The sequence below is a fragment of the Exiguobacterium sp. ZWU0009 genome (assembly GCF_000798935.2).
Classification (GTDB): domain Bacteria; phylum Bacillota; class Bacilli; order Exiguobacteriales; family Exiguobacteriaceae; genus Exiguobacterium_A; species Exiguobacterium_A acetylicum.
In genome coordinates this window covers 1,592,808-1,704,496 of the sequence record NZ_CP018057.1, presented here as the reverse complement: position 1 = coordinate 1,704,496, position 111,689 = coordinate 1,592,808, and the positions used below count along the sequence as shown (strand labels likewise).

General features: G+C 49.5%; 131 protein-coding genes and 1 riboswitch (1 of these 132 only partly in view). Of the genes, 64 read left to right on the top strand and 67 right to left on the bottom strand.

What is annotated here, in order from left to right; genetic code table 11:
* Positions 1-39: 39 nt before the first annotated feature.
* From L985_RS08945 to L985_RS08915, 7 genes are all read left to right on the top strand, one after another.
* Positions 40-954, top strand: a complete 915-nt coding sequence (locus L985_RS08945) for a methyl-accepting chemotaxis protein (protein WP_235609823.1) — start codon at positions 40-42, stop codon at positions 952-954.
* Between the two features lie 162 nt (positions 955-1,116).
* Complete coding sequence (nikA, locus tag L985_RS08940) at positions 1,117-2,634, top strand: nickel ABC transporter substrate-binding protein (protein WP_047391399.1); 1,518 nt, start codon at positions 1,117-1,119, stop codon at positions 2,632-2,634.
* Positions 2,634-3,569, top strand: a complete 936-nt coding sequence (locus tag L985_RS08935) for an ABC transporter permease (RefSeq protein ID WP_047391403.1) — start codon at positions 2,634-2,636, stop codon at positions 3,567-3,569. The genes nikA and L985_RS08935 overlap by 1 nt, the downstream gene beginning before the upstream one ends.
* Positions 3,566-4,393: an ABC transporter permease gene (locus L985_RS08930; protein WP_051656268.1), complete on the top strand. Its 828-nt coding sequence runs from the start codon at positions 3,566-3,568 to the stop codon at positions 4,391-4,393. The genes L985_RS08935 and L985_RS08930 overlap by 4 nt, the downstream gene beginning before the upstream one ends.
* Positions 4,341-5,087 (top strand): ATP-binding cassette domain-containing protein, encoded by a 747-nt coding sequence (locus L985_RS08925; protein WP_029341753.1) that lies wholly within the window; start codon positions 4,341-4,343, stop codon positions 5,085-5,087. Before L985_RS08930 ends, L985_RS08925 begins: the two co-directional genes overlap by 53 nt.
* Positions 5,066-5,803 carry an ABC transporter ATP-binding protein gene (locus L985_RS08920; RefSeq protein WP_029341752.1) on the top strand — a complete coding sequence of 246 codons (738 nt, stop codon included), beginning with the start codon at positions 5,066-5,068 and terminating at the stop codon, positions 5,801-5,803. The genes L985_RS08925 and L985_RS08920 overlap by 22 nt, the downstream gene beginning before the upstream one ends.
* Positions 5,797-7,086, top strand: coding sequence for an MATE family efflux transporter (locus tag L985_RS08915; RefSeq protein WP_047391404.1), 1,290 nt, complete (start codon positions 5,797-5,799; stop codon positions 7,084-7,086). Before L985_RS08920 ends, L985_RS08915 begins: the two co-directional genes overlap by 7 nt.
* Positions 7,087-7,126: 40 nt before the next feature.
* Here the strand turns inward: L985_RS08915 and L985_RS08910 are convergent, their stop codons facing one another.
* Positions 7,127-7,726, bottom strand: coding sequence for a TetR/AcrR family transcriptional regulator (locus tag L985_RS08910; RefSeq protein WP_029341750.1), 600 nt, complete (start codon positions 7,724-7,726; stop codon positions 7,127-7,129).
* A 110-nt stretch (positions 7,727-7,836) separates the two neighbouring features.
* On the opposite strand from L985_RS08910, the gene L985_RS08905 reads away from it, so the two are divergent.
* Positions 7,837-8,364, top strand: coding sequence for a hypothetical protein (locus L985_RS08905; protein WP_029341749.1), 528 nt, complete (start codon positions 7,837-7,839; stop codon positions 8,362-8,364).
* 18 nt (positions 8,365-8,382) lie between these two features.
* On the opposite strand, the gene L985_RS08900 is transcribed toward L985_RS08905, so the two are convergent.
* The gene (locus tag L985_RS08900; protein ID WP_029341748.1) at positions 8,383-8,766 is read right to left on the bottom strand and encodes a hypothetical protein; all 384 of its coding nucleotides are present in this window, start codon (positions 8,764-8,766) and stop codon (positions 8,383-8,385) included.
* Between the two features lie 144 nt (positions 8,767-8,910).
* Between L985_RS08900 and L985_RS08895 the strand changes: the two genes are divergently transcribed.
* Complete coding sequence (locus L985_RS08895; protein WP_023468357.1) at positions 8,911-9,318, top strand: hypothetical protein; 408 nt, start codon at positions 8,911-8,913, stop codon at positions 9,316-9,318.
* A gap of 25 nt (positions 9,319-9,343) precedes the next feature.
* On the opposite strand, the gene L985_RS08890 is transcribed toward L985_RS08895, so the two are convergent.
* Positions 9,344-9,898, bottom strand: coding sequence for a recombinase family protein (locus L985_RS08890; RefSeq protein WP_335583426.1), 555 nt, complete (start codon positions 9,896-9,898; stop codon positions 9,344-9,346).
* A 214-nt stretch (positions 9,899-10,112) separates the two neighbouring features.
* On the opposite strand from L985_RS08890, the gene L985_RS08885 reads away from it, so the two are divergent.
* Both L985_RS08885 and L985_RS08880 read left to right on the top strand, forming a co-directional pair.
* Positions 10,113-10,586, top strand: a complete 474-nt coding sequence (locus L985_RS08885) for a hypothetical protein (RefSeq protein ID WP_029341746.1) — start codon at positions 10,113-10,115, stop codon at positions 10,584-10,586.
* On the top strand, positions 10,567-11,298 hold the full coding sequence (locus tag L985_RS08880; protein ID WP_235609821.1) for a nucleotidyltransferase domain-containing protein: 732 nt from the start codon (positions 10,567-10,569) through the stop codon (positions 11,296-11,298). Before L985_RS08885 ends, L985_RS08880 begins: the two co-directional genes overlap by 20 nt.
* Positions 11,299-11,369: 71 nt before the next feature.
* On the opposite strand, the gene L985_RS08875 is transcribed toward L985_RS08880, so the two are convergent.
* A complete protein-coding gene (locus L985_RS08875; RefSeq protein ID WP_158513342.1) occupies positions 11,370-12,155 on the bottom strand; it encodes a pentapeptide repeat-containing protein in 786 nt (261 codons plus the stop codon).
* A gap of 44 nt (positions 12,156-12,199) precedes the next feature.
* Here L985_RS08875 and L985_RS08870 point away from each other — a divergent pair, with 44 nt between their 5' ends.
* From L985_RS08870 to L985_RS08850, 5 genes are all read left to right on the top strand, one after another.
* Positions 12,200-12,628: a GNAT family N-acetyltransferase gene (locus L985_RS08870; RefSeq protein WP_029341743.1), complete on the top strand. Its 429-nt coding sequence runs from the start codon at positions 12,200-12,202 to the stop codon at positions 12,626-12,628.
* Complete coding sequence (locus tag L985_RS08865) at positions 12,628-13,251, top strand: hypothetical protein (RefSeq protein WP_047391417.1); 624 nt, start codon at positions 12,628-12,630, stop codon at positions 13,249-13,251. The genes L985_RS08870 and L985_RS08865 overlap by 1 nt, the downstream gene beginning before the upstream one ends.
* A 121-nt stretch (positions 13,252-13,372) precedes the next feature.
* Entirely contained in the window at positions 13,373-14,449 is a 1,077-nt protein-coding gene (locus L985_RS08860; protein WP_071908797.1) for an RNA-guided endonuclease InsQ/TnpB family protein, read from the top strand.
* Between the two features lie 224 nt (positions 14,450-14,673).
* Complete coding sequence (locus tag L985_RS08855; RefSeq protein WP_029341741.1) at positions 14,674-15,003, top strand: antibiotic biosynthesis monooxygenase; 330 nt, start codon at positions 14,674-14,676, stop codon at positions 15,001-15,003.
* Between the two features lie 118 nt (positions 15,004-15,121).
* Positions 15,122-15,358 (top strand): hypothetical protein, encoded by a 237-nt coding sequence (locus tag L985_RS08850; RefSeq protein ID WP_029341740.1) that lies wholly within the window; start codon positions 15,122-15,124, stop codon positions 15,356-15,358.
* 1 nt (position 15,359) lies between these two features.
* Here L985_RS08850 and L985_RS08845 read toward each other — a convergent pair whose 3' ends face one another.
* Complete coding sequence (locus L985_RS08845; RefSeq protein WP_047390325.1) at positions 15,360-16,625, bottom strand: hypothetical protein; 1,266 nt, start codon at positions 16,623-16,625, stop codon at positions 15,360-15,362.
* Positions 16,622-17,890, bottom strand: a complete 1,269-nt coding sequence (locus L985_RS08840; protein WP_047390320.1) for a hypothetical protein — start codon at positions 17,888-17,890, stop codon at positions 16,622-16,624. Before L985_RS08840 ends, L985_RS08845 begins: the two co-directional genes overlap by 4 nt.
* A gap of 154 nt (positions 17,891-18,044) precedes the next feature.
* On the opposite strand from L985_RS08840, the gene L985_RS08835 reads away from it, so the two are divergent.
* On the top strand, positions 18,045-18,863 hold the full coding sequence (locus L985_RS08835) for an alpha/beta fold hydrolase (protein WP_047390318.1): 819 nt from the start codon (positions 18,045-18,047) through the stop codon (positions 18,861-18,863).
* 72 nt (positions 18,864-18,935) lie between these two features.
* On the opposite strand, the gene L985_RS08830 is transcribed toward L985_RS08835, so the two are convergent.
* The 9 genes from L985_RS08830 to L985_RS08790 form a co-directional block, all read right to left on the bottom strand.
* Positions 18,936-19,967: an NAD(P)/FAD-dependent oxidoreductase gene (locus L985_RS08830; protein WP_047390314.1), complete on the bottom strand. Its 1,032-nt coding sequence runs from the start codon at positions 19,965-19,967 to the stop codon at positions 18,936-18,938.
* A gap of 55 nt (positions 19,968-20,022) precedes the next feature.
* A complete protein-coding gene (locus tag L985_RS08825; RefSeq protein ID WP_047390311.1) occupies positions 20,023-20,745 on the bottom strand; it encodes an energy-coupling factor transporter transmembrane component T family protein in 723 nt (240 codons plus the stop codon).
* Entirely contained in the window at positions 20,717-22,246 is a 1,530-nt protein-coding gene (locus tag L985_RS08820; protein WP_047390309.1) for an ABC transporter ATP-binding protein, read from the bottom strand. The genes L985_RS08825 and L985_RS08820 overlap by 29 nt, the downstream gene beginning before the upstream one ends.
* Positions 22,243-22,815, bottom strand: a complete 573-nt coding sequence (locus L985_RS08815; protein WP_047390306.1) for an ECF transporter S component — start codon at positions 22,813-22,815, stop codon at positions 22,243-22,245. The genes L985_RS08820 and L985_RS08815 overlap by 4 nt, the downstream gene beginning before the upstream one ends.
* 99 nt (positions 22,816-22,914) lie before the next feature.
* Positions 22,915-23,014, bottom strand: a riboswitch (TPP riboswitch).
* A gap of 95 nt (positions 23,015-23,109) precedes the next feature.
* Positions 23,110-23,787 (bottom strand): 50S ribosomal protein L25/general stress protein Ctc, encoded by a 678-nt coding sequence (locus tag L985_RS08810; RefSeq protein WP_035397342.1) that lies wholly within the window; start codon positions 23,785-23,787, stop codon positions 23,110-23,112.
* A gap of 292 nt (positions 23,788-24,079) precedes the next feature.
* Complete coding sequence (locus L985_RS08805; RefSeq protein WP_051656267.1) at positions 24,080-25,630, bottom strand: GNAT family N-acetyltransferase; 1,551 nt, start codon at positions 25,628-25,630, stop codon at positions 24,080-24,082.
* A gap of 12 nt (positions 25,631-25,642) precedes the next feature.
* Entirely contained in the window at positions 25,643-26,173 is a 531-nt protein-coding gene (locus tag L985_RS08800) for a glycerol-3-phosphate acyltransferase (RefSeq protein ID WP_084642231.1), read from the bottom strand.
* Positions 26,170-28,779, bottom strand: coding sequence for a DEAD/DEAH box helicase (locus L985_RS08795; RefSeq protein ID WP_071908796.1), 2,610 nt, complete (start codon positions 28,777-28,779; stop codon positions 26,170-26,172). The genes L985_RS08800 and L985_RS08795 overlap by 4 nt, the downstream gene beginning before the upstream one ends.
* A gap of 30 nt (positions 28,780-28,809) precedes the next feature.
* A complete protein-coding gene (locus tag L985_RS08790; protein ID WP_071908794.1) occupies positions 28,810-29,850 on the bottom strand; it encodes a tyrosine-type recombinase/integrase in 1,041 nt (346 codons plus the stop codon).
* Between the two features lie 430 nt (positions 29,851-30,280).
* Between L985_RS08790 and L985_RS08785 the strand changes: the two genes are divergently transcribed.
* The 9 genes from L985_RS08785 to L985_RS08745 all read left to right on the top strand — a co-directional run bounded on the left by L985_RS08785 (position 30,281) and on the right by L985_RS08745 (position 39,415).
* The gene (locus tag L985_RS08785) at positions 30,281-30,682 is read left to right on the top strand and encodes a CoA-binding protein (protein WP_023468336.1); all 402 of its coding nucleotides are present in this window, start codon (positions 30,281-30,283) and stop codon (positions 30,680-30,682) included.
* Between the two features lie 178 nt (positions 30,683-30,860).
* Positions 30,861-32,831 (top strand): DNA topoisomerase IV subunit B, encoded by a 1,971-nt coding sequence (parE, locus tag L985_RS08780; protein WP_023468335.1) that lies wholly within the window; start codon positions 30,861-30,863, stop codon positions 32,829-32,831.
* A complete protein-coding gene (gene parC, locus L985_RS08775; protein ID WP_047395403.1) occupies positions 32,824-35,229 on the top strand; it encodes a DNA topoisomerase IV subunit A in 2,406 nt (801 codons plus the stop codon). The genes parE and parC overlap by 8 nt, the downstream gene beginning before the upstream one ends.
* Positions 35,230-35,527: 298 nt before the next feature.
* Entirely contained in the window at positions 35,528-35,998 is a 471-nt protein-coding gene (locus L985_RS08770) for an NUDIX domain-containing protein (RefSeq protein ID WP_230088538.1), read from the top strand.
* 286 nt (positions 35,999-36,284) lie between these two features.
* Positions 36,285-36,932 (top strand): hypothetical protein, encoded by a 648-nt coding sequence (locus L985_RS08765; protein WP_029341725.1) that lies wholly within the window; start codon positions 36,285-36,287, stop codon positions 36,930-36,932.
* Complete coding sequence (locus L985_RS08760) at positions 36,929-37,723, top strand: DUF3307 domain-containing protein (protein WP_029341724.1); 795 nt, start codon at positions 36,929-36,931, stop codon at positions 37,721-37,723. The genes L985_RS08765 and L985_RS08760 overlap by 4 nt, the downstream gene beginning before the upstream one ends.
* Positions 37,724-37,769: 46 nt before the next feature.
* A complete protein-coding gene (locus L985_RS08755; RefSeq protein WP_029341723.1) occupies positions 37,770-38,321 on the top strand; it encodes a histidine phosphatase family protein in 552 nt (183 codons plus the stop codon).
* Complete coding sequence (locus L985_RS08750; protein ID WP_029341722.1) at positions 38,318-39,178, top strand: ComEC/Rec2 family competence protein; 861 nt, start codon at positions 38,318-38,320, stop codon at positions 39,176-39,178. The genes L985_RS08755 and L985_RS08750 overlap by 4 nt, the downstream gene beginning before the upstream one ends.
* A 21-nt stretch (positions 39,179-39,199) precedes the next feature.
* Positions 39,200-39,415: a DUF3006 domain-containing protein gene (locus L985_RS08745; protein ID WP_023468328.1), complete on the top strand. Its 216-nt coding sequence runs from the start codon at positions 39,200-39,202 to the stop codon at positions 39,413-39,415.
* 33 nt (positions 39,416-39,448) lie between these two features.
* Here the strand turns inward: L985_RS08745 and L985_RS08740 are convergent, their stop codons facing one another.
* A complete protein-coding gene (locus tag L985_RS08740; protein WP_047395408.1) occupies positions 39,449-39,676 on the bottom strand; it encodes a hypothetical protein in 228 nt (75 codons plus the stop codon).
* A gap of 222 nt (positions 39,677-39,898) precedes the next feature.
* On the opposite strand from L985_RS08740, the gene L985_RS08735 reads away from it, so the two are divergent.
* Genes L985_RS08735 through L985_RS08725 form a run of 3 tightly spaced genes read left to right on the top strand, consistent with a single transcriptional unit; the run spans position 39,899 to position 42,827 of the window.
* Positions 39,899-40,807: an AAA family ATPase gene (locus L985_RS08735; protein WP_047395411.1), complete on the top strand. Its 909-nt coding sequence runs from the start codon at positions 39,899-39,901 to the stop codon at positions 40,805-40,807.
* Positions 40,808-40,809: 2 nt separating this feature from the next.
* Positions 40,810-41,856, top strand: a complete 1,047-nt coding sequence (locus tag L985_RS08730) for a DUF58 domain-containing protein (RefSeq protein ID WP_047395414.1) — start codon at positions 40,810-40,812, stop codon at positions 41,854-41,856.
* Positions 41,853-42,827: a hypothetical protein gene (locus tag L985_RS08725; protein ID WP_047395417.1), complete on the top strand. Its 975-nt coding sequence runs from the start codon at positions 41,853-41,855 to the stop codon at positions 42,825-42,827. Before L985_RS08730 ends, L985_RS08725 begins: the two co-directional genes overlap by 4 nt.
* Positions 42,828-42,841: 14 nt before the next feature.
* Here L985_RS08725 and L985_RS08720 read toward each other — a convergent pair whose 3' ends face one another.
* A complete protein-coding gene (locus L985_RS08720) occupies positions 42,842-43,195 on the bottom strand; it encodes a winged helix-turn-helix transcriptional regulator (protein WP_029341713.1) in 354 nt (117 codons plus the stop codon).
* A gap of 111 nt (positions 43,196-43,306) precedes the next feature.
* On the opposite strand from L985_RS08720, the gene L985_RS08715 reads away from it, so the two are divergent.
* Positions 43,307-44,029, top strand: coding sequence for an SDR family oxidoreductase (locus L985_RS08715; protein ID WP_047395420.1), 723 nt, complete (start codon positions 43,307-43,309; stop codon positions 44,027-44,029).
* 69 nt (positions 44,030-44,098) lie between these two features.
* Here the strand turns inward: L985_RS08715 and L985_RS08710 are convergent, their stop codons facing one another.
* The 3 genes from L985_RS08710 to L985_RS08700 form a co-directional block, all read right to left on the bottom strand.
* Entirely contained in the window at positions 44,099-44,617 is a 519-nt protein-coding gene (locus L985_RS08710; RefSeq protein ID WP_047395423.1) for a hypothetical protein, read from the bottom strand.
* 326 nt (positions 44,618-44,943) lie between these two features.
* The gene (locus L985_RS08705) at positions 44,944-45,270 is read right to left on the bottom strand and encodes a hypothetical protein (protein WP_029341710.1); all 327 of its coding nucleotides are present in this window, start codon (positions 45,268-45,270) and stop codon (positions 44,944-44,946) included.
* A 159-nt stretch (positions 45,271-45,429) separates the two neighbouring features.
* The gene (locus L985_RS08700) at positions 45,430-46,434 is read right to left on the bottom strand and encodes a helix-turn-helix transcriptional regulator (protein WP_047395426.1); all 1,005 of its coding nucleotides are present in this window, start codon (positions 46,432-46,434) and stop codon (positions 45,430-45,432) included.
* A gap of 113 nt (positions 46,435-46,547) precedes the next feature.
* Here L985_RS08700 and L985_RS08695 point away from each other — a divergent pair, with 113 nt between their 5' ends.
* Positions 46,548-47,399 carry an alpha/beta fold hydrolase gene (locus tag L985_RS08695; protein ID WP_047395429.1) on the top strand — a complete coding sequence of 284 codons (852 nt, stop codon included), beginning with the start codon at positions 46,548-46,550 and terminating at the stop codon, positions 47,397-47,399.
* Here the strand turns inward: L985_RS08695 and L985_RS08690 are convergent.
* Positions 47,387-48,055: a hypothetical protein gene (locus L985_RS08690; RefSeq protein WP_029341707.1), complete on the bottom strand. Its 669-nt coding sequence runs from the start codon at positions 48,053-48,055 to the stop codon at positions 47,387-47,389. The two genes, L985_RS08695 and L985_RS08690, sit on opposite strands and share 13 nt — an antisense overlap.
* 145 nt (positions 48,056-48,200) lie before the next feature.
* On the opposite strand from L985_RS08690, the gene L985_RS08685 reads away from it, so the two are divergent.
* The gene (locus L985_RS08685; protein WP_047395432.1) at positions 48,201-48,737 is read left to right on the top strand and encodes a flavodoxin family protein; all 537 of its coding nucleotides are present in this window, start codon (positions 48,201-48,203) and stop codon (positions 48,735-48,737) included.
* 79 nt (positions 48,738-48,816) lie between these two features.
* A complete protein-coding gene (locus L985_RS08680; RefSeq protein WP_047395435.1) occupies positions 48,817-49,122 on the top strand; it encodes a hypothetical protein in 306 nt (101 codons plus the stop codon).
* Positions 49,123-49,175: 53 nt separating this feature from the next.
* On the opposite strand, the gene L985_RS08675 is transcribed toward L985_RS08680, so the two are convergent.
* The 11 genes from L985_RS08675 to L985_RS08625 all read right to left on the bottom strand — a co-directional run bounded on the left by L985_RS08675 (position 49,176) and on the right by L985_RS08625 (position 60,133).
* Entirely contained in the window at positions 49,176-49,475 is a 300-nt protein-coding gene (locus tag L985_RS08675) for a putative quinol monooxygenase (RefSeq protein ID WP_029341704.1), read from the bottom strand.
* On the bottom strand, positions 49,475-49,840 hold the full coding sequence (locus L985_RS08670) for a YciI family protein (RefSeq protein WP_047395438.1): 366 nt from the start codon (positions 49,838-49,840) through the stop codon (positions 49,475-49,477). The genes L985_RS08675 and L985_RS08670 overlap by 1 nt, the downstream gene beginning before the upstream one ends.
* 93 nt (positions 49,841-49,933) lie before the next feature.
* Positions 49,934-50,395: a YflT domain-containing protein gene (locus L985_RS08665; protein WP_023468312.1), complete on the bottom strand. Its 462-nt coding sequence runs from the start codon at positions 50,393-50,395 to the stop codon at positions 49,934-49,936.
* 86 nt (positions 50,396-50,481) lie between these two features.
* Positions 50,482-52,155, bottom strand: coding sequence for an FTR1 family protein (locus tag L985_RS08660; RefSeq protein ID WP_047395442.1), 1,674 nt, complete (start codon positions 52,153-52,155; stop codon positions 50,482-50,484).
* Positions 52,139-53,371, bottom strand: a complete 1,233-nt coding sequence (gene efeB / locus L985_RS08655) for an iron uptake transporter deferrochelatase/peroxidase subunit (protein WP_442856707.1) — start codon at positions 53,369-53,371, stop codon at positions 52,139-52,141. The genes L985_RS08660 and efeB overlap by 17 nt, the downstream gene beginning before the upstream one ends.
* Positions 53,372-53,373: 2 nt before the next feature.
* A complete protein-coding gene (efeO, locus tag L985_RS08650; RefSeq protein ID WP_047395449.1) occupies positions 53,374-54,192 on the bottom strand; it encodes an iron uptake system protein EfeO in 819 nt (272 codons plus the stop codon).
* 134 nt (positions 54,193-54,326) lie between these two features.
* Positions 54,327-56,048, bottom strand: coding sequence for a DUF2339 domain-containing protein (locus tag L985_RS08645; protein ID WP_235609819.1), 1,722 nt, complete (start codon positions 56,046-56,048; stop codon positions 54,327-54,329).
* 121 nt (positions 56,049-56,169) lie between these two features.
* Positions 56,170-57,246: a C39 family peptidase gene (locus L985_RS08640; RefSeq protein WP_047395456.1), complete on the bottom strand. Its 1,077-nt coding sequence runs from the start codon at positions 57,244-57,246 to the stop codon at positions 56,170-56,172.
* Positions 57,247-57,429: 183 nt separating this feature from the next.
* On the bottom strand, positions 57,430-58,479 hold the full coding sequence (locus tag L985_RS08635) for an oxidoreductase (RefSeq protein ID WP_047395460.1): 1,050 nt from the start codon (positions 58,477-58,479) through the stop codon (positions 57,430-57,432).
* 73 nt (positions 58,480-58,552) lie between these two features.
* Positions 58,553-59,038, bottom strand: coding sequence for a GNAT family N-acetyltransferase (locus L985_RS08630; protein ID WP_047395463.1), 486 nt, complete (start codon positions 59,036-59,038; stop codon positions 58,553-58,555).
* Positions 59,039-59,260: 222 nt separating this feature from the next.
* On the bottom strand, positions 59,261-60,133 hold the full coding sequence (locus L985_RS08625) for an SDR family NAD(P)-dependent oxidoreductase (protein ID WP_029341696.1): 873 nt from the start codon (positions 60,131-60,133) through the stop codon (positions 59,261-59,263).
* A 160-nt stretch (positions 60,134-60,293) separates the two neighbouring features.
* On the opposite strand from L985_RS08625, the gene L985_RS08620 reads away from it, so the two are divergent.
* Entirely contained in the window at positions 60,294-61,757 is a 1,464-nt protein-coding gene (locus L985_RS08620; protein ID WP_047395465.1) for a potassium/proton antiporter, read from the top strand.
* A gap of 84 nt (positions 61,758-61,841) precedes the next feature.
* Positions 61,842-62,249: a hypothetical protein gene (locus tag L985_RS08615; protein WP_047395468.1), complete on the top strand. Its 408-nt coding sequence runs from the start codon at positions 61,842-61,844 to the stop codon at positions 62,247-62,249.
* A 48-nt stretch (positions 62,250-62,297) separates the two neighbouring features.
* On the opposite strand, the gene L985_RS08610 is transcribed toward L985_RS08615, so the two are convergent.
* Together L985_RS08610 and L985_RS08605 are read right to left on the bottom strand one after the other, a co-directional pair.
* Entirely contained in the window at positions 62,298-63,482 is a 1,185-nt protein-coding gene (locus L985_RS08610; protein ID WP_047395470.1) for a hypothetical protein, read from the bottom strand.
* A gap of 21 nt (positions 63,483-63,503) precedes the next feature.
* Complete coding sequence (locus L985_RS08605; RefSeq protein WP_047395471.1) at positions 63,504-64,100, bottom strand: DUF1129 family protein; 597 nt, start codon at positions 64,098-64,100, stop codon at positions 63,504-63,506.
* Positions 64,101-64,248: 148 nt separating this feature from the next.
* On the opposite strand from L985_RS08605, the gene L985_RS16955 reads away from it, so the two are divergent.
* On the top strand, positions 64,249-64,395 hold the full coding sequence (locus tag L985_RS16955; protein ID WP_158513341.1) for a hypothetical protein: 147 nt from the start codon (positions 64,249-64,251) through the stop codon (positions 64,393-64,395).
* A gap of 35 nt (positions 64,396-64,430) precedes the next feature.
* On the opposite strand, the gene L985_RS08600 is transcribed toward L985_RS16955, so the two are convergent.
* The 4 genes from L985_RS08600 to L985_RS08585 are packed head-to-tail and all read right to left on the bottom strand — an operon-like array spanning position 64,431 to position 68,132.
* Positions 64,431-65,222: a PP2C family serine/threonine-protein phosphatase gene (locus tag L985_RS08600; RefSeq protein WP_047395478.1), complete on the bottom strand. Its 792-nt coding sequence runs from the start codon at positions 65,220-65,222 to the stop codon at positions 64,431-64,433.
* Between the two features lie 18 nt (positions 65,223-65,240).
* A complete protein-coding gene (locus tag L985_RS08595) occupies positions 65,241-66,161 on the bottom strand; it encodes an alpha/beta hydrolase (protein ID WP_047395483.1) in 921 nt (306 codons plus the stop codon).
* 34 nt (positions 66,162-66,195) lie between these two features.
* A complete protein-coding gene (locus L985_RS08590) occupies positions 66,196-67,644 on the bottom strand; it encodes a PH domain-containing protein (RefSeq protein ID WP_071908792.1) in 1,449 nt (482 codons plus the stop codon).
* The gene (locus L985_RS08585; RefSeq protein WP_047395487.1) at positions 67,641-68,132 is read right to left on the bottom strand and encodes a PH domain-containing protein; all 492 of its coding nucleotides are present in this window, start codon (positions 68,130-68,132) and stop codon (positions 67,641-67,643) included. The genes L985_RS08590 and L985_RS08585 overlap by 4 nt, the downstream gene beginning before the upstream one ends.
* Before the next feature lie 127 nt (positions 68,133-68,259).
* Between L985_RS08585 and L985_RS08580 the strand changes: the two genes are divergently transcribed.
* Positions 68,260-68,715 (top strand): hypothetical protein, encoded by a 456-nt coding sequence (locus tag L985_RS08580; protein WP_023468294.1) that lies wholly within the window; start codon positions 68,260-68,262, stop codon positions 68,713-68,715.
* A gap of 17 nt (positions 68,716-68,732) precedes the next feature.
* On the opposite strand, the gene L985_RS08575 is transcribed toward L985_RS08580, so the two are convergent.
* Positions 68,733-69,164, bottom strand: coding sequence for a MarR family winged helix-turn-helix transcriptional regulator (locus L985_RS08575; protein WP_047395490.1), 432 nt, complete (start codon positions 69,162-69,164; stop codon positions 68,733-68,735).
* 107 nt (positions 69,165-69,271) lie between these two features.
* Between L985_RS08575 and L985_RS08570 the strand changes: the two genes are divergently transcribed.
* Positions 69,272-69,694, top strand: a complete 423-nt coding sequence (locus tag L985_RS08570; protein WP_029341685.1) for an organic hydroperoxide resistance protein — start codon at positions 69,272-69,274, stop codon at positions 69,692-69,694.
* A 131-nt stretch (positions 69,695-69,825) separates the two neighbouring features.
* Here L985_RS08570 and L985_RS08565 read toward each other — a convergent pair whose 3' ends face one another.
* A complete protein-coding gene (locus tag L985_RS08565; protein WP_047395493.1) occupies positions 69,826-70,962 on the bottom strand; it encodes a hypothetical protein in 1,137 nt (378 codons plus the stop codon).
* Positions 70,963-71,102: 140 nt separating this feature from the next.
* Between L985_RS08565 and L985_RS08560 the strand changes: the two genes are divergently transcribed.
* From L985_RS08560 to L985_RS08545, 4 genes are all read left to right on the top strand, one after another.
* Positions 71,103-72,179, top strand: a complete 1,077-nt coding sequence (locus L985_RS08560; RefSeq protein WP_235609818.1) for a GTP pyrophosphokinase — start codon at positions 71,103-71,105, stop codon at positions 72,177-72,179.
* Between the two features lie 71 nt (positions 72,180-72,250).
* Positions 72,251-72,694 carry a MarR family winged helix-turn-helix transcriptional regulator gene (locus tag L985_RS08555; protein ID WP_023468290.1) on the top strand — a complete coding sequence of 148 codons (444 nt, stop codon included), beginning with the start codon at positions 72,251-72,253 and terminating at the stop codon, positions 72,692-72,694.
* A gap of 72 nt (positions 72,695-72,766) precedes the next feature.
* A complete protein-coding gene (locus L985_RS08550; protein WP_047395497.1) occupies positions 72,767-73,252 on the top strand; it encodes a tetratricopeptide repeat protein in 486 nt (161 codons plus the stop codon).
* A gap of 85 nt (positions 73,253-73,337) precedes the next feature.
* Positions 73,338-73,583 carry a hypothetical protein gene (locus tag L985_RS08545; RefSeq protein WP_029341681.1) on the top strand — a complete coding sequence of 82 codons (246 nt, stop codon included), beginning with the start codon at positions 73,338-73,340 and terminating at the stop codon, positions 73,581-73,583.
* Positions 73,584-73,675: 92 nt separating this feature from the next.
* Here the strand turns inward: L985_RS08545 and L985_RS08540 are convergent, their stop codons facing one another.
* The 7 genes from L985_RS08540 to L985_RS08510 all read right to left on the bottom strand — a co-directional run bounded on the left by L985_RS08540 (position 73,676) and on the right by L985_RS08510 (position 79,222).
* Entirely contained in the window at positions 73,676-73,897 is a 222-nt protein-coding gene (locus L985_RS08540) for a hypothetical protein (protein ID WP_148662027.1), read from the bottom strand.
* Between the two features lie 221 nt (positions 73,898-74,118).
* Complete coding sequence (locus L985_RS08535; RefSeq protein WP_071908790.1) at positions 74,119-75,195, bottom strand: RNA-guided endonuclease InsQ/TnpB family protein; 1,077 nt, start codon at positions 75,193-75,195, stop codon at positions 74,119-74,121.
* A gap of 130 nt (positions 75,196-75,325) precedes the next feature.
* The gene (locus L985_RS08530) at positions 75,326-75,940 is read right to left on the bottom strand and encodes an aminoglycoside phosphotransferase family protein (protein ID WP_052169486.1); all 615 of its coding nucleotides are present in this window, start codon (positions 75,938-75,940) and stop codon (positions 75,326-75,328) included.
* Positions 75,941-75,990: 50 nt separating this feature from the next.
* Positions 75,991-76,548: a guanylate kinase gene (locus L985_RS08525; RefSeq protein WP_047395236.1), complete on the bottom strand. Its 558-nt coding sequence runs from the start codon at positions 76,546-76,548 to the stop codon at positions 75,991-75,993.
* Positions 76,538-77,008, bottom strand: a complete 471-nt coding sequence (locus L985_RS08520; RefSeq protein WP_047395239.1) for a hypothetical protein — start codon at positions 77,006-77,008, stop codon at positions 76,538-76,540. The genes L985_RS08525 and L985_RS08520 overlap by 11 nt, the downstream gene beginning before the upstream one ends.
* A gap of 13 nt (positions 77,009-77,021) precedes the next feature.
* Positions 77,022-77,744, bottom strand: coding sequence for a glycerophosphodiester phosphodiesterase (locus L985_RS08515; RefSeq protein ID WP_029341677.1), 723 nt, complete (start codon positions 77,742-77,744; stop codon positions 77,022-77,024).
* Entirely contained in the window at positions 77,744-79,222 is a 1,479-nt protein-coding gene (locus L985_RS08510) for a carboxypeptidase M32 (protein WP_047395242.1), read from the bottom strand. The genes L985_RS08515 and L985_RS08510 overlap by 1 nt, the downstream gene beginning before the upstream one ends.
* 145 nt (positions 79,223-79,367) lie before the next feature.
* On the opposite strand from L985_RS08510, the gene L985_RS08505 reads away from it, so the two are divergent.
* Complete coding sequence (locus tag L985_RS08505; RefSeq protein WP_235609890.1) at positions 79,368-79,997, top strand: serine/threonine protein kinase; 630 nt, start codon at positions 79,368-79,370, stop codon at positions 79,995-79,997.
* A gap of 142 nt (positions 79,998-80,139) precedes the next feature.
* Here the strand turns inward: L985_RS08505 and L985_RS08500 are convergent, their stop codons facing one another.
* The 3 genes from L985_RS08500 to L985_RS08490 form a co-directional block, all read right to left on the bottom strand.
* Positions 80,140-80,802: a hypothetical protein gene (locus tag L985_RS08500; RefSeq protein ID WP_158513340.1), complete on the bottom strand. Its 663-nt coding sequence runs from the start codon at positions 80,800-80,802 to the stop codon at positions 80,140-80,142.
* 112 nt (positions 80,803-80,914) lie between these two features.
* Positions 80,915-82,207, bottom strand: coding sequence for a globin-coupled sensor protein (locus L985_RS08495; RefSeq protein ID WP_029341673.1), 1,293 nt, complete (start codon positions 82,205-82,207; stop codon positions 80,915-80,917).
* Between the two features lie 300 nt (positions 82,208-82,507).
* Positions 82,508-83,809 (bottom strand): hemolysin family protein, encoded by a 1,302-nt coding sequence (locus L985_RS08490; protein WP_047395248.1) that lies wholly within the window; start codon positions 83,807-83,809, stop codon positions 82,508-82,510.
* Positions 83,810-84,091: 282 nt separating this feature from the next.
* Here L985_RS08490 and L985_RS08485 point away from each other — a divergent pair, with 282 nt between their 5' ends.
* The 3 genes from L985_RS08485 to L985_RS08475 all read left to right on the top strand — a co-directional run bounded on the left by L985_RS08485 (position 84,092) and on the right by L985_RS08475 (position 87,054).
* On the top strand, positions 84,092-85,144 hold the full coding sequence (locus L985_RS08485; protein WP_047395251.1) for a hypothetical protein: 1,053 nt from the start codon (positions 84,092-84,094) through the stop codon (positions 85,142-85,144).
* Between the two features lie 117 nt (positions 85,145-85,261).
* Positions 85,262-85,855 (top strand): TetR/AcrR family transcriptional regulator, encoded by a 594-nt coding sequence (locus tag L985_RS08480; protein ID WP_235609888.1) that lies wholly within the window; start codon positions 85,262-85,264, stop codon positions 85,853-85,855.
* Positions 85,856-85,872: 17 nt separating this feature from the next.
* Positions 85,873-87,054: an MFS transporter gene (locus tag L985_RS08475; protein WP_029341669.1), complete on the top strand. Its 1,182-nt coding sequence runs from the start codon at positions 85,873-85,875 to the stop codon at positions 87,052-87,054.
* Between the two features lie 40 nt (positions 87,055-87,094).
* Here the strand turns inward: L985_RS08475 and L985_RS08470 are convergent, their stop codons facing one another.
* The 4 genes from L985_RS08470 to L985_RS17035 all read right to left on the bottom strand — a co-directional run bounded on the left by L985_RS08470 (position 87,095) and on the right by L985_RS17035 (position 89,889).
* The gene (locus L985_RS08470) at positions 87,095-87,700 is read right to left on the bottom strand and encodes an HAD-IA family hydrolase (RefSeq protein WP_047395254.1); all 606 of its coding nucleotides are present in this window, start codon (positions 87,698-87,700) and stop codon (positions 87,095-87,097) included.
* Positions 87,672-88,583: a PhzF family phenazine biosynthesis protein gene (locus tag L985_RS08465; RefSeq protein WP_047395257.1), complete on the bottom strand. Its 912-nt coding sequence runs from the start codon at positions 88,581-88,583 to the stop codon at positions 87,672-87,674. The genes L985_RS08470 and L985_RS08465 overlap by 29 nt, the downstream gene beginning before the upstream one ends.
* Entirely contained in the window at positions 88,580-89,632 is a 1,053-nt protein-coding gene (locus tag L985_RS08460; RefSeq protein ID WP_047395260.1) for a flavin monoamine oxidase family protein, read from the bottom strand. Before L985_RS08460 ends, L985_RS08465 begins: the two co-directional genes overlap by 4 nt.
* A gap of 80 nt (positions 89,633-89,712) precedes the next feature.
* On the bottom strand, positions 89,713-89,889 hold the full coding sequence (locus L985_RS17035) for a hypothetical protein (protein WP_169738094.1): 177 nt from the start codon (positions 89,887-89,889) through the stop codon (positions 89,713-89,715).
* A gap of 213 nt (positions 89,890-90,102) precedes the next feature.
* On the opposite strand from L985_RS17035, the gene L985_RS08455 reads away from it, so the two are divergent.
* From L985_RS08455 to L985_RS08435, 5 genes are all read left to right on the top strand, one after another.
* Complete coding sequence (locus L985_RS08455; protein ID WP_051656262.1) at positions 90,103-90,384, top strand: hypothetical protein; 282 nt, start codon at positions 90,103-90,105, stop codon at positions 90,382-90,384.
* Positions 90,385-90,688: 304 nt separating this feature from the next.
* A complete protein-coding gene (locus tag L985_RS08450; protein ID WP_023468270.1) occupies positions 90,689-90,895 on the top strand; it encodes a helix-turn-helix transcriptional regulator in 207 nt (68 codons plus the stop codon).
* Positions 90,895-91,356, top strand: a complete 462-nt coding sequence (locus tag L985_RS08445) for a hypothetical protein (protein WP_029341664.1) — start codon at positions 90,895-90,897, stop codon at positions 91,354-91,356. Before L985_RS08450 ends, L985_RS08445 begins: the two co-directional genes overlap by 1 nt.
* A gap of 283 nt (positions 91,357-91,639) precedes the next feature.
* A complete protein-coding gene (locus tag L985_RS08440; RefSeq protein ID WP_052169487.1) occupies positions 91,640-92,170 on the top strand; it encodes a GNAT family N-acetyltransferase in 531 nt (176 codons plus the stop codon).
* Positions 92,167-92,952, top strand: coding sequence for an endonuclease/exonuclease/phosphatase family protein (locus L985_RS08435; protein WP_047395263.1), 786 nt, complete (start codon positions 92,167-92,169; stop codon positions 92,950-92,952). The genes L985_RS08440 and L985_RS08435 overlap by 4 nt, the downstream gene beginning before the upstream one ends.
* Positions 92,953-92,992: 40 nt before the next feature.
* On the opposite strand, the gene L985_RS08430 is transcribed toward L985_RS08435, so the two are convergent.
* The 3 genes from L985_RS08430 to L985_RS08420 all read right to left on the bottom strand — a co-directional run bounded on the left by L985_RS08430 (position 92,993) and on the right by L985_RS08420 (position 94,726).
* Positions 92,993-93,478, bottom strand: a complete 486-nt coding sequence (locus tag L985_RS08430; protein ID WP_047395267.1) for a YusW family protein — start codon at positions 93,476-93,478, stop codon at positions 92,993-92,995.
* Positions 93,475-94,092: a flavodoxin family protein gene (locus L985_RS08425; protein ID WP_047395270.1), complete on the bottom strand. Its 618-nt coding sequence runs from the start codon at positions 94,090-94,092 to the stop codon at positions 93,475-93,477. The genes L985_RS08430 and L985_RS08425 overlap by 4 nt, the downstream gene beginning before the upstream one ends.
* A 154-nt stretch (positions 94,093-94,246) precedes the next feature.
* Entirely contained in the window at positions 94,247-94,726 is a 480-nt protein-coding gene (locus L985_RS08420; protein WP_047395273.1) for a GNAT family N-acetyltransferase, read from the bottom strand.
* Positions 94,727-94,846: 120 nt separating this feature from the next.
* On the opposite strand from L985_RS08420, the gene L985_RS08415 reads away from it, so the two are divergent.
* Both L985_RS08415 and L985_RS08410 read left to right on the top strand, forming a co-directional pair.
* On the top strand, positions 94,847-95,293 hold the full coding sequence (locus tag L985_RS08415) for a MarR family winged helix-turn-helix transcriptional regulator (RefSeq protein ID WP_023468262.1): 447 nt from the start codon (positions 94,847-94,849) through the stop codon (positions 95,291-95,293).
* Between the two features lie 36 nt (positions 95,294-95,329).
* Positions 95,330-96,598, top strand: coding sequence for an NAD(P)-binding domain-containing protein (locus tag L985_RS08410; protein ID WP_047395276.1), 1,269 nt, complete (start codon positions 95,330-95,332; stop codon positions 96,596-96,598).
* A 21-nt stretch (positions 96,599-96,619) separates the two neighbouring features.
* On the opposite strand, the gene L985_RS08405 is transcribed toward L985_RS08410, so the two are convergent.
* Positions 96,620-97,060, bottom strand: a complete 441-nt coding sequence (locus tag L985_RS08405) for a VOC family protein (RefSeq protein ID WP_047395279.1) — start codon at positions 97,058-97,060, stop codon at positions 96,620-96,622.
* 151 nt (positions 97,061-97,211) lie between these two features.
* Here L985_RS08405 and L985_RS17195 point away from each other — a divergent pair, with 151 nt between their 5' ends.
* Both L985_RS17195 and L985_RS08400 read left to right on the top strand, forming a co-directional pair.
* Positions 97,212-97,451, top strand: coding sequence for a bacteriorhodopsin (locus tag L985_RS17195; protein WP_250637442.1), 240 nt, complete (start codon positions 97,212-97,214; stop codon positions 97,449-97,451).
* Positions 97,420-97,959: a bacteriorhodopsin gene (locus L985_RS08400; RefSeq protein ID WP_250637441.1), complete on the top strand. Its 540-nt coding sequence runs from the start codon at positions 97,420-97,422 to the stop codon at positions 97,957-97,959. The genes L985_RS17195 and L985_RS08400 overlap by 32 nt, the downstream gene beginning before the upstream one ends.
* 250 nt (positions 97,960-98,209) lie before the next feature.
* Here the strand turns inward: L985_RS08400 and L985_RS08395 are convergent, their stop codons facing one another.
* Complete coding sequence (locus L985_RS08395) at positions 98,210-98,632, bottom strand: hypothetical protein (RefSeq protein ID WP_047395282.1); 423 nt, start codon at positions 98,630-98,632, stop codon at positions 98,210-98,212.
* A gap of 81 nt (positions 98,633-98,713) precedes the next feature.
* Here L985_RS08395 and L985_RS08390 point away from each other — a divergent pair, with 81 nt between their 5' ends.
* On the top strand, positions 98,714-99,217 hold the full coding sequence (locus L985_RS08390; protein ID WP_047395284.1) for a DNA topology modulation protein: 504 nt from the start codon (positions 98,714-98,716) through the stop codon (positions 99,215-99,217).
* Between the two features lie 144 nt (positions 99,218-99,361).
* Here L985_RS08390 and L985_RS08385 read toward each other — a convergent pair whose 3' ends face one another.
* Positions 99,362-101,068, bottom strand: coding sequence for a methyl-accepting chemotaxis protein (locus L985_RS08385; RefSeq protein ID WP_047395287.1), 1,707 nt, complete (start codon positions 101,066-101,068; stop codon positions 99,362-99,364).
* Positions 101,069-101,230: 162 nt separating this feature from the next.
* Between L985_RS08385 and L985_RS08380 the strand changes: the two genes are divergently transcribed.
* The gene (locus L985_RS08380; protein WP_029341652.1) at positions 101,231-102,283 is read left to right on the top strand and encodes a C45 family autoproteolytic acyltransferase/hydrolase; all 1,053 of its coding nucleotides are present in this window, start codon (positions 101,231-101,233) and stop codon (positions 102,281-102,283) included.
* Between the two features lie 39 nt (positions 102,284-102,322).
* On the opposite strand, the gene L985_RS08375 is transcribed toward L985_RS08380, so the two are convergent.
* From L985_RS08375 to L985_RS17235, 4 genes are all read right to left on the bottom strand, one after another.
* On the bottom strand, positions 102,323-102,799 hold the full coding sequence (locus tag L985_RS08375; RefSeq protein WP_029343377.1) for a GNAT family N-acetyltransferase: 477 nt from the start codon (positions 102,797-102,799) through the stop codon (positions 102,323-102,325).
* Positions 102,781-103,359: a GNAT family N-acetyltransferase gene (locus L985_RS08370; RefSeq protein ID WP_029341651.1), complete on the bottom strand. Its 579-nt coding sequence runs from the start codon at positions 103,357-103,359 to the stop codon at positions 102,781-102,783. Before L985_RS08370 ends, L985_RS08375 begins: the two co-directional genes overlap by 19 nt.
* Positions 103,360-103,393: 34 nt before the next feature.
* On the bottom strand, positions 103,394-103,882 hold the full coding sequence (locus L985_RS08365; RefSeq protein WP_034785996.1) for a GNAT family N-acetyltransferase: 489 nt from the start codon (positions 103,880-103,882) through the stop codon (positions 103,394-103,396).
* Positions 103,883-103,992: 110 nt separating this feature from the next.
* Positions 103,993-104,898 (bottom strand): methyl-accepting chemotaxis protein, encoded by a 906-nt coding sequence (locus L985_RS17235; RefSeq protein WP_029341649.1) that lies wholly within the window; start codon positions 104,896-104,898, stop codon positions 103,993-103,995.
* Between the two features lie 264 nt (positions 104,899-105,162).
* Here L985_RS17235 and L985_RS08355 point away from each other — a divergent pair, with 264 nt between their 5' ends.
* From L985_RS08355 to L985_RS08345, 3 genes are read left to right on the top strand one after another with little or no spacing between them, the layout of a single operon-like run.
* The gene (locus L985_RS08355) at positions 105,163-106,146 is read left to right on the top strand and encodes an ROK family protein (RefSeq protein WP_029341648.1); all 984 of its coding nucleotides are present in this window, start codon (positions 105,163-105,165) and stop codon (positions 106,144-106,146) included.
* A complete protein-coding gene (locus L985_RS08350) occupies positions 106,143-107,306 on the top strand; it encodes an MFS transporter (RefSeq protein WP_029341647.1) in 1,164 nt (387 codons plus the stop codon). Before L985_RS08355 ends, L985_RS08350 begins: the two co-directional genes overlap by 4 nt.
* A 17-nt stretch (positions 107,307-107,323) precedes the next feature.
* Positions 107,324-107,701 (top strand): VOC family protein, encoded by a 378-nt coding sequence (locus L985_RS08345; protein ID WP_029341646.1) that lies wholly within the window; start codon positions 107,324-107,326, stop codon positions 107,699-107,701.
* 64 nt (positions 107,702-107,765) lie between these two features.
* Here the strand turns inward: L985_RS08345 and L985_RS08340 are convergent, their stop codons facing one another.
* The gene (locus L985_RS08340; protein WP_029341645.1) at positions 107,766-108,239 is read right to left on the bottom strand and encodes a hypothetical protein; all 474 of its coding nucleotides are present in this window, start codon (positions 108,237-108,239) and stop codon (positions 107,766-107,768) included.
* A 325-nt stretch (positions 108,240-108,564) separates the two neighbouring features.
* Here L985_RS08340 and L985_RS08335 point away from each other — a divergent pair, with 325 nt between their 5' ends.
* Positions 108,565-108,804, top strand: coding sequence for a hypothetical protein (locus L985_RS08335; RefSeq protein ID WP_029341644.1), 240 nt, complete (start codon positions 108,565-108,567; stop codon positions 108,802-108,804).
* Between the two features lie 34 nt (positions 108,805-108,838).
* Here the strand turns inward: L985_RS08335 and L985_RS08330 are convergent, their stop codons facing one another.
* Positions 108,839-109,450, bottom strand: a complete 612-nt coding sequence (locus L985_RS08330; RefSeq protein ID WP_029341643.1) for a DUF3885 domain-containing protein — start codon at positions 109,448-109,450, stop codon at positions 108,839-108,841.
* Positions 109,451-109,547: 97 nt separating this feature from the next.
* On the opposite strand from L985_RS08330, the gene L985_RS08325 reads away from it, so the two are divergent.
* A complete protein-coding gene (locus L985_RS08325; RefSeq protein WP_029341642.1) occupies positions 109,548-110,015 on the top strand; it encodes a GNAT family N-acetyltransferase in 468 nt (155 codons plus the stop codon).
* Between the two features lie 74 nt (positions 110,016-110,089).
* Positions 110,090-110,770, top strand: a complete 681-nt coding sequence (locus tag L985_RS08320) for a hypothetical protein (RefSeq protein ID WP_029341641.1) — start codon at positions 110,090-110,092, stop codon at positions 110,768-110,770.
* Between the two features lie 22 nt (positions 110,771-110,792).
* Here the strand turns inward: L985_RS08320 and L985_RS08315 are convergent, their stop codons facing one another.
* Complete coding sequence (locus L985_RS08315) at positions 110,793-111,122, bottom strand: DUF3784 domain-containing protein (protein WP_029341640.1); 330 nt, start codon at positions 111,120-111,122, stop codon at positions 110,793-110,795.
* A gap of 370 nt (positions 111,123-111,492) precedes the next feature.
* Here L985_RS08315 and L985_RS08310 point away from each other — a divergent pair, with 370 nt between their 5' ends.
* Positions 111,493-111,689: the 5' portion of an ABC transporter permease gene (locus L985_RS08310; RefSeq protein ID WP_047395291.1), read on the top strand. 3,022 nt of this gene lie beyond the right edge of the window; only the first 197 of its 3,219 coding nucleotides appear in the window; it begins with the start codon at positions 111,493-111,495; its stop codon lies off the right edge, out of view.

The following is a 111,689-nucleotide window of genomic DNA, read 5'->3' as shown; positions in this document are numbered from 1 at the left end:
GCATTATGACCTTGAGTTTGAATCCAGGGAGGAATCGGCATGTCGATGCAGGAACAGGCAGCACACGTCACCGACACACAAGTCATTCGAGCAATCGAACAAAATCTAGCAATCATCCGCTTTGACGATCGACGGAAAGTTGCATATGTCAATGAGCTGTTTGCCCGGACGATGGGGTATGAGGTAAACGAACTAATCGGTAAATATCACCGTGATCTTTGTTTTCCGGCGTATGTTAACAGTCCGGATTACGAGTTGTTTTGGCGCAAGTTGATGCAAGGAATCACGTATCAGGACAAGATTGAACGCCGGGCTGCCGATGGGCAACAGAAATGGCTCGAAGCGACGTATATGCCGATCTACTCCGATGACGGACGCCGGGTCGTCGGGGTTTCGAAAATTGCATCGGACATCACGATTCGCCAGCAGGATGTCTTACGGATGGCGGCTGAACTCAACGAGACATCCGCGTTCTTAACGGTCAAATCGGAAAGTGGTCGACAAGACGGTCTGAACGTGCTGGCGACGGTCCAACAAGTCGAAGCGGAGTCCGTCGAGAACCTGTCGAGCCTTGTTGCCTTACGGAAGGATGCGAACTCGATCACCAACATCGTCAAGACAATCCGTGATATCGCGGCGCAGACGAATCTGCTCGCCTTGAATGCCGCAATTGAGGCGGCGCGTGCCGGTGAACATGGGCGCGGGTTCGATGTCGTCGCGACCGAAGTCCGAAACCTGTCGAACAAAGTCTCTCACTCAATCGGGGAAATCAAGAACAACATTGAAGGGATCGTTGAACGAATCGAGGACGTTTCGCACAGCATCGAGCGGATTTCGTCCAAGGTTAAGGACAGTACGGGTCAACTCGAGCATACGGTCAGTGAGTTCGATCAGTTGGCTGATTCAGCGAAACAACTCGAGCGTCAGGCAAAACAATTCGTCGATGTCTTATAACGCATCCACCGATACCGGATCGTACGAGCAGGTTGCTCGATGACGATTCGGTATTTTTTTGATGACTTCATCAATATAGAGAAATAGAAAAGACGCTTGTTAAATCGGAATCATTACGATATGATGTAAAACGTAATTATTCCGAATTAAAGGTGGAGAACAATGTCTACATATAAAACAGCGAGCCTCATTGGTAGTGTCTTCCTCGGATTGACACTTGCCGGTTGTGCCTCCTCTGATACGCCACAAGAGCAAAACCATTTGACGTTCGTCTATAACTTTGCGACACAATCACTCGATCCGCATCGGGACAGCAGTTATGTTCCGCTTCGCGCGGGGGTAACGGAGACGCTCGTCCGTCTTGATGATGAACAATTGACAGTCGAGCCGTGGCTTGCTAAGAAATGGTCCTATGAAGGAAAGCGAACGTGGCGGATCGTCTTACAGAAAGACGTGACGTTCCATAACGGGAAACAACTTGATGCTGACGCCGTTAAATCGTCTCTCGAACGCTCGATCGACGAAAATCCAGGTGTCAAGAATGCTTTGAACATCGAAACGATCAAAACGGATGGACCAGATGTGCTCATCCAAACGAAGATGACGTATCCGGAGTTCATCTCGGAACTCGTTAATCCAAACACAGCGATCATCGACACGAAGGCGAGCGGGGTGACGAAAGAACCGATGGGAACAGGTCCGTTCCAAGTCGAGCGGTTCGCTCCGGGAACAAAAGTCGAGTTAAAACGTTTTAAGTCCTATTGGCAAGAACAAGCGAAACTTGATTCCGTTGATTTTGTTTTCAACGAAGACGCTGGCGCACGGACGAACGCTTTGCGTGCCGGACAGGCAGACATCGTCTATCGTCCGGAAATCGAGAGTGTCAAGAAATTGAAGTCTGAAGGTTTGACAGTCCAAGCGACGGATACGTTCCGTGTCCATCAATTGACGATGAATGTCGCGAACGGTCCGATGCAATTTCTTGAAGTCCGACAGGCAATGGATGCTTTGATCAATCGAAAGCAACTCGTTGATCACGTCCTCCAAGGATATGCGGTGCCAGCGCGTGGTCCATTCCTCTCGTCATTCCCATTTGCTCCGGACTACCCGCAACAAGTGCAGAAGACGCCTGAGGAATGGCTCAAACAAGCCGGTTATACAAAACAAAACGGACGGATGCAAAAGGACGGTCGTCCTTTAAAACTGACTTTATTGACGTATGCGGCTCGACCAGACCTGCCGTTGATTGCCCAAGTCATTCAAGATGACGCGAAAAAGATTGGTGTGACAATCACGATTAAACAGATCGATGTCCCAGAAGAATACATGGCGAGTAACCGGGACTGGGATATCGCGACGTACAGCAATCTGACAGCTCCGCGTGGGGATGCTGGTTATTATTTAAACGCGACCTATCATCCGAACGGGGGACTGAACTTCAGTCGTGTCGCGGATCCGAAGTTGACGAAACAGATCGAGACGTTGAACCGGACGTTAAAGGTCGAGGATCGATCGATTCTTGCTGAAGAGATTGCCCGTTACGTTGATGAACGCCGCTATAATAGTTTTCTCCTCCATCCATCGACTCTCGTTGCTTACGACGGCAAACGCGTTAAAGGATGGAAAACAGAAAAAAGTGAGTACTATATGATCACGAATACGCTGCAGGTGAACGATTGATGCGTTCCATCGTCAAACGACTGCTGTCGCTGAGTCTATTCACTTTACTCATCACGTTCGGTTGTTTTGTCTTGCTGCGGTTACTGCCGGGTGATCCGGTCTTGACGTTATTGAATATCGATGAATTATCAGCAACGCCCGAACAAATCGAAGCCGCGCGCCGTGAATTAGGATACGATCAGCCGTTGCTCGTTCAATACATTCGTTGGCTGCAAGACATACTCACCTTGCGTCTCGGAAACTCGTTGCAAACGGGGCGACCGGTCATCGAGATGTTGTTAGAGAGTTATCTTGTGACGGCGGAGCTGGCACTTGGTGGTCTTACGATCGCCTTATTGATCGGCTTACCCCTTGGAATCGGTAGCGCCTTGACGACGCGCCGAAGTATCGTTCGTCTTGCGCACCTTGTCAGCATGAGTGGAGCGGCCGTGCCTGGTTTTTGGATCGGTCTGTTGCTCGTCGACCTGTTTGCCGTCCGTCTCGGATGGTTACCTGTAATGGGAAGGGAGGGGATGACGTCACTCGTCCTCCCAGCTCTATCACTCGGCTTTCCACTTGCGAGCGTCTATATTCCATTGATTCGACTGAATCTACGCCGTGAACTGAGCCAACCGTACATCGAGTTGGCACGGATGCGTGGCATATCCGAGCGGACGATCCTTTGGCGTTATGCGTTACGCGGCAGTTTGCCGCCGGTTCTGTCCGTTTTCGGTCTGACGCTCGGCAGTCTTGCCGGAGGTGTCGTCGTCCTCGAAGTCCTGTTCGCGTATCCAGGTGTCGGAAAGTTAATGGTCGATGCGATTTTGCAACGTGATTACCCACTGATTCAAGGGTACATCTTGCTGACGACAGGCATCATTCTTGTCTTGCATCAAGGTATCCGGTCGTTAAACCGGGCGTTACGACCAGATTGGCAGAAGGGAATACACACATGAAAAAAACATGGCTCATTTTCGGAGGATGTCTCCTACTATTTATTTCATATACCGTATATGTTAGTCCATTTGATACAAACGTAGCAAAGAGACTTGAGCCTGCTTCATTCGAACATTGGCTCGGAACAGACGGTTTAGGACGAGATTTCGCAGCTCGTCTTTTTTTAGCTGGTTTGATATCCTTAGGTTTCAGCCTGCTTACGGTGTTGCTCACGGCATGCGTCGGTACCTGCCTTGGCTGTCTAGCCGGTTTTTATGATGGACGTCTCAAGCGGGTGATTCATCGATTAGAAGATGGTCTCGTGATTTTCCCGGACACTGTTCTAGCACTCGTCATCGCCGGACTATTGGGTGCCAGTCCTCGAAGTTTAATCTTTGCGATTCTGCTCATTAAATGGATTTCCTACGCGCGATTAAGTGAAACACTCGTGACCGAGACGATGCAAAAGCCATACGTCAGCATGGCACGCATCAATGGGTTAACAGACAGGATGATCTTACGACGCCACATCCTTCCGCCTATCATCCGGCAAGTCGTCGTCTTAATGAGTTTGGATGTCGGCAAAGTCATCTTATTCTTATCAGCGTTCTCTTATATTGGACTTGGTGTCCAAGCACCACTGCCAGAGTGGGGAGCGATGTTGAATGAAGGACGTCCCTATTTCAGTTCCGCACCCCGGCTCATGCTTTTGCCAGGTGCGTGCATCGTCTTGACCGTCGTTATGACGATGGGATGGACACGGTGGATGAAGAAAAAAGGAGGACAAGTAAATGATTCAGATTCGGAACTTACACGTTCGGGCGAAACACGTCCTTCTGCATGACATGAATCTATCGTTACCAGCTCATCGATTCATCTGTCTCGTCGGAGCGAGCGGGAGCGGTAAGACGCTCTTGCTTAAACGATTACTGGATCGATTGCCGGACGGGATGTCGTCGAGCGGAGAAGTCATCTCGGACGAACCTCTTCGGCGTGGTCTCGATATTGGTTACATACCACAGCAGTATACCGATGCGTTTCTTCCGTTTTTGACGATGCGTCAGATGTTACGGGATACATATCGCGCACATGGACGAAAGATGGATCATCCTTACATCGATGACGTCTTGCGAACGCTTGAGTTGGACCCGACCTGGTTGGACCGATATCCAGGAGAGTTGAGCGGTGGGCAATTGCAACGGTTCGCGATCCTGTTTGCCGTCACCTTAAAACCACGATTGATTTTAGCGGATGAACTAACGACGGCGCTCGATCCTGTGTTGACACGTCGTTTACTCGACTGGTTGACCGAATACCAACACCAGTACGGGGCAACGATTTTGTTCGTCACCCACGAATTAGGACCTGCCTTACATTATGGAGAGCAACTCGTCTTAATGCAGGATGGACGAATCGTCGAGACGGGAACACCACAGATGATCGAGCAAAGTCGTCATCCGTTCACGATGAGCTTGATGCAAGCGCATCGTACATCACTGGAAGAAAGGAAGAGTTCATGTCACCAGTCTTATCCGTAACAGATCTTACTTATCAGATAAAGAGTCAGTCTATCTTGTCGAATATCTCATTTCACGTGACGAAAAAGGCGTCAATTGGCATCATCGGGGAGAGTGGGGGTGGCAAGACGACACTCGGACGATTGATTCTCGGTCTGCTCAAACCCACGCATGGTTTGATTTCCTTACATGAAAAGGCATTTCCGAGTGGGCACCGAAACGAGCGACGAGCTATTCAAGCCGTCTTTCAACATCCTCTCGCTTCCTTTAATCCAGAATGGACGGTGCGGGAATCGATTCTTGAACCGTTTCGTCGGCATCGTCCGATCTTGCGGCATTTCCCAGCGACGTCAGAAGAAAATCTCATTACAGCCCTCGCACTTGCTGTCGGGGTCGAGGAGCAGTTATTCGATCGAGTGCCCCATCAATTGAGTGGGGGACAAATTCAGCGTGCCGCGATCGCCCGCGCGATTTCGATCGAACCCGACATTATCGTGATGGATGAACCGACAACGGGACTTGATGTCGTCTCTCGGGCGCAGATCATCGAGCTACTAGAACGCTTGCAGCAGACACTCGGTGTCAGTCTTGTATTGATCTCGCACGATATTGATTTCATCCGGCGCCTCTGTTCGGAAACACTCGTCTTACGTGACGGTCGCGCTGTTGATTTGATTGATCGATTGGAATCAGGTAGCGCGTATACCCAACGATTCGTCGAGGCCGGAACATGGTGAACGCACAACCGACACACAAAACGTACTGGTTACTCGCTTATCCGCTGATTCTCTCAAGTATTGCGACACCCTTACTTGGTGTAACCGATACCGTCGTCATCGGTCAATCCGGTGATCCGAGGGCGATCGGAGGCATCGCTGTCGGAGCCGTCTTCTTCAATACGATTTACTGGTTGTTTGGTTTCTTAAAAGTGAGTACGACAGGATTCAGCGCCCAAGCAAGTGGGGCGAATGACGTGCACGCCTTACGGACGTCACTTTACCGACCGCTGTTTTTAGCAGCTTGTATCGGTCTGCTCATCCTGTTGTTCCGACAGCCGCTCGAGCAAATCGGACTGTACTTACTTGCACCACCCGCTGACTTGCTAGATGCGGTCAAGACGTATATTTCATACCGGATGATTGGCGCACCGTTCGTGTTGATGGGTTATGCGTTACTCGGCTGGTTGATTGGTACCGGTCAGGTCAAGCACGCCTTGTTCGTCCAATTGTTTAGTACAGGAGTCAATGTCGTTCTCGATATCGGATTCGTCTACGGATTGAATGCCGGTGTTGCTGGAATTGCGGTTGCGACCGTCATCGCGGAGATCAGCATCGTCGTCTGTGCTCTGTACCTGATCCGTGGTCATTTATCGATGACGCATGATGAATGGCGTGCCTTGACGGCATGGCAAGCGTACCGTCAATTCTTTCAAGTCAATCGTGACTTGTTCATTCGCACGATTTTCCTTCTACTCGTCACCGGCTGGTTCACACGTGCTGGTGGACAATTCGGACCGGATATCCTCGCAGCCAACGCGATTCTGCTACAAATCCAGTATCTGATTTCTTACTGGTTCGGTGGACTCGGTCATGCGTCAACGGTTCTCGTCGGTCGGGCGAGAGGGCATCAAGATCAGGCAGGATACCGGACGAGTGTCCGTTTGGCACGGACGTTTGGATTCTACTCGGTCGTCTTCTGGTCACTGGTGCTCCTCTTCCTTGAGACACCGCTCCTTCAGTTGTTCACTTCAGAAGAGGCAATCCTAAATGCGGCGGACGATTATTACTTCTGGATCATCATCCTACCGCTCCTTGCCGGTTGGGCGATGATCTACGAAGGCATCTTTGCCGGGCGGGTTGAAGCAACACCGGTCCGGAACTCAATGATTCAAGCAGGAATTGGTTTTGCGGTCGTCCTCCTGTTGACACCGACTTTTGGAAATCAGGGCGTCTGGGCAGCGTTTTTGACCTTCTTCTTGATTCGCTCCTTATCGTTGATTCTCGTAGAAGCAAGACGATGAAAAACCCGCTGTTTCCCTCGCGCGCAAAGGGAACAGCGGGTTATTTGTCGTCGATCGCTAAAGGACGGACGAAGAGGGCGTTCAAGTGATGGACGAGGACATGACGCAGGCGTTCTTTTGGTAATCGTTCCGGTCGAAACAGAGCATGAAAGGCTAACCCGTCAACGAGTGCTGCGAGCCGTTCACTCTCAAGCGCAATGTCTAAGCCCGCGCGGAGTGTACCGTCCGGAATCTGTGTCAACAGTACTTGAACCATATGGTAGATATCGTCCGGATTTTCCGTCGCTTGCGATGAATACGCGGACATCATGAATTGAAACCAGACCTGCATCTCGAGCTGATGCTCGGGTGCATAAGGTAAGACCTCAAGTAAGACGTCACATAACGTTTCTTCCGGGGTTCCTCCTTTCTCGAAAATGGTTGTGATGCGTGCTTGGACCCGTTCTTGGACGAGGTCCATCGAGAAGCGGAGCAACTCGTCCTGGGTCGTGAAGTAATATCGCAAGGCACCCAGTGAGAGTCCCGCTTCCTTGGCGATCGTCCGGACACTGGCTTGTTCAATACCGACTTGAGAAATCGTGCGCCACGTCGCTTCGGCGATGAGGCGTTTGCGTTCTTCGTGATTGACTTGTTTTGGCATGTCTCAAGTATATCATCTTTTTTAGCACGAATGTATTAAAAAGACTAGTCAAGCACTGAAAGAGGTGTTATCTTTATGATACAGTCGTATTAAAAAAGGAGAGGATTGATATGCAACTCGTCGCGTGGGCAATCGTCGGTTGTGAGATTCTATTTTGGGTATTCATTGTCGCCGGACTGATCGTGCGTTATGGATTCAGACGAGAGAAGCTTGGTTTTCGATTGATGGCGATGTCACCGGTGATTGATATCGTCTTACTGGTCTTAACGGTGTTTGACTTAAGTCGCGGCAATACAGCAACGCTCGCGCACGGTCTCGCTGCGATCTATATCGGCGTCTCACTTGCATTTGGGAAACAAATGATTGCCTGGGCGGATGGAGTCTACCGCCGTTTTGTCCTAAAAGAGCACGTAGCAAAAGAACGGATATCGCGTGCGCGACGGGAACGCAACGGTTTCTATCGACACATCCTGGCCTTTTTGATTGGTGGTACGTTACTCGGTGCCATGATTCTCTGGCTGGGAGATGCTGAGCAGACGGAGAGTCTCTTACGGACGTTACAACTGTGGGGGCTCGTCCTCGTGATCGATGGGGTCATCTCGATGAGTTACACCGTCTTTCCGGCTCGTTCCAAATAAAAAAACGAACCTTGTCTGTCAGCGGTCGACAGTGAAGGTTCGTTCCCGAATCGTATTCGTATGGACTTGTTTGCGGGCGTCGATCGAATCCCGAATGTGGATGATGTAGCGACGTCCTTTTTTGTATCCAGAGCGCGGTGGTTTGATTCGGATTTCTTTGCCGTCTAGGACTTCAATCTCCGTTTGCATCCGCTCGCCATTCGAATCCGTCACGGTGACCGTTCGGTTCGAAACTTGCTCCTTCCGTAGTCCTTTCGCATATTCGATGTCGAAGGTATGATACGAGGAAATGGAGCGGGCACGTGATTTGAAGTGCGGCTCGTCCGTTCGTTCGTCGAGGGTGCAGTAGCAACCCGTGAACAAAAGACTCGCCGAGAGGAGTATCGAAAATAGATGTTTCACGAAAACGCTCCTTTATGTATTGGTAATTTTAGTATAAGACAAATTTTAGGTTGCGACAATCCTTCTTGAGACCGAATCGACGATGTCTATTAAAATCGAACAGGTCCATGCTATAATCGACCGAGAGAAAGGAAGCGATATACCATGCCAGTACAACCAGACCAACGCGAGATCATCGTCTCGATTCGGACGAGTTATGATTTTAAAGCGGATACCGGTCGCGCGATCCGCGTCATCGAGTTTCACGGACGCCGAACGACCTTATTCGATACATTCGAAGCGTCATCACCAAAACGGATGATCTTGATCGAGATGATCCGCGCCGTCCAATCGTTCAAGGAACCCTTCCACATCATCTTCAACGTCGAATGTAACTTCGGTTTCAAGTATTTGACGGATCAGCGGAAATGGGAAAACCGGGATGTCGGGAATACGTTCCTCGACTTGATTGAACAAGGTGGTCATACGTATGAATTACGAGACAGCTCGTTCTATGAAGGCGGAAAAGCCCTCCAAAAATGGCTCGGCAACACCTTAAAGCAAAATAGCTGAAAAAAAGGCTGATTCCATGATGGAGTCAGCCTTTATCCGTTGCATCGATTGTCTCGCTTTCGAGATATCGGTACAACGTACTTTTACTAATACCGGTCTGTTCGCGGATATCAGCAAGCGAATAGTTTTTACTTTGATACATGGCGATCGCGCGGCGGACATTTTCATCCGGCTTCCGGGGGCGACCGGTCTGCTTTCCTTGTTCTTTTGCTTTAGAGAGTCCAGCACGCGTCGACATGCTGATGACGTCACTTTGCAGCTGAACGAGATGGCGGGCCGTTTCAAGAAACGATAAGGAGGCACGCTCGCTCGTCCGAATCTGTTCGCGGAGTGACCACAGCGTCGCACCACGAGTCTCCATGTGCTCGAGCAACTCGATCAAGTGCCGCGTCGAGTCTGCTAAGATGTAGAGATGCGTGACGATGACTTCGTCTCCCGTCTGAAGTGTCTCGAGCATCTGTTCGAGTGCCGTCCGTCGTTTAGCCGAATCATGCGTCTCGATGACACGTGTCGTCACATCACTCTTGTCGGCTTCCGCTTGTTGCATAGAACAGTCTGGATCATCCGGATAGGGTCTCATGTAGAAATATTGCATGGACGGAGCTCCTTTCTGTCGATCACGATCGACGTCAGTTCCTCATCAGTATACCGTATTCTCACCTCCGTGCCGTAGAAAACCGAAAACATGCCTTTCTTCTCATGTTCGTATCGACTAATTTGTGGTAAATTGAGTGGAAGTAAGTTTCTCGGACTCATCCCGATACCATTCATTCTTTTTAAATGAGGTGCTCATCATGAACAAAGAAGATCATCAACTCGCCCGTCAGCTCTTGACGACCTATTTCATCGGTACACAATTAGCGACGGTCCATGTCGCAGGCTACGTCACGCTCGAATTCATCAATCTGTTCGATACGACAGCGCCTGAACTACGACTACGGATCGAGACGGACCGTCTGTTTTACGGCGATGTCGAGACGACACAGGATTGGGTCGTCCGCCATGCGACGAAAGAAGAGATGTTACATTTGATCGTCTCACTTCACGCGGAACGCATCACCGGTGTGCGAATCGGAAAGACGGCACCGCACTTATTCCTAACGTTTAGCAACGGACAAACGCTCGTCCTGAACGGATCGGATACATATTATGAATCGTGGGCGATCGATATCGGTCTCGCGCCACACCGAGCCGACGCGACGATCGTTGCCGTACCGGGTGACGAACTGGCCGTCTTCTCCGGAATCGGTGAACAAGTTGAAGACTAAGTGGACACGCATGGAGTGGTGCGACTGGATCATGCCGCTCGTTGCGTCACGTTACCCGAATCACTGTGCTGTTTTACTTGCCGGCAGCCATACGCGAGGGCAAGCGACCGCACAATCAGATGTCGATGTGATCATTTTTGAAGCAAGTCGAGGTCAGGCGTACCGGGAGTCGTTCATCCATGACGGTGTCCCGGTCGAAGCATTCGTCCATTCCTTTGAGACGATTGCACATTTTTTCGAGAGTGACCGGGAACGTGGTCGCCCGTCCCTGCAACGAATGATTGCTGACAGCTGGACGATCGAGGATCATCCGCGTCTTGCATCTATCCGTCAGGAAGCGGCTCACCAATTAACGGACGGACCTGTTGCGTGGACGAATTCGGAACAAGACCGCGCACGTTATTTTTTAAGTGATTTGCTCGACGATTTCGAAAGTGTGACGAACCGCGCAGAAGGTCTAGCGATTGCGTCACGTTTATATGAACAGAGTATCGAGTTTGTTCTTCGTGCCAATCGTTACTACATCGGACAAGGGAAGTGGGCGATTCGCGCTCTTGCAGAGTTTGACGAAGACTATGCCAGCCGACATACAATGGCATTCGAGTTGTATTATCAATCGGATGACCAACGAGAAGTCGTCGCGTTAATCGATGCTTATCTTGCATCGTTTGGAGGACGTTACTTTAACGGCTTTACGCTCGGTAAACGATGACAAGCATTCAAAAGGAGGCACGTTTTCGGATCAATCGACCGAAAACGTGCCTCTTTATCGTTCAGTTCTGTTTAACGCCAATGGGATGGACGAAGTAAACGATTCGGTAACTGTGTCGCCGCATTGCCGATCGCTGAATTAATTTGTGCTTGTGTCAAAAAGAGCGCATCCGTCAAATCCGCGCCTTTGACGTTACAGTCTCGCAAATCAGCCCCGAGAAAGTTTACCCCGCGCAAGCGGGTATTTGACAAGTTCGTCGCGAGCAACCACTGATTCTGAACACTGGCACCTGAAAAATCACGCCCGGGTAACTGTTTTCCGACCCAGTCACGTGGTGTCTGGTCGCGTCTTCCGCTATACTGAGCTTGAACACGTGAGGCGACCATCTCAAGGAGTGGTCGGATGGTATGACGAACAGGTATCACATCAAGTCGTTCAAATTGATCGGCTGGTAATGCCGCGTACCGGGTCAGTGCGGCAAGTGTCTCATCGAGTTGATCGTGGATGTCACGCGTGACATCGCGTTTCCCGTCGGTTATGTACCACATCATCTCAAATAAATGGACCATCTTCGGGAAAGCAGCATAGATCGCTTGGCGTCGCTTGGGCGCATCATCGCCTTGAAACGTCTGCTGTGACAGATGCTGTCCAGCACCAAAACAATCATAGACGGTACAGCCTTTGTAGCCGCTGTCACGTAACCGGTCATGGATCCGACAGCTGTAGTCCGTATCAAGATTACGACACGGTGTTGCTTCCGATTTGTCATGACCAAAATCACTGGATTTCGAAAAAGCGAGTGCTGTACAACATAAACCAAAACACTTCGTACAATCAATTTGGAACGTGGGTTCCATCGTATTCACCTCCATTATTACTATAACAAGAAAGGAGTTTGGACATGCTGCAATTTCAACTTAAGGAAAATGAGGACGGACAGGACTGGCTTCAACAACAAGTGCGTCAATACAATGTCGAGCATTCACCATTTCATGCGACGAAACGCTCCGAGGGAACACAAGCCGTCACATTACTTGCGACGCGTGACGATCAATCGATCGGCGGCATCTCAGGAGAAATGTACTGGGGCTGGTTACATATTGAATGGTTCTTCGTCGTCGAGGAGGAACGGGTAAGTGGGCTCGGTACTCAGTTACTCCGTCAACTGGAGGAATGGGCACGAGCAGCGGGTGTTCAGCGAATCCGCGTCGAGACGTTCTCGTTTCAAGCGCTTCCGTTTTATGAGCGACAGGGATTCGTCGAAGTCGGACGAATCGATGACTATCCACCAGGGATGAGCTACCATCTGCTCGTCAAACAGGTTGACTGATGAAACGGCGTCTTTTCCTCATCTTATTGTTCGGTCTCGTGCTCGGAACGCTGACGGGGATGCATCCACGTCAAGAGACCGTTTCCTTTACGGCGAAGCAAGTCGCCCAGTTATATACACAGATGACGAACACACCAGTCGAAGCGCGTGATGTCTACTTCGTCGAACGACTATCTGACCATTATGCCGTTGCGTATCTTGAAGCGAAGCACGACCGCTTGTTTTTGCTCCTGCAACAAACCGATGAGTCACAACGAATCGACCGAATCATTCGCTCAAAACAGACGAGGGAGTCGGATTGGTTTGAAGGTCGTTTGTTGACGACGGACGAAGGTCGATACCTTGTCGCCTACGGCATGAATGGTTCGAAACAAATGAAATCGATCCGGTTCGAGCCGTATAAGACGACGGCTGAAGGCGAAGAGCCGCTTCGTCCGATGCAACGTTCCTTGTCGGTAGCAGATCAGGAACGTTTCCATACCGTCCAACCGTTACCGGATGCCTTCCCGCATTCGCTCTATTTCGAGATGATCGCGACGAGCGTAGACGGAAAAGAGACGATCCAGCGCTTGACGTTACAGAATGTACGAGCGAGAAAGCCCACTCCTTTAGGGGTGGGATGATAGCGAGTTCGGAGACGGGGTGTCTTCAGACACCGCATGTCCTCGACTGTTCTTCCTGATGAAATGCATTTATAGTAAATCTATAATGGAGTTGATTATTAGGATGAAGGAGGTGTCAAAGATGAGTCAAGTCGTCACGGTAGAAGTTCGAATCTATGCCACGCGTCGTCAGGATGCCATCCTAAAAAGGATGGGCAAGACCTATATCCAGACCGCCAACCGAGTCGTGGCGAACATGGTCGCCTCCGAGGACGGGAAGAGGTGGTCGAGCAAGGACATCGACACCCCCCTTCCGAGCGCCGTGAAGAACCAACTCGCAGGAGATGCCGTCGGCATCTACAAGAAGGCGAGGAAAGAGGAGTTCAAACGCATCCCTGTCCTCAAAAAGCCGGTCTGCGTCTGGAACAATCAGAACTATTCCTTCGACTTCGAGAGCATCTCCTTCCCCGTTTGGATGGACGGGAAGTCCGTGAAGATGCGATTCCGTGCTCCCATGGTTGACAAGGACAATCGGAATACCCGACTCCTTGCCAACAAACTCGGGACGCTCAGGGTCACGAAGAAGGGAAGGAAGTGGATTGCTCAGATTTCCGTCCATGTACCGACCGTCCCTCGGACGGGGGTGCGGATGATGGGGGTTGACCTCGGACTGAAAGTGCCGGCGGTCGCCGTCACCGATGACGACACGACCCGTTTCTTCGGGAACGGTCGTAAGAACAAGTATATGAAACGCAAGTTCCGTGCGGAACGGAAGGCACTCGGCAAAAAGAAGAAGCCGAAGGCTATCAAACGACGCAATCAGAAGGAACAGCGGTGGATGCGGGACAAGGACCACAAGGTCAGCCGAGCCATCGTCGATTTTGCAAGACAGAAGAAAATCTCTGTCATTCGCCTCGAACTCTTGGCGAACATCCGACAGACGGCAAGAACAAGCCGTAAAAACAACCAGAACCTCCACTCATGGTCGTTCTATCGTCTCGCGTCCTTCATCGAATACAAAGCCGCCTTGTCGGGCATCAAGGTTGAGTATGTGAACCCCGCCTACACGAGTCAGACCTGCCCATCCTGTTCCGTCAGGAACAAGGTGAGGGATAGGGTCTACACGTGTGCCTGTGGGTTTAAAGGACATCGGGACGCCGTCGGTGCGATGAACATTCGATACGCACCTGTGATGGATGGTAACAGTCCATCAGCCTGAGAACCTATACGGTCTGTCTCAGGAGGGGTGATGGCACACCCCTACCTCAAGGCTCGGACGAAGCAGAAATGGATTGAGTCCGCCAAGCACTTGAGAATCCCCCCTCACCAACGGTGTGGGCTTGCGGCTTTAGCCGTGGGAGTGTCAACAAGCGATAACGCATCCGTGTTTTCTACGACCCATGACTTTTAGTATACTAAAGACGAAAAAAGGGGGAAGTAAACATGTGGATCGTCATGAACCAGTTACACGTCGTCAAAGGTGCAGCAGATCAAGTCGCAGCGCGTTTTAAGACGACGAAAGGAATTGAACGGATGGAAGGGTTTCACCGGATGCAAGTCCTCGTCGATATCAGTCAGGAAGAAGAAGACATCGTCACGATCATGACGACATGGTCGAATCAAGCAGCATTCCATGCATGGCAAGAGAGTCAGGCGTACAAAGGCGTGCACCATAAGCGGGATAACGGAACATCCGAAGTCAAACCGCTCGTGACGTCGAATACCGTCACGCAATATGCGATCGTCGCTGATCACAGTGCCGTCGTGGAATAAACAACAACACCCCTTGGGAGGACGCCTCTCAAGGGGTGTTGTCTAGTACATTACAATAGATTATTTTTCCGTAATCTGGGTATAATCTAACAAACTAGATGAAGCGAGGTGACACCGCATGGTCTATCGTAAACCTGTCGTCTCTAGCCTGTCCGTCCTCGGTGGTATGATCCTGCTCTTTGGTTTCTTGACGAGCGGTGGCTTCATTTATCTCTACTTCTTCGTCTTACTATTCGCTTGCGTGTCCTTCTTACGTGAACCGTTGACGCGTAAAGAGTGGTTAAGAGAGGGGATTGCTTTCATCTTCTGGTGTTCCTTGATTTATTTGTTGCAACATCTCGTCTTCATGGCGTGAGTCATTTTTCGTATTGCTCGAACAAAGGAAGGAGGATGTCACGACCTGTCGCTGATAGGTGAATCGACACGTCACGCTTCGGATCTTTTAAATAAACATCGGTCTTTTTGACACGCTTATCGAGATAAACTTCGTATTGTTGTCCTTTCACTCCATCTCGGAACGTCAAATATTTCCACTTCGCCCGTTTTCCTCGTACGTCAGCTTGTTCACTTGTCTTGATTGCTTTTTTTAATTTCCCGGATTCATCACTGGTCATCATGATCATATGGTCCCAATCGAGACCTTTCTCCGAAATACGATTTCCTTGATCATCTTCTTCAAAACGGACATGCGAGAACTGTCTTTGATGGATCAACGTCATTTCTTCATTATCCACAACAAGATCATCTGTTGTTTGATTCGGTTCTTGGAGTTCAGTTGGTTGTTCCGTCGTGTGTCGAATCGATAATTCGTAGCGGAATTCGCGTCCGTTTTTCTCCGTTGCGATGACCGTTCCATAATGCTCGGGTGTTCCGTCACCCGGAATGAACCGGACCTTTCCTGGATGTTTCATTGAATGGATCGGGTGTTCCGCACGCCGTCCACCATACAACTGTGGTATTCGAACCGAAACGTCGTATGTCGAACCGAATTGTTGATTGTAGACGAGATAGAGATCGACATCACGGGTGAACGGTGTCAAAGAATTCGTATATACGAAAGACGTCGTACGTGTATCTTTTTTTGTGACATCCGTCGCCTCGATGACGAGGTAACCTGATCCTGGAAGTTCTAATGTTCGAGCAGAATGATCTGCGATCTTCTCATCAGGATTAAACCAGTCGTCTTTTTTTAATACAGTAGGCTTCACATTAAAGTTCTTCCGTTGTTGAGTCAGAGCAGTCTTCTTGAAGACATCGTCTTTCTTTGGTAATGGATAGTACCCGCCTTTAAACGATGTCTGACAATATAAATATCTCTTCTTTCCAGCTTTCACGTAACGAACGGTTTGACCTTCATAATCTTCGAACGGATTCGTCATCATGACGGAATAGATATCGCCGACAGCGTAATCAGTAGGTGCATCGCTCACTTTCGACGCGCACGTTTTTTGGATGACAGTTCGTTCTTTAGCTGACAAGGTGCGAGATTCTTTTTCGTTGAATTGCCCTCCGTCATACATTTGCGATAAGTAATCCCATTTGAAATTCGGCGCATCGCTTTGACAACCGCTTAATGCTAGCGTTGCTCCGAGTGTGAGTCCGATCCAGAAACGTTTGTTCATTGATTGAGCACCTCACTGAGTGCTTCACTTGTCGTACCCGACAGCTTCGCACCGTTTTTTGATCCTGGTTTGACAACATAGATTTCAAGTTTTTTGGCGCGTTTGCGTTCGAATAGCTCGAACATTTGGCTTTTCCCTTCGCGCATCAACGTCAATTTTTTCTGCTTTAGTTTTGTCCCTTGTGGCTCCATCACTTCGGTCTCTTTTAATTCCTGAGCGATTTTTTTCGCTAGCTTGTCAGGAATTGCTGAGACGAACTTATAATCGCTATCGATGAGCTGTTTCGGTGATTGATGGATGAAACCGACATAATTGCTTGAGGATGCTTGAAGGAATCCATAATCGTAATTCACAGGTTTTTTATAAGTTTTATTAAAACGCAAATAAATCGATGTTTCTTGGACGACTTTTCCGTCCTCTTGTTTCCGAACGGTCGCGAACTGGACGGTCTGACCTGTCGCAATCGTATCCAGCAGTTGCTTCCGCTCAATCTGATAGGTTTGTCCATTCATATATTCTTGAATCGTCGAAGGGAATCCGACACGGTCACCACTGAACATCAGCTCGATCGACGATTGTTGGACACCACCATTCGGACTATCGCGAAAAGCTAAATTCAATTCGGAACCGGATAGTGACTCGGTCGTTTCAAAGAGTGTTTGTTCTTTATCTTTGCCTTTCTCTTTCATGTAGACGACGAGTTGTCCTTCCGGTGGCAAAGATAGTTGATAGGACGGGAAGAGGTACCGTCCGAGCTCTTTTATTTCTTTCTGATCTTCGTTTTCCTGTTTTTGTTGATCCGTGACTTCTTTTGGGACAGGTTTAAAGCGAACGACTGTCGATTTGGCTTTAAGCGGTTGTTTTGACCAATCGACGAATGGATAATCACTTCGCTTGATCTGATGGACCGCATAATCCGCGTGGCGAATCGGCTGACACGCCAGATAGTCCTTTTTTTTATCTGACAAGAAACGAACGTGTTGGAATTCGCGCCCTTGGACATTCGGAGGCAGGAAGTATAAGTCAAACCCTTCGTGTTGCACATATCGATCAGGTAAGCGCGTCAAGTCCGGTTTTTGCTGACAAATTTTCAATAAAGCAGCCGTTTGTTTTTTAGGGAGATCCGGTATCTCTTGCCCATTAAAAGTAGTCGAAATACCGCCCCAGTAATTGGCATCATATGTAAGGTCTAAGTATTGTTCTTTTCCACATCCAGCAAGTAGGACTGCGCCTGCGAGAATACCGGTATGTATATAGCGTCTCATGAAAAACCTCCTTCATCTTAATGACTATATTTTACCATAATTTCTAGAATAGACAGAATTTTCTATAATGCTTTAACATCAAGATGTTTGACATCCCTTGACTGGGGAATAATAGATGCATGCACGGTCAATCTATTACTATGGGGGTTTTATGATGGGTACATTCATTCAAGCGGTTGATGGCACGAAGATTTACGTCGAGGACGTCGGATCGGGTCAACCAGTCGTCTTTCTACACGGCTGGCCGGCAAACAATAACATGTTCGAGTATCAAAAAAATCTGCTCGTCGAAGAAGGATACCGTTACGTCGGAATCGATTATCGCGGTTATGGTAAATCAGATGCACCGGCAACGGGATATGATTACAAGACGATGGCGTCCGATATCAATGAAGTCATCGAACAGCTGAAATTATCGAACGTCACGTTGCTTGGTTTCTCGATGGGAGGAGGAATCGCCTTGTCCTATCTCTTACAATACGGGGATTCAAAAGTCAGTAAGCTCGTTCTCGCAGGAGCTGCAGCACCTGTCTTTACACAGCGAGACGGTTATCCATACGGAATGACAAAAGAAGAAGTCGATGCGTTGATTGCCGACACGAAACAGGATCGTCCGTCGATGCTCAAAGGATTCGGGGAAATCTTCTTTGCGAAGGAACATCCAGAACCACTCCAACAATGGTTCCATGGACTTAGTATCGCCGCTTCGTCCCACGGTACGATTCAGTCAGCAATCGCATTGCGTGATGAAGACTTACGTGGAAAACTCGAGAACATCAAAGTCGATACGTTGATTATCCACGGTAAAAAAGACCAAGTTTGTCCGTTCGAGTTCGCGGAAGAAATGCAAAAGGGAATCCCACATGCACGACTTGAAGTCTTCGAAGAGAGTGGGCACGGTATGTTGCTTGATGAACAAGAGAAGTTCAACGAGACGTTACTCTCGTACGTTAAAGGAAATCAAACCGTCTAATCCAACAAGCCATGGACACTCGTCCATGGCTTGTTTTTGTGTACAGAAAAAAGCGTGCGCCGGCGCACACTTTTAAGGGCGATACTTCCGCATAAACCGTTGATCGATCCAGCGCTTCAGGTACCAACCGAACGGGTGAGTCGAATACTGATTGCCATACATTGAAACTGCATGACGTGGTCCCATCGATAAAATCGTCAAATAGTTCGTTTGCGGACGATAGGTTTTCAGTGCCTCTTCCTGGACGTACCGTAAGAGATTTGCTAGTAAGATCGGTGCTTGCCGGACAGCTGTGACGCCATTCTTTGGAATATCGGGATAAGCGACGAGGGTCGCTGCGTCACCCGCAGCAAACAGACTTGGATGATTGAGCGCTTGCAACTGCTCATTGACAAGTAGGAATCCGTCTTCCGTATAGAGCTTACTGTCCGCAAACAATGCCGGAGCTTTCGCACCCGTCAAGCGGACGAGCGCATCCGACTCGATTGGCGGGTGATGTGAAAAGCGGAGAGGAGACGACTCGTTCAGTGACCGTTCTCGAATCCAATGAACATCGAGTTCTTGTAAGCGTCGTGTAATGGCTTCCGCTGCTGGGTGTCCTGAAAGTAACTCTGGATCCGTGATCAGGGTGATCGGCACACCCGCTGCTTTTAAGGACGCCGCCATCTCGACGGCCGCTGCACCGCTTCCAATCACGACCGGACACTTTGCTTGTTGCAGACGCTTTAATGTATCCGGTAACCGGTAGTTCGGTTTGATCGATAATCGTGTCGTGTCTTCCGACCAATCGAACGAGCCGATATTCGTCGAGACGACGTCATAGGTATAGCGTCTGCCGGATGCACCGAAGACGACCTTTTCATCGGGGTCGATTTTGATGACGGTCTCTTCGATGAACTGTTTATCATTGGCGCGACACAGTGCGGCGACGTCGATACGGATCTCATCGATATCGTACGTTCCGTCAGCAAGTCCGGAGTACATGCCTGAGTAATATTGGTACGTCGAGGCATTTAAAATCAGCCACTCGACGTCTTCTGTTGGTCCATTGGTAATGCAATGCAGGTGAGCGTGTCCTGCACCAATCAAGAGGATTCGTTTCATGTCGTTCTCCTTCAATCTGTCTTGCTAGAATGTACCCGGATACGGGTGGCGGTAATCATAGCCAAAAGACAAGACTGATGAACAGGAGGATGACCATGAGATAGATAACATCCTGGGGCTGAACGACTGGCACTTCATAATATGTCCGTTCTGCTGAAAAATGACGGGCTTCGAAAGCGATCGCCATCCGTTCTGCCCGCTGAATCGATCGCGAGAAGAGCGGTAAGCCGATTGATAGGAACGCATCACCAGGAAAGCGACTGTGAACGTTCCGAATCATCCGGACTTGCCGTAAGACGCGGACTTCTTCGACCAAATGTGGAAGAAAGCGGATCCCGGCAAGAAATCCGTACGCGAAGCGAGGCGATACCTTTGCTTGGTGAATCAAGCTCATCACGAACCGGGTCGCATCGGTCGTCGTGACGAAAGCGAAACTTAAGCAGACGAACGTTGCCATCCGTAAGGCAAGTAACCAGCCGTGCATGACACTTTCCGATGTGACATGAAACCAACCAAACGACCATAGAGGATTCGTTCCTTTGCCGAAGGCTGCCATCATCCAGAACGTCAATAAGAATAATAGACTGTAAGGTGCGAGTCGTTTCAAGAAATCGCGAGGACCCCACCCGGAGAGGAGTAGCAGAGCGATAGCAAAACTCAGGAACACCAACGTCTTGCCCCAGTCGTTCGTTGCAATCAAGGCAAACATGATCAAAACCAATCCGCTACCTTTGATGACAGGATTGAGTTTAGCGAACGGTGACGCGTTCGTCTGCATTGCGCTTCACCTCCTGGAATTGGTACGAAAGTGGACGTTGTAGCTGACAGCGTTCGAGTAACGGAACGTCAGCGAATAACTCGCTCGGACGTCCGTCAAAGGCAATCCGGCCTTGCTCCATGACGAGGACACGATCCGCGTATCGGGCGACGAGTTCCATGTCGTGCGTTGCCATGACGAGTGTCGTTCCGTTCTGTTGTTCCGTCAACAACTGTTTCATGAGCCGCCGCGTCGTCAATCCATCCTGTCCGAACGTTGGTTCATCGAGCAACAACACATCCTTCGCCTGCCCGAGCATCGTCGCGACGCTGAGCCGTCGTTGTTGCCCCGTACTAAGCGCAAGCGGTGACTGCTGTTTGACGGATGCGAGTTCCAGCCGTTCGAGCAACGTCGTGCGCTCATCACTCGTCGCTGCTCGGTGACTCCAGTCGATTTCCGCTTCAACCGTCAGCTTGAGAAACTGCAAATCCGGTTGTTGAAAGACATAGCCGACGTGCTCATAAAAGCGTCTCCGGGAGTAACGCTGAGCCGGACGTTCCTGGAACCGATATGTTCCACGATGGGGAAGCAACCGACCGAGTGTTGCAAGCAACGTACTTTTCCCGGATCCGTTTGCCCCGAGCAGCATCACCCATTCTCCTGTCTGCAGGGAAAATGTCGCATCGGTCAGCGGGTAAGGGGCTTTCGTCGATAATGTAGCAACGTGTAACAGGGGAATGCCTGCTGTAGCGACTGGAGGAAGAACGTGAAGTCGCGCTGCTTGTGGTCCATCTATGGGTAACGTCTCTAACGTGTACGGATACAAAGAAGGAACAGCGATGCCTTTCGATTGAAGCTCTGTATAAGCCTGCGGGAACAAATCCTGCGGATGCGCCGTCGCAGTAATCGATCCGTCCTCAAGTAAGACGATCTGGTCGATGTACGGTAAACAGACATCGAGTTGGTGCTCGATCAAGACGATCGTTAAATCGTGTTCTTTCTGAATCCGAAAGATCAACGCCATCAGCTCGTGTTGTCCGATTGGATCAATCTGGGCTGTTGGTTCATCGAGTAATAAGATCGTCGGCTCGAGCGCTAGGACCGCGGCGAGCGCGAGGCGCTGTTTCATCCCCCCGGATAGACTCGCGATCGGTGTCGAGAAGGGGAGAGGGAGACCGACGAGTGCGAGTAAGCGTTCAATTCGTTCCTCCATCTCCGCACTTGGAATCGACCGGTTTTCTAAACTAAAAGCGATTTCGCGTCCGATCGTTTCCATGCAGAACTGTTCTTCTGGATTTTGAAATAAGACTCCGACCGAACCGGACCGGGTAACGGTACCAGTCTGTTCGACTTCAATCGTCTCCGGTGTCAGTCCGGCTAGGGCATGAAGCAGTGTCGTCTTGCCACTCCCACTGCGTCCAAGCAAAAGGGTCGTTCCTTGTTCGATCGTCAGCGATACATGATCGAGCACCGATTTCATCTGACCCGGATAGCGGATGCTGAGGTCGTCGACAGTAATCATGCGACTTCCCGTTTCGCACGTCCGGCCGCAAACCCGTTCAAGACACCGGTCGCAACAAGGCGACGGACGAGAATCGCTGCAAGCAAGCCGCCGAGTAATGCACCACTAATCAATTGTAAACCTGTTGTCGCAAGCAACGTCGTCGTCGTGTAGTAACCGAATCCGTTCGCGATCAGACTGTAGACAATGCTACCAATCGCGGCTCCAACACCCGATAACATCAATGTCCAGGTGTCATAACGGCGATAACGCGTCATCGCAAAGACGAGTTCCGCACCAAGTCCTTGGCAGACCCCGATCAGTAGAGCCGATAAGCCAAAGTGACTACCCGTGAACAGCTCGACGGCTGCCGCGACGATTTCCGCGATGAGGGCAGCACCTGGTTTTTGAATGATTGCTGCGACGAGCGGGCTTGCGATGATCCAGATCCCAAACATCCAGTTGGCACCGACTGGCCCGAAGATTGCAGACATCGGTAACCAGAGTGTTGACCAACCGAGATAGATGACCCCGCAAGCGACGGCGAGCATCATCATGACCATGATTTCTTTCATTTTCCAGTGTTGCATCGTGTTCGTCCTCCTTAGAATGGGGGAGACGCCAAAAAGACCGCCCTCCGTAAAAAAGAGAGCGGTCCTCAGAAAAACTGCGCGCAGCAGGAGTCATTGGATGTAATCGCTCCACTTTCCTACGCTAGTATGAACTAGATCAGGTTCGAAGGGTCCGAAGTGAATCGTCTCAGCCAAATGGGCTCCCCTAGTGGATATAGTAATAGATGATACGCTGTTCACTTTAGGCAATCTTCTGTCTATTGTCAAGACACAAAAAAACGATACGCCACGAAGGGCGTATCGATAAACGACTTATTTGTTATCTTCGTTCTCTTCTTTTGCTTCTTCTGAAGACTCTTCCGTAGCTTCCGCTTCGTTGTCTTCACCAGCTTCCGCTTGCGCTTCAGCTTCTGCTTCTTCGATTTCCTCAAGCTCTTGTTCAAGCGTTGATTCGACGACAGCTGCGACTTGAATGTCGCCTTCTGTGACGATACGGAAATCTTTTTGTTCCGGAAGATCAGCAACAGAGATCGAATCGCCGATTTCGAGGTTCGTGACGTCGACTTCGACGTTCTCTGGTAATTTATCTGGTGTCGCTGCGACTGTTACTTTAAAGAGTGTCTGTGACAGGAATCCACCGACTTTAGCGCCAGCTGCTTCGCCGACGAGTACGACGTCTGCTTCGACTTCTGTCTCTTCATCCATTTTAACGGCGATGAATTCAACGTGATCGACAGTTGGTGTGAAGACATCCATATCACGACGGTTGATCAAGACGTTAATATTTTTACCGTCGAGTTTCAGTGAAATCAAGACGTTCTCACCGTTTTCTCGAACGATTTTAAGCAATTCTTTTTCTTCGAATGAGATTGGTGTACTTTCCACTTTGTAACCATACACGACACCAAGAGCTTTTCCTTCATGACGTAATTGTTTACGGAGTGAGCGTGGACGTACCTCGCGTTTTTCGGCTGTTAATTTAACTGACATGTTCATTTCCCCCTTGAATTTGGTATAGCCCTCAAAAGGTAATGAATGTAGGAGCAGGACAAGTCCTGAACAATATGAAACATGCTAAGACAATCGGTTCCAGACTCGCATTGAGCCTGACGCTTTCGTGACTTTGCATTTCTCTCCCAGGTCATTACGCTGATATTGAGAAACATGTGTGAGTAAGTCACCGGTTTGATGCGGTGCTAGTGAGTTTATACCCCTATGTTTTAAATCCTTAAACCTCTAATTTTTATTTTTTAAAGTCGAAAGACCTCCAAATCGCTTGAAATCAAGGGTTGAGAGGTCTTTCATTTTTTTCATTTTTTATGGTGATGCGTTGGTTTTCACGAACCAATACACGGACGAGACGTTCAACGTGCCGCATCGTCGTCTGTCCCATCGTTGAAATTTGGAGCCATTGATTACGGACGAGATAGTCGCTTTCATACTGGACGTGATAGCCCTGAATCCGAAGAGCGTCTCCTAAAGCGGTTGCCGACGGATGGACGATCGTCAGAATTCCCGGCGCTTGCGCTTCTTGAGTCGCAAGAAGGTTGAAACCAGTAGCGCGAACGGTTTGTTCGAGATAGGTCATCTTGATGGCTGCTTGATCGAGATCAATGGCATCCAGCGCTGCCTGACAAGCCAGCAACAGATTCGAGGAACCGGAAAAAGCAACCCCTTCCGCATATAGACCGAGATCCAGATAACGTGGAATCCGGGAGGAAGGCAATACGCTGGACGTATGCCCGATGAACGCAAGACCCGGTAACCCACCAATCGCCTTTCCGGAGACGGTCGTGACGAATCTGCAACCGGCGTACGAGAAACGTCCGGTTCCGACGGCGCTGATCGCATCAACGATGAGTGCGGTTCGTTGATTTAACAGCGCTTTTACCGCATCGAGATCGTAGAGAACGCCCGTAGACGTCTCACAATGCGTCAACCAAATCCAGTCGTACTCCGTTTGATGCAGTTGGCTTGCGAGTTGTTCTAAGTCGATCGGGTGACCGGACGGAAGCAGGTGGATATCAAACGACTTCCCGGCTCGTGCCGCGTGATCGATCAAGCGTTGACCGAACTCGCCACCGTTTAGGATCAATCCATGTCCACTGAGTTGTTGTGCGACGATATCGTTCGCGAGCGTACCACTGCCGACAGCCATCGAGACATGTGGCAAATCCAGCAACTGACACATTCGGTCCCGTAAATCTTGATCGAGCTGACGCATCGATGCCGTCCGATGTGGACGCGGTGCTTGTTGCGCCGCTTGACGGACCGTCGGAGCGACTTCGACCGGACCGGCTAGGAAATGCAGGGGACGTAAGACATCCGCGATGACGGACCGTTCGTATGTTGCGCGAGACAACAACATCGGTACGAACTGGGCATCGCCACTACCAAGCGTTGCTGCGATTGGTGTGAAGCCGAACCGCGCATATAGTTTAGCTTCCCGTGTCGTACCACTGATATAGACATGATCAATCGTCTCCCGTTCCAAGTAGACCATCAAAAAGCGCATCAATTGCATGAACGTACGACTATTGCGGTATTCGGGACGAACGCTGAGTAAGCGGATTTCCGCTGGGTCCGTCAGTGTCTCATCTAGCGTCACGCCCTTTTCTTCAAGCGAAAAAGGACGATGCTTCCGAATAGCAATCATCGCGACGAGTCGATTGTCTTCCTTGCCGATCAGATAGGTATTTTGATCATGAAACCGGTCAATCCGTTTCCGTTCGGTATTCGGTTGGTGTTGCGGAATCTCTTCCGTGAAGGTGAGGTAGTTCAGTTCATGGATTGCTTCCGCGTCCGAAGCGGTGGCAATGGAAAAATCGATCATGAGACGTCCTCCTTATGTAATGACTGGCTTGTGAAGTGCATCATGAGCCCACAGGACAAGTAGACTTACGGCAACGGTACACAAGATATTGATGGGTCCCGCGTCAAAGTAGACAGGTAGTAACGGGAGTAAAACGACCGGAATCAGCCCCGCTTTGACGCTATCTTTCGTTACGAGATATGACAAACCGAGTATGCCTAGTCCGGCAAGGTATGCCCACGGCGTGATGGCGAAGACGATTCCGGAAAACACAGCGTACCCTTTGCCGCCGCGTCGCGGATGAAACAACGGAAACAAGTGACCGATAAGCACGGCGAGAGCGATGGGATAAAACGCGTCTGTTAGCTGTAGTGCAAGAATCGTCTTCGCGGCATCAAACAGATAAACGAATAAAAAGGCCGGGAGCCCACCGGCGCGATGGGCATTGCGAGCACCGATGTTTCCGGAGCCGACCTGTGCCAAATCGGTACGGCTGATGTACTTCCAGAGCGTACCGCCAAGAATGCTACCGATAAGGTAACCAAGCAGGAGATCAAGGATCACCGATGTTCCTCCTTTGTCGTTACGAGATGAACGAGTTCCTTGACGGTCAAGGCATCACTGTCTGGAGCCGTCAGGACGGCATCGACCATCTGGGCTTTTCGATCTTGTAATTCCGTCATCTTTTCTTCGATTGTCCCGCGTGTCAGCAGTTTGATGACCGTCACGTCAGATTGTTGTCCAAGCCGGTGGGCGCGATCGGCTGCCTGTTGTTCGACAGCCGGATTCCACCAGCTGTCAAACAGGATGACGGTATCAGCAGACGCGAGATTCAGTCCCGTTCCACCGGCTTTCAGGGAAATCAAGAAGAGATCGACTTCACCGTCATTGAACCGGTCGCATAACGCTACCCGGTCTTCAAGCGGTGTCTCACCCGTCAACAAGAAGTGGGGGAGGTGACGTTGCGCGAGGTCCGAGCGAATGCGCTCGAGCATTTGCGTATACTGCGAGAAAATCAAGATCCGCTTTCCGACTGCCCGTTTTTCCGCAATCAGTGAGAGCAGACGCGTTCGTTTCGTTGCTTCCCCTGTGTACTCCTCGACGAATAATCCCGGATCGTTGCAAATTTGCCGCAACCGCGTTAACCCAGCCAGTAATTTCAGACGATCTTCGCGTTTCGTCTCGTCTAAGTGTTGCAGCGTCTCGAGTTGCAATTTGGCAAGATACGACGCATATAAGCGTTTTTGGTTCGGACCGAGCTCGACATAATGATGCTCGATCTGTTTCTTCGGTAAGTCCTGTAAGACATCTCGTTTCTCGCGCCGTAATAAGAACGGTTGGATGAACTGTTGCATGTCATCAAACGACCATTTTTCAAAAGTCGCTAAATCCGGCAGTAATTCCGGAAACAGGACATGGAAAATCGACCAGATATCACGCGGACGATTCTCAAGTGGTGTTCCTGTTAAGGCGAACCGGCGTTTTGCTTGCAGATGCCGCAGTTGACTGACCGTTTGTGATTGCGGATTCTTCAAATGCTGTGCTTCATCAAAGAAGATGACGTCATATACGGGGTGGCGACGGACGTCGGTCCGAAGCGTCGTATAGGAGACGATCGTCACCGTATCTTCAGGTAAGTGCTCCAGTTCGCGGAGTCGGCTGGCTTGAGAACCAGTGACGACATGAACCGGTCGACCGGGTAAAAAGCGCTTCAGTTCTGCCTCCCAGTTGCGGAGCAGTGATGCCGGTGCGACGATGAGCGCGCGGCAATCAGGGATCGTTGCGACATAACCAATTGCTTGAATCGTCTTCCCGAGCCCCATCTCATCGGCTAAAATCCCGTGACATCCTAGCGCGTCTAAATTCTTCAGAAATTGAATGCCCGTTCGTTGATATGGATAGAGTCGTGATTCTAACGAATTCGGCAAGTCGAGCTGGAATCCTTGTCCGGATTTTAATTCAAGCCATTTCTCGAGCAAATTGGCGTGAAGATGGAGGACGGAAGCGCCAATCAGATGCTTCATGTTCCGGACGGCAGGTAAGACGATCCGTCCGTCGCGTAAGTCCCGTTCACTTGCTTCCATCTGGGCGAGAACCCGTTGCAACTGCTGGAAGGCCCGTGTTTCGAGAGAAACGAACTGTCCGGATTTCAAGCGGTGATAGCGTTTTTGTAAGACGAGCGACTTTAGGACACGTTTCAGCTCGTCTTCCGGAATCCCGTCCATTGAAAAGTTGAACACGAGCCAGTCGAGGCGGTCCGTTACGTCGACTTCGATTCGCGGATGGAATGGACCTTTTGGTAACGTCGTCCGGATCGCTTGTGTTGCAAATAACTCCAGTTGACCGAGCGCAACCCGTTCGTCAAGCAGACTCCGCAGAAAGGCATACTGCGCGGCGTCACTCGTGATGATGTATCGCATGTCTCGTGGTGTTGCTTGGAATTCACGTAAGAAGCGTAAGACACTTTGCTCCGTTACCTGATCCCGTCCAGCGTAAATCGTCTCATCGAGCGGATTCAGCTGAATCCCTTGATAATCAAACGACACGCGGACTTCGACTTCCTGAGCCGTTCGGTCGAGATGGAGTTTGACGATTGGTGTCCCGGAAACGATTCGTTCTTGTAAATCAGGACTGAACGAAACATCGGCGAGTCGCTGCAAATACTCCGTCTGTCCAAGGAGACGATCGAAGTAGGGCAGGGACAGTTGATGCTGCTGCTTGTCCGTCAATCGTTTGAGTGTCACGACGGGTCCTGTCAGTTCGAAATGAATCGCCACCCGACGATCCGGTGTGAGACTGCGTAAATAATGGCGCGCGCCAGCGTCATCGACTTGAAACGCCGTGAAGGGACGGATTTGTGGTGACATCGGCGTCGGTGTGCCGTGCGCCTGAACATGATGCATCGCTAGTAAAACGGCGACGATATGTCCACAAAACGATGTATCCATCGCAAGTGATGGACAATTACAGCCGGCGTCGACACCGTGCGCCTTGACGCGGACGGTCACCGTGAATCGTTCCTCACCGTCGACACTCGCTTCGATCAGCTCGTCGCCCATTCGATAATTATGCAACGTGACCTTTCGAGCGGCGACATACTTCTTTCCCCGTCGAAAAGCATAGGCATCAGACATCTGTTTGATTTTGCGTTCACTGAGCCCGTAAATCATGACAACTCTCCTTTAGTTAACATAATATGATTATCGTTCACCATCAAATAAATCGACGGCGCGTTTTTTCTCGGAATCGCCGATATGGGCATAGACTTGTGTCGTCGCGACGGATTCATGACCAAGTAACTGCTGGATCGTCAGGACATCGACCCCACCGGTCGCAAGACGTGTCGCAAACGTATGCCGCAATTTATGCGGTGTAATTTTTTTGCGCTCTAAAAAGGGCAGGACCGGTTTCAATCGTTCGGTGTGCCGCTGCAAAATATGCTGGACTGCCCGTGGACTGAGTGGTTTCCCGTGTTTTTGGAAGACAGGCACGGCGCCACTCGTTGGCATCTGATAATGAATCGCGTATTTGCGTAAGGCGATCCGGGCTGGTTTTGCGAGTGGAATCAGCCGCTCTTTATTGCCTTTTCCGATGACACGGAGCGTGTTTTCATGGAAATCGACATCATTCCAGACCAATTGGGTCATCTCACTGAGACGCATCCCGCTATAGCCGAGTAGTTGGAATAACGTCACGTCGCGGACGCGATCACGTTCATAATGCGACGCTTCCCGGGCATTCATCTCGACGTTCGACGGTAACAACTGAATCAATTCGTCCCACTCGCGTTTCGTCAGGTAGACCGGTTCCCGTTTCGCTTGTTTTGGTCGGTTGACTTTTGCGACCGGGTTTTCTGACAGCTGACCTGTATCGACCAAATAACGGAACAACGACTGTAACGCCGATAGCTTTCGGTTGATCACGCTTGGTGCATTTTGTTTCGTTAAGGCAAGGTATTCGGCATAGGCTTCGATTCCTGATGCATCGATCTCGACGAACGCTTCAAGCGGAATATCTCGAGCCGTTACTTCTTCACCGGACGCCGCAGCGACGAATTGAAAGAACGCTTCGTAGTCATAGACGTAGCGACGCATCGTTGCTAATGAGAAATGTTTTGCTGCTAACTGATCCAAATAGGACTGAATGAAGCGTGGCATCCGCTCATAACCAGGAATCGCTGGTGCTGTAGCCGAAACGGTCGTTTTATGTATCGTTTTTCCTAGGTTTTTAAATAAACTCATCCGACAATCACCCCTCTAGTAGTAGTATACCAAACGTTGGTACGTCAGACACTTGTTTGCGTGAAATAGTTATTTCACGCAACTTTAAATTATCAGACAGGGAGCTCTCAGTTGCATCGACAACATACTGGACGGGTCGTTGGTCAACTCAATGCACGTGAGAATTCAACCTATTTTTTATGATTTTTAAGCTGCAATATTCTCTGTAATAACAATAATAGTATTATGTCACCTAAAACATCAAAAAAGAATGAATATTCAATTTCGCTCTCAGTTGCATCGAGAAGCTGTTCGACGGGTCATTGGTCGACTCATTTGATTTCAAGACGATTTCTGAAAAACGTCGAAAACATGCTCGATTTCGCATACTTCATCTTGGTTCGGGTATAGAGTGTTAGGTAAGAGTTATTTTCATAAGGGGGAGTTCTAGATGATTACCGATCAACAAGCACGTCAATATTTGAAGGATGCCAAACGCATTGCGGTCGTCGGCGTCTCAAGTGATTCCGGGAAGACGGCGAACTGGATCGCTGACTACTTAGTCCAACATGGATACGAAGTCATTCCAGTCAATCCGACGTTAAACGAGTGGAACGGTCAAAAAGTCTATCCGAGTGTCGCGAGCATTCCAGGGCACATCGATATCGTCGATGTTTTCCGTCGGTCGGAGTTTTTAGCGGATGTCGCGAAAGATGCTGTCGCTCATGGTGACGTCGGGATGATTTGGAATCAGCTCGGTCTCTCAAGTGTTGAAGCCGAGAGCCTGGCACTCGGTGCCGGCATTCCTTATATTGAGAATCGTTGCATCAAGATTGAGCATCAATATCTGTGAGTCATCGCACGATTTCAGGCATCTTCACCCGTTCGTGAAGGTGTCTTTTTTCATGCGCTTTACAGGTTATGCTTGTCAGGAAGCAAGAAGATGCCTACAATTAGAGACAGACTACTCGAAATAACGAACGAACGTTTGTAAAAACGACGTCGTAATTTCGAATTTTGAGGTGAAATGAATGGCGACAGACTTAAATAACTACAATGATGATGCCATACAGGTGCTCGAAGGACTCGAAGCAGTCCGGAAGCGCCCAGGTATGTATATCGGTTCAACCGATCACCGTGGACTTCACCATCTCGTCTACGAGATCGTTGATAACGCGATCGATGAGGCGCTTGCAGGTTTCGGGGAACAAATTGATGTCACGATTCATAAAGATAATGCGATTACGGTGCGTGACCATGGACGCGGAATGCCGACGGGGATGCATGCGTCTGGTAAACCAACAGCAGAAGTCATCTTCACCGTCCTTCACGCCGGTGGTAAGTTCGGTCAGGGCGGTTACAAGACGTCCGGTGGATTACACGGCGTTGGGGCGTCAGTTGTTAACGCCTTATCAACGGACTTGAAAGTGACGATCTTCCGTGACGGAAAACAATATGAGCAAACGTTCGAAAACGGCGGGATGCCGAAAACGACATTGCTTGAAACAGGTACGACACGTCAAAAAGGAACGAGCGTCTACTTTAAGCCAGATGGCTCGATCTTCAGTACGTTAACCTATAATTACGATACGCTCGCGGAACGGTTGCGCGAATCCGCCTTCTTGCTGAAGGGTCTGAAGATTACGCTGACGGACGAACGGTCCGATAAGCAGGACATCTTCCAGTACCAAGACGGTGTTAGTGAATTCGTCCAGTACTTGAACGATGATAAAGACACACTGCATCCGACGGTTGCGTTCGAAGGAACAGAAAACGAGATCGAAGTCGATATCGCCTTCCAGTTCACGGATGCATACTCGGAAAACGTTCTTTCGTTCGTCAACAACGTCCGGACACGCGACGGTGGAACACACGAAGTCGGCGCGAAGACAGCAATGACACGGGTCATGAATGAATATGCCCGGAAGAACACGCTCTTGAAGGAAAAAGATAAGAACCTCGACGGAAACGATATCCGCGAAGGCTTGACGATGATTGTCTCGATCCGGATTCCGGAAGAATTCCTTCAGTTCGAAGGACAAACGAAGTCGAAACTCGGTTCACCGGAAGCGCGGACGAGCTGTGACGCTGTCATCAGTCGTCGTCTCTCGACGTACTTGGAAGAAAACCCGCAAACGGCGACGCTGTTGATCAAAAAAGCGATCCGCGCAGCGCAAGCTCGGGAAGCGGCACGAAAAGCCCGCGAAGAAGCACGAAACGGGAAAAAGAAGAAACGTTCGAGTATCTTGAACGGGAAACTGACGCCTGCTGCTTCGAAGAACGCGGACAAGAATGAACTGTTCCTCGTCGAGGGTGATTCTGCCGGTGGTTCCGCGAAACAAGGACGAAATCGGACGTTCCAAGCGATTCTTCCACTCCGTGGTAAGGTCTTGAACACAGAAAAAGCGAAACTCGCTGACATCATGAAAAATGAAGAGATCAACACGATCATTCACGCGATTGGTGGCGGTGTTGGAGCTGATTTCGACTTGTCAGATTGCAATTTTGATAAAGTCATCATCATGACCGATGCCGATACCGATGGCGCGCATATCCAAGTCTTGCTATTGACGTTCTTCTTCCGCTACATGCGTCCGTTGATTGATGCTGGGAAGGTCTTCGTTGCCTTACCACCGCTCTACCGTGTCTCAAAAGGAAAAGGCAAATCGGAGAAGTTCGAATATGTCTGGGACGAAGAGACACTTAAGAAAACGACGAAGAAATTCGGCAAAGGCTATATGATCCAGCGTTACAAAGGACTCGGAGAGATGAATGCACCACAGCTCTGGGAAACAACGATGGATCCGGAGACACGGACGTTGATTCGGGTCACGATCGACGATGCTGCCGTAGCGGAAAAACGCGTTTCTGTCCTCATGGGTGATAACGTCGGACACCGCCGGACGTGGATCGAGGACAATGTCGCCTTCGGTCTCGCGGAAGACCTCTCGATCATCGAGAATGAGCACGTGACGAAAGAGAGTGTGAACGAACATGTCTAATCTACAAAACATCCTGAACCTGTCGCTCGAGCAAGTCGTCGGCGACCGGTTTGGTCGTTATTCGAAATATATCATCCAAGATCGTGCCTTACCGGATGCCCGTGATGGTCTGAAACCGGTACAACGCCGGATCTTGTATGCGATGCATACGGAAGGTAACCTGTTTGACCGTGCCTACCGGAAATCGGCAAAGACGGTCGGTGTCGTCATCGGTAACTACCATCCGCATGGTGACTCGTCAGTCTATGAAGCAATGGTCCGCTTGAGCCAAGAGTGGAAGCTCCGTTATCCGTTAATCGATATGCAAGGGAACAACGGATCGATCGACGGCGATAGCGCGGCAGCGATGCGGTATACGGAAGCCCGTTTATCGAAAGTTTCAAGCCTCATTCTCGACGGGATTAACAAACAAACTGTCGATTACACGCTGAACTTCGATGATACGACGGAAGAACCACTCGTCTTACCGTCACTACTGCCGAACTTGCTGATGAACGGTTCGACGGGGATTTCCGCTGGTTACGCAACCGAGATTCCACCGCACCACGCGGGAGAAGTCCTCGATGCTGCGATTGGTCGGATCTCAGGGACGGTCCAGAACGTCGATGACTTATTGACACATATGCAAGGTCCTGATTTCCCGACTGGTGGTGTCGTCCAAGGGCTTGATGGCATCAAGAAGGCGTTCGAGACAGGACGCGGGAAAGTCATCATCCGCTCGCGCTCAACGATTGAGACACTGCGGGGCGGTCGTCAACAAATCGTCATCACGGAGCTCCCGTATGAGGTCAATAAAGCCAATCTCGTCAAACGGATGGAAGAACTCCGTCTCGATAAAAAGGTCGAAGGGGTTGCGGAAGTTCGTGATGAGACCGACCGCGACGGCTTACGCGTCGTCATCGAGTTGAAGAAGGAAGCGGACGCAGAAGGTGTCTTACACTTCTATCTCAAACAGACTGACTTACAAATTGCTTATAACTACAACATGGTCGCGATCCATGAGCGGACACCGCGGCAAATGGGCGTCTTGACGTTGCTTGATGCCTATCTTGCACACGTCAAGGAAGTCGTCATCCGCCGGACAGCATTTGACCTCGAACAAGCGAAACGCCGTCAGGAAGTCGTTTCTGCCTTGATGACAGCAATCTCTGTTCTCGATGAGACGCTTGCCTTGATCCGTTCTGCGTCGAACAAAGCGGACGCGAAAGACAAGCTGATCACGCGCTTCAACTTCACGGACCGTCAAGCGGAAGCCGTCGTCATGCTCCAGCTATACCGGTTAACGAATACCGATATCGTCGAGTTGCAGGAAGAAGCTGCGAAACTCGAGAAGGAAATCGCTCGTCTCGAGAAGATCCTCAACGATGAAAAGACACGGAATCGTCTGATCATCAAGGAATTGACAGTCTTGAAGGAACAAGTCGCGGACAAACGTCGCTCGACGATTGAAGCGGAAGTTGAAGAACTGAAGCTGAAGACGGAAGTCATGATCGCTGTCGAAGAAACGATGGTCTTCCTATCGAAAAACGGTTACGTCAAACGCTCGTCGCTTCGTTCATTCGGTGCCTCGAACGACTTGCCGGACTTGAAGGAACAGGATCGTCCGTTGCTCCAAGGGCAAGCGATGACGACCGACCACTTGATCGTCTGGACTGTTCGTGGAAACTACTTGCTGATTCCGGTCCACCAATTACCGGATACGAAATGGAAGGATGGCGGTCAACACGTCGCAAACCTCGTTCCACTCGAACCGGGCGACCGGGTCCTCTCAGCGGATCTCGTTCGTTCGTTCGACGAAGCACAGCATTGCTTGTTCGTCACTCGTCAAGGAATGGTCAAACGCTCGAAACTGAGTGACTACAACGCGCAGCGGAAGTCAAAACCGCTCCAAGGCGTCCGTCTGAAGGCAGACGACGAAGTCTTGTATGCGCAGGTCTCAACGGGTCAGACCGACCTGTTCCTCGCGACACAGAACGGCTTCGGGCTCTGGTTCACGGAAGACGACGTCCCAGTCGTTGGTGTCCGAGCTGCCGGTGTCAAGGCGATCAACCTGAAGGATCAGGATGTCGTTGCGGGTGCGATCGGCTTCAAGGAAGCACCACAGATCGTCCTCTTGACGCAACGCGGTGCTTTGAAGAAGATGCGTCTCGCGGATCAGTTCCAAGTCTCGAGCCGTGCGCTCCGTGGCTTACAGTTGCTCCGTGATTTGAAATCGAAACCACACCAAGTCGCAGCACTGATCGACGTCACACAAGCGAAAGAATTGGTCCTCAGCGGGAAAGAGCAAGAGAAAACGATCCAAATTGGTTCGTTATCGTTCCTCGACCGCTTGTCGAACGGTTCATTTGCTTACGATGAAGAGAAATTTGGTCCATTGCTTGACTGGTATACACGATAAAATGCAGCTCCTCCGGTTAACGGGGGAGCTTTTTTAGATTTAACGGGGCAGGAGAGGGGGATTTTGAGACGAACGCTCGGAATTTTGAGATTTATCGCTATAAATATCGTTTACAAATTGAAACACTGACCAATAACGGCTACAATAGAAGAAATAGTCAGGTCACGATTCGTCACGAACAAGCGTCGGGTCACGCGTCTCCGCAGCTTTGCTTATAGCGTCAATTGATCAAGCAGCTACGGGACCGTCCCTTTAGCTGCTTGTTGTGCAATCTGCCGACCTTGGAGAGGTGATGAAGATGAAATTCAGACGTCGCGAAAAAGTAGCAATCTATATCACTCGGGAAAAACCTAACGGATGGGAACTACTTGTTTTTCATCCACAATCGGCTCCTGAGAGTGATTGGCAGATCCCCGCAGGTACGATCGAAGATGCTGAAATCGCCAAAGAAGCGGCTGTCCGTGAGACGCTGGAGGAAAGTGGTCTCTCGTTAGCATCCGTCCAGTACATCGGCGAAGAAGAGATGCGTTATCCGGAACGAATGCGGGTGCATTACACGTATTTCTACCATGCGCACATCGAATGCCAAGAGAACCGCTGGACGCATTGTGTGGCTGGTGACGGTCAGGATTGCGGTGATTTCTTTGATTTCGCGTGGTTGCCACTTGAACGGATCACGCAACTTGAACGCCGCCATCATATATTCCTAGATCGTTTGATTCATCGATTGGAACGGACACGTCCATATGATTGTCGAAAACACGGTTAATCCCGTGTTTTTTTGTTTCGTCTCACTATCTTAAGTTTACCTTGATTATGAGACAAAATCTTATAACTATTGATAATATATGTTATGTTAACTTAAATAAAAAAATGATATTTTAGTCAGATTCATCCATGCCCCCTGTCGTGTAAAAATCGGTCTATCGTCCTGTTGGTCTTCCTCCTCATTCTTTGTTACTCTAATAACAGTAACACCGCGAATGTTACCTTTTTAACGGTAACAAATCAAATGTTTCCATGATTGTGGCAACAAATGAACAGGAGGAATCGTCATGCAAGCTGTTGCCTTGTCGTTTGATGTCAAAGGCTCCCGCGACTATCCGAGCAAAGAAGCATTACTTCAAGCGCTCCGAGAACTCGCGAACGATCTAAATACGGCATTTCCAACGAGTATCGTTCCGTTCCAAATCAAATCCGGTGATAGCTTACTAGCGGTATTTGCGGATTATCCGGTTAGTTATCCGGTCATTCTGCACTTATTGAATCAAGAATTACCAGGTTACATCGGGATTGGATTTGGTCAGTATGAGACGATTTCGACGACCCAAGCTGAAGAAGCCAATGGTAGTGCGATCATTCACGCTTTTGAAGCGCAAGAACAGGCGAAGACGCTTCCGTCACGGATTGCGTTTGCTGGACCGCCCTACTTACCGACCGCCCTGCTGAATGGCTATCTCGAGATGCTTTATCCGGCGTATTTCGGGAAGACGGACCGTCAGATTGAACTGCACCGGTTGATGGATCACTATCCAGATGATACGTATGAAGAGATCGGTCTGAAGATGGGCTTTAAAGAACAAGATGCCCGCGCGAATGTCGCAAAACTCGTTTCCCGCTCGCAGCGTAAGCAACGGAAGCGTCTTGAAGCTGCCTTGACACAGGCACTGGAGCAATTCCAAGTCTGGGAGGCGATTCGGTGACCGTCTTACTTAGCCTTATACTTGTCCATCTACTTGCTGATTTCCCATTACAGACGAGACGGATGGCGCTACTGAAACACCGACACCAACGAATCTTATTCCAACATCTTGCCGTTCATGCGGCTCTGATGCTACTTGTCCTTGCGTTCTTCGTCATCCGAGGGGTATTAACCATCGACATCGCCGGATGGCTTGGAGGAAGTATTCTCGTGTTTCACGCCCTACTCGATGCCTCCCCGCTCAAACGTCGCGTCAAACAAGCTGCGGCGTACTGGATCGATCAAGCGTTACATATTGCTGTTATTATCGCGTTGACATGGGTGTTCGTCCCAATCGATTGGTCGTTGTCGTTCGCGCGACCCGAGCAGGTCCTGTGGATTCTGTGCTTCAGTTTAGTGACGACGGAGTTGCTCGGTCACGGGATTGCTTTGATGCTCGCACCATTTGCTCCGCGCTTGATCGAAGCGCATTTCGAGCGAAAAGTGACACGTAAGGAGCAACTCGATGGCGTCTCACGGACCGTCACACATGAAGTCGAAGATTCTGCCCGCAGTTATACGACGGAATTAAACGGGATCGGGCGTTATATCGGTCTCGTCGAACGGGCGATCATTACCCTGCTCGTCGTCACGAACGCAACCGGAGCGATTGGCTTCATCATTGCCTTGAAGGCACTGGCCCGTTTTAAACAGTTTGAAGATCGCCGCTTTGCGGAATATTACATCATCGGGAGCTTGCTCAGTATCTTAGGTGCGATTTTATGTGGACTGGCGATTCGCGCCGCACTCTAAACGATGAATGAAAGTGAGGGAGACGGTCTTGACCGTCGCACGAAGCATGAAACAAATTGGATTAGTGAGACATCACCGGGTGACGGAAGGATACCCGACGAAAGGCTGGATCAGCGCCAGCGATATTGAAAAATGGATTGAACGGTATGATACGTCAGACATCGATATTCAACCGGTCGAGCTTGGTCAGATCGACTGGACGGTCTGTTATGCCAGTAGCATGCCACGTGCCGTCCAGACAGCACAAAGTGTCTACGATAAAGAGATCATCGTGACGGATTTACTACGGGAAGTACCGTTTCCGACAATCCGCTCGAATCTCCGGTTACCGTTTCTTGGCTGGGCGGTCCTCGGTCGACTGGCAGCCCCGTTCAGCAAACGGATTCAGGCGGAGATCAAGGAAGCGAACGAACGGATTGAGGTCTTATTGAATCAACTGATGTTCGAGGATGATGAACGAGTATTGCTCGTCGGGCACGGCGGTATGATGATTCTGATGCGTGCTGCCTTGAAACGGCGCGGTTACCGGGGGCCACGGTTCGGTCATCCGCGTAACGGCATGCTCTATCTGTTCGAGAAAGAGGAACCGACATGTTGAAATGGGGCTCAACGATTCTGTTAGCCCTCTGCCTGATCGTCATCTTCTACACGACACGGGACGAAGAGCCCCCTGCCCCAACCGCGGGACAAATGGAGGTCTATGGTTTTGACGTCGGTCAAGGGGATAGCACGTTCATCCGGACGAAGGAAGACGCGATCTTGATTGACGGTGGGAATAACGGCAAAGGCGAGGATGTCGTCCGCTACCTGCAAGAATTGGGTGTCAAACGCTTAACAGCAGTCATCGCGACACATCCGGACGCCGATCATATCGGTGGACTCGATACCGTCCTCGATGCCTTTCCAGTCGATAGCGTCTATGCCCCGCGTGTCACGCATACGACAGAGACATATCGCGATTTCCTTCTAGCCGTCAAACGAGAAGGGGTGACGATCAAGTCGGTTAAGGCGGGTCTTGAGATACCGAGTGAAGCCGCACGCTTTACGTTCCTTGCGCCCCTAACGGACGGAACGCAGGATCTCAACAGTTGGAGTGCCGTTCTGCGGGTCGAACATGGACAGGACCGATTCCTCTTCATGGGTGACGCTCCGATCCGGACGGAACGACAATTGCTCGAGTCGGATGCCGATCTTAGCGCCGATGTTTTGAAGCTTGGGCATCACGGAGCAGACACATCGTCCTCCCTGCCCTTCCTACAAGCCGTTGATCCGAAGCGTGCCTTGATCTCAGCCGGGCAGGACAATGCCTATCGTCACCCACGTCCCTCCGTTTTACAGGAACTGAAAGCAGAACGGATCACGATTGACCGGACCGATCAAAGTGGAACGATTCAGTATATCTCGACCGGTGACGGCATCAAGGAATCGAACCGGACCGATTTACGACCGGAATAACGAGACGTGGAGGTGCATCAGATGCGATTGACCCTAGCTGATTTTGAAGACGATCTAGCGATTTGCGAAACCGACGAACGCGAGACAATCACGTTACCGAAAAGTCGTTTGCCGCGCCAGGCAACGATCGGCGACCGACTTGACTGGACCGGACGTTCGATTCGGATCTTACGCGATGAGACGAACGCACGTAAAAAAGAGATCTCCGAGTTGATGGATGATCTCTTTGAAGAATGATGAGACTTCCTCGGAATGCTGAGGGAGTCTTTTTTAACCGAGTAGACTGATGACGAGTCCAGCGAGGATGCCTGCTGTGAATAAGGAACCGATCGTATACGTCAGCAAACGTAATCCGAATGGGAGCCGACGAATCGCGGCAAAGACTCGGCGATTCGGAGGTCCTCCGGCAACAATCCGTTGATACTCGTCGATAGGACTGTGAGCAACATCTTGTTGCTGGTTTAGAGTGGAGTTCGATTCGGTAGTATGTGGTTTCATCTGTCCATCCCCCCTATTCTAATGACTATATCCTTCTATTCGCTAAGTGACTTCATAATCCTGTTTCAATTTTTTTGATATTCCACGAAACTTTTGGATGAAACTGGTAGTATAAAAGATAGACGTATTTCTTTATGCGTGATTCCTGGAAAATCACTAGCGGTTTTTTCTGAATTTTCGTACACTTTAGAAATACGATGCATCTTAAAGGGGGAATCATCCATGTTTCAAACGTTACGGACATCACTCAAACAATCTGTCCTTGGTCAGGACGATGTGATTGATCATTTATTGATGGGCTTGCTCGCAGAGGGCCACGTTTTGCTCGAAGACCGTCCGGGGACCGGTAAGACGACATTAGCAAAAGCACTGGCGCAGACACTCGAAGCGAAGTTCTCACGTATTCAATGTACAGCGGATACGTTACCGACCGATCTACTTGGGATGGAGCTGTTCAATCCGCTGACAGGATCGTTTGAACAACGGTTTGGTCCGCTGTTCGCGAACATCGTCCTCGTCGATGAAATTAACCGGACGACGCCACGGACACAGTCAGCATTGCTCGAGGCAATGGCGGAAGGACAAGTGACGATCGGGGATACATCTTATACATTACCGCAACACTTTCTTGTCATCGCGACACAAAATCCGTTCGATGGACACGGTACATTCCCATTGCCGCATGCCCAACTCGACCGTTTCTTGTTCAAATTATCGTTCGCTCCCCTGACACGTCAAGCGGAAAAAGCATTATTACGCGGGGCGCACTTAACAGCAGCCGAACTACAGATTCCGCTCGAACAACTCAATGACTGGAAAGAGGAAGTCGTTGCCGTCTTGATCGAGGATAGCGTCGAAAACTACTTACTCGATGTCTGTGACGCACTCCGCGCCCATCGTGACGTTGAGATCGGACCGAGTCCGCGAGCGACGCTCGCACTCTTAAAAGCCGCGAAAGCACGGGCCTGGATGCAGGAGCGGACGTACGTCACACCAGAGGACGTCAAGCACTTGGCGACGCCATTGCTTGCCCACCGTCTCGTCTTGACGCTCGAAGCGACGCTGAAGCTATCGAACGAACGTCTCGTCGAGCAAGTCCTCGATTCACTCACTGTTCCGACTGAGGTGTAATCATGCAATTGATCATACCAAAAGGCTTTAACCTCATCATTCTTACGATGACAGGTGCAAGCGGCGTCATCGTCGGACTCTATGGTCCTGTCTGGATTGCGGCTTTATTACTCGCCTATACATTATATGGCTGGGTGATGCCGTATTATCTCGAATACGTTGCGAAGCGGATTCGCGTCCGCCTCCTTGAGACCGTTCGCGCTTTTCGAGAGGAAACGATCCAGATACCGTTCGAGTTATCGAACCCAACGAAGTTACCACTCGGTCGCATCACGATTTCTGGCTTGCTCGGGGATCAGATCAAGCTTCCTGATGCGAGTAGTCAATTTTGGCGTCAACACTTATATGTCAGCAAACAGACGATTGTGCCGTTTTCAATCGATGTCATTGCCGCTCACCGAGGAACGATTCGGATTCAGTCGTTTGACGTCATGATCTCGGATCCGTTTCATTTGATCACAATCTATGTGACGCTTGATATCCAAGAGCTGGGTCACGTCTTCCCTGAATTTGCACCAGCGTCAGTCGAGTGGAATGAACGGATGATTCCCGGTGAGACGATTGATCGCTCGAGTCCGTTCACCGATCGCTCGAGTTTCCACTCCGTCGTCCCCTACTCCGGAGATGCGAAGTCGATCTACTGGTCCGCTTATGCGAAGACGAATGAGCTGTACTCGTATCAATATGACCGGAAACGTAACCATGATTATGCCGTCATCGTCGATGGCTTGTCCGCAGACGGACTCGCGCTCCGTTCGGACTTCGAGAAACTATTATCGCGTGCCGCGACGATCATCCGTGAACTCGAGAAACAAGGGGCTTCCTACAGCCTCTGGATTTCGATGGTCAACCGATCCGGTCAGTGGTATCATGTTCCGTCTGGTACAGGAAAACATCAATTCCTACGGACGATGGAATGCCTTGCTCGGATTTCCGAATACGATCTACCACTCGAGCGCCGGTACTTCACGAAGCGATTGCAACGTAGTGTGCCGTCGACGACGGCGGAGATTCACCTCGGTCACCGGCAGAAAGGAGTGAGCGCATGATTCTCTGGTGGATATTCCTTGCGAGTCTGTTACCGGTTCCGTTCTATCTCGCGCTCGCTTTTCCGGCACTTGCCTTCGTACCACATCGTTCGCTTCGAATCGGATTACAGTTACTCGTAGCGGGGTCCTTGTTTTTCCTCTCTCCCGTAGCTAGCGTCTTAGCCCTTGTCTTCGTCGCCTGGACCGCGTTTCTTGATACGGTCGATTCGGCGTGGCGTTACGCTACGAGTGCGATGGTCATCGGCGTCGTGATGGTATTGTTCCCGGGAGTGACACCACCAATTGGCGCATTTTTAATTTTGGTCTTCGTCATTGCGTATCCATTCGTCGTCACCTACATGACAGAATGGCGGCGTATCTTCCCGACGATCGCGTTAGTCCTCAGCGCGGGGCTGATCATCGCTGTTGTCTTCCGTCTCACGAAAGAAGCGCTCGTCGGATCCGTCACGAGTGCGATTCGTCCGCTATTTGAAGCATTCGGTTCATTGTTCCTTTGGACGGAACCACTTGGTCGGGAAGCGGACACGATGACGAACCGGGCAATGGGGCTAGAGAATATCAAAGGTGTTCAAGACGTGGAGCAAGCTGCCGTCCAGGCAGGAACACCGGATTGGATTTGGATCGCAACGACACTTCTGACGGTGATCTTAGTTGCGGTTACGCTTTATGTCATCCGGAAGCGAAAAGTCATAGCGATCGAAAAAGAACAAACCGTCAAGCACTCCAAACAAGTACGGGCGCATGCGCCAAAGCGGCATAGTCATCATCCGCTTCTGAAGATTGCCTCTCAACTCGAGCAAGCCTTCCCAAGACGTCATGAAGAGACGACGCTTGAATGGCTGACACGGATCGAGTTCCCGGATGCGTCACCAAACGCTCGACTGATCGACGGGATTGAGTTCAGTCCAAGTGAACCGACCTACGACATTCAGACGTTCCGCCGTCAAGTACGCGAACAAATCGAACGTTAACAAAAAGCCCCTGCTCATGGAGCGGGGGCTTCCTCGTCGCATAATATGCGCATCAATTGGTTGCGTGGTGTCGTCGCAAGACCCCAGTCGCAGATCGCATCGAGTAAGGGAATCAAGGAAACACCTTTCTCGCTCAACGCATATTCGACGCGGGGTGGGATTTCCGGGTAGACGGTCCGCGTAATCAAGCCATCTTGTTCGAGTTGCTTCAGTTGCTGTGTCAGCGTCTTCGGTGAGACGTCCTGGATATAACGCTCCAGCGTATTAAAACGTACCGCACCTTCCTCATGCAGCTCGTACAAGATCATCACTTTCCACTTGCCTTGAATCTGACGCATCGTCGCATCGAACTCATTTAGATACAGCATACCTTTCCCTCCCTTACCAAAAGGTAACCGACTGACCTAAAAGTGCGTACTTCTCGGATTGGTTTCCCTCTGTTATCTTCAATTTATCATATCAAATAAGGAGACGATATTATGAAAACAGGATTCATTGCCATCACAGGTGCTACGTCAGGAATCGGGCATGCGATTGCGCGAACGTTCATTCAGAAAGGGTACCGCGTCTTATTGCTCGGACGACGAATTGATCGTCTGGCGAACCTTGCTTCAGACGATGTCTTGATTCGCCAAGTCGCAGCCAGCGACCGAGCTGCCCTCGATGCTGCTTTAGCAGACGCGACGGAAGCGTTCGGACCGGTCGAAGCCATCATCAATAATGCGGGTCGGATGTTACTCGGTCAAATCGAGACACAAGATGCGGAAGAATGGGAAGAGATGTTTGACGTCAACGCGCTCGGTGTCTTACACGGGATGCAAGCTGTCTTTCCCTCGATGGTGAAACGGAAGACAGGCACGATCATCAACATCAGCTCGATTGCCGGTAAAAAGACGTTCGCAGACCACGCCGCGTACGTCGGCACGAAATTCGCCGTCCACGCGATGAGTGAGAACGTTCGAGGTGAAGTCGCGTCCCATGGTGTCCGCGTCATGACGATTGCACCAGGTGTTGTCGAGACAGAACTGCTCGGTCATACGACAAGTGACGCGATTAAGGACGGCTACAACGAATGGAAACAGTCGATTGACGGTGGACTCGATCCGCAAGTCGTCGCGGACACTGTCTTATTCGCCTTCGAGCAACCGCAACATGTCAACATCCGGGAAATCGTCTTAGCCCCGACGAAACAACTCGATTGACGAAAAAACAGATCGAAGTGTTTGGAAGTAGATGTACTTCCGAGCGCTTCGGTCTGTTTCATTCAAGCGTTACTTTGCTAAGTGACTCTGTTCAATCGTTTGAAAGATCGATTGATAGATCTTCAGTTGCTCTGAACGATTCGGTCGTTCGATTCCCTCACCAAACAACCAGGTCGTCTCTTGTGTATCGTCATAGAGCATACCAGCCGCAAACGTCGGATTCGGCACCGAGATGCTTTCCTCATAGGATAGACTCGGATCAAGAAACGGTTCGATGGATTTTTGAGAGCCGATAAAGAAAAAGGGAATCTGCGCCTTCCGGTAGACGGTGGCATAGTCACGTCCCGCTGCCTGATGTAAGTACTCCGGCATAATCATGACGGCGTCGTATCGTCGTAAATCTCCTTTGATCTCCTGCAGATCAATCGAGTGGAAGTCCGGTGATTGCGTAAGAATTGGAGCCGTTCCGACGACGGCGATGGTGAGATCGATGGTACTGGCTTTTGGCGTCAACGTTGGTTTTTTCATCATACATACGGTAAGCAGTAGACTGAGTGCAAGTAAAGTCATGACGGTTCTTTGTCTCATCTGTCCCTCCATGATTTCCTAATATTAGGTCTTTCGCCTAGTTCCTTTATACCATAGAAATGGATGACGTTATGTTTTTGCACAATAGGGAAATCGCGTGAATAAAGTACCAACAGAAGCCAATAAAAAAAGACTCCCTGATTGGAGTCTCCTTACTTTTCAGCATCGATTTTCGAAGCTTTTTTTGCAATGACGACAATAAAGACGATGGCACCGACAGGAATCACGAGCGGCATCCAGTCTAGGATATACTGTGCGTTCATCGTATCCCCCCTTACCTAGCAAGCTATAAGCGTAGCATATGCCAATTGTTAGGGAGTTGCAAGTCACAGTCGGGGCAGAAGTTCGTTCACGACCGCGTAATAAATCAAGACACTTGTCGAGAACGTGTACCCGATGAATAAAAGGGGTGTGAATTTAGGTTTCATGCGTCGTTCGATCAAGCGTAGCGAGCCGATGGTGACGACAAGAGCGACGACCGGACTAAATCCGAACACGACGATATCTAAGGATGTCACGACATCTTCTGGAAACACGAGATGAAAGACAAAAAGTGAGAATAAGTACCACGAAGTATAGGATAAACAAACGAAGAAGAGGAAAGCAGCTAGTTTCCGCATCCCGTTTGATTGGCTTTTTTCCATCTGTTGCATGTCGTTCCTCCTACATAAGTATCAGATACCCTTAATAGTAACTGGAACTATTCGCTTAAAATATTCAAATATGAATATCCGACAAAAAACGACAAAAAGTTTTTTGCTCGACAATTAAAAAAAGCAAGATCCACGGTCAAGTGAACCTTGCTTCAGCTCTCAGAGAGCAGGTATTTCGACTTGGTACATCGTCGCAAGACCTGCCACCTTATTCTTGAATGTCTCCCGACGTTCGACAGGTGCGATGATTTCCGCCTGATTGCCGAACTGAATCAGCCACATCATGAAGCCATCTGAAAAGAGCGCATCAACTTTGACCTCGAACCAGAGATCATCGAGGCGACGGCAACGGATATCTGTTCCGAACCGGTCAACGACGGTCGGCATCAGACTCTCCTGGAATTTAAGCGTCAACTGTTCGTTCTCTCCCCCGTACATATTGAACATGTTACTTAAGTAACTCGGCTCGACATGGACCGGTTCTTCCATCGGTTCGAACGCTTTACAATCGACAATTCGGTCGACCCGGTACGTCCGGATCTCTTTGATCCGCTCATCGCGTCCAATCAAATAATAATTCCCGTTATCCATCAACAGATGAGCCGGAGAAACGAGGTAATGCTCGCCATCCTTCCGTAACTCGAACTTTCGTGTCCGTTCGTTAAACTTTCCTTGGTACTGGAAACTGATGATGAAACCATCGCTAATTGCTTTCTGGATCGTATCGATCGAGCGCGACGTCATTCCTTTTGGTTTTTTGACAGTATGTAGCACCGGTTGGAGTGACTCCGCCATCTTATCACTCGTCAACGACTGAATCGTCTGAACGAGCGACGTCGTCTCACTTTCCGAGATGAACTTCGCACTGGCGATGGCATCGACGAGCAATCGGAGCTGATGATGCTCAAAAGGACGACTGACGAGATGATACGGAATGGCAAGCCCATTCTTCGTCTCTTCCGCCACGACGTCGAAACCTGATTTGGCAAGTGCCGCAATATCATCCTTCAACGATTTTCGGGATAACTTCTCGATCAATCCTCGTTTCGAGAGTTCCATGCTCAATTCCTCAAGCGTCAACGTATGGTCTTCATCCGACTGACGTTCGAAGATTTCTCGTACAGCAAGTAAGCGGTCACGGTTCGTTAATTTTTCGTTTGACACTACGCATCCTCATTTCCTAAGTCACAATGGTTTGGTTATACTTTACAGTATACATGAAAATAAATTCGAGATTAACAATAAAATGGTAATAATTAAGAGATAGGAGAATTTGGATGCATTATATTGCAGAATGGAACGGTCAGCGCTTTGATTACCGGGATAGCGGAAGTGGTCCCATCATTCTTTTGATTCATGGTACGCAGTCGGATTACCGGGAAGTCTACCATGTCGAAAAATTAATTGCTGCAGGATATCGAGTCATCGTGCCATCGCGTCCGGGATATGGAAGAACACCACTTCAGCTCGCTGATAGTCCGGAGGCACTTGCAACGTTCTACGCTGGGTGGCTGGCATCCCGCCAGATTAAACAGTACACCGTTTACGGCATCTCTGCCGGTGGACCGACAGCAATCGCGCTTGCTGGAATGGATCCAGGCGTTGATGCTCTCGTCTTAGCGTGTGCAATGACACACCGGATCTCGCTTCCCTATCACCGGCTTCTGATACAACCGGTCTTACAACGTCCTTTACAGTTCATCCAGTGGGGGCTCTGGACATACGTGAAGGATAAGATTCGCAAGTTTCCTGAAGAAGCAGCGGTTCGGATGGTCGAGATGACGAGTCTTTTACCACGCGAAACAATCCGTACTCATATTAGTGAGACGGATGCATCGTTGTTGTATGAAGTTGGTCTCCAAAATGGTCCTGGGCGAGGTGTCTTGTTTGATATCACACAAGACATCGAACGAGAACGGCTTGAAGCCGTCACGTGTCCCGTCTTGATCGTCCATTCGAAGTCAGACCGTGCTGTTCCGTTCGAGCATGCGGAACACGCACGACGGAGCATTCCTCACGCGCAGTTCATTGAATCGAAAAGTCCCGGTCACCTGATTTGGATCGGTCCATCCGCACGTCGGGATGAACGTATGATCGAACGGTTCATCGCCTTCAATCAGATGACTTGAAGGCGGAGCCGCATTTTTAGCTTCTCATCATCCTCCTCGATCGCAATCAGACCACGACGCGTTAGTTCACCAATCGCACGACGCGTCCGGTCTTGATTAAGTCGGGCACAGCGGGCAATCTCAGCGATGCCCATCCGACATGACAGTTGGTTCGCCTTGATCTTTGATGAAGGCTTCGCGACGGAGCGTTGTAAGAGGCGCCAAAAGACATGGCGGGCATCCTCTGATAAAGCATAGGCATTTTTCTCGATCACCGGTGGCATATAACGAACGTCTTCTCGAATCCGGCGAATCAGATAGAGACTGAGCCATTCTTCGAGCTCCGCTTGAATTCGTGAGAATTCGAACCACCAGAGCTGCTCGAGTGCCTCCTCTTCTTTCGTCGCCAGTTGCCAGCTAGCAGGAATCTCATCAAACTCTTCCTCGAGCCAGTCTTCGTAGTCGAGTGCCGTCTCATACAAGACTTGTGACGGGATCTGCTCGAGTGACGTCCGATGTTTATAGATATCAAAGCTCATCCGTCGAAAATGTTCGACGGATGCAGCCACTTGGCTCAAATGAATCAATTGTTTCGTAATGAGTCGCGCCAGTCCATCCATCTCGAGGTGGATGGCATATAAGTGTTTTTCTAGCGCAATGAGCGTGCTTCTCTCCATTCGACCGTTCCTCCCCTATTTGTTTTTCGTCTTCTTGTCTTTTTCCGCAAAACCCTTATTCAAAACCAATTGTGAGCATATCGGTGTATTGACAGTTCAGTTTGGAATAGAATAGAACAATCGAATTCAAAAGGAGATGCACGATATGTATACGATTTTTGGTAGCTCACGAAAAGGAAACAGTGAATGGCTCGGGGAACAAGCATTGAAAGACCTCCTTCATGTTGCTGTCGATTTGGCGAACGTCTCGATTCAGCCGATCGAAGACCGCCGTCATCACGGAGGCTTTTTGCCGATCGGTGATGACTATCGCCGGATCGTCGAAGAGATGCTTCTTCACGATGACATCCTGTTCATCACTCCGATTTACTGGTACTCGATGTCGACGAAGATGAAATTATTCATCGATCGATTCAGCGAGTCACTGCGCGACGAAGAGCTCGACTTCAAAAACCGGATGGCGGGGAAACGATTCCACTTGATCGCGGTCGGAGGAGACAATCCACGCGTTAAAGGGCAAGCGCTCGTCACGCAGTTCGAGCATATCGCATCGTTCCTTGGCGCGACGCTTGAGACAGCGATTCTTGCCGAAGGGAATGCACCAGGTGAGGTCGAGCACGATCAAGAAGCGATTGCGGCAATCGAGGCGTTTCGTGAAAAAATGTCAGGAGCACGTGTTTAAGCACGGTTCGTGAAGGGAATTATCTGAAGCAGAGCGCACGACTGTTTAGCGTACGACTCAATTCAGGAGGTGGTCAGCCATGTTCGCATCTAAAAAACGATCGAATCGCAAGTGGAAACAACTGACTTCACGCCAGCATATCCTTCATCTTGAACATCTGTATCAATCACGCGAAGAGACGATTGTTCGTGATCGCCTCTCCTTACAACACATCATGGAACGTGCAGTCCGGACCGGACAGACGGTCCACGTCCGATTAAAACAACTCGATACGGTATCCGGTTCGATCCAAGCGATTTTTCATGACCGCGGAACGATTGAACTCGTCACATCGACAGGTATGCGCCGGATGGTGCGAGCGTCGGACGTCATCGATATTGAGTAGAAGACAACCTAACAGCATGTAACCCCTTCTCGACTAGAGGAGGGGTTTTTGGTTTACATGAGTCCTTTGCCACCGAGCGGGTGGTCTTCGAGCACGCGTTCAACACGCTCGAGCAACGGACGCGCTTGCGTAATCAAACGCCGCGTCACCGGTAACTCTAAAGACGCGAGGTGTGCAGCGGCATCCGTCCAGATTTCACGGACATGTAGCACATCCGGTTCGTCAGAACTACTGATGATGTAGTGTAGACAACTCGGATGAGTCTCTAAAGAAGCCGCAGCTTCAAGTAACAGGGCGATGACGTGGTCGCGTTGTCCGGCTTGAGTCGTAAATGTCGTCCATAATCCATACATCAAGAGGTACCTGATAATGGACGGACTTCTGCGCGCCAACCGTAAGATTCCCCTTCTGCGACTTGAGTCGTCGGATGAAGAGAAGCCAGTTCCATCGCATGATCCAAATCACGTGCTTCAAAGACAATCAAACTGCCAATCTGCTCTCCATGCGCTCGATCCGGCTCTACTTTCTTCTGTACGACCCCATCCTGCCAGTAAAATGCTTGTGTCGTAAGACCCGGGTGCCAGTCTGATAGGACATCGACTTGTTCATTGAAGGTGTTCATCAACACATCACAACGCGACATCAAAGCATCGATCTCTTCCTTCGATAAAGCATCCATCCGCTCAGCATCGTAATAACCGACATATAAGAATTGCATTGTCTCTCCTCCTCTCAACTTTCCCATTCCCTTCCATGAGAAGGCTAAACAAAAGCCTCCTGTCTCTACGCTGAGAAACAGGAGGCTTATGTATCATTCATCTTTTAACTTGACGTTTTGATCGGCTGGTAACGTCGTCGTCGTTTCCTCGTCTTCAAGTTTTGGTACGCCAGCACCATAATCGGTTGCTTCATCCGTCACGTAAGACGCCGCGAACGCTGGATTCAGTAAATCTGACTTCGAACCGACGATGACGATCCGCCCGTGACGGACTTCATCTTCTAGATCCTCAGCGACATCCTTCGTCATGCCAAGCTCGGACAATTGAGCAATTCGGTCATTACGGTTACTCCGGACGGCTGATAATAACGTCTCAAAGAACGACTTCTTCGTCACGCGGTATGGTAACGTCTGCGTGTCATTCGCGATGCGTTCCGCGAGTTCTTCGTCTTTAGCAAAGATGTAGATCTGTTTATTCGAATAGCCACTTGATTTGAGGCTCGTCACTTCTGCGTCGACAGCGGTCATGTTTCGTACGATGCGTGTTTCAAGCATAAAAATCCCTCTCTTTCATGCAGCAAGCTGCTGATAAGAAATTATACCCGAAACATAATAGTTGAAACCTGAAATTGAAAAATGGATCAAGCAGCAGTCTGGATTGCTGCTGTGCGCCGCTTTTGCCAGATCGTAAACAAGGCAATCAGAATCATCAGGACACCTTGCGGAATGAGTGTCTCGAGCGTTGGGTAGAAACCAATCCAGCCGGCGGTTCCGAGTCCATTGATCGGACGAATCGGTAAGACGTTCGTCAGTTGCAACGCGTGCAGACTCGTACCAAGAATCTTGAACGCCATCACATAAATCAACCAGGACGCGACTTGGAACAGACGATGGATCGGTAAACGAACACCAATCTGGATGACCGCATACGAGACGAGACCGATGATGACGATCGCGAGTCCGATTCCGGATAACAAGGCAGTTTTCGTCATCGCTGGTGCCATTCCGATGTAGAACAACAACGTCTCGGCGCCTTCCCGGAAGATCGTTAAGAAGCTGACGAAGAACAAGGACGTCGTCGAAAGCGTCGATAAAAAGTGTTTTCGTTTGGCGACGGCGCTTTTCGAGTGCAACCAGTAGCCGACGAACAACATGACGACGACCGCGACGATTCCTGTATAGCCTTCAATTTGTTCCCGACCCGTCGCCGCGAACGAGGCCTGAAAGACCGTCTGGAGGATGAGCGCTAACAGACCGCTTGCGATCAGACCAAGACCAGCACCTGCCCAGACCTTCCCTTCTTGTTTTGAACGACTTTTGCGAGCGAAAGCAACGAGCGCACTGACGATCAGTAACGCTTCGAGACCTTCCCGCAGCATGACGAGCATTGCATCGACGAACGTATAATGCGTCTTCGTTTGTAATTGTGCGATAGCATTCTCAAACGACTGGAGTTCTTGTGCCGTCTTTTCCCGCGTTTCCGGCGTCAGGCGGGCAAGTAACAGTGGTACATCTGATTCAAGCTGGGAATAGAGACCTTCATTACGTGTCCGGACCTCGCCTTCCGCACGTGGCCAGGTCTTCAGAAACGATTCGAGTGCTTGTTTCGCTTTCGGTAAATCATTTGCAGCTAGTGCGGTTTGCGCCTCCTCGAGTGGCGTCAGCAGCGACTGCAGTCCCGTTTTCTTCGCCTGGACTTGCTCTCCGTCGAGGAAAGACTGAACGGCCGTATCGAACTGATTAAGTGCGGCTTTCCATTCCTTCGTATCCGCGGAATCACGCGCCGCCGCGATCCGGATCGAAGCAAGTGCCATCTCGATGTTGCCATAGTGACCGACACTGTCGTTGCGAACAAGACTCTCGTGCGTCGCCCATGCGGTCAACAACCGTTGCTCCGCTGCCGGACGATCGCTCGCCTTGACCTGCCGCATCTCTTTCGTCAACGAAAGCAATTGCTTCACTTTTGCTTTCGCAACCGGATCCGTCTTCGGTTTCGTTGCTTCTTCCTGCTTCCGGACAGCAGCAGAGAGAGCCGTCAATTGCTCGCGGACTTCCGGAAACGTTGCCGACCGTTTCGCATCGACCTGTTTGACAGCTTTCATGATTGCCGCTTGCTGTTCCGGTAAGTCTTTGGATGCTTGATTCAGTTCATCGATCGCTTGATTCAGTGCCGCGCGGTCTTCACTTGCAACAGCGGACAAGGCTTGTCCGATCGCGACATAGAGATCATCCGTCGAAGCAGCATGGACAGGCACCGTGTGTTGACCGGCCATAAGGAGTACAAGTAAAAGGGCAAGATTACGCAAATAACGCATCACCGATATAGCCTCCTTTTGAAATCCCACCGAAGCAGGCGAAGATGGCACTTCCACGGTGCGTGATGTATTCATTCAATCGATCCTGTGCGGCAAGGCGACGCTGAATCTCGATGAATTGTTTCGGTGAACGCTGATACGATAAAAAGAGCAGACCCGCATCAAGGGCACCCGTCTTTTCATCGATGCCGTCCTGATACGAGTAGGAACGGCGTAAGATGGCTGTCTTCCCGTCTCCATGCGCGACAGCGGTATGCGAGTCAACCGGTAAGGCAGCTTCGCCACGAGCTTGTCGTTTCGCTGGTGTGACGGAAGCGAACTCGTCTGTTGAGCCGAGCGGCGCCCCGGAAGCACGCTCGCGTCCGAAGGTCCGTTCTTGCTCTTTTAGAATCGTCCGGTCCCAGACTTCGAGATGCATCTGAATGCGACGGACGACAAGGAACGAGCCGTTCGTCAACCACGGTGTCCCGTCTTGCCACTGACAAAAGAGCGATTCTTTCCGGACCTGCTTCTTCGAGACGTCAGGATTTCCCGTACCGTCCTTGAAACCAAATAGATTGCGCGGGGTTCCACCAGAGGCATCTGCTGCTTTGCTGCGCTGGAAACCAGCTTGGAACCACCGCATCGCGACCGTTCCACGCCCGACACGGACGAGGTTACGGATGGCATGGAAGACGACTTGCGCATCATCACCACAGACTTGGACGACGAGGTCGCCTCCACTCCATTTTTCGTCTAAACGATCGAGGTCGAACGTCGGCAACGGTTGGAGCGCCTCCGGTCGTTTATGACGGATGCCAAAACGACCGTCAAACAGACTTGGACCGCACCCGAACGTAAACGTCAAGTGCCCGGCAGATAGACCATCCGCTTCCCCCGTATCTTCCGGTGGCACGTAACGGGAGTCGGAATCACCGTACGGTAAACCAGCAGCAAGTCTGGCACATAACCGCGTCCAGCGTTTTAATAAATCGACTAACTCATCGCGTCGCTCCGTCTTGATATCAAACGCCACGACCTGGACGTGATTTTGTGGTGGCGTCAGAATTCCTGCTTGATACGTCCCGTAGAACGGCTCTTGATCACTGGCTTCGACAGTCAATGTCCGCGGGAGGAACTTTTCAAGACCACTGGCGTACAGGGCGGCTCCGAGACTCGTCAAGCCTGCGACCTTCAGGACGTCACGCCGCGTGACACCTTCTTGGATTGGTTTCATGCTTATCCCTCCAGTACGATGCCCATCTTCGAGAGCGGTTCCGCGAGTTCATTGATGGCGACACTCATTTGTTTGACGTCCTGTTTTGAAAGACTCGTATAGAGGACGTAGCCGTCACCCTGTTTCTTCGCATCGAGTAACGCGTGGACATCCTTGAAGCGAGCAGCGATCTCTTTTGATAACGCCGCATCTTGTTTTTTTAGCGCCGGGTTCAACAATTCGTAGATTTTTTCAGCACCCTCGACGTTTGCTGCGAAGTCATATAAATCGGTATGCGAATAACGATCCTCTTCCCCTGTTACTTTTGACGTCGAGACTTCGTTTAGTAAATCTGTCGCCCCCGTGACGAGTAATTCTGGTGTCACCTCGACCGTCTCGACCTTCGCCCGCAGTAAGTGAACGTCCTTCATCAATTGTTTCGCGTATGCTTCATAGCCTTTTGTCGTTCCCTTTTCAAATAACCCTTGCTCGATTCGGTGGTAGCCACCCCACTCCGACGCTTTAACGTCGCCTGCTCGCGCATCGATTTTCGGATCGAGGTCACCGAACACTTCCGCGATTGGTTCTGCACGTTCGTAGTGCATCCGTGTTGGCGCGTACAACGCTTTCGCTTCTTCGAGTTTGCCAGCTTGGACGGCATCGGTGAACCTTTCCGTCTCGCGGACGAACGCATCGATTTCGTTGATCGCATACGTTCGGTAATCCGTGACGACCTGATCAAAATTCGTCTTTTTTGGTGCCGGTGTCTCCGCTTGTTTCGCTTCACTGCAACCTGCTAAAACGACGGCGAGCGCCCCTGTCATCAATAATGCTTGTTTCATGTATGGTTCCCCCTGTTACTAATTAAGTCAGTTCCTTAAATAGTATAGACGACAATGATAATCGTTATCAATAAAAATTTTTGCGCAATTAAAAAAGCTTGAACCGGTTCATTTCAACCGATTCAAGCTCTTCGTCAGGCTTGTTCTTTTCGTTTTTTGAAGTACGTCCGTGAAATGATGAATGTGACGATCCCGAAGCCAATGAAGACGAACGCTTTTTGGAATAAGCTCAGGAACGACAAATCGAACAATAAAAGCTTGACGGCACTGATCGTCAGCAACAACAATCCGGACAATCGCCACGTCGACGACGTCCGCATCCGACCGATCGCGACAAGGACGAGTGCGAGGACGATATAGGCAGCGGACAACGTCGTACTACGCGCCGTTTCTTCAAGACCGCGGTAGAACGGTAACTCCATGATAATCAACGTATAGGTCGTAAAGACACCGATCGCAGCTAAGACGAGAACAAGTTGCCATGACCCTTTCCAGACCGGATCACGATGTGTCTGAACGAGGAGCAAGACGAATGCTGTCGAAGCAATGACCATAGCGAGCACCGTCAAGGCGTAAGACAGACCTAAGCTTTGATAGGATTCATAATCAACGACGGCAGAAAAGATGAAGACGACATACAAGCCGACGTTAAACAACCGTTGATGCGGCATCCGCGCCCGCGGAACGAACCAAAATGCGGCGATCAACCCGGCAATCAAGAAGTAGCGCAGTTGATACGTCCAGCTGATGGCATCTGCCGGAATCAAGAGGACGGCGACGAGTAAGGCAACGTGACCGACGCCGTTTTGCGCCGAATCCTTTAATCGATCAGCGAGCACGTAGGCAACGCCAGCAAACAGAATCGCGATTAGCGTCCCGAACGACCAATCAAGAATCAGTAACGTCAGCAAGACGACAACACCAGCAAGCCAGCTTGGGGCGTTTGGCTGAAACTGAATCCGTCGTCCGACGAAAGACGTTGCGCCGTAACCGAAGAATGTCGCAAGTAAGAGAGACCATTCATCGAGTTGCGGGACACCATCGTCGTACAGTGAGAGCGTCAACGACAACAATCCAAACGCGAGTGCAATCGTAAAGATCACCCAAGCGAAGACGAACGCTTTCTTTGCCTTCAGTCGGTCAACGGCAAAGAAGATCGCTGCGAACAAGACGACTTCGTACAATAAGAAGAGCGGTAAGTTCGGCTCGTCCGATAATTGTAGATACGGTAATAAGAAACCGGTGATGGATACGAGGACGAGTAAGGCTTGCGATCGCATCCAGAGCATCAAACCGTACGCGATGAAGACGACGACGAGCTCAAGTAAGAAGGCTAAAGACGGTGGATAGAATTGATATAAGGCCATTCCGGCGAACAGTGCCGCCAAAGCGACGATCGTACCGGTCGCGACGAGTCCGACCCCAAGCTCACGTCGTTTCTTTTCATACTGGTATTCTCCGAGGGCAATGACGAGTAGACCAATCAACACCCCACTTCCGATACGGACAGGCGGACTGATCAGACCGGCAACCGAGGCATAGGAGAAGAGGAACAAAGCCCCGAGTGCAGCAAATATCGCTCCTATCCGGGGTAACCAGACGGTCGCGATGACCTGTTCCCATTCTTCGCGGGAGCGCTTTTCCTTGAACGTTGGTTGAGGAACAACCGGTTTTCGTTTCGTATAGGCAGGACGCGGGGCTGGGCGAGCGACCGTACTCACTTCTGGTTCGCTCGGTTCAGGTGCGATAGGTGAAGTGTGCTGTTCTTCAAGAGCAGCCACTCGTTGTCGTAACGCCGCGACCTCCTGCTCGAGACGCGTGATCCGTGGATCTTCCATCTCTTCACTTCCTTTCATGGATACATTGTCATTCTTTTACACACCTAGCAGGTGAACTCCTTCATTTTACAGTAGATTTCGTATCAATATGCCTGAAAATGACAAAAATCCGGTCGCCTTAGAGCGACCGGATGAGGGTTTAACGAACAGATAACGCATATTGTCCCGTCTGATTGAAAACGGATGTGAACTGCGAGCGACTGACACTGTATTTGCCACGGTATGGATCCGAGACATAGAACGAGCCGCTTGAGACACCTGTCACGAGCATGACGTGATAGTTCCGGTAACCTGTGAAAGTTTTACCGTCCGGTTTGATCCAAGAGAAGTAGCCATATGGATTCTTGAAATCGACGGTTGCCCAAACGATGACCGGGTTTCCGCTACGAATTTCACGTTCAATCTTTGAAACACCTTGTTTTGAGATATCGACTGCACCACTGCGGTATTTTTTAGCGAGTGGCAAGATGCCTTTCGGATAGATGCCCCAGTTCTTGTAATAATCGAGTGTACCGGCTGGATTTCCTGTGAACATCTTTTCCGGATCTGCCCAGTAGTACTTCCCGTTCTTGTATGTCGCATTTTTCATGCTCTTTGGCATCTGATTGTAAAGCGACGCAGCTGAGACGGCTTTTTTCTTGTATTCGAGCGCCATCTTCAACGAAACGAACTCACAACCCGACGGATAACCGAGTGAATACTGGTTGTAATACGGAACATTTAACTGTTTCGTCGTCGTCGATGGTTTTGATTTCGATACATATTGCGTCGAGATATAACGGTAGCTTCCCTTATAAAGAATCCGTGTCCAGCTACCTGACGTTCCGTATGTCGCGACAGCAACCCCTTTATTCAGTTGGGCAACGACCTTATACTTCGTTCCGGCACCCGTCCGGACGTTAAGTGTTCCGACTGTCGTATACTTCGTACCCGTCGACGTGTATTTCGACGAGGATGATTTGACGTAATCCTTGTGTATGTAACCTGTGCGGGATTTGTAGCTGATTTTATACCAGCTGCCGGATGTTCCTTTTGATGTGTAGACGTTTCCTTTGTAGACGTTACCGAGAATCTTACTCGACGTCGACGGTTTTTCACGGACACGCAAGACATCCGTCGTCACGGTCAACTTCGTTGCGGCCTCAGCGATCAACGAAGGGCTGAGTACCCCAACGATGACAACCGCTACGAGCAATGCGGATAAGAATCGTTTCATGATAGACCCCCTGTGGTTTGATTTGGTGAGACACTCCTCTTTTCCCAACTTTTTGAAAAAATAATCAACATTTCTTTAGAAAAATCTGAAAAATTAGGAATGCACTCATTCTTTATATCAAAAAAACTCGACCATGCCTACGGGCGCAGTCGAGTTGTCATCTTCCTGAAATCAAAATAAAATTTAATTTTTAATCGTTAAGATATATGGTGATGGTTGCGCAAAAGCTTGTTCGAGCAGATGAGAAACGAATAACGTGTCCTCTTCCTTGACCGGAAGCGGTGCGTCTTCAACGATACTACGGTAAAACGCACGATACAACTTGCCGTAATCGCCGACTGGACTCGGGATTCGGACGTCTTGCAAGTGACCATGTTCGTCATGATAGATCAGACGACCATAATCGTCTTCGGAATCCTCACCGAAACCTTCTTCCCCTGGGAAGTAGTTCGCTTTTAAATCAAGTTCTTGCCGGTCGACGTGTTGTTTGATGAACGTCCCGTTCGTCCCGTGCAACATCCAGCGTGGGGCCGGGGCGAGTGCAACGTGACTCGTCCGGACACTCACCTTCAGCTCCGGATAATAGAGATCGATCGCAAATGCGTCGTCTGGATTGTGCGGCAGTCGAACACTGCGCACGTCAAAGGCGACCTTGTCCGGTTTTCCGAACAAGGCGATGATTTGGTCGAGCGTATGGACGCCGAGCCCGTAAAGCGCACCGTTTTCGTGACGCGGGTCCGCTGACGCCGCTTCCGGGCGGAATAGATCAAATTGCGAGACGACCTCGACGAGTCGTCCAAGTTTTCCGGAACGGATGATTTGCGCGACGACTTGGAAGTCGCTATCGTAACGTCGATTTTGATAGGCGAGAATCTTAACGCCTTGCACAGCTGCTTCCGCAAATAACCGCTTTGTCTCTTCTTCCGTCACGGTGAACGGTTTTTCGACGAGAACATGCTTTTGATGCTGTAACGCTTGTAACGCATACTCAAAATGAGTCGCCGGTGGTGTATTGATGACGACGACGTCGAGTTTTGGGTCAGCGAGCATCTCGGACAGATCCGTCGTAAACCGGGCATCCGGCAGTCGATCCTGATAGGATGCGAACAGCTCCGGTTTTTCCTTCCGATTGTAAATCCAGGTGACGTGATAGTTGTCCTCGATCATCACGTACGGTAAATGGTAACGGGTCGTACTTTTGCCAAAGCCGATAAAGCCGATATTCAGTCGCATCCGATCACTCCTTGAACCGTTCTTTTTCTATTACCATACCAAACGAAACGACCGTTGTCTTGATTGAACCGCTTCAGGCAGTCGCTTCGATGCGTTCGTACTCATAAATCGAGAATCCATCCCGTGTTCCTTGATAGACGAATCCGAATGACGCGTAATATGCATTGAGAAACTCGTTCGTCGCGACACAGTCAAGTCGTAGAATTTCTCCTTCATCCTCTGTCACAGCAATCGCGTGTTCGAGTAGTTTTCGACCGACACCCTGTCCTTTTGCACGGTCGCTAACGACGATTCGATGGATATACAGACCTTCTACATCATCCCACAAGGATTGATCCCATTCGAGCGAAGGAAGCAGGGCAACGGAACCAAGCAGCTCGTTCTGATCCTCAAAGACATACAAACGACCTGCTTCTAAATCTCGCGCGACGAGTTGCTCGATGTCTTGCTCCAGATAAGCAGACCACTGGCTACTGCCACTGGCTTTGAGGGAGAGCGCTTTTTGCTCAAGTAGGGTTGCGATGTTTCGAACGTCTTTTGATGTAGCTTGTCGTATCATGTTATTCCTCCTGTTACAAAAAAATTCTTCTCTATCCTAACGAATGTACAGCGAGAAGAAAACCTTTTTGCTTCAAGATTTCACGTTTGCCCATTATTTTGTGATTTTTTTCATATTCCACAATTTTATTTCAATGTAACGTATTCTTTAGGAGTGATCTGACCCCCAGTCGTCACAACGGATAAACGACCGGCTTCCCACGAGCCGGTCGTTTTTTTGTATTTAGACGAGTTCGACCCAACGACGCGACAGATTCCGTACTTGCGCCCGGTACTCGTCGTCTTCAACGATCGGATTGCTGAGACGGGGTGCAGAGTCCGCATAGTAGCCACCGTTGTCAAGAGGCTCGTCGGTTGTTGCGAGGTAGAGTGCTGTCTTCGCACCGTATTCCGGCGTATAGAGCTTTCCAGTCCAGTATCCGACTTGGGCGACTGGTTTGAGTAACGTCTTCATCACTTTGCCGTACTTGCCGCGGTAGAACAGATCCGTATTGACGATCCCCGGGTGAACGCTGACGAACGTGATCCGGTCGCCGTGCTTCTCTGCCAGTTCACGCATATGAATCATTTGCAGGAGCTTTGATTCGCGGTAAGAACGCATCGGGCTATAGTGTTCTTTTTTGACGTGGGCGATGGCTTCGAGTTCGACGTCGGTCCGAATCAAGCCGCCTTCACCAGCGAGCGACGAAATCGAGATGACGCGCGGATCGTTTCCTTTTTCAAGTAACGGCAATAAGCGCTCGATCAAGTAGAAATGACTCAAGTAGTTGACTTGAAATTGTGATTCGAAGCCGTCCTTCGTAACATGATACGGCGGTACCATGACTCCAGCGTTTAAGATCAAGCGGTCGATGCGACCGACTAAATCAAACAGACGATCCGCAAAGCGACGAACGGAGTCCAATTGATCGAGTTGGACAATCTCGATTTCCAGATGCGTATGCGATACACCATGTTCCCGCAGTAATTGTACGAGTGCCGTTGCTTTCTTCTGCGAACGGACGGTAGCGATGACCCGATCTCCTCGCTCTAATAATTCTTGAATCGTGACCATCCCCATGCCGGAGTTGGCACCCGTGACGATACAGATGTTCATCCCTTTTCCTCCTTGTGTTCCATTTTGAACGCAAATAGTTCTGTTTCTAGTTTTCCTTTTTCTTTTCGTTTGTACACCTCGTTTTGACGTTATTTTTCGAAATTTTCAAAAAGTAACGTATACTAAAAGAAGAACATGTTCTCACGAAAGAGGTGGTCGGATGGAAGAAGGGGCGATCTTATTCGTCGCAGGAACGTTACTATTGATTGCGATCATCACGACGAAATTCGCCGTCCGGTTAAATGTACCGACGTTGATCCTGTTCGTCGTCGTCGGGATCGTAGCAGGGTCAGATGTCACAGGAATCATCAACTTTGGTGATTTCGAGCAAGCCCGTCTCTTTGGGACGATGGCGCTCGTTCTGATTCTGTTTGACGGTGGCTTGCATACGAAGTGGGCACACTTCCGGAAAATCCTCCCTGCCGCCCTGTCGCTTGCGACCGTCGGGGTCCTTGCGACGACGGGGATCATTGCGATCGTCGCGTATCTACTACTTGATTTTTCTTGGCCGGTCGCATTATTGATTGGTGCACTCGTTGGCTCGACCGATGCGGCCGCTGTCTTTTCCCTGCTTAGTGGACGACCGGTCGATCCAAAAGTCAAACATACGCTCGAAGCGGAGTCCGGAACGAATGATCCGATGGCCGTCTTCCTGACGATTTTGTTCACGTCCTTTGCGTTAGCGCCGGAATCGTTCTCGATCGGTGCGGGTATTCTGTCCTTCATCTACGAGATGGGACTTGGGACGCTAGTTGGTCTCGCAATCGGGTATCTCGTCACGCAACTGCTGAACCGGATCGAGTTGCCCTCGTCCGCCCTTTATCCGACACTTCTGTTCAGTGGGGCGCTCTTCTCGTATGGTCTCGCGACGATTTTGCACGCCAGTGGGTTTCTCGCCGTCTATTTGACCGGGATCTGGATCAACAATCATGACATGATCTACCGCGAGACGCTCAAACGCTTCAGTGGCAGCTTGTCGCATTTAGCAGAAATCGGCATGTTCATCATGCTCGGATTGCTCGTCTTCCCAAAACAACTGCTCGATCCCCGGACATTATTCGTCTCGGCCGTCATCGTCTTGACGTTGATCCTGCTCGCTCGTCCACTTGCCGTCGTCTTATCGCTGCTTCCGTTTCGGTATACGGTCAAAGAACAGAGTGTCATCACAGCAGCCGGATTACGGGGCGCCGTTCCGATCATTCTCGCGACCTATCCGCTTTCGAGTGGTCTCGCGGAAGCGCCGCTTCTTTTCAATATCGTCTTCTTCACCGTCATGACGTCTGCCCTTTTGCAAGGAACGGCCTTGCCGTGGATCGTCCGGCGGATGGGGCTTGAGACACAGCACGATACGACGGTTGAACCGTTCTTGAAATTCATGACCGTCACCCATCCGCAAGCGGAAATCATCGAGGTCAGGGTCTCGACAAACAGTGTGATTGCCGGAAGAACGTTACAGGATATCGAGATGCCTCAGGATGTGCTCGTCGTCGCCATCATTCGTGAAGATGAAATTCTGACGCCGCGTGGTCAGACACGTGTCCTCGTAGACGATCAACTGTTGATTTTGACACCTAAACAAGCGGATCAGGACGTTCGGCGGCTGATTGTGTCGCTCGGGTTATAGATCGCTCTCGACACATCCTCAAGCAGGGTGTGTTTTTTGATGTAGATTAGTATACTCAAAGAGGAAAATAAAGGAGGAACCTTGATGTTGAAACGATTACTTGCCGTCATCTTGACCACCACCCTCGTTTGCACCGTCCTGGCATACATATCCTATACACCGCTCCGAGATCAGGCATCGGATACGATGTATGAATCATTCCGGTCAACATTTTTGTTTTATGTCTTAGTGGCATTGCCGATCATCCTGCTGTCCGGCTTCTTACTCGACTTTATCATCGGCATGATCATCAACCGATCATCGACGACATTAGCGTATGTGCCGACAGTCCTCGGTTACGGAGTGTACGGCATCGTGATTGCGAGCCTGCTCATCGTACTGACGACGAAGGACGCATTTGATCTGCCACTTTCTTTTACGATCGCTGGTCTGACAGCCATGATCTATTACAGCCTGTCCGTCGTCTTTAATCGACTGACACCAACACATTAAAAACGACCAGGTACGTCTGCTCGAGCGCGGACATACCTGGTCGTTTATTTATTCTGCTTCCGTTCGTTCAATCGTGACGACACCTGGCGGACGATGCGGGAAGGTCAACGTCAGACCGGCAAAGCGACAAATATCATCTTCGTTCGGTGCCCGGTGCACCCAATCAATCGTCTCTTGTCGTGCTAGCGCGTGGCGAATCCGGTTATCGGCTTGTGTACGCGAGATGCCGCGGCAGTCGACGTTTGTGATATACGTCGCTTCGTCCGACTCGATCTGTTGCCAAATCCCGAGGATCAGTTGACCAATCGGACTGACGGATTGACCATCCGGTTCTTCACTGCTGACGGCATCATCGAGCATTTCGATGACAGCGTCACAGGACTCACCGGAAGCGAGCAACCGCGTCGACCCTTGTTGTAGAATCCGGTATCGCGTTACACCGTTCTCGAGCCACAAGCGCTGTGCGAATGGATTGACCGGAACACCGTGGAAAAATGTCTGCGTCCCGCGCCAAGCAAAACCAAATGATGGGTCGTACGCCCGAATCGTTGCCATCGCCCGTTCATGGAAATTAGCGATCGTTTGTCGTTCCGTTTCCAGTAAGGTCCGGATTGCGTTCTCGTCCTCTAACAATACCGAATGTGGTGTCACGGTGAATAATTCCGATTCCGGTAAGCGGTGTGGGGACAAAATCGTTCCGTCGAAGCGATAATCGTTCGCCGGACGTCCAGTACGCCCAACGGATAAACGCCACGTCCGTTCTTCCGGCATGAAGGCATAACTTTGATGGGCGAAAGGTGGCGCGACGAACAGTCCCGGAAACGGATCGAACGTTTCGACTCGCAGGACGTCACCGTCATACCAGCACTCTTCGATCAGACGGACGAGCCGTCCGACGGGTGCATTACGGTCCGTCAGGTAACGACCGGTATTCGCGTGAAATCCGAGCAGGAACTCACGCTCTTCTTCCTGGAAGGTCACCATCAAGAGTTGGAACAACGAGGCGATCTGTTGCTCGACGAGTTGTGAATCCTCCTCCGTCTCTGTCTCAAAGGCGATCATCTTCCAACCGGACCGCTCATACAGATGGATCGTCACCGGAAAGAACAGGAAGGCACCATGTGTCGCTTCGAGTTTGACCATATCTTGCATCGCTAGGCGTTCTGTCAGTAAGGAAAAACCCATTCGTTCGAAATGATCTTGCAGCCGTCGTTTCCAATGTGTGAACTCCACGCAATCCTCTCCTCTCGCGAATTATGCGCCGCGTTTTCGTAACGGATTCTTCGACCAGTAGATGTAGAGACCAACGAGTCCTGCGATGCCGATGATATAGGACGGCGTGCCGCTGACTTGAATCAAGACGTCCGGTGCCGGGAAGACCGTCACGAGCAGTGCCTTGTAGGTTGAAAACAAAATGAAGCTGATGACGAATTGAATCCACACCCGCGGTTTGACTTGTTTAATCTTCGGTGCCGTGATGACCTGTGACATCGCGTCGATCAAAAATAGCGCGATGATCGAGAAGAATAAGTAATCAATCAAAGCGAATTGGAACAATCCATCGATCCCTTCGATGAAGATGAACATCAGGATCGACGAGACATAGTTTCGCGTCCAGCGTTTCTGCGTCTCCATCCGGTGCCGCTGCGGTAACTCGGCGATCATCTGGTCGAGACGTGCCTCGACGGATAGACCGTGAATCTCTTCGAATGGACGTTGTTTCCGCTGGGCTTCATAGATATCTGCCCGCAGACGGTCTTCAATCTCCGTCCGGTCCGGTTCTGCGACATTCAGGTTCAAGCGTGGTAAAACGTTTTCTAATTGACGTGTGTTGGCTTTCGTTAATTTCAATCGATTTCCCCCTTTTTCATGTTTAAGTATACTGGGTTTTTGGGAAAAATACGTAGTGGAAGTAAAAGATTGCTTGACGAAACGATGAAGAATGTTCAGAATTATTAAAATATAGTGTCGGAATCAGACAGAAAGGACGTGCCGGACCATGCGTCAAACATTGACGAGCGCCGCCTTGATCACCTTGCTGACAAGTGCGGGCATCGCCTTCCCGTTGGCTGAAGCGAAGCCACCCGTGGACCATGAACCAGTCGAACTCGATCAGCAACAGGAACAAACGCCTGAAACAGAATAACAATAACCCGCGCTCAAGCAGGAGCGCGGGTTATTTCATGTATCACTAGGTTGGGTGACGCTTTCCTCAATCGTGACGGTCCACGTAACGACCGTCGTGCTGTCACGAACGCCATGTGCCTCGAGCGTCGAGAGAAGTTCTTTGACACCACCTGATCGTAAAGTTTCCTCGATCTGCACTGCGTCAGCATATGGGATTCCCGGGCACTCAAGCAAACCATCCGTCGTCACGAACAACTGATTCTCGCCTTGGCGCAATTCGCGGACACCTCGTGTATAACTCGGCACCGGTAACGCAAACGTGTTCGCGCGTCCAATCCATTCATAGAACTGACGCTGGTTCAAAGCAGCTTGTCCCATCCTCATCAAATCTGGGTGAAACAAATACAAGACGACGTCACCGACCGAGAACCACCAGATGAACCGTCCTTTGCGGACCGCAATCAGACAAGCCGTCTCGCCTTGCAACGTCGCACACGTCGCTAAAAAGTCCGGATCTTGAAACAGATCAAGCACGGTCGTCTCGATCCGTCGGAATGCTTCCGTAAGTGGTGCATCCAGATCAGTCCGAATGCGCGACTCGTGTTGTGCCAACTGCTGTAAGACAAGTGCCGCACTATCCGCTGTCTGATGAGCGTCTAAGACGATAGTCATCTCCCAATCGTCGCCGATCAAGATGGCAACCCCGTCTTCGTTTTTATACTGACCGCTTCTTGAACAGCCTCCGAATCGCCCGAGCGCCACCCGACCGATCTGGTCGATCTGCTGCGTGTCGACGAATGGTTCGTCGGACCCGACCCAGTAGTAGGATGGATGTGTCGTTTGCATGCATCAGTCTTCCCTTCTTTACATCTCCCGCAAGTATGGTTGCAAGAATAAGCGTAATCGTTTTTCGTAGTTGTCCGGGTCCATCGTATACGTCTCGTCATGACCGGCACCACGAACCGGATACAATTGTTTTAATCCCGTTTTTGCTTGATACAGTTCATACATCATCCGGACCGGAACGAGGTCGTCCTTCATTCCGTGAATGAACATTGTCGGAACCCGACTCTTCGTTGCTTGGCGCGTCACCGAGACGTCACCATAAAAGAAATCCTGCTCGCCTTTGTTCCACATGCTCGCAACCGTCAGAGACGGCAGTGCCGGGTAACGAATCTGTTCGTCTGCGAGTAGACTGAACCAGTCGTCGAGTCGGGCGTAAGCCCCTTCGGCAACGATTGACCGGACTTGTGTCGGTACGGTCTCGCCAGAAGCGAGTAAGACGGTTGCCCCGCCAACACCAAGTCCGTGATAGACGATCCGTGTATCGTCTCCGTTTTCAGCAAGCAGGCGCTTCGTCCATTCCAAGACATCCAGTCGATCGAGCCAACCGTAGTTCCGGACGCCGCCGGTTCGTTCCTGTCCCCGTCGTTCAATCAAGAGGACGTTAAAATCAGCATCATGGTAATAGCGGGCAAGCGCATAAACACCGGTTTGCGAAAATCCGATTTCGTCCGGTACGAGGAGGACTGTCTGTTTGCTATCGTCAACCGGTAGATAACGCCCGAAGCGGACGATTCCGTCCTTCGACCATTGCTCTGTTTCGCTCGTTTGTTTGAACCATGTCTCGTCTTTCGTCACTTGTCCGTCCGTTCTCGTCGTTTTCAGAATCGGAGAAGCATCCGACTGACCAATCAATGTTTCTTGCATCCGGTATCCGTCATAGATGATGAACAGTAGCAGACACGTGACGAGCAACACGATGCCGATTCCCCATTTGCGCATGTGCTTCGCTTCCTTTCCGACAGTGAGTCTTTCCTTATTCGTCGTCGGTTTTCACTTCCCCTGCTAACGGGGTCGAAAGGAACGATTGTTTATACCAGCGCTGTAAGGCATCGATATCCGTTCGTTCAAAATAGAGCGCGTTAAACGCAGTATTGCCTCGCAGTTGAATCTCAATCCGGGCAATCTCCTTTGCTTCGAGCCAGCGCGAAACGGACCAGGTCAATTCCTCGATCTTCAGTCGTGGCGTATAGACGGTCTCTTTTTGAACCCATTGTTTGCGTAACATCAAGAGATCGTGTCCGGTTCCGAAACGTGTTTTCCGGTAACCGCTGCGCACTGCGAGGTAATAGAACGGTAACCAGATAAATAGAAGCAAGATCAAGAAGCGCCAGGAAGAATCAAGAACGATGATGACGACACTGCTTAGTGCCGTAAACAACAGTGCATAACCGAGTAACGGCCAACGAACCCGGTAGCGGAAGCCGATCGGTGCAACATCGTGCTGCGGGTGGAACTGACGAAAGCGCGGCAGATACGTCGCCAGGAACGCATCAATCTCGTTCGTTCGGATGAACGGATGGAGCAGCAGTCGCTCCTTCTCTCCAGTCGCCGAGATGATGTGTAAGGACAGGCTCGCTCGTCCGATCAAACGCTGAATCCAGCTTTCTTGAATGACGAGGGCTTGAATCTTATCGGCATGAAACGCAACTTCGGTCCGGTTCAACATTCCGTACCCGATCAATAAGCGATTGTTTTGCAAGACGGCACGGTAGGAACCGTATTTCAAGATATAGACGATAATCGAGCCGACGTAGATGACGAGTAAGACGAGGACACCAAGTCCCGTCAAGACGAACAACGATAAATGAGCGAGCTCCGAGAACAGTCGATCGACATACCGTTCAATGAACTGATCGATGAACTGATAAGCGGTTCCGATCCCGACGAGCGCAAGTCCGACGCGTCCTGACAAGGCACCGGCTAATGCCAAATCGCGGACCGGGATCGTATAGGCGACTTCCGCCTGTTGTTCTTCGACGACGAGCTGTTCCTCGTTTTTAATCGACGACTTCAGTTCTTTCGCAAAATCGAGCCGGATTCCCTTTAGTTCGACTTCCGGGGTTCCGCTCTCGGACGACGTCTCGACGGTCAATGTCGCAAGACGAAGCAGTCGTTCGATGACATTTTGCTGGATGCCGATCGACTCGATCCGTTTACGTTGCGTCGTCCGTTCACTTTTTTGGAAAATCCCTTTGCGGACCCGGATTGTCTCGGCATCGATCGTGAACGTATAGAAATACCAGGAGGCGATCCCGTATAAGAGGACGAACACAATCCCGACACTGATACCGATCCACGTATAGGTGTTGATTTCCCCTTTACGAATCGCATTTAAAATCAAGGCAGCAAATGGAATCAGGAGCGAGCGGATGATCGAGATGCTCGACATCACGATGAACAGCGGATGGACGCGCCGCGTCATAACGATTCCTCCTCCCGTTCCTCGAGTTTCGCGAATCGTTCGACTTGTGTTCGCAGTTCGTCCCCTTGCGCGCGGTCGAGACGAGTTAACGTGACGAATCCTGATGCTGTCCGAATATCAAATGTGATTAAGTCATAACGACGCAGGATCGGTCCCGTTTGGCTATCGATCAATTGCACCTTGACGAGCGGCACGGTGACTTCGCGACGGAAGAAGATGCCGTTGCGGACGACGAGAAATTCCTCATCGATGCGATAACGCATATACTTCAAGCGAAGAACGGGTATGTAGACGATACGGGGAATGAAATAGATCAGCCAAAGCAGACCGACGATGCCCATCCACCAGGGTGTCAGGTCGAGCCACATGACTTGGGTAATCGTCGTTCCGATCAAAATGACGGCGATCAAGCCGTGTAACGGCAACAATCCGAGTCGTTCTGCTCGAATCGATCGTTCTGGCAATGCATGCCATTGTACAGTAGACATCAAAAAACACTTCCTTTCGTTTCCATTTACGGTTAAAATCGCTGCCAGGTTTCATTGCAACGGTTGACATTTTGTTCGATTTCATCGCATATATAGAAGTGAAGAACTGTAACACCAAGGAGGAACCATGTTAACTTTTGAAGAAAAACTACGAATTATCGAGACCTTCCCACAGCTCGTCCGAAAAGATGTCTCGCTGAAGCGCGTCAATTTCCAATTCCCGGATAGCCAATATGAGAAGAAGAATCTTGTCTATCATTTGCATCCGAACGGGAACGGCTTCGTCTATGCCGCTGGTCTACCAGGTTATGAAACCGACGAAAAAGGCTTCGTCAATATCCGTGAATTTTCAGAGCCTGCGTTGATCCTCTTATTAGAAGATGCAATCAAAGCGCTCTCAACGGTCCAGTCCGTTGAAACACTCGAAGAAACATGGGTCAACGATAACCAGTTCGAATTGACGTTACTCAATGAAGATATCGACACGTGGCTCGTCTACGCTGGCGATCTCCTCGACGGTGCGTTCAACTCGTACAAGGAAGCAGCAAACTATCTCGAAGAAGAAGGCTTCCGCCGTAAATAAGACAATGAGCGATCCGGTTAATCCGGGTCGCTCATTTTCATGACGAGACGATTCAGTGCCGCTTTAACGACGCGTAAGTCTTCTTTGTCGACGTCAAGTGTCTGGACAAGATCGAGCGGAACGGTCTCTGCTTGTTTCCGTAACGCACGACCGGCATCCGTCAAAAAGATCTGGATGTGCCGTTCGTCTTCCGGCTTACGGACGCGTCGCAAGAGATCTGCCGCTTCGAGTTTCTTCAGCAACGGCGTTAACGTCCCTGAGTCAAGATGGAGCCGTTCACCGATGGCTTTGAGTGATTGTCCCTCCTCTTCCCAGACGACGAGCATGACGAGATATTGCGGATACGTCAGACCGAGCGGTTCAAGTAACGGACGATAGCGACGCGTGATTTCACGCGAAATCGCATAAAACGGAAAACAAAGTTGTTCATCTAACGCTAACGGGTTCATAAAAATTCCTCCAATCGTGAGCAAACGAGTTGCATTTCGATTTAAATTGTATACAATTTAATTGTAAGCTACTTATTTGAATCTAACAACGAAAGGGAGTTACACACATGAAACCAATGTTCACATCATCTGCAACAGCTGTCGGAGGTCGCGACGGACGCGTCGTATCGGAGGACGGAATTCTTGACGTTGCTCTCGCAATGCCGGTACCAGGATCGAAAAAACAAGCAACGAACCCAGAGCAACTCTTTGCTGCAGGATACTCTGCATGTTTCGACTCTGCATTGAATCTCGTTGCTCGTAAACAAGGCATCAAACACGACGGCAGTGAAGTCACAGCACACGTGACGTTAAACGAAGCAGCTGACGGATTCATGCTTTCAGTCGAACTCGATGTTCTCGTCCGCGGGATCTCAGAAGAAGCGGCGGCTGAACTTGCGAAAGTCGCGCATACGGTCTGCCCTTACTCGCGTGCAACTGCTGGAAACATCCAAGTTGACGTCTACACACGTACAACTGACGCAGAATAAGTGTAGCATTTCTAGCCAGTCTGAGGTTTACTCTCAGCTGGTTTTTATTTTTTGTTATAATTTCGGTAATTGAAATAATTTCATTTTAGATGATAAACGGTTGCTCTCATGAAAAGAACAACCGCCCTTTTTTAAAGTTGATGGACCGATAAGATGACGAGTTCCCCGGATACGGTGACATAATAGGCATCCTCGAACCGATAGCGTTCATTGTGTTCTGCATCATAGACCGTGACCATCGGTTCCGCGTCGTCTCCGATCGCTTCGTGTAAATAGAAGCGTCCACGTAAGACACGTTCGAACGGTTCCTTATCGAGGAATCGGGCACCGTTGCGTAAGTTGATCACTTCATGATGGTGCTCGGACCGGTCATTGACGATGAAGATCGTCGACTCAACGTCATCGTATGTGAAGTCGAGCGGTTCATAGTCACTCCACTGAATCCGGGCAATCTCTTCGACACTCGCTTCCGTATCAATCCGGTAAAAGATTTCTTCGTTCAACCGATCGGTATAGGCACTGAAAATGAGATGCCCTTCTTGTTCCCCGAGATACTGGACGGTATCCCCTTCCCCTTCTAACTTCAACAAGGTTGCGAACGATAAATGTTCAACGCCGCGTTCGATCTCCTCGATCAAGGTCGGCAGTGGGGCAATCAAGAGGCTTTCCGAGTGGTCGATCGGATCTTCTGGTGAGATGACACCACTTTCAAGGGCGTCATAGAACGAGAACTCATCGAGCCGAGCGTTACAGACGATGTACTCCTTCTCTTCGAGCGTGACGAGAAAGAAATAGAGTTCCCGGTAATTCTCCGTCATCCCGTAGAGCCGTGGATCGCGAATCGTCTGCCGCGATTCATCCTTAACGTCATACAAAAACGCGGACGTCGTATCCGTCGTCTGCAAGAATACGAGATAGTTCTCATTGAGCACCCAGTAGAGTGTCAAATCCCCTTCGACATAAAACGACGCAATCTGCTCCCGTTTACCGGACAAGAGATCGATGACGAGCACTTCCGTCTCCCCACCCTGTTCTTGCGTATGTTCATTTAAGCAATAGACCTTGCCTTGCCGGACGAACGGTCGGGTTGGTCCGTGATCCGTCAAGGCTTCTGGCGTTAGATCGACCTGTTCCTGATCTTCAAGATCATACCGGCTGATGTGGTAACGGGCGTCATCAAGACGACGTCGAAAATAGATCGACGATGGGGTGACATGTAAGACATCCATATGATCGGCGGGTAAAGCACGGGCATCCACTATTTCCATGATTAATCTCCTCCCGGACACGTACTACTTGTCTTTTTCCCACGAATCGTACTGCTTCAAACAGGGTCTTGCTGTGCGTTTAACGAAGCAGAGTGCTACAATATGGCTAGATGACTACAGGATGAGGAAGGTGCGAAACGGTGCAATCACAAGATTTAAATACGATGATGCTCGAATATGTCAACGATAAGGAAGAATATGATGCCTACGCCGACAAGTTGAAGATGCTCTTGTCCGAGCTCTTGGACGCGGCAGGCATTAAATATCACTCGATCGTCGCCCGGACGAAGGACTCCGAGAGTCTATACCAAAAAGTCTTACGGCAGCCGAACAAATACCGTTCACTTAAGGACGTCCACGACTTGACCGGGATCCGGATCGTCACTTATTTCCATGATGACGTCCGGGAAGCGGCACGAATCATCGAGAATGAGTTTGCGATCGACCGCGATCAATCGGTCGATAAGTCGACATTGCTCGATACGACGGAATTCGGTTATCTTTCGGTCCACTTCGTCGCATCGCTCAGCGATCAGCGGCTTGCCCTGAGCGAGTATGGTCGCTTCAAGGATTACACGGCTGAAATCCAGATTCGGTCGATTCTGCAACATGCGTGGGCGGAGATCGAACATGATCTCGGATATAAAAATCCGAACAGTGTCCCAGCAGAAGTCCGGCGCAGCTTCAGTCGAGTCGCAGGATTACTCGAGATCGCCGATCAGGAGTTCGTCAACATCAAGAAACAGTTGAAACAATTCGAAGACGAGACCGTCCAACAAATCTTATCTGATCCGCATCAAGTCCGGATCACGGCAGATAACTTGAACTACTTCATCGATCACTCCCCGGTCATCAACGAGCTCGATAAACGACTCGTTACATCGCAAATGATGCTCGATTCCGATCAACAGTTAATCAACGAACTGATTCGGATGTTCCATTATGTCGATATCCGGACGTACGGCGAGTTGATTGAAGCCGTGACGACGCACAGTCCGCTCGCCTTACGCTGTGCGAAGGTCATGCCGAATCCGTTCCTGCCTCGTCAAGGAATCGGCATCGCCTATATCTGCATGGCGCTAACGATCGCTGGCGAAGATACACACCGGATCGACTACTTCTTCCGCCGCTTCTATCCAGAACTGCGCAACGTCGAAGAGATCGTCGCTCAAGTCGCCCGTGTTGCCGAATCAGATGATTCAAGAGAAAAATATTGATTAAACTAAAATTTTTCACTATACTAAATCACGAGTGAAAGAAACTACGGTATAGAAAGAGTGAACGATACATGGCAACTACACTAGAAGTAGCACAACGCGATCAATTGATCGTTGATACGGAAAAAGGATTACGGATGAACTACCGCGCAATCAAAAAGGACGTGCGCAGCATGTTCACGACGTACTTGACGCGTAACGAGTTTTTCATCTTAAAATCACTTTGTGCGAACAGTCCGCAAATCGCCTCTGCCCTCTCGCAAGAGTTCCAATTCTCAGCGAGCATGATCACGGCGTTAGCAGACGAATTGACGAAAAAAGAGTTGATCTCGCGCGAGCGAAGCGAACTCGATCGTCGTGTCGTCGAACTCCGCGCCACTCCAAAAGGCATCGAGCTCTATGAAAAACTCGAATCGATGAAGATGGATTACCTCGCAGACGTCTTCGAGGACTTCTCGGATCAGGAACTCGAACTGTTCCGGACGCTCTTGACGAAGCTTGAAAAAACAATCTAAGCTGTTCAATCGAACGGATCCGGTCAGGATGACCGGATCCGTTTTTTAGTAAATTCAGGAGGAGGAAACACGATGTTTGATTTCGAATCGGTGCAACAGTTACGACAGACGAGGCAATATGAAGCAGCGAAGGCTGTCGTTCGTCAGTATGTCGAGACGGCACCTAACGACGCGACCGTTCTCTATCAGATGGCGTGGTGTCATGATAGTCTCGGTGAGGAGCAGGCTGCTGTTCCCTATTACGAACAAGCCCTAGCGCTCGGTCTTACTGGCGAAGACCGCTTGCAGGCATATATCGGGCTAGGCAGTACATATCGTGTCATCGGTCAGTTCGAAGTTGCGTCAGACGTGTTTCATCGTGCGCTCCGTGAGTTTCCGGACGCCCATGCTCTGCAAGCCTTCCTCGCGATGACGGAGTACAATCTGGGTCAAGCCGATCAGGCGGTCGGTCGGTTGCTGAAGAGTCTTGCTACGACGTCGTCGGACGCCTCGATCCAGACATTTGACCGAGCAATCCGTTACTATGCCGATCATTTGGACGAAATCGTCAAAGAATGAAAAGCAACGGTTGACGATGGATTGGTTTGCACAGCATAATGTAACAGCCAAGCGGACTCGCTTTTGGCAGGAAAGGAAGTTAAGGATGTCATCAAAAAAAGTATGGACAGTAGAAGGTTATGAAGAACAAGGGCAGGAAAAACACGGCAAAGCCAGCAAGTCAGAGACATATACGACTGAAGCGGATGCTAAGAAAGCCGCTAAGAAGATGGCGGATCAGAATGATCATCTCGACGTCTACGTCATTTATACAAGTACGGTAAACGGTAAAACAGAAGAACGATTCTTCAATTCGAACGGCAAGTATAGTGAAGAAGGCTTCGAGTGGTAATCTCCATTTCCATTTAAAGATTCACCTATAAAAACAACGGGTTCGTCTCTTATTGAAGAGAAACGAACCCGTTGTTTTTTTTAGTCATGACTTTACCCTTTATACCAAAGCGGCACCTCACGCTGGAATCCATCGTGATCTCGGATGATCCGCTGGACACGTCGTTGCATCGCTTCTATTCCGTCTAAATCGAACCGCTTTGCCCAGACGAGAGCCGAGAAGACGACCATCGCCATGTAGAGACTGTAGACACTAAAAAAGTCGGACGGTACTCCGTTCTCGAAATACCCTTCAATCATATTACGGGCAAACACCGGACTCCTCTCGACCTGAAACAACCCACATTTGACGAAATCATGCCACGGATCGCCGTAATCATGGTTCCCTTGACACTCCCACGGCTAAAGCCGCAAGCCCACACTGTTGGTGAGGGTGGGATTCTCAAGTGCTTGGCGGACTCAATCCATTTCTGCTTCGTCCGAGCCTTGAGGTAGGGGTGTGCCATCACCCCTCCTGAGACAGACCGTATAGGTTCTCAGGCTGATGGACTGTTACCATCCATCATAGGTGCGTATCGAATGTTCATCGCACCGACGGCGTCCCGATGTCCTTTAAACCCACAGGCACACGTGTAGACCCTATCCCTCACCTTGTTCCTGACGGAACAGGATGGGCAGGTCTGACTCGTGTAGGCGGGGTTCACATACTCAACCTTGATGCCCGACAAGGCGGCTTTGTATTCGATGAAGGACGCGAGACGATAGAACGACCATGAGTGGAGGTTCTGGTTGTTTTTACGGCTTGTTCTTGCCGTCTGTCGGATGTTCGCCAAGAGTTCGAGGCGAATGACAGAGATTTTCTTCTGTCTTGCAAAATCGACGATGGCTCGGCTGACCTTGTGGTCCTTGTCCCGCATCCACCGCTGTTCCTTCTGATTGCGTCGTTTGATAGCCTTCGGCTTCTTCTTTTTGCCGAGTGCCTTCCGTTCCGCACGGAACTTGCGTTTCATATACTTGTTCTTACGACCGTTCCCGAAGAAACGGGTCGTGTCGTCATCGGTGACGGCGACCGCCGGCACTTTTAGTCCGAGGTCAACCCCCATCAGCCGCACCCCCGTCCGAGGAACGGTCGGGACATGGACGGAAATCTGAGCGATCCACTTCCTTCCCTTCTTCGTGACCCTGAGCGTCCCGAGTTTGTTGGCAAGGAGTCGGGTATTCCGATTGTCCTTGTCAACCATGGCAGCACGGAATCGCATCTTCACGGACTTCCCGTCCATCCAAACGGGGAAGGAGATGCTCTCGAAGTCGAAGGAATAGTTCTGATTGTTCCAGACGCAGACCGGCTTTTTGAGGACAGGGATGCGTTTGAAATCCTCTTTCCTCGCCTTCTTGTAGATGCCGACGGCATCTCCTGCGAGTTGGTTCTTCACGGCGCTCGGAAGGGGGGTGTCGATGTCCTTGCTCGACCACCTCTTCCCGTCCTCGGAGGCGACCATGTTCGCCACGACTCGGTTGGCGGTCTGGATATAGGTCTTGCCCATCCTTTTTAGGATGGCATCCTGACGACGCGTGGCATAGATTCGAACTTCTACCGTGACGACTTGACTCATCTTTGACACCTCCTTCATCATAATAATCAACTCCATTATAGATTTACTATAAATGCATTTCATCAGGAAGAACAGTCGGGAACGGGGTGTCTGAAGACACCCCGTTCCCGAACTCGCTATCATCCCACCCCTAAAGGAGTGGGCTTTCTCGCTCGTACATTCTGTAATCAAGGAAAGCAGAGAGATGTCCATCCTCGACAAGTAGATTATCGAGATGAACGTCGTCATGTTGCAACCGGTTTGGACGTGTCTGAAGTAACGGAATCCGCTCGCTAATGAATCGATCAAGACGCTCGATCCACGTTGGCTCAAGCAACCCGTCAATCGCTGCGCGATAGCGGTCATGTTTCGCCTGGCAACGTTCGCTCCAAGACATTATTTCGCTCGGTGCGGTGACGTCATGAATGCGTCTCAACGCTTGCCCTATCTCCTGACCAAGCTGAGGCGCAAATTCCGGTGACTCCTCGAGCACGCTTCGAACGGTTTTTCCGGGTAGGTACGGATAGATGCCGTAAGCGGTCGTTGCGGTCCGTCCGGTCGCTAGCGGTAAGGCATGAGACAATCCCGCTTGTTTTGGAATCGCTAAAGCCGCTTCTCGTTCAAACTGACGACTTGATGGGTCCATCACGACCTTGACGATGTAGTGCGCTGTTGCTGTCTTGACGGACCAGACGGCTTGCCGCGATCGACCGGATAGCTGGCTCATGATCTCAACGTTCGTGAGTAAGGGATGCAAAGGTAGCATGTAGACTCCTTTCTGACACCAAAAAGAGGACGCATCTTGCGTCCTCTTTGTCATGCCTGTGGAATATAACCAGCAATGATCTCAAGCAGATCAGCATACGCCGTCTCAAAATCAATGTTTTCAATCATATAATCGTAGTGATCGCGGTCTTTCCACGCTTCCTCGTAATCGACGAGTCGTGCTTCGAACTCCGGTGTATCTCCGCGCATCAACAGTCGTTCCTTCATCAAGTCGGGTGGAACCGAGACGAAGATCGTGATCACTTGGTCGCCGAACAGACGCTTGAAGTTCGCCGCCCCTTTTGGATCGATGTCCTTGATGACGATTTGATTCTGTTCGAGGACATCGACATACGCTTGACGCGGTGTCCCGTACCACGCCCGGTGGACGTGGGCGTATTCGATGAAGCCGTCGTCTTGGATCAATTGTTGGAACGTCTTGACGTCGACGAAATGATAGCTTGCTCCATCAATCTCCGTCGGTCGTTTCGGTCGGGTCGTCACCGACGGGATGAACCGGACGTGCGCGTATTCCGTTCGCAGACGTTTGATCAGGGAGGACTTTCCGCTGCCCGATCCACCAATCAAGAGAATGATTTTACCTGACATCGTTTTCCCCCTGTTGTTGTGTCGTGAAGTAACCTGTAAAGCGAAGAGCGAACTGTTCCAGTTCACTATCGACGACCGTTCCGTAAATCGGTCGGATGACGATTAAATAGCGTTCATACGAGATGATCCGGGATGTCTCGTTTCGTGTCATCTGGACTTGTTCTTCCGGATAACTCTCGACGTAATACCAATCGACCGCAATTCGTTCATCGGATGGGGTCTCATAAATCCAGGTCACCGTCGTTCCATCCGCAGGAAAGGTGCTTTTCAAGGTGAAGCGCTGAATCTGCTTCAGTTCCCGTTTCGCTGACGCAAGTCCTGCCTGATAATCCGCAGGACGCATCGGTGTCGTCGTCACTTTCTTCGGTTTTGGTTCCGGCAAGCGGGCAAAGCCAAGCTGAAGTCCGACGAATAAAGCGACGAGCGACAAACTGATGACGAATACGTATTCCTTGCGCATCCCTTCCTCCTCCTCATCCTTCAAGTGTGTCGCGCATCCCTTTTGGATCATTGACGATGACGGCGTCGACGCCGATCCGCTGCATCTGCCGGACATCCTCGAGCGTCTTCGGAGTATAAACCCGGACCGTGACATCTTGCGCGTGAGCGAACGCGACGTCCGCTTCCGTCACCCGTCGATAATCGGGATGAATACCGGTCGCACCAATTCGGAGGGCTTGTTCTTCCGGATGATAGATTGGATACGGATAGAGAATCGCCGTCTCAACGCTTGGGTCGAGCTTCCGGATCAAGGCAACCGAATAATGGTTGAACGAACTGAATAACAATCGGTCGGTCGCGATGCCGTGCGCTGCACAGCGTTCAAGGACATACGCTTCAAGCCCGTCATAGCGGATCGTATCCGTCTTCAGCTCGATGTTGAGCCGCAGGGTCACTGGTGCAAGGATTGCGAGGACTTCGTCAAGCGTCGGAATCTTCGTCTTGATCGGTTCCCCTTTGAATCGTGCTCCAGCATCCAGCGCCTGCAGTTCGGCAACCGTCATGTCGATGACGCGCCCCTTCCCGTTCGTCGTCCGGTTGACGGTCTCATCGTGAATGATGACACCGACACCGTCCTTTGAGAAATGAACATCGAATTCGACCCCATCGACGTTATCTTCGATCGCAGCAGCGATAGCTTCAAGCGTGTTCTCGGGAAAACGGTCACTGACGCCGCGGTGTGCGAACCACAACATCAGAGTGCCTCGACGACACGCGTGTATTTCTTCGTCAAGTAGTTGACGAGTGGTGCAACCGAGATCGATTGACCCGTTGCTGCTTCGATCAGTTCAGCCGGTGTCTTCGATTTCCCGTGACGGTGAATGTTTTCTTTCAACCAGCCTTTGATCGGGGCAAGTGTACCCGCTGCGATCAGACCATCGACGTTGTCGACGTCACGACGAAGTGCTTCGTTCAGCTGTGCCGCATAGACAAGACCGAGGGCGTAACTTGGGAAGTAACCGAACGAGCCACCTGACCAATGGACGTCTTGTAAGACCCCTTTTGCGTCGCTCGGCACATCGACACCGAGATACTCTTTATAGAGACGGTTCCATTCCTGCGGGAGATCCTTGACTTCGAGTTCTTTCGTCATCAGGCGTTTTTCCAGTTCATAGCGGATGATGATATGAAGGGCATACGTTAATTCATCGGCTTCAATCCGAATCAGTGACGGCTTGACTTCATTGACCGCTGCATAGAAGCGTTCGAACGGAACGTCAGCCAGCGACGGGATTGCTTGTTGTAAGCCATGATAACGAGCTTCGAGGAAGCCTTGGTTACGCCCGATGAAGTTTTCGAAGAACAGTGATTGTGATTCGTGAATCCCCATCGAAGCACCGTCACCGAGACCGAGTGAATCGAGTTCTGGTTCGATTCCTTGCTCATACGTCGCGTGACCAGCTTCATGCATCGTGCCGAAGACGGAGTTCCGGTAGTCATTCTCATCATATTTCGTCGTGATCCGCGCATCCTTGCGGTTGATCGTCGTCTGGAACGGATGGACCGTCTCATCCAAGCGACCGGACGTGAAGTCATAGCCGATATCGCGGAGCCACTCTTGGTTCAAGGCGATCTGTGTCTCGCGATCCGCTGACCAATCAAGCGTCGGGAAGTCTTTTCCTTCGAGCTGACCGAGCAGACCGATGATCGCTTGGCGAAGTTCTGCGAACAACGGATCAAGTGTTGCGACCGTCATCCCTGGCTCATAGTCATGGAGCAGTGCGTCATATGGATGTGCATCATAGCCCCAGTATTCGACAAACTGGCGCTCCATCGCGACGATTTTTTCAAGGTATGGTTCAAACATCGACCAATCGTTCGCGTCCTTCGCCTTTTCCCAGACGCTCTCTGCTTCAGAGATCAACGTGATGAACGTTTGATACTCGGCTTCCGGAATCTTCGAGTCGCGATCGAATGCTTCTTTTGCTTTCGCAAATGAGATCGCTTCGATTCCCGTCAGCGTCTCTTGCTCCATCGCGGTCAGTAATTGCTGGTACGTTTTCCCTGTCCGGCGGCGGAAGCTCTCCGTCGAGAGGAAACCGATCGACGCGGAACGGTTTGCTGCACCTTGATCCGGCATGTATGTCCGCATGTCCCAGTAGAGTAACGCGACGGCTTCTTCGTATGCGCGAAGACCATCGAAATGGTCGCGCCATTGTTGTGTCGTTGACATGATTAAAAACCCCCTTAAAGTATGTAACAGTGTAGCATTTTTAGCATATCACATAATGTTCAAAACTTTCACACACAAGCGATTTTTGAAACTTTTCCTGTCAGATGAGCGTATAATGGGTATAAGAAATGAAGGAGGAAAGGAAGTGACACCATTGAAAACTGACGCTGAGTTAGCGCAATTGATCCAATTGAAAGAAACAGGCTTCGTTTGTACGATCGAGCATCTTCCGAGTGAACTTGACTTAATCGGGACAGGACGAAGTGCGTTCGTCTTTCGTATCCGCGGCACGGATCGCGTCATCAAGAAATTTTACCCGTCGTTTCGATCGCTCGCCGATCTCGAAGGGAGCATCTACGCACAGCTGACTGATTTTCCGACGTATGCGCAAGTCTACGAATACGGTGCCGATTATATCGTGCTTGAATACATTGAAGGTCAAACGTTATTCGAATGTCTCGTCAGCGGGACGTTCATCCCGGAATCCGTCTTAACGACAGTCGATACGGCTTTAGCACAAGCACGATCCGTCGGTTTGAACCCATCAGACATCCATTTACGCAATATCCTTTTGACCGCTACCGGAACACGGATCATCGACGTCGCTCGGTTCCGTCAAACGGAGCCGTGTACACAATGGGATGATTTGAAGAAGGCGTATCATTATGTATATGCAAAACCGTTCTTCCCGAAAAAGTTGAGCGAGACGTTCCTCAATACGATTGCCGACGTCTATAAGGGACGGTTGTTCGAATCGATCCGAAAGACCGGTTAACGAAAAGGCGCGCTGGATCTCTACAAAAGAGAATCAGCGCGCCTTTTTTGTATGTATTCATATAATCATTAAGGGAACGACCTATCTTAGTATTTTTTGCGCTTTAAATCTTTAAATCGTTAATACGGTCAGTGAAATAAAATCACTTCGAATAAACAAGTCGGAAGACGATCATACTGGCGACGGCTAAGAGACGTTCATTCGTGTCACAGTCAAAGACGAGTCGCGCTCCGTGTCGTGACCCCGTCGCGATACAGTCCCCGTTTTGATAGACACCGATTTTTCGCGTAAGCGTCGAGGACCGAATCTGATACGCCTGATCGGCATACGAGACGAGTAACACTTCTTGCAGCTGCAATTGCTGACGCAGTGCCGCATCGGTGCGGATTGTTCCGACGTCGCGTCCGTCTTTACGAATCACAAAATGTGTCGTATTGCGTAGCCACTCCGTCCTTGTCTCTTTAATTTGTAATTTTTCCCCGTCTCCTTCGAATGTTACGTCGAGGAAAAATGATTCGAACTTTTCGAAGCGCGCAAGGATTGCCTGCCACCACGTGGCGTAACGACGTGAGAACGTCAGCCATCGTTCATGCGCGAGAAAGACCGTATTCGTCTTTCGGCTCGATCGGTCCGCCAAGCGAACGGATATCCCCTCTTCTACTCCCCGATAGCGTAAATCGCGCCGGATTTCCCACCATTCAATCCCGCCGGTCAAGAAAGCGACACCCATTAAACCGAGTAAGGCATAGAACTCCCGTGGAGCGAGGTCACCTGCTATCACGTAATTTCCTACAAAAGCGATCATACATACAAAAATCAATCCAAGACTTTTCATCATGAATTCTTCACACCTCCACTTTACATTTTTCCATAAAACGACAAAAAAATCCTCCTTTCCCGTAGAAAGGAGGATTCACTTATAAGGTTGCTGCGACTTCTTGTAAGTCATCCGCTGTCTCAGCAATCGCTTCTGCAATCTTACGCATCCCTTCGATCGTTCCTGCGACATCCTTCGTATCGGTCGATAGTTCATGAATTTGCCGCGAGACCGCATCCGTCTGTTCCGAAATCCGTGAGAAGGCACGGACGACTTGTTGCATCTCCGTCGTCGTTCGGACAACCGCCGTCTCCGTCGTTCCCATCCGCTCTGAGACGACGAGCATCTTTTGCGTGATTTCTTGGGCGATCCGCGACGTCTCGGCTGCCGACTGTTTACTCTCTTCAGCGAGTTTCCGAATTTCTTGCGCCACGACGGTAAATCCGCGCCCCATCTCCCCGGCACGCGCCGCTTCGATCGAGGCGTTCAAGCTGAGAAGGTTCGTCTGATCAGAAATCGTCGTCACCATCCCAGCGATTCGCTCGATTTCCTGCGACAGACGAGACAGTTCAGCGACTTGTTCGGTCGTCCGTGATAAATCTGCAACGACATGTTCAAAGCGACGTGTCTCCTCTTCGACGAGGACGACACCTGCTTCTGCTTCACTGACCGCTTCCGTCAACTGAATTGAAATTGCGTCTGTCGTCGTCGAGACGTGTTTGGCGTGCCGTTCAATCTCTTGGAAGTTCGCTGACGACTCTTCACTCATCGCAGCAAGTTCTTCCGTTGATTTTTGAACGCCATCTCCGACGTGCCGTTTGGCTGTCGCGATCGCTTGGCGTTCCTCATCGATTTGATCCTCATACATCGTCATGACGATCTGTTGCTCGAGGTTGAAGAGTTTCCCCGCTGCCCGCATGATCCGGACACGTTCTACTTCCGGCCAATCACTGCCGTCAATCTGTTCACTGAGGACGTTCCAGACTTTTTGGAAGGCGGCGATATACCATTTATTATGCAGCCCGATTTGAACATGCCGTTCAGCGATCCGGCGCCGGGCTTCGATGTAGTCCATCGTCACCTGACCATCGAACATTTGTAGGATGTGCCGAGCGAGAGTGCCTTTCAATCGTTCGAGCGTCGAATGCTGTTCAATCAAATGCCGGAGTGACGGAACACGAACCAGCTCCTCGTAGAACGCGTCGACCATGCTCGGCATCCAACGGGATACATCTTCGCGGATGACCCGGACAATTTGTAAATCGACTGCTTCTAGACCGATTAAACGTAATTGTTCATGTAAGGATGTCGGAACATTCAACACGACATGAGCGCGTTCGCCTTCGATGCGCGCATCGAAGGACGGTGATGCTGATTTCGCGAACCATTTCATATGCTTCTCTCCCTCATTCATTTGTGAACTTCATTCCTTATATCGTCTCGAACTTCTAACAATTGAATGAAAAATCACAATAATTATGTATAACCTTGAACGTTTGTTGATTAAAGAGACCACTTTCCTGAGCATCTAGTAGATATATTCTCGCTTTATCGCCAAATCTTATCGATTCGTGAGCTCGTCGGTCCGGAATATTATCATACTTCTCTTTGATGAACACGCTAAGACCTCGTTTGATAAAAGAAGACCCGTCTGCTTAGTAGATTGAACTACTAAGCAAAACGGGTCTTTCTGTTAGCTTGACGGCAAGGTCAACTTGACATCCTGAATCTGATATTGGGCAGAACGCAAGATTTCAAGCGTAAACGCCTCATCTGTGACGATCGTTCCCTCTTCAAAAGCAGCCGTCCGTGATTGGATATATCCACCGATCGTGTCGACCGCCTCTGCTTCAGTGAACCGAAGACCAAATCGTTCTTCAATTTCAACTAATAGGACAGTACCCGCTAAGCGGTACGAGCCGTCCGGTAACTGTTCGATTTCGGCTTGCTCCGCTTCATCGAATTCATCACGGATATCACCGACGATTTCCTCCAAAATATCCTCCATCGTGATCAAACCGGATGTCCCACCATACTCGTCGATGACGAGAGCGATGTGTGACCGTGTCTGCTTCATCTTCAAGAGTGTTTCTTGCAGCGGTGTCAATTCCGAAACGACCGGCAACGGTTTAAGGAACGAGGCAAGTTCTCGTTCGTCTTGTACCGCGTGATGGGCGAGCACTTCCTTGACGTTGATATAACCACTAATCCGGTCCTTGTCCGTTCCTTCACTGACCGGGTAACGTGTATACGGATTGTCAGACATCGTCTGTAATAGATTTTCCCAACTCATCTCGTCCGAAATGACCATCATGTTCATCCGTGGCACCATGATGTCGCGTGTGACACGCTCATCAAACGCAAAGACGTTTTGCATCAAGGCGAGTTCCGATTGATTGATCTCACCACTTTGAAAACTTTGTGCCATGATGATCTTCAACTCTTCTTCGGAATGGGCTTGTTCGTGACCGGCAGGTTTCACACCGAACATCCGCAAGAGGACACGGGCCGAACCGTTCATGATCCAGATGAACGGATACATGACTTTTCCGAATACATAGAGTGACGGCGCCAGTAATAACGTCATCCGTTCCGCATACTGGATCGCGAGCGTCTTCGGTGCGAGTTCTCCGATGACGACGTGGAGAAACGTGACGAAGATGAAAGCGATACTGTATGAGAGAAGCGTTGAGAGCGCAACGGCGACACCAAGTTCATCAAAGACCGGTGTCAACAATTTCTCGACGGTCGGTTTCCCGAGTGCACCCAGACCAAGTGCAGTGATCGTGATACCGAGCTGACAGGCCGACAAGTAATAATCGAGATCTCCTGCGACCTTCTTCGCAAGTACTGCTCCCTTTTTTCCTTCTTGCACCATCTGGTCGAGACGTGACATCCGGACTTTGACGACAGCAAATTCCGAACCGACGAAAAACGCGGTCAAACCAATCAATACGACGAGCAACAACAAATTCAGTGTTAAGACGATGTCCAACTTGTATCCCCCTAAAAGCGGGGGATCACCTCCTTTTGATTTTAAACTGTACAGTATAACGTGACACTTGATACGAGTGTACGATGCTTTTTCTTCAAACGCAACCAATATCACTTCGTTGAAGTTCAGACGACCATTAATCATGTACCTGTAATACTAGGTTTCTCTTATTTAGTTACCGGTTATATAAGAGCTATGCGCGTAAGAAACTTGAGATGAAGCTTTTACATTCATGAACATCTCGAACTTGAAAGACCAATTTGGGGAGAGGTAGTGCTTATTATGGAAAAGACAAACAGAGGCTTTTCGTCGCATTTCCGAGCGGAAGCGGACGGAGCAGGTCGTAACATCTCATGGAGCTCGATTTTTGCAGGTGTGGTATCATTTCTATCTTTATTGATCTTATTTAGTTTAATCGGTTCAGCGATCGGACTCGGCGTCACGGACGTCACGTCGAATAACCCGTTCGATGGTGTCGGTACTGGTTTGATCATCTGGGCAATCCTTTCATTGCTCATCTCGCTGTTCGTTGCTGGATTCGTCTCCGGTGTGACGTCGGCACGTGCCGGTCTCGTCCACGGTTTCTTGACATGGTCGACGAGCGTCATCCTCTTGTTCGCTCTCTTGACATTCACGACGGTCAATACGTTACAATCGGTCGGCTCACTACTCGGGACAGTCGGTGGTGCGGCAGGTAGCGGCATCGGATCCGTTGCTTCAACCGCTCAAGACGCTGCGACGAAAGGATTCGATTCGATTACAAAAAACGTGTCACAAGTTGATACGAAAGAACTTGAAGGTAACGTTGACGAAATTTTAAAAGACACGGACATCAAAGAATTGCAACCAGGTTACTTGCAGAACGAACTTGACGCTGTTCAAGAAGACGTCACGGCTGCTGGTAAGGAAGCGATCACGAAACCAGAGAACTTCGATACGATCGTCCAGGATCTCGGTGATTCGTTGACAGCACGAGCTGAAAAAATCGAGAAATCAGTCGATGAAGATAAAATCGCTGATGCTGTTGCGAAAAACACCGATTTGACAGGTGCTGAAGCGGAAGAAGCGACGCAAAACATCGTTGATGGTCTCAACACGGCAACAAAAGAAACGACGCAACAAATTGAGACTGCTAAACAAACGCTTGATGAAACATCCGCTGACCTCAAGAAAACGGTCCAAGATGTCCGCGAGCAAACAGAACAAGCGACACAAACGGCGTCAAAAGTTTCAATCTGGGCGTTCGTCGGACTGCTTCTGACTCTTATCTTTACGTCATTCGCAGGAATCGTCGGCTCACGCGTCGCAACACGCGGTCGTGTCATGAATAAATAATGATTCTTCCTTAACTGATTCCGCCTTCGCGGAGTCAGTTTTTTTGTGCGGTAAGACAATCTGATTGACTACATTTGAAATTTGCTGTTACAGTGTTACCTAACGACCGTTAGGAAGGTGATTCATCTGAAAGCCCAACAATTGTTACAGACGAGCATCCATCATTTTGCTTCGCACGGCTATGAAGGGGCATCGTTGCAAGAGATCGCGACAGAGGTTGGCATAAAAAAGCCATCGATCTATGCGCACTATAAAGGGAAGGACGACCTGTTCCTGCAAGCGACGACGTACGCCTTGCAAGAACAAAAGCGCCGATTTGCGACGTATTTCACGAGTACGCGGCAGCAGCCGCTCGAGCAATCGCTGCACGGCTTCTTCGATTGGTTCATTTCGGAACAGCAAGACGATATCCTGATGCGATTCATCCTTCGGGCTGCCTATTTTCCACCGGAGAAGCTCGAACAAGAAATGACGGACCGTTTCAATCCGTTTTTCGATTCATTGCACGATCTATTGACGCGATTACTACGCGAACGAGACCGAACGGAACAGATTCTCTTTTCGACGGATTACAAAAGTGCCGCTCTCGCCTATTTGACGGTTGCTGAAGGTACGCTGACGGAACTCGTCTACAACGGTGTCGACGCGTTTCACGCTCGACAGCAAGCTGTCTGGCCGATCGTCTGGCGCGGTATGTCAAAAACGATTTAATTTTATTGAGGTGAACTATGCAAAACAATACATTGATTTTAAGTACACTCCTGCTCAACTTATTCATCGCCTTTTTAGGCATTGGACTCGTCATTCCTGTCACACCGACAATCATGAACGAGTTGAACATTTCCGGGGCGACGGTCGGTTACATGGTTTCCGCCTTCGCCTTTGCGCAACTGATTCTTTCACCACTCGCGGGACGTGCCGTTGACAAGTACGGACGTAAACCGATGATCATCATCGGTTTATTCATCTTCAGCATGTCCGAGCTCTTATTCGGTCTCGGTCAAAGCGTCGAAGTCCTGTTCGCGTCACGGATTCTCGGTGGTGTCAGTGCGGCTTTCATCATGCCAGCCGTCACGGCATTCATCGCTGATATCACGACGAACGAAACTCGTCCGAAAGCGCTCGGATATATGTCTGCTGCCATCTCGACCGGTTTCATCATCGGACCAGGGATTGGTGGGTTCCTCGCTGACCTCGGCTCGCGGACACCGTTCTTCTTTGCTGCTGCGTTCGGTTTAACAGCGATGGTGTTATCCGTCTTTACGCTTAAAGAACCGGAACGTCACTACGAGACAACGACGGTCAAACAACAGACGGGTTTCCGGAAAGTCTTCAGCCCGCTCTATTTCATCGCTTTTCTTGTCCTGTTGATCTCATCGTTCGGTCTCGCCTCGTTCGAGTCGTTATTCGCCTTGTTCGTCGACCGGAAGTTCGGCTTCACAGCGAAGGACATTGCGCTTGCGATTTCTCTCGGTGCGATCGTCGGCGTCATCGTCCAAGTCGGACTGTTCGATCGTTTGACACGCTGGTTCGGTGAGATTCGCTTGATCCGGTACAGCTTGATCGGTTCGACACTGCTCGTCGTCTTGATGACGTTCGTGACGAACTATCTCTCGATCATTCTCGTGACGATGGTCGTCTTCGTCGGTTTCGACTTGATGCGCCCCGCTGTCACGACCTATCTTTCGAAGATTGCCGGAAATGAACAGGGATTCGTCGGCGGAATGAACTCGATGTTTACGAGCATCGGCAACATTCTCGGACCGATCGTTGGTGGACTACTCTTTGACGTCAATTTGAACTATCCGTTCTATTTTGCGACAGCCATGCTCGCAGTCGGTATTTTCCTGACGTATTTCTGGCGTGCACCACGCGCTGAAGCCACCAAAGCAGATCGATTGTCTTCTTAAAAATACAGCCCCGTTTCCATCACTGGAAGCGGGGCTGTTTTTATGTCAGTAACAATTCCTTTAATCGACCGGGCGACGTTATGGTATACGTCGCAACGGTCTGACTCGTATGTTCGGTTATCAAACACGTCTTGATACCGGCACGATGTCCGGCTAAGACGTCGAGTTCCCGGTCTCCAATCATGATCGTCTCGTCTCGTGCCATCTGGTGCCGATCGATCAAGTACGTGACAGCTTCCGGATCCGGTTTTCGGGCGAATCCATCCGGTGCCGTCAATACGTCTTGAAAATGATGCGTCATCCCATGTTTTGCAAGCAACGCATGAATCGATGTTCCGCGATGGGTGACGATATGATGCGTCGCACCTCTCGTCGATAACGCCTCTAGCAGTTCACGGATTCCGAGAAACGGTTCAGACTGTTCTTGTTCGATGATCATCTTTTGTTGCTTGTAGTTCAGAATGAATGGTTCGGACACACCAAACGCCTCATACGTCGTTTTTGCCGAGATCGCCATCAGCTCTGCTACTTGCTCGCGTTCAACCGTTCGCCCCTCACGCTCGAGTAATTCCACAAACACTTCGACTAACACTGGATACGTATCAAACAAGGTGCCGTCAAAATCCCAAATGAAGTGTTTTAACATCTGCCTCTTCCTTTCTCACTCTCTTGACGCCGACAAAGACGGCTTGCCCGTCCATCTCGACTTTCCATTGGCTGTGATCAAGACCTTCGCCAGAAATACGGATTCCGACATGACCGGGTCGTTCCATCTCGTGTCCTTGTTCGACGATGATCGCAGTTTCCGTTTCAAATGGCTGGATGAATTTTCGGTAATAGACACCCATCACACCACTCGCCGTTCCCGTAACCGGATCTTCGATGCTCCCTGCTCCTGTTGCCGAGAAGTGACGTCCGTGCATCGTCGCTTGTCGGTCATATGTATCGAGACAAATCGGATGAATCGAGGCTTGTGGGAGATCGGTCAACACGGTGGTAAAGCGTTGGTTATCCGGCACCATCCGGTGAAAGTCCTCAAGTCGACGAATCGGGAGGAGCAGTGTCCAGTTCCCAGTACTGCCGTATACGATTGGCCATCGGTCATCGAGATGTGTCAATTCGAGACCAATCGCGGCTAGAACGTGCTTTATGTCACCGTCAAACTGATGTAATTGTGGTTGTCCCAGTTGCAAGCGAAACATTCCGTTCGCTAAACGCATCACGGGCAAGATGCCTGACTTTGTCTCGATCTGACATGCCATAGATAAACGGATCTTTGAATCAAGTGCCGTCAATGCGGCAATCGTACCATGTCCGCATAAGTCCATTTCCCGTTCCGGTGCAAAGTAGCGCATGCGGTAGTCCGCTTGGTCGGATGACAGGACGAACGTCGTCTCGGTAAAGCCATTCGTACGCGCGATTCGTTGCATTTCCGACTCAGTCAATTGATCGGCGTCTAAGACGACCCCAGCTGGATTACCGCTTCCTGGCGTCGTCGTGAACACATCATAATGTAGCGTCTCGATCATTTTTTTACTCCTCTCTTTTCTAAATAGCGTTCAACGGATCGTATGGCCCCTTCTAAGTGTCCACCATGACTCGGATCGGTCTCTGTCCCAATCAGTGAAATCGCTGCATGCTCCATTCCGAGATTGATAGCATGATATGCCGGGAAATCCACGAGCGGTGCTGCATCAGCTCGTGTTGCTGTCCAACTATCCGTCGACCAGTCTTTATACGCCCAACCAATCGACTGACGCGCTTGTTCACCGAATAGACGAACCAGCTGCGCGAGTACGGTTTCCTTGATTTCCGCCTCGGTCAATAACTGTCGTTCACGTGCCGGTGTCCGGAAAAAACCGAACAACGCTCCTGGTCCGTCTTGTGGGGAAGCGTCATGAATCTCTTGCACCATCCCAGTCCAGCTGATTGCCTGACCGGACCAGCCCGAATCACGCCAAAACGGTCTCTCGTAAAGAATCAGACATTTAGCTTGCTGCGCCATCCAAGTCGGTAATGCTTCAAGTTCACCCAGAACTGCTTCAGGTAAAGCTGGCATATACGATAATGTTGCCGCTAGACGCGGTGGTAGTGCGAGGACGATCTCGTCGTACGGTTGACTTTTCCTTCCTGAACTGACGAGAATCCGGTTCGTGACATCAATTTGGCTGATCGGAGACTTGAGTCGAATCGTTCCCGGTGTGAGTCGTGCAGCAAGTGCCGTAGCAACGGAGCGGATTCCGTCACGAAGGCGAAGCGCCGTCGGTTGATTCGCAACCAGATGTGACTCGATTCCGTCAGCCCGTTCTAGTCGAAGCGTTCCCGTCGCATATTGTTCCAGTGTCGGTAAATCGAATCGATGGATCAAATCGACCATCAGTGGTTCACTGTCCGGCCAAAACCAAGTCGGTCCAAGATCAAACGCATATGCTTGCCCGGCTAGGTCGAAATCGACTGTCTCGATTCTACCGCCGATTCGGTCACGTGCTTCATAGATCGTCACGTCGTGTCCAAGTTCCTGCATACGCGTCGCGAGATACAAACCACTGATTCCTGCTCCTATGATGGCAACGTTCATTTCACTTCATCCTCTCGATTTGAGATACTTGTTTTAGTATACCGGAACACGCGAAAAAACAAGGACGAAACGTCCTTGCCTTAGGATGATTGCATTTGCTGCCAGTCGTCTTCTTCATAAATCGATTGAACCCATTCGATCGAAACATACAAGGATCGGGCAATCGCTTCGTCCGTCTTCCCCAGTTTTCGCAACAGATGGACGATCCGAATCCTTCGTTCGAGCTCCCGGTCATCCGGTATCAGTTCAGGCATCATCTTCTCTTCTCCTCTCCACTGAATCGGCGATGGCGTTTTCAACAGAATACCCGATAATTATCTGAATATTCCGATTGATGTGCAGAAGCGAGGATTTTTGATAAAGTTCAGGGATAGATAACAGAAAGGAATCCCTCGCTTTTTGTAGAAACATATTGAATAGGCGCAACAGTAGGATTTCTTGCGTCAACCAAACAGAATAGGAGCATGCATATGATTAAACGTAAAGCACTATTTCGCCTGTCGATCGGCTTGCTGCTGATGGGTGTCTTTGGCGGTATCCTTTTAGATGCCATCGGCTTCTTTCCGCACGCGACAGCTTACTTATTGAGCATCCCGATTGCTTCGAATAGCACGGAATTTTGGCTAGGATGGATTTTATCCGGTATGACGATCACTGGGCTGATCACGCTTTTCTTATCCTTACGTTATCATCAGGGATGGACGACGTTCGCCTGTCTCATGGCTGTCATTTTGACACCTTACGCATTTTAATGTTCACGTGGGCTTCAGATGACTGATCCTAAAAAATGACGCGTCTTTTCACGCCCTTTCCTCAGGCGAGACACAAGCCAGAGCGACCCTGCAGCGAAGCGGTGCGATGCTTGTCCTAGGAAAACGATTCGAGATGAACAAAAAAGCGCAATCCTTTTCGTTTTTAAAAAAAATTACGCTTTGTTTTCAGTCTGAGGAGTTGACTTTTGAGTCAGCTCCATTTTTTACATACATGACGTAAAGTCTACTTTACAAAATGTAAACCTGACTTTACAATGTAAACAACTGGAAAGGAGGTCGTCAGATGAAACTGACGAACCATGTCCGCCTCTATCGTCAACAGCACAAGTGGACACAAGAGCAGTTCGCTGAACGAATCGGTGTGACACGACAAACCGTCATCTCACTTGAAAAAGGAAGCTATACGCCGTCGCTCTTACTCGCGATGCAGATTGCCCGCGTCTTTGATTGCCCGATCGAGGAACTATTTCAATTAGAGGAGGAATCCTGATGAAACGTGTCGTCACTCAATCTTTACTTAATTGTTGTCTCTACTTTTTAGCTGCTTATCTCATTAGTGCCATTCATGCTAATCTGCAGTTATTTCAAGATGATCCTGTATCCGGTACGGGATTGTCGCTGAAATTAGATGTAATGGTTATCCTTCCAGTGCTAGTGATTGCGATAGTCCTTTCGATCGTCAGCTATTTCTTACGAGAAGACCGTACACGTTCGTTCGCGACAGCAGAATTTTCCGACTCCGATGAACGTGAGGCACTGATCACCGGTAAAGCAACTCGTGCCGCGTATGTTGCTTTTATGATCAGCCTTCCCGTCCTAATGATTGCCTTTTTGTTCGAGCAACCGTTACTTCAACTGTATCCAGCGTTTCCGTTCTATGCGATTGCTATTATCTTATCGATCGGAACACTTACGTACATGTCAGCTTGGATCGTGCACGTCCGGCGTTAAAATCATTTGTTGAACACATCATGGAGGGTGATTCATAAATTATTCTCTGCAAAGATAAGGGTGACAGAATAATCATCTATCATCCTTATCTCGTAAAAAAATGACTCGTCACACGCAACTCCGATAGGAAAAAGTGCAAAAAGGCGAATCATTCTTTTTTTGAGTCACCCTTTCGTATTGTTCTGACCCTAATTGAATTTTCATTTCTTCTCTCCTTAAATTTACAAATGATACCATTCCTGCCATAATGATAGCATATTCCATCTAGAACGGAGGATTACATATGCAGACGATGCACCACTCGTTCGATACGCAACGGTACCAGATTCGACCGGCTCGACTCAGTGACGCTGAAGCCCTCGCTGAATTACGCCAAACGCTCGATGCGGAAACGGAATACTTCGACCGGATGCCTGGTGAGGACGTGATGACGGCGACGGATTTCGCAGATCAGTTACGTAATTCCTCGGTTCCGGATCGCATCCTCGTCGTCGAGCGCGATGGACGACTCATCGCCTACGCCCGGTGTCGTGGTTTTCATTTAAAACGTTTCGCGCACAAGGCATCATTTGGACTCGGTGTACTTCAATCCGACTGGGGGCAAGGAATCGGTACGCAACTGATGGAACGGATGATTGCTTGGGCAAAAGCGCAATCCCTGCAAAAAATTCAGCTCGGAGTCGTCGAGACGAACCTCGGCGCTGTTCGTCTCTATCAGCGACATGGATTTCAGGAAGAAGGACGACTGCGTCATGACCGGTTACTATCGGACGGTTGCTTTTACGATACGGTTCTGATGGGCTTACAGCTATGAGTCTTTCGTTATCGATTGCGACATATAACATTTGGCATCACACGCACAAACGACAAGAACGGTTCGAGGCGTTGTGCGCGGAGATCAAGCAACATCAACCGGACATTCTCCTCCTACAAGAAGTCATGTCGACCTTCCATCCGGATGAACCATTCATCTCGATTGCCGAGCATCTTGCAGAGGCGACTGGTTATCCTTATTGGATGATGGATCCTTACATGGATTCACCGGATGAAGGACTTGCCATTCTGACGAAATTACCGTTCGAACGAACGGATTCGAGTGCCGCTGCGACAGCAAACATCAACCACCACTGTGCGATTCGGATTCCGTTTTCGATTGACGGTGTTCGTTTTGCCGTGACAAACATTCATTTCAATTGGCGTGCTTCAGACATCCGTCTCGATCAACTTCGATTCGTCAACGAATGGATTGCCTCACAGACGGATGACACGACGATCGAGTTCTTAGGCGGTGACTTTAATGACTTTCCGGAGTCTCCCCTGCATCGGGTCGCATTACACAAGTGGGTCGATCTTGCTGACAGTTACGCGACGCGAACCGGTCAACTCGCTGCAACGACTTTAAATCCCGTGACAAACCCTTATGCCAAAAAGAATGACGGCGTCACGACACCTTCCCGGTACGATTGGTTACTCTGTCAGCGTTCGCCTCTACCTGTGACCTTACAGCACGTCCAGCTGATCGGAGAACATCGACTGCCGCATCACTTTGTACCGAGCGATCATTACGGTGTCCTCGCTCATGTGACGCTACACTAAGACAATAGGTCTACACCCGTTACGGGCGCAGACCTATTGTTTATTTTTTATATTCTTTTTCGGTTCCGTCTGAGAATTCGATTTCAACCTCTAAGCGGGAAGCATCTTGAATCGCAAACACACGTTCAACCTCACTGATGACCTCATTTTCAGATGTATCCGCATCAATCTTTAAGTTCTTGAACTTCGCGTCGAGTTCCGCCATCGCGTCGTCTCCTTGCTTTTGCTCCCCTTTATAGCGATATTCCGCTTCCGTTCCGTCATTATCCCGGTCATAACTAATATCAATGGCATCGTTATCCCCTTCAACGTCCGCTTCAATCGACAGACTGTTGAAGCCATAATCCGTGTCGGCATTTTTTGTCACCGTATCTTTGTCTTGCATCGTGTCGTCGGTCGTGTTCGAGTTCGTTGATCCTTCTTCGACCTTGTCCGTCGACGTTTCGTCATTTCCGCAACCCGCCAACATTAAACTCATAGCGAACAACGTTGCGACACCGTATCCTGTTAAACGTTGTCTCTTCATTCCATCACATTCCCTTCTGCTGGAATCGGATGCTCATTTAACATCTTGGCAAAATGGTATAGGTTGGCAGCTAAAAACTGTGCGTGTCGCTTCGTAAAATCATTCTCCCGTCCTGCTTCGATGTACGATGGTCCTGGTCCCGCTTCACCGACCCAGTAAGCATCGACGTTCGGCGGAATCGTAAAGCCGATATGCGACAGACCGTACAAGATGGAAGCAGACGCATGTTTAGCTCCATCTTCATTCCCCGTGACAATGACGCCACCGACCTTGTTGTAGTAGATCGCTTGTCCAAGATCGTTCGTCAGGCCGCTCCCTCCGTACAATCGTTCAATGACTTGCGTCGCAACACTACTTTTTTCACCCAGCCAGAGCGGTGTTCCGATGACAACGATGTCGGCTCGTTTCACTTTTTCGAAAATCACGGGCCATTCATCCCCGTTGCCTTCGTCTTCCGTGACGCCGAACGCCACTTGGTGATCGACGATCCGGACAATTTCTGAAGTGACGTCCTCCTGTTTCCAATATGCGATCACGTCACGGATCAGCGCCTCCGTATTCGATGGTTCATGTGATGCTTTTAAGGTGCAGTTCAAGAATAAGGCATGCAACATCCTTCCATCCTCCTCTGTCATTTTAGGTAGTATCATTCGTCTTTAATACTTCCCTTCTTCCATTGACGGATAAACTAAAAAACCTTCGCTTCAGCGAAGGCAGATCATGGTAGAAGAATTGAATTGAAAAATCAAACGTGTAAACATCGTTTTATTATTGGAGGTCATTTCGTCGCTCTACTAACAATGTGTCTCGCCAGACACCATGATGCTGTGCGATGGCACGTCGTCGACCGACTAGTTCGAACCCAAGTCGCTCATGCAGCCGTCTGCTTGCGATGTTTTCTGGGAACATGTGTGATTGAAGCGTCCATATCCCGTTGACGTCCGCATAGGTGATCAATGCCTCCATTAAGAATCGTCCACCGCCGAGTCCTCGAGCGGAACGCTCTAGATATATACTGACTTCTCGTACGCCACGATAGACATAACGTTCAGAAACACGTCCCAGTTTAGCCCAGCCAATCACTTTTCCTCCTTGCTCTAGAACGAATCGTTCAGATTGCGTCACCGTTCTCCACCACTCTTGCTCATGAATCATCGTTTCGAACGTCGCGTTCCCTTCTTCTACTCCTTGATGATAGATGGCTAACACAGTGCTACGATCTTTCTCTTCCATCGAACGAACAAGCATCGAATTCCCCTTTCCTTATTAACGACTGAATATGAGAAAATCATATATTTATTATTTGCAATTTGCAAGTTTATATCGTATAACTGATTCATAAGCAAAATAGAGAAAGGAGAGCTATACATGAATGAAACTCGTGAATTATTTCAAACGTTCACCCGGCGCTTCGGATTATTGAATAAGAATTGTTGTGCCGTCCTAGATGAAGAGATATCTCTCGTTCAAAGTCATCTGCTGTATCAGGTTGCCAAACATCCTGACTCCGCAATGCAAGAAATTGCGGACCAACTCGCTCTTGATATCACTACGTTCAGCAGACAAGTACAAACATTGATTAAGCGGGATCTACTCGTAAAGCGTCCCGCGATCAACGATCGGCGAATTCACCTACTTCGCCTGTCCGAGAAAGGATTACGTGTTGCTCAAGCCATTGACGAAGAGATGAACACGTATCTTGATTCCATCTTCTCATCAATGACTTCCTTCGAAAAAGCACATGTCCTCCAGGCAATCGACTTGCTGAACACGAAGATGGGCGAGAGTGACGTCTGCTGTAAACCATGTCTCTAATACTTGCAACTTACAAATAAAGAGGAGGTTTTATTCATGTCATACGCTTCTTCCCACCCCATCGTCATCATCGGTGCCGGTCCGATCGGTCTTGCAGCTGCAGCTCAACTTGTAGTGGAAGGTCAATCGTTTTTACTATTTGAGAAAGGTCCTTCGATTGCCCACCATATCAAACAATGGGAACACGTTCGGATGTTTTCGACGTGGCAATACAATATTAGTGACGCAGCACGTCACTTGCTCGAGCTGACGGACTGGATTGCACCAGCAAACGATACTGTGCCGACCGGAACTGAATTGATCAAACAATACCTTGCTCCACTTGCTGCATTACCGGAAATTGCTCCCTCTCTACATTTCCAACATGAGATTCTCTCGATCTCACGGGCAGGTCTAGACAAGATGACAAATGCCTCACGTGAAGTAACGCCGTTCGAATTAGTCATAGATACGCCGAATGGTCGTAAACATATTCTCGCTCGCGCGGTCATCGATGCGTCTGGAGTCCTCGGGCGACCAAACCCTGCAATCTGTTCCGGACATCGAGTCGAAATTGAGCAGAACTTACCTGTCCGGTATTCGATCGTAGATGCGAAACGTGATACTGTTGTTTTCGCTAATCAATCCGTCGCTGTCATCGGTAGCGGGCACTCGGCTTTGAACTCGCTCCTTGAACTCGTTTCCATTAAAGCACAACATCCTGAAACGGAGATTCATTGGATCCTTCGCAAATCGGACCCCGTTCAAGCTTACGGAGGAGAAGACAAGGATGCACTGGAAGGTCGCGGAGCACTCGGTTCGCGTATCCGTCAGCTCGTTGAACGAGATCAGATTAGGGTTCACTCCAGCTTCAAGACCCGATCCATTGAATCGAAAGGGAAGTCGTTTGACATCACTGCTCAAGATGGTCGGACCCTTCATCACATCGATCAGTTGATCGTCAACGCAGGAAGTCGACCCGACTTTTCGTTCCTCGAGGAAGTACGGCTTGACATCGACCCTGTCACCGAGAGTAGTCGAATACTTGCTCCTCTGATTGATCCGAACCTTCATAGTTGCGGAACTGTCCGTCCACATGGAGAAGCGGAGTTACGTCATCCAGATCTCGGACTTTATCTGGTCGGTGCAAAAAGTTACGGTCGTGCTCCGACCTTCCTGCTTGCGACCGGTTATGAACAAGTTCGATCAGTCGTTGCTTTTCTTGTCGGAGACGAGGCACGTGCCAAGCAGGTCAAGTTATCATTACCGGAGACGGGTGTGTGCAACGTTTCCCTGCCACAATCATCGACTTCCTGTTGTTCTTAAAAAATATACATCGGACCAGTCTTAGACAGGTCCGATTTTTTCTGCCAACTCAATGATCACGCCTTCTGGTCCTCTTACGTAACATAGGCGATACTCATTTTCGTAATTCGCGACGTCGCCAATCGACTGATATCCATTGTCCGCTAAACGTTCGACGAGCGCGGCGAGTGCCGTTACTTCAAAACAGAGATGACGCAATCCACCTGCGTCGACGGATTGGATCATGGAAGCCGTGTCACGCGGGTGTTTAAATCGAACGAGTTCAAGCCAGATTGCTTCACATGGTAATCCGAGTGCAGCACACTCCGTCTCCGCTCCCTCTAAATTTAATAAACGATCGAGTAACTCTCCTTTCATCTCCCATCGTCCGCGTACTTCGAGACCACAAAGCGAAAAAAAGTGAATCGCTTCTTCTAGGTTCAAGACGTTCAGACTGATATGATCCATTCGTTTACTCGGCATTCGTCACTCCTCCTCAAGTGTGTCGAAATGTTGTCAAATCGTTGATAGACTGCACATCAAGAGCGTTTCGACATGGTGTCTGAAGTTTGTATCGTCAGTAAAATAAAAGTATGAAAGGTCGTGTCCACTTACGAAAAGGAGTCGAAACAACATGGAAGACGTCAATCTCCTCGTCCTTGCGACCCAGTACATGTTCTGGATCGGATTCGTCGGAATGGCCGCCGGTACGCTCTATTTTCTCGTCGAACGAAATTCCCTTGCCCCGGAATACCGCTCGACCGCAACAGTCGCTGCACTCGTCACGTTCGTAGCTGCGATTCATTATTATTTCATGAAGCAAGCTGTCGGGGGAATCCGGTTTGTTGTCGGAGATCGATGGCTTTCCGACTGAAATCCGCTACATCGATTGGCTTGTGACGACACCTCTCTTACTGATCAAGTTTCCGCTGTTGCTCGGTTTAAAAGGTGGGAAAGGGCGTTCCCTTCTAACGAAACTCGTCATCGACGACATCATCATGATCATCGGTGGGTATATCGGAGAGTCGTCCATCAATTTAGCGGGTGGCTTCACACAACTCGGTCTTTGGGCATACGTCGTCGGTTGTATCGCATGGTTTTATATTATTTATCTCTTGTTCACGAACGTCACGAAAGCCGCTGAAGATAAGCCTGCCCCGATTCGCAAAGCCTTGCTGCAAATGCGCTTGTTCATCTTGATCGGATGGGCGATCTATCCGGTCGGTTACGCCGTCACCTTATTTGCACCCGGCATCGAGGTGCAGCTCGTCCGCGAATTGATCTATAACTTCGCTGACTTGATCAATAAGGTCGGATTTGGTCTGATTGCCTTCTTCGCTGTCAAAACGATGTCCGCAACGCAAAAATTGAAATCCACTTAATTAAAAGGGGCTGACTCAAAAGTCAGTCTCTACAAAGATAAGGGTGGCAGAATAATGATCTGCCTCCCTTATTTAGTAACAAAAAGAATGACACGTCACACGCCACTCCTACAGGAACAAGCGCATTTATGCGCTGTCAGAGACGAACAAGACCCGCTTTCCTGCTTCAATGAAGCAGGAAAGCTGGCTTGTGTCTCGCCTGAGGAAAGGGCGTGAAAAGACGCGTCATTCTTTTTTTGAGTCAGCCTCTTCATTTGAATTCATGCTGTAAATCCTGTGGAAATCCTCCGTTTTTAAAGATAAAACTTGAAAGCCTAATCCGGTTCCCATCCATATCTAGAAAATAAGTTACGTCAGGTTCATTTGCAAATTCGACTTCGATTGAAGCCGGATTCGCCGAAGACTCATACGAAAATTTTTGTGTTTTTGTAGTGTAGACTTCATCCGGGAATCGACGTGCTAGTTCTATCTTAAGCAATTTCTCATCCTCAGCAATCTGCTGATTGACGAGCGTCGGTCGGATGTACCAAAAGGAACTGCACCCGATTGCCACCAACCCAAGTAAAATCAAGCCATACCGCTTCCATCGCCGCGGCAGGAATATCACGCCGCAACCGATTACGAGTAGTGTAAAAACGATCGTCATCCCTTCGATTATGAAATTCGGTACCATCTCATTCACTCCTTTCGTTCTATCCTCGACTAGAAAACCATGTTATGATCAATTCCTATGACAAAAAATAGGAGGTGTTGCATGCGAAAAATCATCTTGATTGGTTCCGGCGGATCCGGTAAATCGACGCTTGCCCGCGAGATGGGCAAAAAACTCGGTTATCCCGTCGATCATCTCGACACCTTATTATGGCGTCCGAACTGGGAGGCGGTTTCGCGTGAGGAGCAACGCCAGATTCAACACATGCTCACGTCGCGCGACACGTGGATCATCGACGGCAACTACGGTGGAACGCTTGACTTACGAATCAAAGCCGCGGATACAATCATCTTCCTTGATCTACCGCGGACACTCTGTCTGTACCGGGCACTGAAACGGACGTGGCGCTACCGCAAGACCGGTCGACCGGATATGGCAGCAGACTGTCCGGAGAAACTATCGTTTGATTTTTTGAAATGGATTTGGCGTTTCCCGATTGATAAGCGACCAAGTATCCTTTCAACGCTTAAAGCGACGTCCGATAAACAAATCATTCATTTGACGTCGCGCCGTGCTGTCAAACAGTTTCTTCAATCACTTTCATAATATCCATCCACCGATTGCCTTGCATCATCCTTACTTAACATGTACATACGACGCCACGTGCTTACTCCCCTGCTTGTTTTCCATTCATTACCACAAATAAAAAAACGACCATGATGGATTACCTCATGGTCGTCGTTCAATATCTTACACGGTGAATCTGCCTGTGACTTGTTTTAAATCATCTGCCATCGTCGCGAGTGATTGGGACGCGGATGAGATTTCTTCCATCGACGCCATCTGCTCCTCGGTCGAAGCGGAGATGTTTTGTGTTCCAGCAGCAGTCCCTTCCGTCACTGCTTGAATTGTTCGCATGACGGAGGCGATCTGCTCACTCGCTGCCGCCATTTCCTGTACGGCACCGGACACTTCTTCGACGTGCCCTGTCACGTCGGTGATTGCTGTCTCGATTTCTGAGAATGAGGCACCGGCTTGATCGACGACGGCAATTCCACTCGTCATCTCAGTTGAGACTTTCTCCATCGAGGCGACCGATGCTTCCGTCTCTTGTTGAATGACCCGAATCAACGACTCGATCTGTTTTGCCGAGACCGCCGACTGCTCAGCGAGCGTCTTGACTTCCGCTGCGACGACGGCGAATCCGCGTCCTTGTTCGCCAGCACGTGCTGCTTCGATTGCTGCGTTTAACGCGAGCAAGTTCGTCTGTGCCGCGACACCTTTGATCGAATCCGTGATTTGTCCGATTTCCTGCGATCGGTTACCAAGACCGTCAATGACGTGGCTCAGTCGAGAAACATCTTCTTGAATCCGTCCCATTTGGGTACCGAGTGTTCCGACGACTTGACCACCGAGTGCGACTTTTTCCATCGCATCCGCTGTGCGTTCCGTCATTTGTTGGGCATTACCGGCGACGTAACGGACCGACGTCGTCAACTCCTCGATCGTCCGTGAGGCATCCGATACTTGATGCAATTGTTGACTAGCACCGCTTGCCATCTCTTCCATCGTCACGGCGACCATTTCCGTCGCTTTCGTCGTCGATTCCGCGTTGACGCTTAACTCATCCGATGCGACAGCGACACGGTCAGCCGTACCCGTTAGTTCAAGCACGACTTGTTGCTGTGACGCAATCATCTCGTTGAAGGACGTCGTCAACTGTCCAAGCTCGTCTTTTGAGTCGTATGTTCCACGGACGGTCAAGTCCCCGTTCCCCGATTGATCCATCCATCCTTGCAATTGACGAATCGGACGAGTGATGAGACGTGTAATGTACATTGCAAGTCCTGCAAACAAGAGGACCGCGAGTAAAAAGATGCCGAGCATTAAGTAAAAGGCCGTTTGTTTTTCTGCTTGATTCTGAGCGTCAAGCATCTTCGCTTGCTTCGTCATCGAAGCCATCAACGACTTCGCAGAATCCGCGACGTTATCCCGGACTTGTTCCAGACCTTGCGTATACGCCGTATAGGCTTCCTCAGTCTCGTTGCGCGTCGCCGCATCCTGGACGATCGTCATCGAATTATCATAGGCGAGGACGTTATCCTTTAATTCTTCAAGCTGTTTCTTTTCTTTGGCATCGAAATGCCCTGTTTTTTCGACCTTCGTGACCGACGAACGAATCTGCGCCTGACGCGTATCGATCTCAGCTTGCAGTTCCGTGACCCGCGTCTCGTCCTTCGTTAACATCATCTCGACTAAAAAAGAATCGAGCGCGCGTGTATCGATCCGGATTTGAGCTACTTCCTGGATCGGTATTAAGTTTTTCTGATACATCGCTCGGGAAGCATTCGACATCTGATTTAAGAAATAAAGTCCTGCTCCCGCAATCAAAAGCATCGCAACGACGGCTGTTGCGATCAAAGCTTGTATCTTCCGTCTGACTGACATGTGTTTCATTCCATCCCCTCCCGTTTTTGTTATCGGTTTAAGAATGAAAAAGTTGACTATTTTTTCAATATTCCCATACTTTAGATGTGCTTTGGTAAAGACTTGCCGTACGACTTTCTCCCTCACGTTCGATATAATCAGCATACAGCAGTTGAAGAAAGGATGAATCGTATGCAACGTGTAGCCAATGAGATCACGCAATTCCGCGGCAGTCATTATGAGTTCGGTCGCGAACAAGGGCGTTACGTCAAACGAAACCAGTTGCTCCATAACCGGGAGGACAACTGGAAAATCCGTGTTCCGCGCTTTCAAGTCGATCCGGTCGAGACGAAGGAGATGTTTCTCCGGTACGCCCCGCATATTTGGGACGAGTTACTCGGACTTCAAGACGAACTTGAACTTTCTCTGCCGGATACGTTACTGCATTTTGGGCACTACCGGGTCGAAGGACCGAAAAGTGGTTGTTCGATCATGACCGGTGATAATTTCCTCGTCCGCAATTACGACTATCATCCGATGACGTACGATGGGCGATTTTCCGTCTTTCAACCGAATGATGGCGGATCAGCAATTATCGGTCCCGCTTCACGGGTGACCGGTCGGATGGACGGGATGAATGAACATGGGCTTGCGATGGGCTATAACTTCATCAATCGTCGGCGTCCGGGCGATGGGTTCGTCAGTTTCATGATCGGGCGGATCATCCTCGAGATGTGCACGTCGGTCGACGACGCGATCTCACTCGTCAAGGAGATTCCGCATCGCGGATCGTTCACGTATGTCGTCCACGATAAATCGGCGCGTTCGTTCGTCATCGAAGCGACGGCACGCGACGTCCAAGTGCGAGAATCGAACATGTGCACCAATCACTTCGATTTGCTGCAACACGAAAACCGCTATCATCTGGATGACTCGAAACGTCGGATGATGGAGTTGAAGACCCATCAACACATGATTCAAGATGCGGAGTCCGCTTTCCGACTACTCAACGATACCGATAAAGGCGTCTTCGCTGATTTATATGCCCAGTGGGCGGGAACGATTCATACGTCTGCCTACTTCCCGGAAGAGTTGAAGGTCTGGTTCGCGCTCGGTGGTGATCAAGAACCGGTCACGTTCGACTTTTCCGACTGGCTCGCTGGCAATGACTTTACAGCAAGCGAGATCACGGGAGAACTGGAGACGAACATCCAGTTCGCGAATACATTACAGACGTGGCGTTAAACGAAAAAGCTTCCTCCTGCTTGCGCAAGAGGAAGCTTTTTAATGGCTGTCATCGAGACGTTTCGACATATGATAATCCGTCGTCTCGTAGCCAAGCGAGTGATACACATGAATCGCTCGTTCGTTATGGGCGAAGACGTGTAAAGAAATCTTCTTGACGTTCATCCGCTTTAACATCACTTCGAGCAAGCGGAGTGCTTCCTTGCCGTAGCCTTGGTTTTGTTTATCAGACGTAATCTTGACGTCGAAGATGAACGCTTCACGTCCAAGCGGTCCCTTTGTCACATGGACCCAGACCATTCCGACATCACTACCTGTCTCGTCGCGAAACGTAAATAAATAATGATCTTTCGTCTCTAAACCTTCTGGCAACAGCGAAGCGAACTCTCCTGTCGCCTTCTCCAGCGACTCGTTCTCTGACCACGTACCGGCGCGACACTTATCCGTCGCGTACTCTTTGATTGCGATCGGTAAGTAAGCGTCATACGTCGCTTGACTCATTTGCTCAATGCGCATGCTGCCACCTCCTGCGTTTTCGTCCAGTCCCGTCGTAACATCGCATAGACCTGAAGGTCATGATAAGTCCCGTACAATTTCTCAGCGTCCCGTAAGACGCCTTCTTCCGTGAAGCCGAGTCGTTCTGGGATTCGTCTACTCCGGACGTTTCCGGTCGCACACTCGATGACGACACGGTTTAAACCGAGCGTTTCGAAACAATAGTTCGTGACGAACCGGACGACGTCCGTCATGACGCCTTTTCGAAGTCCCTTTTCTCCTAGATAATAGCCAATCGACGTTTGTCCGAGATGCCGATTAATTTCATGCAAACTGATCGTTCCAACGAGCTCGTCCTCAAGATAAATGCCACACGTAAAGCCGTTGCCATCGGCGAACTGTTGCAGCCATGCTGGAATGACGATCTCCTGATATGTACTTGCCTCTGTTGCACCATCGACCCAACCGAGCCATTCGCGGAGATGTGCGCGATTGGCATCGACGAGTGCGAATAATCCTTCCGCATGGTGCCGTTCGATCAATTGAAGCGCTACGTGATCGGATACTTGTAACCTGAACATGACCTCTCCCCTTTCTAATATCTGTTGTTTGACGTCACGTCGTCGTTTCCCTGCTTGGTGTTACGTTCCATTCCATTCGTCTCGAGCGGACAGCCATTCCGAGTGCCTCGTAAAAGGCAATCGCTTCCTGATTGGCGTCATCGACGCCGAGTTCGATTTTGTCACAGCCAATCGTTTCCGCGTGCGCGTAAGCGGCTTGCATCAACCGTTTGCCGACGCCTTGTTTTTGATGTGTATCCGCAACGACGAGACTGATGACGCGTAAGTAATGCTTATCGAAGACGAACCCACTTCCTTCGACGATATCTTCCTTGAGGACGATCACACCGGCAAGCCCGTCTTGTTCCGCAACGAGTAATGCATAATCCGGATTCTCGAGTTGCGTCAGAAATAAGTCTTCCGGAACCGGCATCTCGTGCGGACGGTAATGATCGGGTCGTAAGGCAACGTGTTGATCGTGGATTTGTTGAAACAATGGAATCAATGCCTGAAAATCGTCAGGACGGGCAGTGCGGATATTCATTAGATGTTCGCTCCTTTTTCGTTTTGTAGTATATTAACATATTATTCCAAAGTGTAGGGGTATTTTTTTATACAAAACGGCACTCCGATTATCGGAATGCCGTCTCTCACTTAAATTGCTTTTGTAAAGTCTCGCGCTGTCTCCGTTAACGTCGATGCGGCACTCTGAACGTCATGGAAGCGATCGACCGTTTCCGCGACGACCGTGACGCTTGCTTGTGCATCAGTCGTTGCTTGCGTCATTGCACGAGCAATCCGCTGCAGTTCATCATTCATTCGCTGCGTCGTCTGTCGGACATCGACGACAGCTTGTTCGACGAGCTTCGAGAGATTTCGGACTTCCGTCGCGACGACATTGAACCCTTTCCCGTGTTCACCCGCTCGCGCTGCCTCGATCGAGGCATTAAGTGATAGGAGATTCGTCTGTGAGGCAATGGTTTTGATCGTCTCAGTTACTTGAGTGATGTCCTGCGCTTGGCGCTGAAGGCGTTCAATCTTCTGATGGTTATCACGGGTCGTCTCAGCCATCTGCTCGATTGTTTTCCGTAACGCTATGCTTTCCCGCTCGCCATGCGTCGACCGCGTGTTCAAATCACTAGCGATCGCATCAAACGAAGTCGCGAACTTTTGAATTGTCTGCTGACGATTGGTGATATCGGAGGCGATCTTCAAGACACCTGTCACTTCCGTTCCATCGTAAATCGGCATATAGGTTGCTTCTAGCCAAATCGATTGACCATGCGCATCGATGCGTTCAATTTTATCTGCCGTACTGAAGCCACTGAACAGCTTCTGCCAAAATGCTTGGTAACTGTCACTCATTGCGAACTCTGTCGTGCAGAAGAGATGATGTTGCATCCCGATCATCTCTTCTCGTTTGTATTTCATCGTCTTTGCAAATAAGCCATTGACATCGACGACACGACGTTGCCGATCGAATCGAATCATCGCGACGTTATCTCGTAAAGAGGCTAAAATATCTTGGGATCCTAGTTCGGTTGATAGTTGGGTGGTCATGATTACAAGCTCCTCTCGCCATCTACCTCCCGTTACAGGCTATCCAAGATATTACAAATCTGAATAGTATGAATTAAAGATATATGACTAAAATTTTTTCTCTTCTTTTAGTATATCCAGACAACGACGGAATGAAACGTTATCTCTTTAAATATTTTTATCCTACACCTCTTTTTCAAACTTGTCTTTTTCTTCCGACCTGTTATACTCAAATCAAAACTTATTAAAAATTTTTAATAAGTGATCTAGATTGGAGGTCCTTATTTGACTGAACTCATTTCACGTACACGTCACGCTTTTTTAGTCGAGCATCTGGATACGATTCCTGCGATTCGCCACGTCTTGGACGTCAGTTTTCCGACTGCGAGCAAACAGATCGATCAGATGATCGCTGCTCGGGAAATTGAAGAAACTCCACTTGAATTGGTTCGCGGTGGTCGTCCGGCAAAACGGTATCGCTATCGCACGGATCACTTCCTCGGACTCGCTCTATACCTCGAACGCACGTATCTGCAGTATCGTATTCATGATGTCGGTGGACATGTGATCAAAACGGATCGCCTGAACTTCGATTCGTCGGATCATGCATCTGTTTTATTGAAAACATTGACAACATCACTCAACGATCATCCACATATCCAAACGCTTGCGATTGGTGTCGCCGGTGCCGTTGATACAACCGGAACGATCTTATTCGCACCGGATTATCCGACGCTAGACGGTCGCCCCTTACAACAAGAACTGGCTGAACGGTTCGGGCGACCCGTCATCGTCGAAAATGATATGAATGCGGCTGTCATCGCTTCTGCTCAAGAAAACGAATCGACGGTCTATATGTATCTCGGAACGAACGGACCGGGATCCGGCGTCGCTGTTTCCGGTCAAGTCGTTCGCGGAGCGCACCACTTCGCTGGAGAAATCTCGTTCATCCCGTTTGACGACAAGCGAAATGTCGGTCAAATCCTAGCTGCGAGTTCACCATACTCGGATGATTGGTATGAGGCGTTATGTCGAATCATTCTCTCGTTTAGCGTCACCTTGAATCCGAATGTCATCTTGTTTACAGCGTCAGATGTCTCGGATGACGGATTAGCACGGTTGACGGATCGATGCGCCAAGCGTTTTCCGCTAGATAAATTACCTCAGTTGCGAAAAGGCGACTGGGAAACCGATTATTTAGATGGTCTGATGCAACTCAGCATCCAGTCATTCATTGAACAGATTCCGTTAGGAGGACTCACCCGATGACCCGTTTACTATTACCTTTGATTTATCTTGCTTTCATCAGTCTTGGTCTTCCGGATGCGTTACTCGGTACGGCGTGGCCCGTGATGCGACTCGATCTCGACGCCCCGCTCGACATGGCGGGATGGCTCTTCATGACGATCGCTGCCGGAACGATCGTCTCGAGTCTGTTTAGCGGTCGCTTGATCGAACGTTATTCGACAGGTCCGATCACGGCTGCTTCTGCTGGTCTGACGGCACTGGCATTGATGGGTTTTTTCGTAGCGCCATCCTTGATTTGGCTCTTCGTCCTTGCGATCCCGCTCGGACTCGGTGCTGGTGTCGTTGACGCCGCACTGAATCATTTCGTCGCTACTCATTATCAAGCCCATCACATGAACTGGCTCCATTGCTTCTGGGGCATCGGCGCTACGGCTGGTCCGCTCATCATGGCTGGCGTATTACTTGATTCCGGTTGGCGCATGGGTTACCTCGTCGTCGGTGCATTGCAACTCGTCTTGATGATTGTCTTGATCGTCAGTTTACCGCTTTGGAAACGGGCTCCCAAACACGTGTCCGAACAGGTTCAGACCGTGAGTACATCGACCGGAAAACCACGCGGATTGACCGCCGCCCTCGCAGCGTTTTGTTTTTATTGTGGAGCCGAGGCAGTCGTCGGGCTGTGGGGCAGTAGTTATCTCGTCCAAGTCCGTTCCTTTTCCGTGACGTCAGCAGCGACGTGGATTTCCGTTTACTACGGAAGTATCACCGCGGGACGTTTCATCAGTGGTTTTCTATCGCTGCGCTGGTCGAATCGTCGTTTGATTCGTGTCGGTCAATGGACGGCACTCGTTGGAGCTGTCTGTTTTATCCTCGCACCCGCTGCCTGGATACCGCTTGGTTTCGTGCTTGTTGGGCTTGGTCTCGCACCGATTTATCCGGCAATGCTTCACGAGACACCGGTTCGCTTTGGGGAGGCTGCGGCGCAACGGCTGATGGGCGTGCAAATGGCATTCGCCTATACCGGTAGTACCTTTATGCCACCCCTATTTGGGTGGCTTGCGACTTCCTACTCCTTATCATTGTTCCATTGGTTCACGATCAGTCTGATTTTCTTGATGCTGGTCGCTACGGAAGGCTTGAACCGAATGTTATTCAGACAACGGTTGGCAAAAGCGTCTTGAAGAAAGGATGAATGAACATGAAGATTGAACATATCGCCCTCTGGGTGGCAAACCTTGATGCAATGCGTCAGTTCTACGAAACACATTTTGATGCTACGGCAGGCGAGCGTTATCATAATCCAGCGAAAGGATTCACGTCGTATTTTCTGACGTTCTCGAGCGGAGCGCGACTGGAGTTGATGCAACGGACGGACATCACGGAACGGACGACGCATGCGCTCGGGTATGCTCACTTCGCCTTTTCGCTCGGAAGCAAACAAGCGGTCGATGACTGGACGACTCGATTACGTAACGCAGGTATACAACATCTTGACGGTCCCCGGACGACGGGTGACGGGTATTATGAAAGTACGGTCGCCGATCCGGAAGGTAATGTGATCGAGTTGACGGTCTAATGATGAAACGAAACAATCCCTCATTCTACATAGAGTGAGGGATTGTTTGTTGATTGATAGCTCTTCAATCGTTTTCTGCTTGTTGGTATGTCTCGTGACGAGTTGACTTCCGACGATCAATCAATCGTTCAAATACCAATAGAGAACCCACTGGATAAAACAATAAGAAGACAACTTTCAATAGAATCTCGGTGTCCATCCACGCCGAGAACGGCGGCAAGATGCCAAATAGAAGAAGAATTACTAACGTCAGAACTCCTCCTAACAGCAGATGGAGGACGATTGACCATCTACGCTTATGTTTTTGCTGACTCACGATATATTCAATCCCTAATGATAGCGGTGTCCCGATCCCTATAAAGATTAAACTCGTATAAAAGACCGTCACGACATAGACCTCGATCAAAACGAAGATCGTCATGAACAGATTTTCTTCAACACTCCCGAGGTTCACTGGATTCATCAATAAATAGATGAATCCAAAATGAAGACTCATCAACAGAATTGCCTTCTTTTTTTGCAATACTTGCTTTTTCATAGATGCCTACCCCTTTCGAAATAGTAAAAGACAGTAAAAGCCTCTATGAACTGAGGTTCCTACTGTCTTTATCGTTCGATTCACCTATCTTAACATAACGTATAGTTCTGTAAAACATTGACACCACTTCAATTAACAAATCATGTAATGCATCAGTTGATTTGAAATTAAGGATTATTTCTTTAAACCTTTGCATGATAAGAATTTAATGCGCCCTATATTCAAGCGTCAATTGAAAATTCTTTATATCCCAACATTTGTAATGATATGATTAAAACAAGCCAAATTATGGCTATATATTCTGCTTATTAAAGGAGACTCGTGCATGCGAAAGCACCTGGGATGGATCTCAATCGGTATTGTGGTTTTTACTTTCCTTACTGTTAAGCTCTTACCGTTCAATGGTTTTTGGGGTACGAACTATATGATAGCTGGACTAGTGCTTGCGCTAGTGTGCGCCATCATAAGTCTAAAAAATACGGGGAAAATCCTCGCATTAACATTGCTCACTTCTTTATTGGTTCTTTTTATTTTTTCAGTGATTGGTTTCTTGGCACTAGCTTGAGCGTTTCGCGAACCAATGAAAAGACGGTTGCTGATTAACTGATATCATGACGATATTTCTTCTTAAACACGTCATACGTTGCTGAATCACCGAACAGAAGGAAACAACCGCGATCATCATAGATATTCATGACGATATTGCGATTTACGTTCACGAAAAAGACTTCCGGATAGTATGTATATGCTTGATGAAATCTTGGTTGTAGCGGTGGGAAGTCCTGATGGCAAATCGCTTTGATTACACGCTGATAATTTAACGTCTGTTTGTTCGGTAATAACACGGCATATTCGATCACTTGCTCTTCTTCATCCATCACTTTCTCTACAAACTTTATGTTGTATTTGTCTGCTCTACGTCTTAACTGACGAAACACTTTCGTCGCTGACTGTTGATACTTACCGCGCTCACTTCTCACATGCACAATTAAATAAAGGGACTCCTCTTCTCGGAATACATCTTCAAACAGTTCGTTCGATTTTTTGTATACCTGTTTGAAGTATTCCTCATTGATTTCATCTAAATTATCCTTTAGCTGATAAAGATCCTTGACTAAATCTACGTGGAATACTAAATCCTTCTTGACAAAGGAACGATCAAATAAGTTCACATTCCCAAAATGTTGTTGCAAGTATTGTTCTAAGTTCATTTTAAAACTCCTTTATTCTGATGAGGACAGATGTATTGTTTTGAATAACTGTTGCAGGACGGATCGATATAACAATTGTAGAAAGGAGGATGAGAAGATGATCATTGATACATTATCGAATCATCCTAAACAATTAGAAGTGGTTGCCACAATGATTCATACCGAATTCGTTCAAAAGAAAAATCGGACGACACCGTACGAACAAGTAAAAGCATTTTTAGATAAAAAACCAAGAGAACCCTATCCTGTGACGTTCGTTGCCTTAGATGATGTCACGTGTGTAGGAACTGTCTCCTTATTTGAAAATGACTTGATTGAACGACCAGCCTATACACCTTGGCTCGCTTCTTTATTCGTTGAAAAAGTCTATCGGAATCAAGGAATCGCGCAGCAACTCATCAATCAATTAATCGTTTACGCCAAGTCACGACAGGTTTCTACAATCTACTTAAAAACAGATAACGCTGCAGCATATTATAAAAAATTGGGATGGACCTTGGTCGAAACGATCAAGACGACGGAGTTACCCATCCATATTTTTGCCTATAATGTTGATGACGTTTAATATGTTCTAGTAATCAAAGAAAGCAATTTTCAAAAAAACTTTACTCTTTATGAGGTAACAGAAATGTCGTTTTTATGGATCTCGAAATTAAAAGCCATCTTGAAATTCCGCCTGAAAAAGAAGAGCACGATGTGCATCAAACCTATCCTAGATTCATAGAGATGACCAATCTCATCGATAACGATGTCTTTAATTATGCTTTTGGTCGAGCTGGCGGGTATCCTGCCGGAAAAGTCGTCTTTTGTATAAAGGGTGCACCTCTTCCTTTTAACGCACACGTAGGCGAGCTATATCTGTTTTGGCATGCATTAATAAAAAGCGTATCCACAAACGATTTGCATGACGTCGAAAAATTCGATTGGTCACTTCCATATGAAAATGAAGAAATTTCTAACCATTTCATCATTCGATTTTTCTATCGAAAACAATTAGTAGAATTTCATTATCAAAATCAATTCTTGGCTACCTTTTCACTAGAGACCTATAAAAAAGCAGTCCTACAGGGATTTTTAGATTTCATGTGGCATACGAATCTGGAGTTTGAGACAATCGTGTATGATTCGCTAGGTGAGAAGATTGATTACGCAGCGATGCGAGAAGATACAGGAGATGATTTATACACATGTCGCTACATCTTCTTACAATTCATGAAGGAAATCTATCGACAAAAAAATGATGATGTACAACTGTTGATTGACTTCGATTTTAAGATTAGTCGTTCTTTTTCTGATTTACATTATGATTTAAATGACTAAGAATTTTCTGATCTGAATGGTATTACCTCTCTTTCTTGAATCGGTCATTCGTGTTGGAATAGACGATTGCAAATACAATAAGAAAGAATAATAGCAGGACGCCCAAAGTAAACAAAAAGTGATATCCAAACAGCTCGCTCCCAGCGATCAACAGGATGCTAAAACAAATGCCGTATAGGATCTTACCCATGAATTGACATAGGGCGACTTCGTCATAGTCTTGTTTCTTGCTTTCAGATAACGTATTATATCCTGCAAGCAATGATGCGCCTTTTCCTTTCGATAGAACGGTAGCAAACACCAGCAGAGGAACAAGGATTACAAAATAAACAATGGATTCGCTCACGACCATCCGCTCCTTTCTCTCGTTTTAATGTATGACGCGTGTCAATTCATTAACGCTTTTACATTCCTTTAAGTTTCATAATCTTTTTGAATTACCCACTGGATAATATGTTTGTCTCTTTTACTATCATTCTTAAGTTGAATGATTGACTCATTTTTCTGATTTTTCTGTTTTTATAGCCCGATTTCTCAATCTTCTATTATAATTAGGCAATGATTGGATTTTTTACTTACATATGGAATGAAAAACATTCATTCAAAGGAGGGTTCATCCATGACTGAATCGGTACATATTTTCAGCCAAACTTCACTTCAGTTGATGGTTAATGCAAGGTCCATCATAAGACAGTACATCTTACTACGGGAGGGGTTTGCCGATGCTTAAGTTCATCTGGAATTCCTGGTGGCGCAATAAAGAGCGATTCATCCTGCTACTTGTCGGCGTTCTGATCGTCAGTACTGGACTGAGCTATTTGATCGGAACGACGCAAGCCAATAACGGAACCGTCGTCGATGAACTGCAAAAACGCTGGGGCTCCTCTTACGACATCGTTGTCCGACCGGAAGGCAGCCG

Coding starts and splice junctions, on each gene's coding strand:
- L985_RS08450 (WP_023468270.1), top strand. CDS start 90,689: ATGAAACTGACGAACCATGTCCGCCTCTATCGTCAACAGCACAAGTGG.
- L985_RS17235 (WP_029341649.1), bottom strand. CDS start 104,898: ATGACCACCCAACTATCAACCGAACTAGGATCCCAAGATATTTTAGCC.
- L985_RS08630 (WP_047395463.1), bottom strand. CDS start 59,038: ATGATACGACAAGCTACATCAAAAGACGTTCGAAACATCGCAACCCTA.
- L985_RS08740 (WP_047395408.1), bottom strand. CDS start 39,676: ATGAAACCACATACTACCGAATCGAACTCCACTCTAAACCAGCAACAA.
- L985_RS08765 (WP_029341725.1), top strand. CDS start 36,285: ATGCAAGCTGTTGCCTTGTCGTTTGATGTCAAAGGCTCCCGCGACTAT.
- L985_RS08325 (WP_029341642.1), top strand. CDS start 109,548: ATGATCATTGATACATTATCGAATCATCCTAAACAATTAGAAGTGGTT.
- L985_RS08510 (WP_047395242.1), bottom strand. CDS start 79,222: ATGTCAACGACACAACAATGGCGCGACCATTTCGATGGTCTTCGCGCA.
- L985_RS08350 (WP_029341647.1), top strand. CDS start 106,143: ATGACCCGTTTACTATTACCTTTGATTTATCTTGCTTTCATCAGTCTT.
- L985_RS08815 (WP_047390306.1), bottom strand. CDS start 22,815: ATGCAACACTGGAAAATGAAAGAAATCATGGTCATGATGATGCTCGCC.
- L985_RS08870 (WP_029341743.1), top strand. CDS start 12,200: ATGCTGCAATTTCAACTTAAGGAAAATGAGGACGGACAGGACTGGCTT.
- L985_RS16955 (WP_158513341.1), top strand. CDS start 64,249: ATGCGTCAAACATTGACGAGCGCCGCCTTGATCACCTTGCTGACAAGT.
- L985_RS08660 (WP_047395442.1), bottom strand. CDS start 52,155: ATGCGTTATTTGCGTAATCTTGCCCTTTTACTTGTACTCCTTATGGCC.
- L985_RS08535 (WP_071908790.1), bottom strand. CDS start 75,195: ATGAGTCAAGTCGTCACGGTAGAAGTTCGAATCTATGCCACGCGTCGT.
- L985_RS08795 (WP_071908796.1), bottom strand. CDS start 28,779: ATGATTTACGGGCTCAGTGAACGCAAAATCAAACAGATGTCTGATGCC.
- L985_RS08875 (WP_158513342.1), bottom strand. CDS start 12,155: ATGGAACCCACGTTCCAAATTGATTGTACGAAGTGTTTTGGTTTATGT.
- L985_RS08345 (WP_029341646.1), top strand. CDS start 107,324: ATGAAGATTGAACATATCGCCCTCTGGGTGGCAAACCTTGATGCAATG.
- L985_RS08545 (WP_029341681.1), top strand. CDS start 73,338: ATGTCATCAAAAAAAGTATGGACAGTAGAAGGTTATGAAGAACAAGGG.
- L985_RS08565 (WP_047395493.1), bottom strand. CDS start 70,962: ATGGAAATAGTGGATGCCCGTGCTTTACCCGCCGATCATATGGATGTC.
- L985_RS08920 (WP_029341752.1), top strand. CDS start 5,066: ATGTCACCAGTCTTATCCGTAACAGATCTTACTTATCAGATAAAGAGT.
- L985_RS08475 (WP_029341669.1), top strand. CDS start 85,873: ATGCAAAACAATACATTGATTTTAAGTACACTCCTGCTCAACTTATTC.
- L985_RS08615 (WP_047395468.1), top strand. CDS start 61,842: ATGTTGAAACGATTACTTGCCGTCATCTTGACCACCACCCTCGTTTGC.
- L985_RS08525 (WP_047395236.1), bottom strand. CDS start 76,548: ATGTCAGGTAAAATCATTCTCTTGATTGGTGGATCGGGCAGCGGAAAG.
- L985_RS08530 (WP_052169486.1), bottom strand. CDS start 75,940: ATGCTACCTTTGCATCCCTTACTCACGAACGTTGAGATCATGAGCCAG.
- L985_RS08910 (WP_029341750.1), bottom strand. CDS start 7,726: ATGCCAAAACAAGTCAATCACGAAGAACGCAAACGCCTCATCGCCGAA.
- L985_RS08625 (WP_029341696.1), bottom strand. CDS start 60,133: ATGAACATCTGTATCGTCACGGGTGCCAACTCCGGCATGGGGATGGTC.
- L985_RS08585 (WP_047395487.1), bottom strand. CDS start 68,132: ATGTCTACTGTACAATGGCATGCATTGCCAGAACGATCGATTCGAGCA.
- L985_RS08735 (WP_047395411.1), top strand. CDS start 39,899: ATGTTTCAAACGTTACGGACATCACTCAAACAATCTGTCCTTGGTCAG.
- L985_RS08785 (WP_023468336.1), top strand. CDS start 30,281: ATGATTACCGATCAACAAGCACGTCAATATTTGAAGGATGCCAAACGC.
- L985_RS08690 (WP_029341707.1), bottom strand. CDS start 48,055: ATGGAGAGAAGCACGCTCATTGCGCTAGAAAAACACTTATATGCCATC.
- L985_RS08620 (WP_047395465.1), top strand. CDS start 60,294: ATGGAAGAAGGGGCGATCTTATTCGTCGCAGGAACGTTACTATTGATT.
- L985_RS17195 (WP_250637442.1), top strand. CDS start 97,212: ATGGAAGACGTCAATCTCCTCGTCCTTGCGACCCAGTACATGTTCTGG.
- L985_RS08945 (WP_235609823.1), top strand. CDS start 40: ATGTCGATGCAGGAACAGGCAGCACACGTCACCGACACACAAGTCATT.
- L985_RS08675 (WP_029341704.1), bottom strand. CDS start 49,475: ATGTATGGATTATGGACGACATTTACGACTCAAGCCGGACAACGCGAC.
- L985_RS08315 (WP_029341640.1), bottom strand. CDS start 111,122: ATGGTCGTGAGCGAATCCATTGTTTATTTTGTAATCCTTGTTCCTCTG.
- L985_RS08375 (WP_029343377.1), bottom strand. CDS start 102,799: ATGCGCATTGAGCAAATGAGTCAAGCGACGTATGACGCTTACTTACCG.
- L985_RS08725 (WP_047395417.1), top strand. CDS start 41,853: ATGATTCTCTGGTGGATATTCCTTGCGAGTCTGTTACCGGTTCCGTTC.
- L985_RS08860 (WP_071908797.1), top strand. CDS start 13,373: ATGAGTCAAGTCGTCACGGTAGAAGTTCGAATCTATGCCACGCGTCGT.
- L985_RS08665 (WP_023468312.1), bottom strand. CDS start 50,395: ATGCTTGAAACACGCATCGTACGAAACATGACCGCTGTCGACGCAGAA.
- L985_RS08845 (WP_047390325.1), bottom strand. CDS start 16,625: ATGAACAAACGTTTCTGGATCGGACTCACACTCGGAGCAACGCTAGCA.
- L985_RS08465 (WP_047395257.1), bottom strand. CDS start 88,583: ATGATCGAGACGCTACATTATGATGTGTTCACGACGACGCCAGGAAGC.
- L985_RS08380 (WP_029341652.1), top strand. CDS start 101,231: ATGCAACGTGTAGCCAATGAGATCACGCAATTCCGCGGCAGTCATTAT.
- L985_RS08430 (WP_047395267.1), bottom strand. CDS start 93,478: ATGAAGAGACAACGTTTAACAGGATACGGTGTCGCAACGTTGTTCGCT.
- L985_RS08935 (WP_047391403.1), top strand. CDS start 2,634: ATGCGTTCCATCGTCAAACGACTGCTGTCGCTGAGTCTATTCACTTTA.
- nikA (WP_047391399.1), top strand. CDS start 1,117: ATGTCTACATATAAAACAGCGAGCCTCATTGGTAGTGTCTTCCTCGGA.
- L985_RS08420 (WP_047395273.1), bottom strand. CDS start 94,726: ATGCTTGTTCGTTCGATGGAAGAGAAAGATCGTAGCACTGTGTTAGCC.
- L985_RS08715 (WP_047395420.1), top strand. CDS start 43,307: ATGAAAACAGGATTCATTGCCATCACAGGTGCTACGTCAGGAATCGGG.
- L985_RS08435 (WP_047395263.1), top strand. CDS start 92,167: ATGAGTCTTTCGTTATCGATTGCGACATATAACATTTGGCATCACACG.
- L985_RS08415 (WP_023468262.1), top strand. CDS start 94,847: ATGAATGAAACTCGTGAATTATTTCAAACGTTCACCCGGCGCTTCGGA.
- L985_RS08485 (WP_047395251.1), top strand. CDS start 84,092: ATGGAAAAGACAAACAGAGGCTTTTCGTCGCATTTCCGAGCGGAAGCG.
- L985_RS08595 (WP_047395483.1), bottom strand. CDS start 66,161: ATGCGCAAATGGGGAATCGGCATCGTGTTGCTCGTCACGTGTCTGCTA.
- L985_RS08895 (WP_023468357.1), top strand. CDS start 8,911: ATGCCAGTACAACCAGACCAACGCGAGATCATCGTCTCGATTCGGACG.
- L985_RS08455 (WP_051656262.1), top strand. CDS start 90,103: ATGATTAAACGTAAAGCACTATTTCGCCTGTCGATCGGCTTGCTGCTG.
- L985_RS08840 (WP_047390320.1), bottom strand. CDS start 17,890: ATGAGACGCTATATACATACCGGTATTCTCGCAGGCGCAGTCCTACTT.
- L985_RS08720 (WP_029341713.1), bottom strand. CDS start 43,195: ATGCTGTATCTAAATGAGTTCGATGCGACGATGCGTCAGATTCAAGGC.
- L985_RS08405 (WP_047395279.1), bottom strand. CDS start 97,060: ATGCCGAGTAAACGAATGGATCATATCAGTCTGAACGTCTTGAACCTA.
- efeO (WP_047395449.1), bottom strand. CDS start 54,192: ATGAAACAAGCATTATTGATGACAGGGGCGCTCGCCGTCGTTTTAGCA.
- L985_RS08745 (WP_023468328.1), top strand. CDS start 39,200: ATGCGATTGACCCTAGCTGATTTTGAAGACGATCTAGCGATTTGCGAA.
- L985_RS08645 (WP_235609819.1), bottom strand. CDS start 56,048: ATGAAAGGAAGTGAAGAGATGGAAGATCCACGGATCACGCGTCTCGAG.
- L985_RS08805 (WP_051656267.1), bottom strand. CDS start 25,630: ATGATCGATTTTTCCATTGCCACCGCTTCGGACGCGGAAGCAATCCAT.
- L985_RS08770 (WP_230088538.1), top strand. CDS start 35,528: ATGAAATTCAGACGTCGCGAAAAAGTAGCAATCTATATCACTCGGGAA.
- L985_RS08755 (WP_029341723.1), top strand. CDS start 37,770: ATGAAACAAATTGGATTAGTGAGACATCACCGGGTGACGGAAGGATAC.
- L985_RS08365 (WP_034785996.1), bottom strand. CDS start 103,882: ATGAATATCCGCACTGCCCGTCCTGACGATTTTCAGGCATTGATTCCA.
- L985_RS08850 (WP_029341740.1), top strand. CDS start 15,122: ATGGTCTATCGTAAACCTGTCGTCTCTAGCCTGTCCGTCCTCGGTGGT.
- L985_RS08390 (WP_047395284.1), top strand. CDS start 98,714: ATGCGAAAAATCATCTTGATTGGTTCCGGCGGATCCGGTAAATCGACG.
- L985_RS08640 (WP_047395456.1), bottom strand. CDS start 57,246: ATGAAACGATTCTTATCCGCATTGCTCGTAGCGGTTGTCATCGTTGGG.
- L985_RS08515 (WP_029341677.1), bottom strand. CDS start 77,744: ATGTTGTGGTTCGCACACCGCGGCGTCAGTGACCGTTTTCCCGAGAAC.
- L985_RS08825 (WP_047390311.1), bottom strand. CDS start 20,745: ATGCAGACGAACGCGTCACCGTTCGCTAAACTCAATCCTGTCATCAAA.
- L985_RS08600 (WP_047395478.1), bottom strand. CDS start 65,222: ATGCAAACGACACATCCATCCTACTACTGGGTCGGGTCCGACGAACCA.
- L985_RS08570 (WP_029341685.1), top strand. CDS start 69,272: ATGAAACCAATGTTCACATCATCTGCAACAGCTGTCGGAGGTCGCGAC.
- L985_RS08470 (WP_047395254.1), bottom strand. CDS start 87,700: ATGTTAAAACACTTCATTTGGGATTTTGACGGCACCTTGTTTGATACG.
- L985_RS17035 (WP_169738094.1), bottom strand. CDS start 89,889: ATGATGCCTGAACTGATACCGGATGACCGGGAGCTCGAACGAAGGATT.
- L985_RS08395 (WP_047395282.1), bottom strand. CDS start 98,632: ATGGTACCGAATTTCATAATCGAAGGGATGACGATCGTTTTTACACTA.
- L985_RS08695 (WP_047395429.1), top strand. CDS start 46,548: ATGCATTATATTGCAGAATGGAACGGTCAGCGCTTTGATTACCGGGAT.
- L985_RS08635 (WP_047395460.1), bottom strand. CDS start 58,479: ATGCGACTGAATATCGGCTTTATCGGCTTTGGCAAAAGTACGACCCGT.
- L985_RS08340 (WP_029341645.1), bottom strand. CDS start 108,239: ATGAAAAAGCAAGTATTGCAAAAAAAGAAGGCAATTCTGTTGATGAGT.
- L985_RS08830 (WP_047390314.1), bottom strand. CDS start 19,967: ATGAAACGAATCCTCTTGATTGGTGCAGGACACGCTCACCTGCATTGC.
- L985_RS08790 (WP_071908794.1), bottom strand. CDS start 29,850: ATGAGTTTATTTAAAAACCTAGGAAAAACGATACATAAAACGACCGTT.
- L985_RS08440 (WP_052169487.1), top strand. CDS start 91,640: ATGCAGACGATGCACCACTCGTTCGATACGCAACGGTACCAGATTCGA.
- L985_RS08575 (WP_047395490.1), bottom strand. CDS start 69,164: ATGAACCCGTTAGCGTTAGATGAACAACTTTGTTTTCCGTTTTATGCG.
- L985_RS08460 (WP_047395260.1), bottom strand. CDS start 89,632: ATGAACGTTGCCATCATAGGAGCAGGAATCAGTGGTTTGTATCTCGCG.
- L985_RS08810 (WP_035397342.1), bottom strand. CDS start 23,787: ATGTCAGTTAAATTAACAGCCGAAAAACGCGAGGTACGTCCACGCTCA.
- L985_RS08590 (WP_071908792.1), bottom strand. CDS start 67,644: ATGACGCGGCGCGTCCATCCGCTGTTCATCGTGATGTCGAGCATCTCG.
- L985_RS08680 (WP_047395435.1), top strand. CDS start 48,817: ATGTTCGCATCTAAAAAACGATCGAATCGCAAGTGGAAACAACTGACT.
- L985_RS08410 (WP_047395276.1), top strand. CDS start 95,330: ATGTCATACGCTTCTTCCCACCCCATCGTCATCATCGGTGCCGGTCCG.
- L985_RS08520 (WP_047395239.1), bottom strand. CDS start 77,008: ATGCGCAAGGAATACGTATTCGTCATCAGTTTGTCGCTCGTCGCTTTA.
- L985_RS08555 (WP_023468290.1), top strand. CDS start 72,251: ATGGCAACTACACTAGAAGTAGCACAACGCGATCAATTGATCGTTGAT.
- L985_RS08710 (WP_047395423.1), bottom strand. CDS start 44,617: ATGAGACAAAGAACCGTCATGACTTTACTTGCACTCAGTCTACTGCTT.
- L985_RS08495 (WP_029341673.1), bottom strand. CDS start 82,207: ATGAAATGGTTCGCGAAATCAGCATCACCGTCCTTCGATGCGCGCATC.
- L985_RS08550 (WP_047395497.1), top strand. CDS start 72,767: ATGTTTGATTTCGAATCGGTGCAACAGTTACGACAGACGAGGCAATAT.
- L985_RS08925 (WP_029341753.1), top strand. CDS start 4,341: ATGATTCAGATTCGGAACTTACACGTTCGGGCGAAACACGTCCTTCTG.
- L985_RS08905 (WP_029341749.1), top strand. CDS start 7,837: ATGCAACTCGTCGCGTGGGCAATCGTCGGTTGTGAGATTCTATTTTGG.
- L985_RS08370 (WP_029341651.1), bottom strand. CDS start 103,359: ATGTTCAGGTTACAAGTATCCGATCACGTAGCGCTTCAATTGATCGAA.
- parE (WP_023468335.1), top strand. CDS start 30,861: ATGGCGACAGACTTAAATAACTACAATGATGATGCCATACAGGTGCTC.
- L985_RS08445 (WP_029341664.1), top strand. CDS start 90,895: ATGAAACGTGTCGTCACTCAATCTTTACTTAATTGTTGTCTCTACTTT.
- L985_RS08835 (WP_047390318.1), top strand. CDS start 18,045: ATGGGTACATTCATTCAAGCGGTTGATGGCACGAAGATTTACGTCGAG.
- efeB (WP_442856707.1), bottom strand. CDS start 53,371: ATGAAACCAATCCAAGAAGGTGTCACGCGGCGTGACGTCCTGAAGGTC.
- L985_RS08915 (WP_047391404.1), top strand. CDS start 5,797: ATGGTGAACGCACAACCGACACACAAAACGTACTGGTTACTCGCTTAT.
- L985_RS08855 (WP_029341741.1), top strand. CDS start 14,674: ATGTGGATCGTCATGAACCAGTTACACGTCGTCAAAGGTGCAGCAGAT.
- L985_RS08685 (WP_047395432.1), top strand. CDS start 48,201: ATGTATACGATTTTTGGTAGCTCACGAAAAGGAAACAGTGAATGGCTC.
- parC (WP_047395403.1), top strand. CDS start 32,824: ATGTCTAATCTACAAAACATCCTGAACCTGTCGCTCGAGCAAGTCGTC.
- L985_RS08865 (WP_047391417.1), top strand. CDS start 12,628: ATGAAACGGCGTCTTTTCCTCATCTTATTGTTCGGTCTCGTGCTCGGA.
- L985_RS08730 (WP_047395414.1), top strand. CDS start 40,810: ATGCAATTGATCATACCAAAAGGCTTTAACCTCATCATTCTTACGATG.
- L985_RS08320 (WP_029341641.1), top strand. CDS start 110,090: ATGGATCTCGAAATTAAAAGCCATCTTGAAATTCCGCCTGAAAAAGAA.
- L985_RS08335 (WP_029341644.1), top strand. CDS start 108,565: ATGCGAAAGCACCTGGGATGGATCTCAATCGGTATTGTGGTTTTTACT.
- L985_RS08385 (WP_047395287.1), bottom strand. CDS start 101,068: ATGAAACACATGTCAGTCAGACGGAAGATACAAGCTTTGATCGCAACA.
- L985_RS08670 (WP_047395438.1), bottom strand. CDS start 49,840: ATGCAATTCTTATATGTCGGTTATTACGATGCTGAGCGGATGGATGCT.
- L985_RS08580 (WP_023468294.1), top strand. CDS start 68,260: ATGTTAACTTTTGAAGAAAAACTACGAATTATCGAGACCTTCCCACAG.
- L985_RS08820 (WP_047390309.1), bottom strand. CDS start 22,246: ATGATTACTGTCGACGACCTCAGCATCCGCTATCCGGGTCAGATGAAA.
- L985_RS08930 (WP_051656268.1), top strand. CDS start 3,566: ATGAAAAAAACATGGCTCATTTTCGGAGGATGTCTCCTACTATTTATT.
- L985_RS08330 (WP_029341643.1), bottom strand. CDS start 109,450: ATGAACTTAGAACAATACTTGCAACAACATTTTGGGAATGTGAACTTA.
- L985_RS08890 (WP_335583426.1), bottom strand. CDS start 9,898: ATGAGACCCTATCCGGATGATCCAGACTGTTCTATGCAACAAGCGGAA.
- L985_RS08425 (WP_047395270.1), bottom strand. CDS start 94,092: ATGTTGCATGCCTTATTCTTGAACTGCACCTTAAAAGCATCACATGAA.
- L985_RS08705 (WP_029341710.1), bottom strand. CDS start 45,270: ATGCAACAGATGGAAAAAAGCCAATCAAACGGGATGCGGAAACTAGCT.
- L985_RS08885 (WP_029341746.1), top strand. CDS start 10,113: ATGAACAAAGAAGATCATCAACTCGCCCGTCAGCTCTTGACGACCTAT.
- L985_RS08500 (WP_158513340.1), bottom strand. CDS start 80,802: ATGATCGCTTTTGTAGGAAATTACGTGATAGCAGGTGACCTCGCTCCA.